The 92,053-nt window shown below is 36.1% G+C and carries 73 protein-coding genes, 2 pseudogenes and 1 CRISPR repeat array; of the genes and pseudogenes, 50 read left to right on the top strand and 25 right to left on the bottom strand.

Annotated elements, in window-relative coordinates:
* Positions 1-147: 147 nt before the first annotated feature.
* A CRISPR array of direct repeats spans positions 148-513; the repeat unit is 36 nt; unit sequence GTTTTAGAGCTATGCTGTTTTGAATGTCTCCAAAAC.
* A gap of 85 nt (positions 514-598) precedes the next feature.
* Positions 599-823 (bottom strand): hypothetical protein, encoded by a 225-nt coding sequence (locus IW492_RS12250; protein ID WP_202067921.1) that lies wholly within the window; start codon positions 821-823, stop codon positions 599-601.
* Between the two features lie 919 nt (positions 824-1,742).
* Here IW492_RS12250 and IW492_RS12245 point away from each other — a divergent pair.
* From IW492_RS12245 to IW492_RS12210, 8 genes are all read left to right on the top strand, one after another.
* Entirely contained in the window at positions 1,743-2,570 is an 828-nt protein-coding gene (locus IW492_RS12245) for a PRD domain-containing protein (protein WP_202067920.1), read from the top strand.
* Between the two features lie 94 nt (positions 2,571-2,664).
* Entirely contained in the window at positions 2,665-3,429 is a 765-nt protein-coding gene (locus IW492_RS12240) for a carbohydrate deacetylase (protein ID WP_202067919.1), read from the top strand.
* 21 nt (positions 3,430-3,450) lie between these two features.
* The gene (locus IW492_RS12235; protein WP_202067918.1) at positions 3,451-4,869 is read left to right on the top strand and encodes a PTS transporter subunit EIIC; all 1,419 of its coding nucleotides are present in this window, start codon (positions 3,451-3,453) and stop codon (positions 4,867-4,869) included.
* A 15-nt stretch (positions 4,870-4,884) separates the two neighbouring features.
* Positions 4,885-6,213, top strand: coding sequence for a family 4 glycosyl hydrolase (locus tag IW492_RS12230; RefSeq protein WP_202067917.1), 1,329 nt, complete (start codon positions 4,885-4,887; stop codon positions 6,211-6,213).
* A 15-nt stretch (positions 6,214-6,228) separates the two neighbouring features.
* Positions 6,229-6,687, top strand: a complete 459-nt coding sequence (locus IW492_RS12225) for a PTS sugar transporter subunit IIA (RefSeq protein ID WP_202067916.1) — start codon at positions 6,229-6,231, stop codon at positions 6,685-6,687.
* A 322-nt stretch (positions 6,688-7,009) separates the two neighbouring features.
* Positions 7,010-7,870, top strand: a complete 861-nt coding sequence (locus tag IW492_RS12220) for a GRP family sugar transporter (RefSeq protein WP_202067915.1) — start codon at positions 7,010-7,012, stop codon at positions 7,868-7,870.
* A 439-nt stretch (positions 7,871-8,309) separates the two neighbouring features.
* Positions 8,310-9,545, top strand: a complete 1,236-nt coding sequence (locus tag IW492_RS12215) for an L-lactate MFS transporter (protein ID WP_202067914.1) — start codon at positions 8,310-8,312, stop codon at positions 9,543-9,545.
* Between the two features lie 193 nt (positions 9,546-9,738).
* Positions 9,739-10,752 (top strand): YeiH family protein, encoded by a 1,014-nt coding sequence (locus IW492_RS12210; protein WP_202067913.1) that lies wholly within the window; start codon positions 9,739-9,741, stop codon positions 10,750-10,752.
* 287 nt (positions 10,753-11,039) lie between these two features.
* Here the strand turns inward: IW492_RS12210 and IW492_RS12205 are convergent, their stop codons facing one another.
* A complete protein-coding gene (locus tag IW492_RS12205) occupies positions 11,040-11,513 on the bottom strand; it encodes a glutathione peroxidase (protein ID WP_202067912.1) in 474 nt (157 codons plus the stop codon).
* Positions 11,514-11,722: 209 nt separating this feature from the next.
* On the opposite strand from IW492_RS12205, the gene scrK reads away from it, so the two are divergent.
* The 8 genes from scrK to IW492_RS12165 all read left to right on the top strand — a co-directional run bounded on the left by scrK (position 11,723) and on the right by IW492_RS12165 (position 17,939).
* Positions 11,723-12,604 carry a fructokinase ScrK gene (gene scrK / locus IW492_RS12200; protein ID WP_202067911.1) on the top strand — a complete coding sequence of 294 codons (882 nt, stop codon included), beginning with the start codon at positions 11,723-11,725 and terminating at the stop codon, positions 12,602-12,604.
* Between the two features lie 676 nt (positions 12,605-13,280).
* Positions 13,281-13,841 (top strand): elongation factor P, encoded by a 561-nt coding sequence (gene efp, locus IW492_RS12195; protein ID WP_202067910.1) that lies wholly within the window; start codon positions 13,281-13,283, stop codon positions 13,839-13,841.
* A gap of 260 nt (positions 13,842-14,101) precedes the next feature.
* Complete coding sequence (locus IW492_RS12190; protein WP_202067909.1) at positions 14,102-14,422, top strand: hypothetical protein; 321 nt, start codon at positions 14,102-14,104, stop codon at positions 14,420-14,422.
* Entirely contained in the window at positions 14,379-14,600 is a 222-nt protein-coding gene (locus tag IW492_RS12185; protein WP_202067908.1) for a hypothetical protein, read from the top strand. Before IW492_RS12190 ends, IW492_RS12185 begins: the two co-directional genes overlap by 44 nt.
* A gap of 294 nt (positions 14,601-14,894) precedes the next feature.
* Positions 14,895-15,278, top strand: a complete 384-nt coding sequence (locus tag IW492_RS12180; RefSeq protein WP_202067907.1) for an argininosuccinate lyase — start codon at positions 14,895-14,897, stop codon at positions 15,276-15,278.
* A complete protein-coding gene (locus tag IW492_RS12175) occupies positions 15,259-15,519 on the top strand; it encodes a hypothetical protein (protein ID WP_202067906.1) in 261 nt (86 codons plus the stop codon). Before IW492_RS12180 ends, IW492_RS12175 begins: the two co-directional genes overlap by 20 nt.
* Positions 15,520-16,392: 873 nt before the next feature.
* Positions 16,393-17,544 carry a glycerate kinase gene (locus IW492_RS12170; RefSeq protein ID WP_202067905.1) on the top strand — a complete coding sequence of 384 codons (1,152 nt, stop codon included), beginning with the start codon at positions 16,393-16,395 and terminating at the stop codon, positions 17,542-17,544.
* Positions 17,545-17,684: 140 nt separating this feature from the next.
* A complete protein-coding gene (locus IW492_RS12165) occupies positions 17,685-17,939 on the top strand; it encodes a thioredoxin family protein (RefSeq protein WP_202067927.1) in 255 nt (84 codons plus the stop codon).
* 108 nt (positions 17,940-18,047) lie between these two features.
* Here IW492_RS12165 and IW492_RS12160 read toward each other — a convergent pair.
* A pseudogene (locus tag IW492_RS12160) lies at positions 18,048-18,573 on the bottom strand (tyrosine-type recombinase/integrase).
* 440 nt (positions 18,574-19,013) lie between these two features.
* Between IW492_RS12160 and IW492_RS12155 the strand changes: the two are divergent.
* From IW492_RS12155 to IW492_RS12145, 3 genes are all read left to right on the top strand, one after another.
* Positions 19,014-19,289 carry a hypothetical protein gene (locus IW492_RS12155; protein WP_202067904.1) on the top strand — a complete coding sequence of 92 codons (276 nt, stop codon included), beginning with the start codon at positions 19,014-19,016 and terminating at the stop codon, positions 19,287-19,289.
* Between the two features lie 26 nt (positions 19,290-19,315).
* Positions 19,316-20,305 (top strand): amidase domain-containing protein, encoded by a 990-nt coding sequence (locus IW492_RS12150; RefSeq protein WP_202067903.1) that lies wholly within the window; start codon positions 19,316-19,318, stop codon positions 20,303-20,305.
* A 532-nt stretch (positions 20,306-20,837) separates the two neighbouring features.
* Positions 20,838-22,133 (top strand): ISL3 family transposase, encoded by a 1,296-nt coding sequence (locus tag IW492_RS12145; protein ID WP_202067902.1) that lies wholly within the window; start codon positions 20,838-20,840, stop codon positions 22,131-22,133.
* A 58-nt stretch (positions 22,134-22,191) separates the two neighbouring features.
* On the opposite strand, the gene IW492_RS12140 is transcribed toward IW492_RS12145, so the two are convergent.
* Genes IW492_RS12140 through IW492_RS12130 form a run of 3 tightly spaced genes read right to left on the bottom strand, consistent with a single transcriptional unit; the run spans position 22,192 to position 26,445 of the window.
* Entirely contained in the window at positions 22,192-24,438 is a 2,247-nt protein-coding gene (locus IW492_RS12140; RefSeq protein ID WP_202067901.1) for a transglutaminase family protein, read from the bottom strand.
* Positions 24,431-25,501 carry a DUF58 domain-containing protein gene (locus tag IW492_RS12135; protein WP_202067900.1) on the bottom strand — a complete coding sequence of 357 codons (1,071 nt, stop codon included), beginning with the start codon at positions 25,499-25,501 and terminating at the stop codon, positions 24,431-24,433. Before IW492_RS12135 ends, IW492_RS12140 begins: the two co-directional genes overlap by 8 nt.
* Complete coding sequence (locus IW492_RS12130) at positions 25,498-26,445, bottom strand: AAA family ATPase (protein ID WP_202067899.1); 948 nt, start codon at positions 26,443-26,445, stop codon at positions 25,498-25,500. The genes IW492_RS12135 and IW492_RS12130 overlap by 4 nt, the downstream gene beginning before the upstream one ends.
* Positions 26,446-26,841: 396 nt before the next feature.
* Here IW492_RS12130 and IW492_RS18705 point away from each other — a divergent pair.
* A pseudogene (locus tag IW492_RS18705) lies at positions 26,842-26,940 on the top strand (IS3 family transposase); the annotation flags it as partial.
* 487 nt (positions 26,941-27,427) lie between these two features.
* Here the strand turns inward: IW492_RS18705 and IW492_RS12120 are convergent.
* Entirely contained in the window at positions 27,428-28,369 is a 942-nt protein-coding gene (locus IW492_RS12120) for a N(5)-(carboxyethyl)ornithine synthase (RefSeq protein WP_202067898.1), read from the bottom strand.
* A 181-nt stretch (positions 28,370-28,550) separates the two neighbouring features.
* The gene (locus tag IW492_RS12115; RefSeq protein ID WP_202067897.1) at positions 28,551-28,736 is read right to left on the bottom strand and encodes a hypothetical protein; all 186 of its coding nucleotides are present in this window, start codon (positions 28,734-28,736) and stop codon (positions 28,551-28,553) included.
* A 1,147-nt stretch (positions 28,737-29,883) separates the two neighbouring features.
* Between IW492_RS12115 and IW492_RS18700 the strand changes: the two genes are divergently transcribed.
* The 3 genes from IW492_RS18700 (at position 29,884) to IW492_RS12105 (ending at position 35,472) form a co-directional block, all read left to right on the top strand.
* Positions 29,884-30,075: a DUF6609 family protein gene (locus IW492_RS18700; RefSeq protein WP_442896344.1), complete on the top strand. Its 192-nt coding sequence runs from the start codon at positions 29,884-29,886 to the stop codon at positions 30,073-30,075.
* A 356-nt stretch (positions 30,076-30,431) separates the two neighbouring features.
* Entirely contained in the window at positions 30,432-31,850 is a 1,419-nt protein-coding gene (locus IW492_RS12110; RefSeq protein WP_202067896.1) for a helix-turn-helix domain-containing protein, read from the top strand.
* Between the two features lie 727 nt (positions 31,851-32,577).
* Complete coding sequence (locus IW492_RS12105; protein WP_202067895.1) at positions 32,578-35,472, top strand: Spy0128 family protein; 2,895 nt, start codon at positions 32,578-32,580, stop codon at positions 35,470-35,472.
* A gap of 256 nt (positions 35,473-35,728) precedes the next feature.
* Here IW492_RS12105 and IW492_RS18415 read toward each other — a convergent pair whose 3' ends face one another.
* The gene (locus tag IW492_RS18415; RefSeq protein WP_269160936.1) at positions 35,729-35,863 is read right to left on the bottom strand and encodes a hypothetical protein; all 135 of its coding nucleotides are present in this window, start codon (positions 35,861-35,863) and stop codon (positions 35,729-35,731) included.
* A gap of 514 nt (positions 35,864-36,377) precedes the next feature.
* On the opposite strand from IW492_RS18415, the gene IW492_RS12100 reads away from it, so the two are divergent.
* From IW492_RS12100 to IW492_RS12060, 9 genes are all read left to right on the top strand, one after another.
* A complete protein-coding gene (locus tag IW492_RS12100; RefSeq protein ID WP_202067894.1) occupies positions 36,378-36,752 on the top strand; it encodes a hypothetical protein in 375 nt (124 codons plus the stop codon).
* A gap of 51 nt (positions 36,753-36,803) precedes the next feature.
* Entirely contained in the window at positions 36,804-37,001 is a 198-nt protein-coding gene (locus tag IW492_RS12095) for a hypothetical protein (RefSeq protein WP_202067893.1), read from the top strand.
* Between the two features lie 358 nt (positions 37,002-37,359).
* Complete coding sequence (locus IW492_RS12090; RefSeq protein WP_236671899.1) at positions 37,360-37,755, top strand: hypothetical protein; 396 nt, start codon at positions 37,360-37,362, stop codon at positions 37,753-37,755.
* 130 nt (positions 37,756-37,885) lie between these two features.
* Positions 37,886-38,830, top strand: a complete 945-nt coding sequence (locus IW492_RS12085; protein ID WP_202067892.1) for a hypothetical protein — start codon at positions 37,886-37,888, stop codon at positions 38,828-38,830.
* The gene (locus IW492_RS12080) at positions 38,814-40,097 is read left to right on the top strand and encodes a hypothetical protein (RefSeq protein WP_202067891.1); all 1,284 of its coding nucleotides are present in this window, start codon (positions 38,814-38,816) and stop codon (positions 40,095-40,097) included. The genes IW492_RS12085 and IW492_RS12080 overlap by 17 nt, the downstream gene beginning before the upstream one ends.
* A 19-nt stretch (positions 40,098-40,116) precedes the next feature.
* Positions 40,117-40,764 carry an ABC transporter ATP-binding protein gene (locus IW492_RS12075; RefSeq protein ID WP_202067890.1) on the top strand — a complete coding sequence of 216 codons (648 nt, stop codon included), beginning with the start codon at positions 40,117-40,119 and terminating at the stop codon, positions 40,762-40,764.
* 320 nt (positions 40,765-41,084) lie between these two features.
* Positions 41,085-41,306, top strand: a complete 222-nt coding sequence (locus tag IW492_RS12070; protein ID WP_202067889.1) for a hypothetical protein — start codon at positions 41,085-41,087, stop codon at positions 41,304-41,306.
* A gap of 38 nt (positions 41,307-41,344) precedes the next feature.
* A complete protein-coding gene (locus IW492_RS12065) occupies positions 41,345-41,719 on the top strand; it encodes a BlaI/MecI/CopY family transcriptional regulator (protein ID WP_202067888.1) in 375 nt (124 codons plus the stop codon).
* A 5-nt stretch (positions 41,720-41,724) separates the two neighbouring features.
* On the top strand, positions 41,725-42,837 hold the full coding sequence (locus tag IW492_RS12060; RefSeq protein WP_202067887.1) for a M56 family metallopeptidase: 1,113 nt from the start codon (positions 41,725-41,727) through the stop codon (positions 42,835-42,837).
* Between the two features lie 694 nt (positions 42,838-43,531).
* Here the strand turns inward: IW492_RS12060 and IW492_RS12055 are convergent.
* Together IW492_RS12055 and IW492_RS12050 are read right to left on the bottom strand one after the other, a co-directional pair.
* Positions 43,532-46,183, bottom strand: a complete 2,652-nt coding sequence (locus tag IW492_RS12055) for a calcium-translocating P-type ATPase, PMCA-type (protein ID WP_202067886.1) — start codon at positions 46,181-46,183, stop codon at positions 43,532-43,534.
* A gap of 1,268 nt (positions 46,184-47,451) precedes the next feature.
* Positions 47,452-47,700: a TerD family protein gene (locus tag IW492_RS12050; RefSeq protein WP_202067924.1), complete on the bottom strand. Its 249-nt coding sequence runs from the start codon at positions 47,698-47,700 to the stop codon at positions 47,452-47,454.
* Positions 47,701-48,465: 765 nt separating this feature from the next.
* On the opposite strand from IW492_RS12050, the gene IW492_RS12045 reads away from it, so the two are divergent.
* On the top strand, positions 48,466-49,902 hold the full coding sequence (locus IW492_RS12045) for a glycoside hydrolase family 1 protein (RefSeq protein ID WP_202067885.1): 1,437 nt from the start codon (positions 48,466-48,468) through the stop codon (positions 49,900-49,902).
* Between the two features lie 1,461 nt (positions 49,903-51,363).
* Here the strand turns inward: IW492_RS12045 and IW492_RS12040 are convergent.
* The gene (locus IW492_RS12040; protein ID WP_202067884.1) at positions 51,364-52,473 is read right to left on the bottom strand and encodes an ABC transporter ATP-binding protein; all 1,110 of its coding nucleotides are present in this window, start codon (positions 52,471-52,473) and stop codon (positions 51,364-51,366) included.
* A 264-nt stretch (positions 52,474-52,737) separates the two neighbouring features.
* Positions 52,738-53,595, bottom strand: coding sequence for a helix-turn-helix domain-containing protein (locus tag IW492_RS12035; protein ID WP_202067883.1), 858 nt, complete (start codon positions 53,593-53,595; stop codon positions 52,738-52,740).
* 373 nt (positions 53,596-53,968) lie between these two features.
* Here IW492_RS12035 and IW492_RS12030 point away from each other — a divergent pair, with 373 nt between their 5' ends.
* The 4 genes from IW492_RS12030 (at position 53,969) to ahpF (ending at position 56,893) form a co-directional block, all read left to right on the top strand.
* Positions 53,969-54,181 carry a hypothetical protein gene (locus IW492_RS12030; protein ID WP_202067882.1) on the top strand — a complete coding sequence of 71 codons (213 nt, stop codon included), beginning with the start codon at positions 53,969-53,971 and terminating at the stop codon, positions 54,179-54,181.
* A gap of 108 nt (positions 54,182-54,289) precedes the next feature.
* A complete protein-coding gene (locus IW492_RS12025; RefSeq protein WP_202067881.1) occupies positions 54,290-54,460 on the top strand; it encodes a hypothetical protein in 171 nt (56 codons plus the stop codon).
* A gap of 328 nt (positions 54,461-54,788) precedes the next feature.
* Positions 54,789-55,352 (top strand): alkyl hydroperoxide reductase subunit C, encoded by a 564-nt coding sequence (ahpC, locus tag IW492_RS12020; protein WP_202067880.1) that lies wholly within the window; start codon positions 54,789-54,791, stop codon positions 55,350-55,352.
* Positions 55,353-55,363: 11 nt separating this feature from the next.
* Positions 55,364-56,893 (top strand): alkyl hydroperoxide reductase subunit F, encoded by a 1,530-nt coding sequence (gene ahpF, locus IW492_RS12015; protein ID WP_202067879.1) that lies wholly within the window; start codon positions 55,364-55,366, stop codon positions 56,891-56,893.
* Between the two features lie 157 nt (positions 56,894-57,050).
* Here the strand turns inward: ahpF and IW492_RS12010 are convergent, their stop codons facing one another.
* From IW492_RS12010 to IW492_RS12000, 3 genes are all read right to left on the bottom strand, one after another.
* Positions 57,051-57,443: a DUF4809 family protein gene (locus IW492_RS12010; protein WP_202067878.1), complete on the bottom strand. Its 393-nt coding sequence runs from the start codon at positions 57,441-57,443 to the stop codon at positions 57,051-57,053.
* 120 nt (positions 57,444-57,563) lie between these two features.
* Complete coding sequence (locus tag IW492_RS12005; protein WP_202067877.1) at positions 57,564-58,139, bottom strand: class I SAM-dependent methyltransferase; 576 nt, start codon at positions 58,137-58,139, stop codon at positions 57,564-57,566.
* Positions 58,140-58,196: 57 nt separating this feature from the next.
* Positions 58,197-58,577 (bottom strand): RrF2 family transcriptional regulator, encoded by a 381-nt coding sequence (locus tag IW492_RS12000; RefSeq protein WP_202067876.1) that lies wholly within the window; start codon positions 58,575-58,577, stop codon positions 58,197-58,199.
* A gap of 502 nt (positions 58,578-59,079) precedes the next feature.
* On the opposite strand from IW492_RS12000, the gene IW492_RS11995 reads away from it, so the two are divergent.
* The 13 genes from IW492_RS11995 to IW492_RS11935 all read left to right on the top strand — a co-directional run bounded on the left by IW492_RS11995 (position 59,080) and on the right by IW492_RS11935 (position 74,838).
* Positions 59,080-59,763, top strand: coding sequence for a response regulator transcription factor (locus IW492_RS11995; protein WP_202067875.1), 684 nt, complete (start codon positions 59,080-59,082; stop codon positions 59,761-59,763).
* Positions 59,760-61,238, top strand: a complete 1,479-nt coding sequence (locus IW492_RS11990) for a sensor histidine kinase (RefSeq protein WP_202067874.1) — start codon at positions 59,760-59,762, stop codon at positions 61,236-61,238. The genes IW492_RS11995 and IW492_RS11990 overlap by 4 nt, the downstream gene beginning before the upstream one ends.
* Positions 61,239-61,318: 80 nt before the next feature.
* Positions 61,319-61,945 carry a hypothetical protein gene (locus IW492_RS11985; protein WP_202067873.1) on the top strand — a complete coding sequence of 209 codons (627 nt, stop codon included), beginning with the start codon at positions 61,319-61,321 and terminating at the stop codon, positions 61,943-61,945.
* A gap of 983 nt (positions 61,946-62,928) precedes the next feature.
* Positions 62,929-63,369: an ArpU family phage packaging/lysis transcriptional regulator gene (locus IW492_RS11980; protein ID WP_202067872.1), complete on the top strand. Its 441-nt coding sequence runs from the start codon at positions 62,929-62,931 to the stop codon at positions 63,367-63,369.
* Positions 63,370-63,659: 290 nt separating this feature from the next.
* Complete coding sequence (locus IW492_RS11975) at positions 63,660-64,106, top strand: phage tail terminator protein (protein ID WP_202067871.1); 447 nt, start codon at positions 63,660-63,662, stop codon at positions 64,104-64,106.
* Between the two features lie 11 nt (positions 64,107-64,117).
* On the top strand, positions 64,118-64,600 hold the full coding sequence (locus IW492_RS11970; protein ID WP_236671898.1) for a phage tail tube protein: 483 nt from the start codon (positions 64,118-64,120) through the stop codon (positions 64,598-64,600).
* A 552-nt stretch (positions 64,601-65,152) separates the two neighbouring features.
* Positions 65,153-65,569 (top strand): hypothetical protein, encoded by a 417-nt coding sequence (locus IW492_RS11965; protein ID WP_202067870.1) that lies wholly within the window; start codon positions 65,153-65,155, stop codon positions 65,567-65,569.
* Between the two features lie 6 nt (positions 65,570-65,575).
* Positions 65,576-66,238: a Gp15 family bacteriophage protein gene (locus tag IW492_RS11960; protein ID WP_202067869.1), complete on the top strand. Its 663-nt coding sequence runs from the start codon at positions 65,576-65,578 to the stop codon at positions 66,236-66,238.
* Positions 66,235-68,574: a hypothetical protein gene (locus IW492_RS11955; RefSeq protein ID WP_202067868.1), complete on the top strand. Its 2,340-nt coding sequence runs from the start codon at positions 66,235-66,237 to the stop codon at positions 68,572-68,574. Before IW492_RS11960 ends, IW492_RS11955 begins: the two co-directional genes overlap by 4 nt.
* Positions 68,571-70,085, top strand: a complete 1,515-nt coding sequence (locus IW492_RS11950; RefSeq protein ID WP_202067867.1) for a distal tail protein Dit — start codon at positions 68,571-68,573, stop codon at positions 70,083-70,085. The genes IW492_RS11955 and IW492_RS11950 overlap by 4 nt, the downstream gene beginning before the upstream one ends.
* A complete protein-coding gene (locus IW492_RS11945) occupies positions 70,082-72,490 on the top strand; it encodes a phage tail spike protein (protein ID WP_202067866.1) in 2,409 nt (802 codons plus the stop codon). The genes IW492_RS11950 and IW492_RS11945 overlap by 4 nt, the downstream gene beginning before the upstream one ends.
* A gap of 133 nt (positions 72,491-72,623) precedes the next feature.
* Positions 72,624-74,468: a BppU family phage baseplate upper protein gene (locus IW492_RS11940; RefSeq protein WP_202067865.1), complete on the top strand. Its 1,845-nt coding sequence runs from the start codon at positions 72,624-72,626 to the stop codon at positions 74,466-74,468.
* 139 nt (positions 74,469-74,607) lie between these two features.
* Positions 74,608-74,838, top strand: coding sequence for a hypothetical protein (locus IW492_RS11935; protein WP_202067864.1), 231 nt, complete (start codon positions 74,608-74,610; stop codon positions 74,836-74,838).
* 67 nt (positions 74,839-74,905) lie between these two features.
* Here IW492_RS11935 and IW492_RS11930 read toward each other — a convergent pair whose 3' ends face one another.
* The 9 genes from IW492_RS11930 to IW492_RS11890 form a co-directional block, all read right to left on the bottom strand.
* Positions 74,906-76,831, bottom strand: coding sequence for a heavy metal translocating P-type ATPase (locus IW492_RS11930; RefSeq protein WP_202067863.1), 1,926 nt, complete (start codon positions 76,829-76,831; stop codon positions 74,906-74,908).
* Positions 76,832-77,448: 617 nt separating this feature from the next.
* Positions 77,449-79,314, bottom strand: coding sequence for a hypothetical protein (locus IW492_RS11925; protein WP_202067862.1), 1,866 nt, complete (start codon positions 79,312-79,314; stop codon positions 77,449-77,451).
* 76 nt (positions 79,315-79,390) lie between these two features.
* Positions 79,391-80,701 (bottom strand): DUF6270 domain-containing protein, encoded by a 1,311-nt coding sequence (locus tag IW492_RS11920; protein WP_202067861.1) that lies wholly within the window; start codon positions 80,699-80,701, stop codon positions 79,391-79,393.
* A 25-nt stretch (positions 80,702-80,726) separates the two neighbouring features.
* Complete coding sequence (locus IW492_RS11915) at positions 80,727-83,981, bottom strand: CDP-glycerol glycerophosphotransferase family protein (protein ID WP_236671897.1); 3,255 nt, start codon at positions 83,979-83,981, stop codon at positions 80,727-80,729.
* An 18-nt stretch (positions 83,982-83,999) separates the two neighbouring features.
* Positions 84,000-88,619, bottom strand: a complete 4,620-nt coding sequence (locus tag IW492_RS11910) for a CDP-glycerol glycerophosphotransferase family protein (RefSeq protein WP_202067859.1) — start codon at positions 88,617-88,619, stop codon at positions 84,000-84,002.
* 347 nt (positions 88,620-88,966) lie between these two features.
* On the bottom strand, positions 88,967-89,365 hold the full coding sequence (gene tagD / locus IW492_RS11905; RefSeq protein WP_202067858.1) for a glycerol-3-phosphate cytidylyltransferase: 399 nt from the start codon (positions 89,363-89,365) through the stop codon (positions 88,967-88,969).
* A 16-nt stretch (positions 89,366-89,381) separates the two neighbouring features.
* The gene (locus IW492_RS11900; RefSeq protein WP_202067857.1) at positions 89,382-90,569 is read right to left on the bottom strand and encodes a CDP-glycerol glycerophosphotransferase family protein; all 1,188 of its coding nucleotides are present in this window, start codon (positions 90,567-90,569) and stop codon (positions 89,382-89,384) included.
* 182 nt (positions 90,570-90,751) lie between these two features.
* Positions 90,752-91,561, bottom strand: coding sequence for an ABC transporter permease (locus IW492_RS11895; RefSeq protein WP_202067856.1), 810 nt, complete (start codon positions 91,559-91,561; stop codon positions 90,752-90,754).
* Positions 91,562-91,573: 12 nt separating this feature from the next.
* Positions 91,574-92,053: LysM peptidoglycan-binding domain-containing protein (locus IW492_RS11890; protein WP_202067855.1), on the bottom strand; the 480-nt coding region annotated here is incomplete at its 5' end.

The following is a 92,053-nucleotide window of genomic DNA, read 5'->3' as shown; positions in this document are numbered from 1 at the left end:
GTTGTTTAAATTCTTCGGTATAGGTTCTTCGTGCTCTTCTTGACATAAAGTGGTTCCTCCCAGTGTGTTTTCTTTTAGTTTACACACCTTATTTTTTATGTCTAGTTTAGTGTAGCCTATCCAGTTTATATGTTAGCTATCACGGATGTTTTAGAGCTATGCTGTTTTGAATGTCTCCAAAACATCTGTACCGTAGTTTGCCCTGGTGGAATCGTTTTAGAGCTATGCTGTTTTGAATGTCTCCAAAACCACAACATATGCCATGAAAACATACATCATGTTTTAGAGCTATGCTGTTTTGAATGTCTCCAAAACATCCTAGCGTTCCTTTTGATTTTAATGGTTGTTTTAGAGCTATGCTGTTTTGAATGTCTCCAAAACTGAAAATGGCTGCAGAGTTAGCGCCGAAGTGTTTTAGAGCTATGCTGTTTTGAATGTCTCCAAAACTGTACTTCATTCCTTGCTTGTAGTCTTCATGTTTTAGAGCTATGTTGTTTTGAATGTCTCCCAAAATCCTGTTCAGCATGATAACCTTTCGTTGGGTATAGAAAAAGTACTCAAAGCTCGCAAGGTTCAAATGTTAAAAAATCAATCTGTTCTAACCTTCGTCAGATAATTCTGTGACAGGAGTATTAGTTGCAATTGTATTTCTAACTTCGCTATCCATAGCTCTTATCCCCTCTTCTAACTCTTCATGATGATCAAGTATGTTTAATGGATTCCCCCCTCTGATTATTTTCTCAGGGATATCTTTTTTGAAATGATCTTTATAATCTTGTTTTAATATTTCAATTTTTTGGAACAGCATATCTGCTTTAGCCATTTTGCTATCTCTCTTTCAAAGTCATACCAATGATTAAATTAAAAAATTCCAGTTCACTATCTATTTTCCTGTAATACATAGTTCCTCCATCTCCAACTCTAGCTGACTGCCGTTCGGCACAATATATTTTCAAGCCCATGTTTAGAACCCCACTAGCTTTGGCATATTATTTTCCAATGTGTAGGCTTATAAACTGATCTTTCTTAGTAACTTCATCCGTCAATTCCTTATTTATTTTCAGTTGTTCCTGATTTGTTTTTTTGATTCTGAAGCGTTTAGATAATATGTGTTATTTGTTCTTTATTTTTGACTCTCTGTTTTATTGATTTGACAAAGAAATATACCGACCTTTCGCTTTGATGGAAGGCGTTGTTATATCAAAAAAAGCTGGAAAACAAGAGAAAAAGTGTATGGGATCACTGTTTCCCATGATTCCTCTTTTACATAATTAAGAAACACGAAAGGGCAGCTCTTTTAACGCAGTTTGTATTAGATACTGACTGGTACTGTTAGAAAGAAAGATATCTTGTTGTTACAATTTAATTCTCACGGCAACTTTGGCAGTAAACGCAGCTTTGATCAAGCATTGTTTTTCTAGTTTTATTTGAACAACTTCTTACTTTTCCTTTATCAATAATCTTCTCCATTGTTTGCAATAATGCTTAACATATAAGGGTATAGTGAAACATAATAAGAAAAGTACTTTAAATCAAAGCTGTTTGGTATTGGTGAAAGCTGTACTTTTTTGAGGAAGGTATCTTCCAATTTCAACGAAAAATATTTGACAGCGCTCTCATTTAATGGTAGATTATAGGCGTAGATAGGGTGTTACTAATTCGATTAGGCACGACCTAAGGAGAAATTATTTTCCTTAGGTCGTTTTTTCATTTTCAAATTTCAGAAAAGAGGGGCAGAACTCATGCAATGTATAGTGAAAAAAATTAATCATAACGCAGTGCTGATTGAAGAAAATGGTATAGAAAAAATTGCTATGGGAAAAGGAATCGGCTTTTCTGCAAAATCCGGTGAGATTTTTGATGAAAAAACAGCAGATAAATTTTTTACCCTTGACTCAAAAGAGAACATTAAAATGTTTAGCGAAATGGTCTCACAGATTCCGCTGGAATACATTGAATTTGCGGAGGAGATGATTTCATATATCAAAATGAAAATCAATATTCCGTTGAACAGCAGTATATATATTACTTTGACAGATCATATTTATTTTGCCATTCAACGGCAAAAGGAAGACTCGCAGGTAACTGCAATTATGCTTCCGGAAATGAAACTTCTTTATCCAGATGAATTTCAGGTGGCAACAGATATTGTAAAAAAATTAAATCAACGCTATGAGACCGAGTTGGGAAATAACGAAGTTGGATTTATTACGATGCATATCATTAATTCTGAGCTGGGTGAAAAAAATAGTTTGAACGGCTTAAAAATTATGGAAATTACAAGCTTCACTCTAAATTTAATTGAAATAGAAAGTCGAATGAAATTGGATAAAAATTCTCTTTCTTATAATCGGTTATTAATCCATTTGAAGTTTTTAGCGAAGAGGCTGATTTATCAGGAAGTTTTATCAGAAGAAGAATCGTTCGAATTTTTTGATTCATCATTCAAAAAAAGCCAGTATTATAAATTGGCCGCTAAGATTACAGATGAAATTAAAAAGCAGTATCAGGTAAATATGCAAGAGAATGAAACGGCATATTTAGCTATTCATATAGGGAGAATTAAATAGACGCAGGGTGTTACTTTAAGCAGGCACAACCTCATTAAAAAGACGTTTGAGCTTTTTAGTGGGGCTATTTTTATTATTGAAAGGATAGAAAAAGATGGGGAAAGTAATTATTAATTCAGATGACTTTGGTTACAGCAGAGGGGTGAATTATGGAATTATTGATGCGTATCAAAAGGGGGTTTTGACATCGACAACCCTAATGGCAAATATGCCGGGATTTGAACAAGCAGTTGAGCTTAAAAAGCAGCTTCCGGAGCTGGGAGTAGGTGTACATTTAACATTAACCTGCGGGAAGCCGATTCTGAAAAATCTGCAAACGATTGTAGACGGAGATTCTTTTAAGCCTCTAAATTTTTATGAGCAGCCTTTTATGATTGATGAAGAAGAATTGTATCAGGAATGGAATGCGCAAATTCAAAAGGTTTTTGCAGCAGGGATTACACCGACACATCTTGATAGTCACCATCATACCCATACGTTTGGAGGAAATCAAAAGGTTGTTGTTGCTTTGGCTCAAAAATATGAGTTGCCGGTAAGGGGGAATTTTGAACGGAAAGATGAGGTGAAGCACGTAGACTATTTTGAAAGGTATTTTGATGATGTTGGTTCAGAAGATTTTTCAGAAAGGCAAATTGAGGAGTCTATGGAAGAATACCTCGAAAAACTGCTTGACCAACTGAGAACAGCACGAACAACAGAAATTATGTGTCATACCGCCTATATTGATCAGGAATTATTGAATGGCTCAAGCTTTGTGCGTTCAAGAGTTAACCAAGTTGAATTTCTAATTCATTCTGATTTTGCTGAAACGGTGAGAACAGACAAGGAGATAGAACTGATTACTTATAAGGATTTATAAACAGCGAGGAGGAAATAAAAAATGTTAAATTTTAAAACAAATATCCAGAAATTAGGAAGAGCAATGCTGATACCCGTAGCAGCTATGCCGCTTGCCGGGTTAATTCTCAGAGTATCGGCAGATGATATGCTGAATATTCCAGTTCTGGGAGCTGCAGGGAATGCAGTGTTTGGTAATTTGGATATCTTATTTGCAATAGGAGTTACTTTGGGGTTTGTTAAGACGAAAGATAAAGGGATACCTGCGTTAACTGGATTTTTGGCAATTGCAACTTTAAAAGCGGGCTTAGCTATTATGGACCCGACGATAGGAATGGGGATATTTGGCGGTATTATTTCAGGGTTAGTTGCAGCTTGGACCTATAATCATTTTAAAGAACAAAAGTTGCCAATGGTATTTTCCTATTTTGCCGGTGAGAAATTTCCGCTGACTATGGTCATGATTTTACAGACAGGTTCTGCAGTGATTCTGGGTTTTATTTGGCCAATTATTCAAATGGGAATTGACAATTTTGCCAAAATGCTTGTAAATATGGGTGCTTTTGGTGTAGGGATATTTATGTTCTTAAATCGTTTATTGATTCCGTTTGGGCTTCATCATGTACTAAATACTTATGTTTATTATGATTTAGGAGAATATGTTTCTCCTTCAGGTGATGTGTTCAGAGGTGAAATGACTCGTTTTATTAATGGAGATCCACAGGCAGGCTTGTTTTTGTCAGGTTTCTTTGTAGTTATGATGTTTGGTGTACCGGCTATCTGTTTGTCCATTTATCATGCAGCATTTAAAGAGAATAAAAAAATGGTAAAAGGGATTATGGGAAGTGGTGCAGCCACTTCATTTATCGCCAACATAACTGAACCAGTTGAATTCAGCTTTATGTTTGTCTCACCATTATTGTATGTTATTCATGCCTTGTTTGCTGGACTGGCAGGAATGGTCTGCTATATGTTTAATATTCGAATCGGCTTTACTTTTGGCGCCTGTATTGTTGACTACCTCATTAATTTCAGAATTGCTACAAATGCTATTCTGATTATCCCGATCGGACTGGTATTCTTTTGTCTTTACTATTTTACTTTTTATTTTGTTATAAAGAAGAAAAACATCTCAACCTTAGGTCGTGAAGCAGCAACAGAATATGGCGTTGAACGTGTTGAAGAGGAGGAAAAGGCGTTGTCATTGTCCAGTAAGAACTATGAATATATGGCAAAAAAAATGCTGGATGCCTTTGGCGGATCAGGAAATATCGAGGATGCTTACAATTGTAATACACGTTTACGGGTAGAAGTAAAAGACTCTGATCTTGTGAATGAGCAGCGTATTAAACAAATCGGGGTAAGCGGCATTATTAAGCCGACAGAAAAAAATTATCAAGTCATTATCGGATTGGAAGTAACCTATGTGATGGCAGAATTTACTAAATTATTGGAACAGTGAGGAAGGAAGTTAAGAATGAGTAAAAAGCAGATTATTACAATAGCAGGCGGCGGAAGCACGTATACACCAGGAATTATTCAAGCTGTATTAAACAATGCGGACAGATTACCGATTTCAGAAATTCGTTTATATGATATTGATAAAGAACGTAATGAGGATATGTATCTGATTATTGATTTTATGTTAAAAAAAGAAGGACATTCAAAGGTCAAGCTGGTATCAACGGAAGAGCCTCAGTGGGCATTTACAGGCTGTGATTTTATCTTCTCACAAATTCGTGTGGGCGGTATGAAAATGCGTGAAAAGGATGAAAAAATTGCTTTGAAATATGATTTGGTAGGACAGGAAACATGCGGTTTAGGCGGTTTTGCTTACGGAATGCGATCTATGAGAGGGTTGCTTGAGATTGTTGGCTATGTACAGCAGTTTGCACCAGAAGCATGGATTCTAAATTATACGAATCCGGAATCCATTGTTTCAGAAGCTGTTCGTCGTCAATATCCGGAAATTAATATGATTAACGCTTGTGACATGACTATCTCAATAGAAGAAACAATTGCAGATAATTATGGATATAATCGTAAAGAATGGGTACCTGGTTATTATGGATTGAATCATTTCGGCTGGTATACAGAGATTTATGATAAATCTTTGGGGCGGGATGTGATGCCGGAAATTATTGAGAAATTGAAGACTCAGACGATGAAGGTTGCTGATTTTAATGCAGGGGATCAATCGTGGCAGGAAGCATTTAATATGATGTCAGTGATTACTAAAAATTTTCCGACGAATATTCCCAACAACTATTTAGAATATTATTTATATCCTGATATGGTCGTTGAACATGCGGATAAAAACTATACACGCGCAAATATGGTAATGGATGGACGAGAGAAGAATACTAAAGAGATGGCTGAGAAAATACGTTTGGGCGTTACTGAGGATGTTTTAAATTTTAATTTTGGGGAGCATGGTCAATACATTGTTGATATGGCAACCTCTATACTAAATGACGAACATCGTAGATTTATGTTGATTGTACCGAACCAGGGAGCAATTCCCAATCTTCGTTCAGATGCAGTAGTAGAAGTTCCGGCCTATGTCGGTGCAACAGGCGCTGAACCTGTTTCGTTAAGAAAACCGATTTGCGATTTTCATAAAGGGTTGATGGAAGCGCAGGTTGCTGCAGAAAAGCTTTTAGTAGATGCATATTTTGAAGGCTCGTATCAAAAAGCTTTGCAGGCTTTTACGTTGAATCAAACGGTGCCGAATGCCAGAGTCGCTAAACTGGTATTGGATGAAATGATTGAGGCAAATAAAGACTACTGGCCAACTTTGGCATAAAAGGATGTGCATAGATTGGGTTTATTTAGCAGAAAACAAACATTAAATGCAGTTGCAGCAGGAGAACTGATACCAATTAGCAAAGTAAAAGATGAAGTTTTTGCTTCTGGAATGATGGGAAATGGTTTTGCCATAGTTAATCATGACGGGAAAGTTTTTGCACCATGTAACGGGACTATCACTAATATTTTTCCGACAAAGCATGCGATAACTTTAACGGGTAATAGAGGGGAAGTCATATTGATTCACATGGGGATTGATACTGTTGATTTGAAAGGATATCCTTTTAAATTGGTGATTTCCAACGAACAAAGAGTTCAAAAAGGTGACTTGATTGCTGAAATAAATCTCTCTTTATTAAAAGATCGGGGGAAAGATGACACATTAATTGTTGTAACACCAGACAGACAGCAAGGGGAGATAAAGAACAGCAGAAAATTTGTTACTCCCCATGATCCGGTATTCACGTTATAATCCAGATTCCGAAAAACGGAAAAATAGAGCCATTTTTAAATACTTAAAATCTCAGACCCAGCCAAAAGATTGCCTATAATCAGCAGATGTTTCCAAATTTTTAACAATAGCTGATGTTGACTTTAACAGATGGAAGTGAAGATATGAATTAGGACTGCCTGAAAACTGGAATATAATTATTTTTCAGGTTTGTTTCTTCATAAAATCATGTTTATGTACTCTTTCTGGATTATCAAATATAAGCAAATAAAATCAGAAAAAGTCTTATTATGGTATATGAACATATATAATAAGGCTTTTTCTTAGAAAAGAAGGGAAATAAATGACGATTTTTCTGGCAGTGCTTCCTGCTTTAGGCTGGGGTTTGATGCCTGTGATTGCTCAACTCAGCAAAGGGAAACCTAATGAGCAGTTATTAGGAACATCAACAACTGCTCTATTGTTCGGTATTGGCTTTTTTTTATGGATAAAACCGGAGTGGACTGAACTTGTTTTTATAACAGGTTTTCTATCTGGAGCCTTTTGGTCAGGGGGACAATACCTGCAATTCCATTCCTTTATAGATTTACCGGTTTCAGAAGCGATGCCCATTTCCAATGGCACCCAATTAATTGGAACGACAATTGCGGCGGCTGTTTTTTTCAATGAATGGTCAAATGCGGCGATGACAGCTGTAGGACTACTAAGCATTGGAATTATTATAACTGGAATATACTTGACAAATTACCATGAAAAGAAGGGGGAAGAACAAGCAGGTCTAAAAAAGAAGCCGCTGTTGAAATTGTTACTCTCTTCTCTGACCTTGACAGTGTATGTTATTTTGCCCAGATTTTTTGATATATCTGGAGAAGCAATTATTTTTCCCCAATCAATTGGAATGTTTACTGCCTCATATTTAATGAATTTATCACAGATAAAAATAATGAACAGAGTGTACATTCTCAGAAATATGACAACTGGTTTAGCCTGGAGCATCGCAAATGTCAGTCTGTTTTTAGTTATACCAAGTCTTGGGGTAGGGAAAAGCTTTACCATTTCTCAACTTGCTGTTTTAGTTTCATTGTTTGCAGGACTGATTGTATTTAAACCTGACAAAAGTAAAAAGGAACGAAGAGCGATTATCCTTGGAGCTTCTTGCATAACTATGGGTATTTTGATGATCAGCTTATTGAAGAATGGGTGAAAAGATCAATACTGAGAGCAAGCTGTTAAGTTAAGAGGAGTCTTTTTTTGAATCCCCTCATTTTTCACTAAAAACCCTATTATATCAGTAGTTACAGAAGCTGTTTTCTAAACAAATGAACTACGCTTCGAAAGACTGTTAGTTCAATAATTTTCTGCATTAGTTTCTAAAATTGGGGGTAAATTCAAAGAGTCGTTTTGAACGAAGAGGTCCAGAAAAAAAGGAGGATGAAATCGGTTAATTTTTTTATTCGAAAAAGCATATCAATTATTTTACCAATCTGGGAGACTATTTCAGTGGAGTATGGGATAATGATTTCAAGTTTACTGTCACGTACGTTCTTCAAATAAAAGACCTATTGTCAGTAAGATGTCGAATTGTAAACCAGAGTCAATGTGTTTATGACAAAAGTATATCAAGGATAAGGAGAGGTTTGTAAGTGAATAAAGTGAAAAATCGGTGGCTGATTGCCTTAGCAGGTGTATCTGTTCATTTATCCATAGGTTCTGCCTATGCATGGAGTATTTACACAAAACCGATTAATGCATTGACTGAATGGTCAGCAACATCCATTTCGTTTGCTTTCAGCATTGCTATTTTTTGTTTAGGAACATCGGCAGCATTTATGGGGAAATTTGTTGAGCATTATGGTCCCAGAAAAACGGGGATGGTCGCATCTATTTTCTTTGGAGCTGGGATAGCACTGACAGGGTTGGCAATTCAGGTTCAGTCCTTGCCAATGCTGTATATTTCCTATGGTTTAATTGGCGGAATTGGCTTGGGATCGGGCTATGTGACTCCGGTATCAACAATGGTTCGCTGGTTTCCGGATCACAGAGGGTTGGCAACAGGGCTTGCTATCATGGGCTTTGGATTTGCTTCATTGGTAACCAGTCCGATTGCACAGTTCTTAATGGGAAAAGTTGGTGTCTCCAATACGTTTTATATTTTGGGCGCTCTTTATTTTTCTGTTATGTTTATTGCTTCACGTTATCTTGAGAAGCCGCCTAAAGGCTGGACACCTCAGGGAATGGTTCAACATCAGGAGGAAAATCAGGCTGGACAACCGATCCAAGCTGAAGGAGAAGGTCTTACTGCAAATGAAGCTCTCCGCACATCTAATTTCTGGATGCTTTGGCTGACGTTATTCTTAAATATTACCTGCGGCTTGGGAATCGTTTCAGCAGCTTCCCCAATGGCACAGGAAATGATTGGAATGTCTGATCAGACAGCTGCAGCAATGGTTGGTGTTATGGGAATTTTCAACGGTCTCGGACGTTTGTTTTGGGCAACTCTTTCAGACAGGTTTGGCCGGCCGAAAGTCTTTACGATGGTCTTCATTGTTAATGCAGCAGCCTTAACAACTCTTTATCTTTCCGGAGCACCTATTTTATTTGTAGGTCTGATTTGTTTGATTATGACTTGCTACGGTGCAGGCTTTTCAATTATTCCGGCGTATATCGGCGATGTTTTCGGTACAAGAGAACTGGGAGCGATTCATGGCTACATCCTTACTGCATGGGCAGCAGCCGGGATTGTAGGACCTATTTTACTGTCAACAGTTCATCAAATGACGAACAGCTATAAACCGACATTGTTTATCTTTATCGTACTGGTTTGTATTGCGTTGATTATTTCTGTGATTGTAGGCAGAAAAGCAGTTCATAAAAAATAGACTGATAGATATAGAAAAAAATTTTTTAATTAGAATGAATGGATCATTTGTTGAGTTTCTAAACTTCTGGTTACTCAGCAGATGATATTTTTGTTTTGCAGTCCTAAAAACAATATTCTCTGAGACTGCTTATTCTAAATGGGAATGAAATGTGTATAATAGGATTATTGAGAACATCAGGAGGTATTTTAAAGTGAGCAGGTTTATCAGCAGACATGGTATACAGAAAATACTGCCTGGATTGGGCGTTGCATTCTCAGTTGCGTTGCTCAGCAAGATAGCGGCTATTTGGCTGCCGACACTTGGAGCTGCCACTATTGCTATTTTACTGGGAATATTATTAGGAAATACATTGTTTAAGCAGCCAAAATTAGAAGCGGGAACGAAATTTTCAGAGAGCAGACTGTTGGAAATTTCAGTAGTTCTTTTGGGAATCACTGTTACCTTTCAGACAATCAGTGAAATTGGTTTTAAGGGTGTCGGGTTTATTTTGTTGATTATGACAGGAACGATTTGCGGGACGTTGTTTATCGGGAAGAAACTCGGATTTTCCCAAAGTATGGTACTGTTGATGGCAGGCGGTAATGCGGTGTGCGGTTCTTCAGCAATTGCTTCGATTGCACCGGTCATTCATGCAAAAGAAGATGAAAAAGGACAGATTATTACACTGGTTAATTTATTGGGCACGGTGATGATGTTGCTGCTGCCGCTGATAGGAACAGCTCTTTACCATAGTGATCTTTTGCGGAGAAGTGCATTGATTGGTGGAACACTGCAATCAGTGGGGCAGGTTGTCGCCAGTGCCAGTATGATTAATGAAGAGAGTGCTCAGCTGGCAATGCTGTTTAAGATCATGCGCATTATGCTGCTGGTTGTTGTTGTCTATATCTTTGGAAGGATTGCTGCTTGCCCAAGTGAGGATGCCGCAGCGGAAAGAGTTGTAAAAAAAAAGCTGCCGATTCCCTGGTATGTGCTGGGCTTTCTAATTTGCTGTATACTCAACAGTTTGGTTCATCTGCCTGAACAGCTGGCATCAGGCGCACATTTTATCAGCAGCTGGGTTGAAATCACAGCATTGGCAGCGATTGGGCTGAGATTGGATTTCCAAAAATTTTTTAAAGAAGGTAAGCGTTTTTTGATTTTTGGTTTGTCTGTCGGACTTATCCAGATTGGACTGGCAGTGGTGTTGATAGGGCTGTTTCTGTAAAAATTATAATTATTTCTTTAGGAACAAGCACATGTTCAGCCTAATAATTTCAAGAAAATTTGTGGAAACAGTATTTATTTTAAAAGAAGCTGCATTACAGCTTGAATGCCTAAACTATTTTTTTGCTGCAGATAGTTGTAAAACCCTGCCAACTTCTAAATACAGTTATATTAGGGGGCGTCTGAAAACTTATTTCCCCAATAGTTTTCAGATATGCCCTAAATATTCCGTTCATTGTATCAAGTACATTTTTTTGATTTTTTCACTTAACCAAGAATAAGGAAAGCTTAAGCCAATACTTTCTCAATATCTGCAACCATTTTTTCAGGACTTGTCTGTGGTGCATAACGCTTCACGACCGTCCCTTCTTTATTTATTAGGAATTTAGTGAAATTCCATTTGATTGCACTGCCCAGTGTGCCTTTGGTTTCTTCTTTTAAATAGTTGAAAAGAGGCAATGCTTCTGAACCGTTGACATGACAAATCTGATGCATGGGAAATGTTACACCGTAAGTTATCCGGCAGGCTTCAGCAGCTTCCTCACTGTTTTCCACTTCCTGCTTAAACTGGTTTGAAGGAAAGCCCAGTACAATTAATCCACTATCTTTATAGGTTGTATAAAGGTTTTCTAATTGCTCAAACTGAGGAGCTAATCCGCATTTTGTCGCAGTGTTAACAATAATCATAGGTTGTCCGCGATATTTATCCAATGTGTACGTTTCCCCATTTGCCAGTGTCGCTTCAAAATCATAGATAGTCATTATTTTATTCACCTCATTCTTTATTTTCTTTAAGTATAGTACGGAGTGAAGCGAAATGCATGGCAATAAGTCTCAAAGACAAAGAAAACTTGTTGAATCTGTAAAAAAGCAGGACAGCTGAACTCTTTTACGTTAAAATAATAGAGTAAATGTCTAGACTTTTCCGTATAGATAATAGTAGTAATTATTTAGAAAATGGAGGATAAAAAATGAGTGATATTTTATTAGGCAGTATTGAAGCAGGTGGAACAAAGTTTGTCTGTGCAGTTGGGAACACTGACTTTGAAGTCCAGGAGAGCGTTGTGTTCTCTACTGGTAATCCAGAAGAGACAATGGAAAAGGTTGCTGCATTTTTTTCGGCACATACCGTTTCAGCAATTGCCGTCGGTTCTTTTGGTCCGGTCGATGTAAATCCTGATTCCAGTGATTATGGAAAGATTTTGGCTACCCCTAAACTGGAGTGGCGAGGATTCAATATTCTGAAGGCATTGAGGAAACATTTTGACTTCCCTATTTTTTTGACAACAGATGTGAATTCCAGCGCTTTTGGTGAATACGTGAAAGGGGCAGCAGTTGAATCTAACTCCTGTGTTTATTTTACTGTAGGAACAGGAATAGGCGGCGGAGCCATCCAAAATGGGGAATTTATTGGAGGCCTTACTCATGCGGAAATGGGTCATGTTTTTGTTAAACGCCACCCTCTGGACATGGATTTTGAAGGAGTGTGTCCTTCCCATGGTGCAGATTGCCTTGAAGGGTTGGCTTCAGGTCCCAGTCTGGAAGCCCGAACAGGAATAAAAGGGGAAGAAGTGGATGAAACACATATTATCTGGGAGATCGAAGCCTATTACATCGCACAGCTGGCTTTCAATACAAGACTGAATTTTTCACCGGAAAAAATTATTTTTGGCGGAGGTGTTATGCAGCAGGATCATTTGATGAAAAAAGTCCGCTCAATTTTTACAGAGCTGAATAATGGCTATGTTGATGTTCCAGATTTGGACAATTATATCGTGAATCCGGCAATATCTGAAAATGGAAGTGCCACAGTCGGCAACTTTGCGCTGGCACTAAGAGAGCTGAAAAGATAATTATTAAGCAGAGAGTAGTAATATATTTTTAGATTGGTGATGTTGTTTTTTATCCATGAACCAGAAAGAAGGATCGTTCAAGCTGATCGGCGAAGAATTTATAAATATTTATAGAGAGGTTTGTGATAGATAGTCAGATTGTTTGAATTGAAGCTGAGAATTGATACACTCCGCTGCGCTTCAATCACATCAACTTCTACGTATAAAACATACGAGAGTTGACAGTCTTCACTAGGATTGCTTTAGCAGAGTAGATGAAGTCCTGTTACCTGCTCGGTGAAGGGCCTGGAACTCCTCATATTTTGAAGATTGCTTGATTTATTTCCGAAGAGGCAGCTTGTGGAGCTTGCTTATTCAGGTTTGGGCTATATTTTTTTAGAGAAAATAGGGAAGCAGCGTTTGAAATTGAAGTGGGAAATCAATTACTGAAGGAGTGCCTTTCTGCAGCAGAAATTCCTGAAATAATCTGCCTTTATTACTATAAGGGAAATTAAAGACTGAGGGATGTGGAAGCAGGTGAAACTCTGTTGGAAACAGTTGAAAATTCCAGAAATAGGAGAAAATAATTTATCCAGTCATGAGAATTTCACGTTCTCTTTGTATATTCCCTAGATTAACGGTCTGTAATTTGCTACAATGAGTGGAGATTATTTTTTAGAAAAGAGGAAATGATAGAATGATTGCAATCAGTGATCTTAAGTCAGGCATGACGTTTGAACAAGACGGAAAATTAATTAAGGTAATGGAAGCCAGCCATCACAAACCTGGTAAAGGAAACACCGTAATGCGTATGAAGCTGAAGGACGTTCGTTCAGGTGCCACAACTGAAACGACAATGCGCCCAGATGATAAAGTGAAAAAAGCGCATATTGATACAAAACCTGCTCAGTATCTATACAGTCAGGATAGCATGGCAATTTTCATGGATTTGGAAACCTACGAGCAATACGAAATTCCAACTGACTCTATTGAAGAGGAATTGAAATATCTGTTGGAAAACATGGAAGTAAAAATTCAGTTTTATGGATCAGAAGTAATTGGTGTTACACTGCCGACAACTGTTGTATTAACTGTGACAGAAACGCAGCCGTCTATCAAAGGTGCAACTGTAACAGGCTCCGGTAAACCTGCAACAATGGAAACAGGACTGGTTGTTAACGTTCCTGATTTTATTGAATCTGGGGAGAAGCTGGAAATCAATACACAGGAAGGTACGTATTTGAAGCGTGCAAAGTAAGCGGATGAACGAAGAGGTCAGGACAAACACTCATGAGGGCTATCGCCCTCACCAAACAGAATGAAAATAAAAAAACGATCGACCTACATGCTATTTCCTGTCATCCTAAAGAGGACAGAAGAGCTTGTAGGTCGATCGTTTATTGAGGTTTTTCTCCAAGTTAACCTTGAGGGACAAACTAGATCGTTCTACTTATTTGCTCCTGCGGTTACTCGTCGCACGAAAAGCTTGCTCCTGCGGTTACTCGTCGCACGAAAAGCTTGCTCCTGCGGTTACTCGTCGCACGAAAAGCTTGCTCCTGCGGTTACTCGTCGCACGAAAAGCTTGCTCCTGCGATTACTCGTCTAAAGAAAAAAGAGACAACGGACACTGGTCATCCAGAGACAGAAAATAGCTCAGATACAAATGCTAACGGAACAACGACACTTCCGGATGATTCAGGAACAACTGGAACCATGGATTCTAAAGGGACTACAAATAAACCAAACGCAACTAAAAATAAAGCGGATCGTGTAACTGCTTCTGATGTTCTTTCCAATGATTCAAACCAAACAGAGCAGACAAACAGCTCTAAACAGTGATAAAATTATTTTTATGGTAAATAGGAAAATTGTTGAACAGGGAATCCATAATGAATTAATGGATAAAAATGGTAGATATGCTAATATGATTCGTTTGCAATATGGAGATACATCAGTAGTATCTAATCAGCAAGTAAACAGTCTAGATATTGATCAGGAAGAAATTGAGTATGCATAACTATGGGAAAAACTATGATCATTTTGATTGAGGTCATTTTGTTTCTTTGCCTAGGTTCTTCCTATTGGTTTCTAATTTTTATGAGTCAAAGTCTAAGTGATATTTTAGGCATAGCTGAAATAATACTAGCAACACCGATTTTGCTTTTAATCAAGAAATATCAGAAGAAAAATTGAATATCTTGAAAAATAAGAAAGAGGTGCAAAGTTATGACTAAAAACTTGGTTAAACAGGCAAGGGATTCGCCTATGAGCTCAAAGTAATCTATAAAAATTTGAATTGGAGGAACAGAAAATGGAAATGGTATTACCACAGAATTATGTAGAAGTGACAGAAGAAGAGATGATGTATTTAGATGGTGGTGGCTTGGGAAAACATTGGTATAACAAAAGAGGAAATGTTGCTTGCATAATCGATGTCGCTGCTGCAGCTATTGCAGGATGGGGAGCAATTTCATCAGCAATTAAAGTTAGAAAACTACTGAAATCTAACGTAGGTAAAAGGTTAACGAGCGGAGTTGCTGTTCAATTATCAAGATATTTTGGTTCAGCAGTCGGAAAAGCATTCTCAGCAGCATTAAATATTGGTCTCACTATATGCAGTGCATCTATCGGGAGTATAGCTGCAATGGGATTAGATAAGGTTGATGGAAGATATGATGGATATATTTTTGCGTAAACGAGGACTTGGTGAAGTCATTTTATTCTTTATTCCGGTACTTGTATGCATCATAGGAACCATTATTGCTATTACGTCAAAAGATTTTGATTATTTAAAAAAATGTGTGATAGCAGGATATCCATTCTTGGCCCTGTTTGTTTGGCGACTATGCTCTTTCTTTTATTATAAAGATATTTCTAGTTTAGTGAAAGATAATGAGCAATTAAATAGTGAACTAGAAGCTAAAAAAAATAAATAAAGATCGTATAATTATTATCAAATTTCAGGAGTTTTTTATGGAAAAAATAATAATACAGAAAAACAAGAAATTGAAGCTAATAAATGTATTAGTGAAAGAATTAAGGAATATATCTACCAATAACTTGAATATTGAAATTAGAAAATTTATTAATTTTCTCGAAGTTTCTAACATTCAAACTAGTACTCTGTAAACTAAAAACATGTACTCTTACAAAAGAATATCTGGATAAAGATGTCGTAATTTTTTACGTGCATCCTTGGTTGTGAACTGCCAATCTACTCCTTTTTGTTTCCGGTTTCTATCTGTTGCCCAGATTGCTGTAATCTCACGGAGTTCTTTCTCAGATGAGATATGTTGCTTTAATGATTGCCTGCTTAGCGTACTAAGTTCAATCTCCGCAATTGGTGAGATGTGAAACTTTATCGGAGATAAGTTACATAAATGGTTTAACAAAAATTATTAGTTCAAAAGGCTCAAATATTAATGTACCAGATGGGATTGTGGATGATGAAGTTGTGTTCGTTCACGCGAAATTAGGGAAGAGGTTTATTCTTTGCATTATTAAACGGTATAATTATATTAGTTAGTGTGTTTGTTGGTTAGTTTAAGAAGAATAAGAAAGCATAACAGATTATAGGTTTATTTTTTGTAAAAGCTCATCTTTTACTGAGTTTATATTATGTTTTATTAAAAGTTGTTTTACGGAAGTTGGTTATTATCTTAAACGAGGTAAAGTATATTTTTTCTGTCCGTTTTTATAAATAAAAGCAAAAGGTGTTATTTGCTGGAAGAAGATAGTAGAATAGGGGTGTATGGTAACTGAATATGCTTTTCTGGAATAAAAGATTATTCAGTGAGGAGGAAGATCAAATGAACAGGCGAATTGTTATTGCTGTAGATTCATTTAAAGGCAGCGCAACATCTATGGAGGCTGCAGACTATATAGAAAAAGGACTTTTCAGAGGAAATCCGGCATTGGCTGTTCGAAAAGTTGCGATAGCTGATGGAGGAGAAGGGACCGTTGAGGCTTTAGTGACTGGACTGTCTGGTCGACGCATTAAGAAACAGGTAACCGGTCCTGAAGGAGTTCCAGTTTCTGCTTTATTTGGTCTTTTGGATGATGAGACGGCAATTATCGAGATGGCTGAAGCTTCCGGACTGACAAAAATTAAAAATGAAACAGGAAATCCATTTATGGCAACAACCTATGGAACGGGTGAGTTGATTAAATTTGCACTGGATGAAAAAGTGAAGACAATCTATATTGGATTGGGCGGCAGTGCAACCAATGACGGCGGAGTAGGAATGGCTCAGGCATTGGGGATTTCATTTAAAGATGCGGCAGGACAGGAAGTTGGATTTGGTGCATCAGGCGTGCTGAATATACATACGATTGACAGGAAAAATATTGATCCGAGAATTGCTGAAACTACTTTTATAGGACTGACTGATGTAGAGAATCTTCTTTGCGGGAAACAGGGAGCTTCCTATATTTTTGGCAGTCAAAAGGGAGCCAAAGAAGATGAACTGGCATTATTGGATCAGTCCCTGCATCATCTTCAGGATAAAATCTCAGAATATTGCGGGCAATCTGTTTCTCATTTAAAAGGCGGAGGAGCTGCCGGAGGATTGGGTGCCGGTCTGGCTGCTTTCTGTCAGGCCAAGCTTGTTCCCGGTATTGAAACAATCAGCTGTCTGCTGCATCTTGAAGAAGAAATTAAAGCGGCCGATTTTGTTATAACCGGAGAAGGACGAATAGATCATCAGTCACTATCAGGAAAAGCACCTGTTGGGATTTTAAGAACGGCTCAGAAACACCGGAAGCCTGTCATTGCCATTGTAGGCAGTGTAGCTGGAAGCCTTCATGATATTTATGAGGCAGGGTTTGATCTTGTGATTGATACGATCTCTGCACCGATTACGCTTCAGGAAGCAATGACAAATGTTCGCAAAAATCTTCAAAATGGAGGAGAAACAGTGGCAAAGGTTCTCGAACTGATTGAAAAACAAAATCAAAAGTAATTGTTGATTATTGTTAAGGAAAAAATGAAACAGCAAGCACTTTTTACAGCTCTTTTGTACATCTATGCTATATTAAGTGTGAAAAAAATGGAATGCAGATATAGAAAAGAGCGGACAGCAAAGGGACCCAATTATATACAATTGAAGAGGTACATTCATTTATTGAAAATAATCAATTTGCTTTTCTGTATGTTTCTCAGCAGAACTGCTCGGTTTGTCATGCTGTTTTCCCTAAACTAAAAGCACTGCTTGAAGCGTATCCTCAAATAGCATTGGGGGAAGTTGATGGCGGAGAGGTACAGCAGGTGTCTTTGGCCTGTAATATCTTTTCTGATCCTGCTCTGCTTTTATTTATTGATGGAAAAGAATACCTTCACAAAAGCCGCTTTGTGTAGTTTAAAAAGCTGGCATTTGATTTGAATCGGCTGTATGCTTCTGACGTATCAGCAGATAGAGAGGAGCATACATTATGAGAAAAGACAGCGGAACTGCCTACCGCTGTCTCAATAATCAGCCCCGATTTTAAAATCTTTGAATGTTTCACTAATTTCTTCTTCACGAATTCCGATATATCGTTTTGTTATTTGTTGAGAGGCATGATTGAAGATTTCCATGAGCGTGGCAATGTTTCTGGTCTTCCGGTAGTAATGATAGCCAAATGTCTTCCTGATGGTGTGAGTGCCGATGTCCGGCCGTTTCAGCTGCTTAGCGACCTTTTGGTAACACTGATACACTGTGTTCACTTTGATATGTTCTTGATCAAGCTGCTGACTTGGAAAGAGCCAGCTGTCCGGTTCTTTTCCTTCTATATGTAGTGATTTCTTGCTGCAGGTTCTCCAGAAATAGTGTCCGTATCTTGCCGGTCTTTTGTTCCCTGATTTTGGGTGTAGTTGTGCCGGTAATATCTTTGACCTTTAAAGATACCAGATCAGACATTCGAAGACCAATATTGATTCCTAGTTTAAAAAGAAAAACGTCTCGCTCAGGATGCCTGGTTCGCCGGAGGCAAAAAAGAAAGTCATGAATTATCTTTCAATGCTTAGTTCTTAAAAACGAGGATTTAAAAGATAAAAACAAAATCAAGTTCAAAATCAATATCCAAAGAACAAAAAAGAACTTGGATAGCGTATAGGGAGCAATCGGGCTGGCTTCATCAGTAGCAATGAATAGAAACCACCACACAAGGTAGGCGCTACCGCTATTAATAAATTCACGCCTAAAAAACCACCCTTGAGCTTCTGGCCGGACCTATTATGAATGAAAGCCAGCAACAAATCTTTTTATAAAAAATGAACGTACTGCTAAATGAAGTATTTTTTAGGGTGTGAAATTTGTTTTTATGATTCGTGGGCTATTTTATGTCAATTATGGTATGGAAAAAAAATAAAATGTAATAAAAATTGACAGAAAACGCTTTCTTTTGTATAGTTAATATAAATTTAACAAAATATTTTGTGAGAAGGTATATTATGAAAAGAAATAGAATATATTTGTTTATAATTATTGCGCTTTCTGTTGTCCCTTTTTGGTATGTTCACAGAAGTCCTATAAGTGCTGTTAGAACCAAAGTTTTTTCACTAGGTTTTTTTGATATCGGAATACATTCAACAGTTGAAAAGGTAAGTGATGATTTGTATACCATTGAACCAGCACCCGTGGAAGATGAGACATTGGGAGAATTGAAAACATATCAAGTAAAACGATATGGCATATTTTATCTTGCAGAATATTATGGAGAAGTTTAATAATCAAAGGAAGTGTTAAATTAGCTATGAAAAAGAATTTTGTTAGGGTTTTGTGCGCCATATTGGGGATATTTGCTATTTTTATTACTGGAACTACGATTACATCTGCAAATGAACTAGATGGAACTGATATTGTCACAGCAGTCAAAGAAGGAATTCAAGAAAATAAGATTGATTTTAACTTAGAAAGGAAATTAAGTGACGTTCAACAAGATTTGCTCTCAATCATTAAGGAGAAAAATGGAAAAGAATTTGAAACACAGTTGGAAGGAGAGTATTTTAGAATTTTAGAAGCAATTGAGTCAGGCAACTTATTGATAAGTGATTCTGATGAAAAGAATATAATGTATAGTGAATTCTCTTCAATATATTTAACAAGAATTGCGTCCATTTTACCTGTCAATCCTACAGATGAAGAAGTTGCTGAAATACTCCAGGAAAAAGAAGTTTTATTGGAAAGAACATTTAATGATATCCGTACAGAAAATATTGCTTTAATCCTTAGTACAGAGGATGCTCCAAAAGCAAGAATGGCAAGAGCAGCGTTTAATGTTACTAATGCTACTAAATATGCGAGAGACTGGTGGAATAGAAGGAATGTGCTTTTTCCTTTGTATGAAAGTGATTGCACAAATTTTGCTTCACAAATAGCTTTTTATGGAGGTAAACCATTAAGAAATTCTCCAAATGCAAGTGGAATGACTTGGACGCACACAGCTGGAGTAACTGCTTCTTCTCCATGGAAATTGGCACACAATTTTATGGTATTTTGGACAGCTGATGGTTACAGTACTCGCCAGTTTTCAACAAAAAATGAAGCGCAAGGATATGTACGTGAGGGTGATTTCATTGGCTACTTCAAAAAAAATACATTTGAGATTTCTCATATTGCATATGTAAGTAAAAAATCAGGGAATACAGCTTATATTACACAACACACAACGGATCGGGTAGATACTACATGGAACAGTATCAATACAGATAATTATTCGGCGTTTATTGTACTGAGATTCTAATTATTATTACGGTCCAGGTATAAAGTGAAAGCGGCAACAAATCTTTTATAAAAACAGAACTTTCTGTCAGGCAACTTGAAACTAGCAGCATATTTTTAATTAGATTTTAGCTGACTGAAAAAAATGATTCTTAAAAAGAAATTAAGAGTATATTTTTTACATTCTTTCGTCTTTTGAGACTGGTTTCGGAAGCACGTTTGTCCCGATCGTTTATTTTTGATCAAAACAGCCAGCTGCTACAGCTGGAGATCCACTAGGTAAAAGAGCCAAAAACACGAATAATAGGAAAAGCTTCAGGAATCGTTGTGATCCTGAAGCTTTTTTGTGGGTAACTGATCAACAAATATTTTTAAATCGTCTCAGAATCATTCTGGAAGGTTTTAAAATAGTCAATAATGGCTCTATAATAAATGGGACTGATGAAAGTAGAAATCCTTTTCTCAGTCCCATGTTCATTTTTATCTAAAAAAACATATCGTTCTCTGATAGGATTAAGTTACCACACAAAATCTAATGAAGGGAACGCTATGCTATGCTTCATACTATCAAAAAAATGCTCCGAATCATAGACAAAAATCTCACGATTTTAGCTGTTTTAGAACAAAAAATGAAAGGCAGACAAACGTTTGTCATTAAAGCCAAACTCACTCCTTACTTTTCTCATTGTCCTCACTGCACCTATACAAAGGATCCCTTTACTGAAAAACAAGCAGTCGTTAAAAACGGAACAAAAATCAGTCGAATTCGGTTTGATTCCTTTAATCATATACCTCTCGTTATGGAACTGGCGAAACAACGTTATTTCTGTCGAGCTTGTATGCGTCATTGGACAGCTCAATCCTATTTCGTGGCTCCTCATTGTTTTATCGCCAAGCACGTACAGACCAAAATTCTAGCTTTATTAAAAGAAAAAATTTCTCTTAGACTCATTGCTTCTCTGTGTCATGTTTCTATTACAACAGTCATTCGTGTCCTTAAAAGTACAGAAGTTTATCTTCCTACGCGAAAACAAACCTATTTACCTTCTGTGCTGATGGTGGATGAATTTCGCTCCCATACATCCCTTGAAGACAAAATGAGTTTTATTTGTGCCAACGGGAAAACTGGACAGTTAGTTGATATTCTTCCTTCCAGAAAATTGAACTACTTGGTTCATTACTTTCAGAAATATTCAAATCGAGACTGTGTACAATTTCTAGTAACCGATATGAATGCCGCTTATTTTCAATTGATTCCACGTGTATTTCCTCAAGCCAAGCTTATCATTGACCGATTTCATGTTGTTCAACACCTGAATCGAGCCTTTAATACCTTTCGCATCAAAGAGGTTGCACGGTTAAGACAGGAAAATAAGCACCATTTAGCGAATAGATTAAAAAGTAATTGGCGATTTTTATTGAAAGATCGCGTCAACATTAACCCTTCAATGTACAAAACATGGCGCAACTTTAGAGCTCCTAAATTTCCTTATCTGACAGAAGCCATGATGATTGATCGACTCCTTGATTTTTCTCCAGCACTGCGTTTTACGTATCAAGTATTTCATGAATTAACAGAAGCTTTCCGAAGGAAAGATCATGAACGATTCTTTGAACAATTACAGACACTTCCAGATCAACTGGACGAAACATTTCGGACTACAATCAGTCACTTACTCTCTTACAAAGAGGGCATACGCAATGCCATGATCTATCCGTATTCAAATGGGAAACTGGAAGCCATGAATACACATATAAAGACATTGAAACGTGTCTCTTATGGTTTTAAATCCTTTCAAAATATGAAAACACGAATTTTTCTTATGAACGATTTGATAAAAATGACCTAACAAAGAAGTTGGTTATCGAAAGTGTTTCTCTTTCAATAACCAACCTCCTTATTTCTATTCACCAGTCCGATTTGACAATGAGCCGTCTTTTCTTGTTGAATTTTGTAAAAATAGTAATGGCTTGTATCAGTAGATGCTCAGAGGTTTTTCGATTCGGTTCAATTCCCCCATAAATTGCCTGTTCATAGAGTTGTGTTAAGGAAATAAAAACTCCCTCAAATTCCGGATAATTTTCTTCAAAGCGAACGGCATACTGATTCAGGGGTTCGGTGGAACCTCTGGACTCTGTTTTTTCTGCCTGCTTTAAAATCAGCTGATACATCCCTGCGAAATTGGCAGGTCTGATAAACTGATAGACTTTAAATTTTATCAGAAAGAAATAGTAATGTAATAAAAACCAAACTGAACTGGCAATTGCCAATACGGCTCCAGCAGCAAACCATTTCAATACAGCTGACGGAAGCAGTGAAGTGATTTCTTCTGTTTGCGGATCTTCTTCCTCAGAAGAGGCGGCAGTGCTGTTTTCTATTCTTTGTGCTTCTGTTGAAGAAGACTCAACAGTACTGGAATCCTGATTGCTTTCCGAAGATTCATCAGCTTCTTCAACTGGTACATCAGGATTGCTGAAGCTGGGTGTCGGCTCAAAAGGAATCCAGCCATAGCCTTCAAAATAGACTTCCGGCCATGAATGCGCATGACTGTTTCTAACGGAGTATTCCTTTAATTTTCCTTGATTCTCTATCAGTTCTCCTGAATTAAAGCCTTTAGCCCAGCGGCTTGGTATACCGATGGAACGGAGCAAAACAACCATGGAAGTAGAAAAGTTATCACAATAGCCAACCTTTGAATCGAATAGAAAATGATCAACATAATCTTGAGCGTTCGGAGTGAACGGTGTCTCTGTTTTTGAATAGCGGAAGGATCGATCTGTTTTTAAATAATGTTCAATTGCCTTCACTTTGTTATATAAGCCATTTTCCTGTTCTGTTAATTCTAAAGCCAGTTCTTGTACCCGTACTGGAACAGAGTCAGGTAATTCTATACTGGTGACGGGCGGCAGATCCATCGCTTCATTGAAGGTTCCATTTATAACAGAGCCTGATTCCAGCTGCTCAGCAAGTGCTTCAGGAATGGCGTTTGATACAAGCTGGAGATCAGCTGCCGGATAGTTTGGCTCCTGCCAGATAATATCCAGTTCAATTGGCATTTGAGATAAATTTACCCGATTATTTTCTTCAATGTACTCCATTTGAGTTACTCTGTCGAGATTTACCTCAAATTTTCCATACGGCTGAGGCAGGTACTGAGGGGGAGGGTCGCTGAATGTTAGTGCGATCATTGTTTCTGTTGCCAATGTCCCCTGATAATCTGAATCACTTAAAATAAGTGTACCAGGATTGTCAGTGGTCTGCGGAGGCGCAGACGCGGCTTCCCAACCTTTTCCAGTGTAACTGTCCTTTGTCTCTACCCGCCAATAATGAGCTTTCGTCTGCAGAGCTGTAAACAATACTGTCGGATCATCCATAATAGGTCCGCCCAGCTGCTGATCATTATCACTGAAGCCAGTTCGTGTATTCGATTGAATACCGTATTGACTGACTTGGTTGTAAATGCCCTGACTGTTGAAAAAATTCCTTACAGAACTAGTTTTAGTATATAGAGCAGTTTGAATAGCTGGAAAACTCTGTTGAAAATAATGGGAGCTTCCGGCAATGAAAGCTAAAAGCAGGAGACTAAAAATTCCAGCTTTCCTTTTTTCCATTACTTTCCCTGTTTCAGGATATCTTTTTAATTGATAAAGCAGAACAGACAAACAGGTGATAACAATCAACGGCCAGCCTAGTTGAAGCCTATTGAAGATGACCAGCATGAAATGATAGCCGACAATCATCAGATAGCTTAGCCAAATACGCTCATACTGAATGAGCAATATGGCCAGTGCAACAAGAAAAAACAAAATAATGACCAAAGCAATAGTATTTGGCAGATAACTGACTTCGCCTGATATTATCTGATTATAAGACTGGATAAAACTGTCATAAAAAGCACTTACCCATGAAATCCCAAAAAGATGATTCAGAGGAAAATAAACATACAAAGTAAAAGTATAGATCAGGAAATATAATGGAACTGTGATAAGAAAATGATTAAAACAAAGAGTAATCAGACAGATTAACCCCAGCATGACATTCAAAAAAAACTGATTCCCTAAATTATAAACCACTATAAAAGGCGAGCTGGCTGTAATCAGAATCAGGAAACTAAGCAATGCAAAGAACCAGCCTTTATGAATTTTCTCACCCATGAGCAGCCTCCCATTTCAGTTCAATTATTTGTTCCTTCCAATGGAGGAAGGGCTTATCGTCATGATAAGTAATCAAAAACAGTGTATTATTTTTTTGAAGCAGCTCCAACTGTTCTCCCAGCTCCTGTGTCAGGCTTGGAGCAAAAAAAATCAGTTTTTTATTTGAATACATCGGCAGCTGGCGATGTTCAGTGAAGGAGGAAGCTAACGCAAATAATTGTTCATGACTTGCTTCCATGGGGGAATCTACAATAATTGTCTGTGAGAACGGCATCTGTCTTTCTAGAAAAAGAGTGAAGGAATAATAGAGAGAGAGCAACGATTCGAAGTTCAATCCATCCTGTCCATAAAATATCAATTCAGTATCCTGTTCAATTTCATGTTCATACTCTTTAATAATCAGTTCATTTCTTTTTACGGATTGCTTCCAATCGATCGTTTTCAGTGCGTCGCCAAACTGGTGGGAGCGAAAATTTCGAATGGAAAAGGTCCGGTTGCCAAATGAATTCTTAAAATTTGGAAGTTTAGTCAAAATGATCTGAAAAATCAGTTCGGCTTTTTCCTTTTGCAGCTCAGGCATAACCATAAATGGACCGGAAACCTGCCGAACAAGCTGCTTTTGAAACAGAGCTAAAAAATCTGTGCTTCCGACTAAAAGAGGTAGTTCGTTAAAGATTCCTCTCTTCTCTGGAGTCCATTGAAAACTGAAAGTCTCTCTTGTGCCCATATAAAAAAGCTGAGCATATAACGAACTGTTCAGAGTCTTCTTCAAACTGATGGTCAGAGATGGTGTGGGCAACAGAGATTTTTGACAGCGAAAAAGCTCCAGGGTCAGCTGACTGGGCTGATTGACAGTATAGGTCGTCAGTTCAGTTGTTTCCAGTTTAATCATTTTTAATGAAGGGAATAGACTGATTAAATCAACAATCATTAAAAAAACAAGAAAAAAGAACAGCATCCATCCCGTTGAATTATTAAAGGCGATAGTGTAAACAAAGATCAGACTGTAAAACAATAAAATTGAGAATATCTTTACACTGTTTTTTATCTTTAAAAAAGTCATATTGGTTTCCTGACAGGTACTGGCACACGTCGAATGATCTGTTCCAGAATTTGCTGGATTTTCTCATCAGACGCGGTATACCCGCCTTTCAATAACAGACGATGTCCAAATGCAGCCGGCAGGATTCTTTGAAGATCATCCGGAATAACATAACTTCGCCCTTCGGTTAATGCAAATGCTCTGGCTGCTTTCAAAAACGATACTGCTGTACGGGGACTGATACCCAGAATGATCCCATCATGATTCCGAGTTTCCTGGACCAGTTGAAGCGCATAACGGGCAACTTGAGGATCAACATAGACCTCTTCCGTCAACTGTTTTAACTCAGCTATTTCCTCAAATTTTAGAACTTGCCGGACAAGCGCCAATTTATTCTGCTGCTGATTCATTAAAAGTTCTAATTCATCGTCAAATTCCGGATAGCCGATTTGAAGACGAAACAGAAAACGATCCAGCTGTGCTTCAGGAAGGGGATAAGTTCCCTCATACTCAACTGGGTTTTGTGTTGCCAGCACAAAAAAATGCTTATCTAATGTATAAGTGTGATTATCAATAGTGACATGGTTTTCAGACATTGCTTCCAGTAGGGCAGCTTGTGTTCTCGGCGTAGTTCGATTGATTTCATCAGCCAGCAGAACAGTAGTGAAAATCGGACCGGGATGAAATTCAAATGTCTGAGAAACCGTATTATAAACAGAAATTCCGAGAATGTCACTAGGCAGCAAATCCGGAGTAAATTGTATCCGGCTGAATTTTCCGTGAATAGCTTTTGCGAGGGTTTTTACCATCAATGTTTTCCCCACTCCTGGGATATCTTCAAAGAGCACATGACCGCCGGCTAAAAATGCAGTCACAGTTAATTGCAATACGTCGCGTTTCCCTAAAATAACTTTTCCCATTTCATCAATCAGGCTGGTTATTTTATTATATGGGTGATTATTCATAAGATAGTGCTGCCTCCTCTTCTGAGTCTTTAGTTTATTGTATAGATAACTAAATCTGAGTGCAAGCACTCAAAATTTTAATTCCCTCATTTTTCACTAAGAACCCTATTATATCAGTAGTTGCAGAAGCTGCTTTCTAAACAAATGGAATACGCTTCGAAATACTGTTAGTTCAAGGATTTTCTGTATTAGTTTCTAAAATTGGGGGTAAATTCAAACTCAAAACTATTTTATCAGGTTTCGGATTTTCCTTCTTATAGCGTTGAACCATGGAGAACAAAGCGATTTGATATTTTCTCGTATAACTGCTCAGTATAATTTTGAGCCTGCAAGTAGTGTATGTATACTATTCTATTATGTATTCCCATGAAGTATTGACCAAGGACATTAAAAGAGTATATTCACTTTTATAATAATGATCGAATCACATTAAGATACGGCGGACTTACTCCGGTTGAAATCCGGAATAAAGCCACCGCATGGGTTACAAATTAACCTATAAGAGAGAGTGTGTGGGGAAAAAAGTTCCACACGCTCTTCGTATCTATCCCCGAATAAACAGTGGGACAAAAGCAAAAATTCTTTTTGCGACGAATAACCGCAGGAGCAGTTCCTTCGGAATTAAGCCGAACGATCCTGAAAGTAGTAGGAGCTCCAGTTCCTTCACCGAGTAGGTAACAGGGCTTCATTCACTCTGCTAAAGAAATCCTAGTGAAGCCTGTCAATTCTAGTATGTTTCCTACGCAGAAGTTGAGGTGATCGAAACGCAGCGCAGTGTATCAATTCTCAGCTATTCATTTTATGAATCGTGTTCCTTGACAATTTTCGGATAGTCCTTCTTAATTCTCGGAGCTGATCGCTTTTGTCCTGATCTTCCTTCTCTTAAGGGAAATTCAAGTGAAGCTTGAATATATATTTTATTTTTTCCATTGTCAACTTGACAGAGAGCTGTTCAACTCTTAGAGAGGAGCTCTTTTATCGTCTAATCTGCTTGTACTATTTTCTCTCTAAAAATAGCGATATCTTTTTGGTAGATATATCGGCTAAACTGCCGGCTTAAATATTCACTCACATTGCGATAGGCTAATGTCGGAGTATTTGGTACAGTATAGTAGTAATGCCCATGCTCCTGATAAATAGGTGTGTCTAAAGAAGTAAAATGATTACCTTCAATGGCATTGCCTGCATCTGCAGCAACATCAATGAAAAAGGTCCCTGGTTTGACTTGTCTTTGATCCTCTAAGGTCAGTATCGGCTGCCCGCTGGCACCGACTTCAATCCCATTAATAATAAAGTCAAACGAGGTGAGCTGTGTGTGAAATTCTGGAAGGGTTCGTCGATAGAACATACGAACTGTTGAAGTAAATTTTGAAATGGCATGAAAGGCACCCTGAGCAACATTTCCTGAACCTAATATTGCTGCATTTACTTGATCATTTGGTAATAAGCCAAAGGCCAAACAAGCATGTAAGACGCCTGCATATCCCGCGTAAAAGCTATTTTGATAGACGACATTGGTAGGAATCCAGTCTGCACGCAGCTGTTGTTGCTGGTGGAAGATTGTCGGAAAGCGATTGTCTAAATCCACTACGATTAAATCTTTGGGATAAGCTTGTTGCTCCATGAAAGGTTTCCCCGATCCTAAAGGATGTGTCCACCCGATAATCATTTGCCCCGGGCGGATTTTTTCGTAATCAGATGGTTGAATCAACTTCAAAGAAAAAATGCCGTCAGATTCTTGGAAAACAGTATCCCGCGTACAAACGTTACATCCGGCATCTTCATAGGCACTATCAGGAATACCAAGCATAGCTCCAAATCCTGTTTCTATAAGTAAATCATTTTCAAAACCTTGAATATGTTTTGGCAGCAAAGGTACACGGCGTTCACCTGGAAAGTTCGAACGAATAAAACCTAATTTCATAGAAAATCCTCCTCTTCTTTGGTGATAAAAATTAGGGCGTGTCTGAAAACTCAAGCGGCGAATAGTTTGATGATTTTTATCGAACTCCTCGTCATAAATACTCGCTTATGAACCACATAAGCTGTGTTTTCTTCCTTGATTTCAACAAAAATCACTGAAAAATCTGAATGCCACTAACTTTTCAGACACGCCCTAGTTGTGACAGGCTATGATGATTTTCCAAATAAAAACTTCTATAATATGCATGTAAGTTTTCTCTTTGAAAATAACTCGATTCATTGCAAAAATTGGTCGCCATTTCTAAATGTTCAGTTAACATATAATCAGGTTCCGGCAATTCTTTAGGTATTTCTTTAGGTAGGTCCATTCTCTTCTCCTTCTTTTGGCTAGTGCGGCTACGAGCATTAACTGATTATGAAAACTAAATAGATGAGCACGGAAGGGAGCGTTATCATTATATATATCGTAACATAAAAAGGAAAATAGAGCTTTTATTATGAATAATGAGCAGTCATACTATAGTTTTCCAAGTGATAAAAATGATAGATTTCAGCAATGGGTTGATTTAGATCGTGGAAGATTGTTCAGTGAACTAGAGGGTATGTATCTGCTTATAGAAACAAAGAAATGAGTATGGTGATAGAAGGGTTAATTCTTCATAGTTCTGAAGTCTTTGTTCTGCCTCATTTGTTTTTTTTTGAGAGGCTGTTCACAGCTTTTGAGGGTTTTAAAACATAATTTGAAAAGAATAGATGAGACTACTGGATATGCGATGAGCATTTGCCAAAAGCACAGGAGCAAGTCTCGTATGAGCATAAGATGCGTCAATATAAATTAACGGCAATCGTCGTTTGTCTAGCATTCTGCTGGATCAATGGGTCAGACTCCATTTAAAGCTTATCGTCTGTATACGGCTGTCTCTTTGTATATAAAAATAAATTTTGACAAATTTATTCCCGTCAGAGCTTCGTATACCATCCCACTAGCTGTTCCTGAAACAGTGTGACTGGTAATTTCACTAAAAATTCTACAAAAGTGGAACTGGCAAACTAGCAGTGTCCTCCAATTAAATGAATAGTAGATATGCTGAAGTATCTGGATGATTCAGCTTCACAGCAGATTAATTTGCTGTGAAGTCTATTCTTTATGTAAAAGTAATTGTATATATGTCTTTATAAATATTAGTTACCATTTTTTTGTATGTATAGTACAATTGTGATAATCAAAATTCAAAGGAGAAACACAAGGGATTTTCAGGATGAAGAAGGAAGTTAGGGAATATAGTTATCAAACATTGTTGTGAACTACAATGTTTGATTATTGGGATAGTAATTGCAGTTGCTGATTTTTTATGTAGTGAAAAAGAATAAATGGAAGTATATTCTTATTGATTTTTGTGGGGATTATATCTCAACAATAAATAAAACAGTAATCTCCAGACTCTCCAGTGGAAGTTTATCAAAATTTCAAGATGAATAAGGCTGTCTTTTCAGTGAGTATTCTTTTTCCGGTATATTTATTTTCGGGAGATTACTTTTCTTGAAAAAAATTGGAGAATGATGTGGCTGGGAATATTTCTTGCAATTGGGGTGCTTTTTTTCTATTTTGTTCACGGAATATCTATGATAGGAATTGCTCTATTATGTTCTGTAATTGTTATTTGGAGTATGGTGTATTCTACGAATCTATTCATACCACTGTGCTGATTGATAGAGTGATAAAAATGACGTTGAATGCACCTCTTTTATTTTTTCAAAACCTAATCAATAGTAATTTAAAAAGATAACGGTTTATGGAGCAGCTGTCAAACGGTTTTCCCAGATATGAAAAATCAGAAGTGAGAGATAGAGCAACTGAACTTTAAAAATTTTACAAGGATGTGAAAAATAGTCTGGAAGAGCTAAATTGGAAACTACAAACATGAGATTAAAAGCTGCAGAAACAGAGAAAGTGAAGATTTTCCGACGTAATAACACAAATATTAAAGCACTAATTATTGTTAGTCTTTCAGCTGACAATCGGCAAAAAGCATTTGTAAATATTTGAAGAAAGGAATAGAGATATGATTTATGGCTATTTAGAAAAAAATCTTTTGAGAGCAGTTAAGCTGGTAGATTTACTAATGGGAGAACGATATATTGATATTATGGTACTTTCAAGAAATTTGAAGTGCACGCCAGTTACTGTACGAAATGATATAAGTTACTTAAAAAATACGCTGGATATTGATATTATGGAAAATAATTCTGAGACCTATAAAATTGATTTTTTTACTCTAGAAAAACGCGAAGCACTTTGCCATAAAATTTACGCTCAATCCCTTTTTTTGAAAGCGCTTGAATATTTTCTGGTCCCTTCTGAAAAAAAATATATTGACTTTATTGATGAGCAATTTATCTCCGTATCTAAAGGCTATTTAGTAAAAGAAAATGTAGAAAAATTTCTAAAAGAGCTTGATTTAGAAGTCTCTGGTAATCAAATTATAGGAAATGTCATTAGAATTCGATTTTTATCTGCAATTTTGTTTAAGCAATTTGGCATGAATACAATAAGAAGAGACAAGAAAATAATAGAAAAATCGAACAATGTTCTTTATGCTACAGAAAAAAGTTTAGATGTTTCTTTTTCAAAAAGTGAAAGACATTTTTTTTGTATGTTGCTTTTGACAGCTGCTGATAAAAAGCTGTTTATTGGTAAATTGGAATTTCCGTTGGAAATATTGGAGGCTGTCAAGAGCTATCCTCGACCAATAGAGTTTGAAGAAGCTGTTGAGAAAAACTTTAAAGAAATTTGGGGAGAATACTTTGAGTCTGAATATTTATTTTCTGTTCTATCTTTAATGATTATTAATACGCATGTATTTGATCAGACAATGTCTCAGGAAAAGTTGTTTGCTCATCGCAAAGTTTTTCTGCAAGATCCACATGTAGAGCGATTGATTGATTTATTTGAAAAAACTTTTTTTATAGATCTTACATCTAAAGATTGGTTTTTAACAGCAATTTTTATTTTTTTGAAGGATGTAACATTGAATCTGCATCCGTTATTATCAACCGATTTTTTGAGAATTAGTGAATCCGATCCTAAACTGTATCAGAAGATCAAACAAATCATCAAGAAATGGAATGTATATGGTCTGAACATCCCGGAAAAACATATTGAATTATTATGCTATCGATTAAGTCCTTTCATGTTTAAAAGACGACTTGCTGCAATTACCTTGATATCAAGCAATAGTATAGATTGTCAAGTTACTGAAATGTTGATCAAAGATTTTTTATCAGAAACCATTCACTTTTCTGTTTTTACAGATATAGTTGAAGTCAATGAGAAAGCAGATAAAATAGAAGAAACCTTGTTTCTTATTGATAAGAAGGATATCTTTTCAATAGAAAGTATTTACCTTCCTCATTACCTATTACTTGATTTTCCACCTGAAATAAAAGATATAAAAGAAATATTAACCCATCTATTCATTTAGGGTGTGTCTGAAAACTCAAGCAGCGAATAGTTTGATAATTTTTATCGAACGCCTCGTCATAAATACTCGCTTATGAACCACATAAGCGGTGTTTTCTTCCTTGATTTCAACAAAAATCACTGAAAAATTCGAATGCCACTAACTTTTCAGACACGCCCTAGTTTTTTTATAGAATAACTTTTTTCTGATGCAGACTTTAATATAATTAGGGATCTGGAGCGATATTTTGAACAGATATTGCTCTAGATCTATTTTTCTATATACATTCCGTAAAAAAATAAGATTACAAATAAAGCCGATCAGTAAGTTGTTCAGGAAGAGTATTGACTTAATCAACGAACATTCGAACAGCCAAGGTAATCTGATAATACTTTGATAGGTAGGTCTTCTAATGAGAACTATCTTATTTGTCTTCAAATGTATCATGAATAGCAAATCGAGAAGGGTATCATTAATAGTTTATAGGATGGATATAGAATCTATTTTATTAAAAATTTTCCAAATTTTTTTTCGATGGTTTGGAAAACATTATGTGGAAGATATTTATAATGATAGATAGATATTTATTAGAATTAGCCTATGTGATGTTCTTCCCTGCAATAGCATAAAACTTATCAAATTCATAATAATAAGTCACATCGAAAAAAATCGGATTATTTAGAAGATGATAAATTATATGTTTGGCAAGGAAATCACTGCATGCTAATCAAAAAATCAGGAGGTTATTATGAAAAAGCATTTAAGTATAATGTTCCCAATATTTGTTGTCGTATCTCTATTAACTGGTTTATCATCATCTTCGCAAGCAACAACCAATAGTCACGAGGAGTTAATCATAGTTCAAACAGATGTCTTAGATTCAGAGGATACATTAGCAGATAGAAAATTTCTTGAAAATATTGATGAAAATACGAATCTTGAAATAAATGAATACACTAAAAATGACTCAAATTTGGTTATCACTGATAACTCCAATGAAGGTGTAGATACATTTGAGGCGCTCTTAAACGCAATTGCAGCAGCAGATACTGATAACAATTTAACTACTATCAAAATCAGCCAAGATATAAACGTGACCTCTACAATTCAGATAGAATCTGGTCAAAATATTCAATTAGTAGCGAATGGGCAAAACGTCTCGTTGTTTCATAGTATGGTTGATACAGATTCAGTGATAAGAATAGCTGAAGATGCCACTTTTATCTTAGGGGAAACAACAGATGATTATATTATTACCGTGGATGCCAATGAAATTGGCAAAGGTGAATTAATCTATAATTTAGGAAACTTCTATTTAAATAAGGGAATCATACGAGGGGCAATCGGCGGTGATGAGAGTAAAACTGGTGGCGGAGTGTATAACGGTGGATATTTTGAAATGAATGGCGGCAGTATTCAAGATAATATTGGGTATGGTCTCAGTGGGGCTAACGGAGGCGGCGGAATTTATAATGTTGGTGAATTTGTAATGAATAGTGGTAGTATATCCAGAAATTCTACTGGATTACCAGCAGATTTTGAAAGTAGTATCGGGGTGGGCGGCGGAATTTTTGTAAGGAATGGCTCTATCACTTTAAGAGGTGGTGAAATCACTGATAATACAGCTGGCAGTGGAGGTGGTGTTTATATTTATGGGATCAGTAACATAGCCGGGCAATATGGTACAGCAACCTTCGGCAATGGCTTGATTACAGAGAATTCAGCAACATTGCAAGGTGGTGGTGTCTGGCTTTGTCAAACAGGCGAGCTGAGCAGCTATGTTAATGATACTATGTCAGTTGTTGGCAACACAGTGGCTGTTGTGGATGATTATCGCGTAGGTGGAGATGACTATTATTCAGAAGGAATGACAGGTGATTACTCTGTAAGTTTACCTAGGGTATCAATTCTTGGAGACGCGTTTGCCTATTATAGAGATGAGCCTGCAGCTCGATATTCCTTAAGTACTACGCCTAATCCTATTTCGGTAGATGACTTGGATTTTTCTGATTTGGTATACTTACATGCAGAAGTAGCTAATGCAGCTGCACTAAAGTCAGAAGCAAAATTGCTCATTTCTGGAAATAAGGCTAGAGAAGGCGGAGGTGTAGCAAATAATGGAATTGTTAATTTTGGTTATGAATCAACTTCTATTTTGCTCAATTTAACAGCTGAAAAATTATTAACCGGCAAAGAACTGACAGCAGATCAGTTTAGCTTTGAATTAATCGATTCAACGGACACCGTGATTGAAACAGTTCAAAATGATGCCGATGGAATAATCAATTTCAGTGAACTTGAATACACGACCTCAGGAGTTTACGAGTATACCATCAGAGAAGTCAATGATGAACAGCCAAATATTACCTATGACGATCATGAATTGAAGGTAACAGTTACTGTAACAGAAGAAAATGGTGAGTTGACAGCCGCTGCAGCCTATGAAGGAGAAGTTGTTTTTAGCAACAGCTATACAAGTACTGCAGCCAATATTGTATTACAGTCCAGAAAATTATTAACCGGCAAAGAACTGACAGCAGATCAGTTTAGTTTTGAATTAATCGATTCAACGGACACCGTGATTGAAACAGTTCAAAATGATGCCGATGGAATAATCAATTTTAGTGAACTTGAATACACGACCTCAGGAGTTTACGAGTATGCCATCAGAGAAGTCAATGATGAACAGCCAAATATTACCTATGACGATCATGAAATAAAGGTGACAGTTACTGTAACAGAAGAAAATGGTGAGTTAACAGCCGCCGCAGCCTATGAAGGAGAAGTTGTTTTTAGCAACAGCTATACAAGTACTGCAGCCAATATTGTATTACAGTCCAGAAAATTATTAATCGGCAAAGAACTGACAGCAGATCAGTTTAGCTTTGAATTAATCGATTCAACGGACACCGTGATTGAAACAGTTCAAAATGATGCCGATGGAATAATCAATTTCAGTGAACTTGAATACACGACCTCAGGAGTTTACGAGTATACCATCAGAGAAGTCAATGATGAACAGCCAAACATTACCTATGATGATCATGAATTGAAGGTAACAGTTGCTGTAACAGAAGAAAATGGTGAGTTGACAGCTGCCGCAGCCTATGAAGGAGAAGTTGTTTTTAGCAATAGCTATGCTAATACTACAGCCAGTATTGTATTACAGTCCAGAAAATTATTAACCGGCAAAGAGCTGACAGCAGATCAGTTTAGCTTTGAATTAATCGATTCAACGGACACCGTGATTGAAACAGTTCAAAATGATGCCGATGGAATAATCAATTTTAGTGAACTTGAATACACGACCTCAGGAGTTTACGAGTATACCATCAGAGAAGTCAATGATGAACAGCCAAACATTACCTATGATGATCATGAAATAAAGGTGACAGTTACTGTAACAGAAGAAAATGAAGGCTTGATAACAACCGTGGACTATAAGGAAACGCCGGTCTTTACAAATAATTATCAGACAACTAGTAATAGTCAGCCAGATGAAGCGTCAGAAAGCACCGTAAATCAAGTTCAAGATAAATTTCCTTCAACAGGAACAATAGCTAATTTTTTCTTTCTTCTAACAGGAATAATCAGTGTTTGCATTACACTAATTATTTGGTGGAGAAATAATATCAGAAATTAGGATGTGTCTGAAAATATGAGCGACGAATATTTCCGCTATTTTTCTGGAACTCGTCGTCAGAAATTCTCGCCTATGCACCACATAGCCTGCGCTTTCTTTCTAGATGTCCCCAAAAATTTCTGGAAAATTCAGATTTCACTATACTTTCCAGACACGCCCTGGTTAATCATGGTTATATTTATGTAGATTATTTGGAAAGAATAAAGAAAGGGCAGATTTTATAATGAACTTGGGTATCTGGTAAGATGAAAAAATGTCATCGCAACATTTCATATGCTATTAAGGTTCCCGCATCAATCAATACAGTATGCAGACCACTAAATAAAGAAAGAGAAATAATCGCCGGATGTCGTTGGTGGTCGGACAAAAAAAGTCGAGCCTGTTTACTCATGAAGACATCTCCTGTATGATAACGTTTTACAATTAGATTGATCTTTGACTAGTGATAACACGAAACATAGACGTGCATCTTAAAACATGTCACAATAACCTAGTTACTCCGCAGTCGTAATAAGAAAGCCTCGGGCTTGCCCGAGGCTTTCTTATTTATTTTGGCATAGTTCCTCGTATCTACTTTCTTTAGATCATTGAATTCTTATCACTAATATTCATTGACAATGGGCTAAAATATTTTTGTTCTAAGAAGAATTAAATTTAAAAACCACACAACTATTTTAGAGATAAAATCAAAATAGTTGTGTGGTTTCTGTTTGTTTTAGAAAAGGGGGCCGTTTATTTTTGTTATAGTACTAGAAATATTGATAGTTAACAAATATATTTTAAATTGATCACTATCTATACCAATGTTTTTGTTATAGTATCCTATTGTAGTGAAATTAATAATAAAAATTAATGTTTTTCATAATTGTATACTAATTTATACAACTGACTTTCAGAATGTCTATGTGTACGAAGTGATAGAGAACAAAATAATTGAAGACAGTGAAGTAGAATATATTGAAAATCAGTCTATGGGAGAGCACTCAATTGTAACTCTAATTCGATGTGAAGGAAATGTTGGGACTCGGTTTTGTCGACTCGTTCAAGGAAGGCTTGTAAACACTCAAACATTTGACGAAGTTCCTACTCTTTTGAAGAAGATGAACTTAACGAGAGAAGCAAAAACAGTTGATGGAGTATTGTTAGAAGAGAATCCAGTATCTCCTTTCGAACAATTTAGTATAGAGATTGCAGCATCAATCTTGTCAGATCCAGTTCAAACTTTGATTCCATTAATTTTATTGTTGATCTTCCCAGTTATATTTTTATGTTTCATTTAGTACACTTTTCAAGTTGTTTGCAAGGCTATCATAAAAAAGGGAGGTTTTTATATGCTGAATAGAACCATTTATAATACCTTAGGAAAACCTATTAAAAATGATTATTATAAGTTTAGAGATATTCCTTGGTATGTAGATTGTGATTGTGGTAAAAAAGCTGAACGAAAAGCAAATAAAGAAATGATTTGTTTTAGTTGTGGTACTAAATATAAATTACAACATAAGGAATTTGTACGTGTGAAAAAATGATCGGCGATAGCTCAATTAGAAATTTAAGGCACGAAGTCGTCTCTTGACGCGAATACTACCAATGGTATCAAAGATGAAATACGAATACTATGTAAAACGTGAGACTGAAGATATAAAAAATTAATTTATGAAATTTTGTAGTATCATTGATTTTCTGCCTCCAAGATATCCCTGTTATTTTCCATTCACTCTTGTTGATAGCAGATAGTTAGTTAAAAAAATACAGGATTATTGCGTATCAATTGCAAATTTTTTGATCAATAACTATGCATTTGTTTTGTGTTTTTAAATATTTAGTTTACAAAAAAATGTATTAATGATAATATTTTGTTATATCGGTAGAAAGAAGGTCTTATGAATGAAAAAGTTTTTTTTATCAGTTGTTGTCTTTTTTGCTGTTGGAGGAGTACTTTTACCTTTGGCTGTTAGTGCAGAAGAAGTTGGCGGCTGGAGTGAAGAAACAGGAAGTTATACTAATTACAATGAGTTTTTAACTCGTAGTACAGCCAGGCATACAGGGAAAAGAGAAACAAAAGTAATGGGTGGAACTACCTGTTCCCGAGCGCATGGATGGACTACATGGAGTGGCGTGTTTCACTATACCACTGCACAAATGGAAAGATATTGGACAGGGGCAGTGGTCAACACTTCCGGAAGAAGATGGGGAACTAGTAGTACGGAAGCTATATCTCCTTGGTTTAAACCTGCATATGGAGGGGATACAGCTGCTGCAAGAACTTACTATGGGAGATAAGATATTTAATTAGTATTTTTTTGATATGAGAATAGCGTTATTGGGGTTAGGAAAAATAAAGTTTTCTAACTCCAATTGTGTTTAATCAAGAAAAATAAATTAGGATGATTTTAATTATAGAGGTGTATTCATGAAAAATAAAAATATGCTCATTTCTATTTTCTTAGTTTTTAGTACATACTTTTTACTTACGTTGGTAAATGAGTATCACGTAAGACAAACTAAATTATTTTTAGAGAGTAACGACTTGTATTCAATTGAGCATCTGTTTGTCAAAGACAATTTTAAAACAATAGTGGACAATACATTCAAAGATGTAGATGATTTAGCGGTTTTTGTACCCTTGGAAAGTAATAATGCAGATATAGTTAGAGGATATTTTTCCAAAGATTATTCAAACAAGCTATTTCCTTTAAGTAAAGGTAAATTTTTCTCAATACCCAATTCTAAAGAAGCATTAGTTGGCAATGAAGTGGTTGTTGTTGAAAACGGTGGAAGAGAGTACTACGTCTATAATAATGTGAGCTATAAGGTGATTGGGTATTTGGGATGCAGTAGACCCAGCTTTTTAGATAATTCTGTTTTAATTAATGATTCAGCAGTATTTGATTCTGCAAAGAAATTTTTAACAGTAGATGGCACAAAAATTGGAAATAATTATAAGGCATATTATGAGAAAAAAGACTACTATCGAAATAATATTGGACTTGACAGAAAAATAAACAGCGATTTCTTTTCCCCAATTATTTATGGGCTAAGTTTAGTCATTATTTTAATGTGCAGTGTTCTGATGGCTTATATTGTGTATATGGATTTGAAAAAAGAAAACGAAGTGAATTATATTTTAGGTCTGTCGACACTTAAAAGATATAGTAAATGCAGCAGCTATTTACTTATAATCAGCCTGTGTGCAGGCATTCCCAATCTGCTTTCTTCTTATTTATTAAGAGATATCTCTGTTGATTATTACTTTTTGACAAAGCTGTTTTGTTCTGAAATTGTTTTCTTATTAATTATTTTTACAGTTTTTTTTATAAAGGGAGAGGGGAAATTAAGAAATGGAATTGATTTATAATCTCAAGAGAAATGGTCTTTTAATTTTATTGAAATCCAGCATATTACTTCTGCTTCTTTTTTTACTCTATATATTTTTTTCCTTTTCAAGCAACATAAATAGGCAGCTTCACTATACAGTGAAGGAAGGTACAGAGAATAAGATGTTTGCCATGGTGGATACATTATTTGATCCAGACGATTTTTATAATTTTAGGCAATCCCAAGCATCTTTGGAAACCGTAAAAACGTTTTATAATCTATTAAATAGAAATGAAGCCCTGAACTTTGCATCGTCGTTTGATCAACCTTTACAGCTCGAAAATTTTCGAGGAGGAATAGAATTTAACGAACGCTATGGGATGGGAAGCGAAGTAGAAATTGTCGATAGCTATCTTGATCCAATTACCAATATTACGGTTTCAGATATAAAGGCATTCCAAATGAACAAACATTTTTTTGATTTCTATAATATTCAGCTTGAGCAAGGTTCCAGTGATTTTTGGCATGAATTGAGTTTAGAACAAGATACGCTGCCAATTCTTCTGGGAGCGGATTACAAAAAGATCTATAATTTAAATGAAGTTTTGAGCGGAATTTTTTATACTAAAGAATATAAATTTAAAGTTGCAGGTTTTTTGGAGAAAGATACTTCTGTCTTTTATAAAAATGACATTAATAAATATTTGGATAATTATATAATCGTTCCTTATCCAGAAAAGTTGCTGGATGTTACTGAAAGTAATAAAGAATTTTTAGGCATTTTGTATTTTGCTATGATAGGTGGGGACATTATTATCAAACAGGGACAAAATTTTGATTATTTGAATAATTTGTTGTCGAGTATTGCAAAAAAATCCGATTTTTACGACTATACCCTCTTGGATATTCCCGCTTTCACTTTGCAGTATCATCGGATGTACGGGCTTATCAACACGAATCGAACATTATTGTACTGGATTCTTATTTTCATAACCTTATCTATTTTAAATATAATGATATTTCTTACTTACAAAATTTATAATCAGAGAAGAAAAAGATACGCTATCGCTTATTTTAATGGTGAGTCAATAAAAAAGATAAAGTCATTACTTTTTAATGATGTGGTCTTTGGTAATGTTCTTGTTTCATTAATTTTTAGTTTTTGTTTTCTTGTGATGCCTATTAAAAATATGCCAATTTTTTTAATTGTCTTACTCAGCACTTTTGGTTTTCTGATTTTTGACTATTCTTTGATGGTCATGTTCTTGAAGAAAGATGTACATTTAAGCTTTTCTGATTTTTATTAAAAGAAGGGAGTTATGACACTTGATTGATTTACATGGTATAAGAAAAACAATTCCTAAAACCCAAATATTACTTTTCGATAATATGGAATTCTCTTTAGGGGAATATCGCTCAGTTGCTATAACTGGACGCAGCGGATCGGGGAAAACGACACTTTTAAAGCTTTTGGCTGGTTTAGATACAGTGTATGATGGAGTCTATACATTTGAAAATAAAATAGTTAGTAAAAGTACGTCGAAAAATATTGAATTTAGGAAAAAGAATATTGGGCTCATAACTCAAAATTATAATTTACTAGAGGATAGAAATGTAAGTGCAAATATTCAGCTTGCTTTGGGAAGAAAGAAAAACACCCAGAAAGTAAATAAACTACTTGATTTAGTTGGACTTTCAAATTATGGCTTAAAAAAAATATCAGAAATTTCCGGTGGAGAAGCACAAAGAGTGGCAATTGCCAGAGCTTTGATAAAGAAACCCAAAGTTTTACTAGCTGATGAGCCTACAGGGGCTTTAGATGAAAAGACAGAGCAGGAGATACTGGCACTTCTTGAAAGAATCAAGCAAACTGGAGCCAGACTGATAATGGTTACTCATAGTGATGCTGTGGCAAAGATTTGTGATGCTCAATTCATACTTGAGAATGGTAAGCTGTTATTAGTAAATAACTGAGTGAAATCATTATGGTTTGGATATAACAAAAGCGTAAATAAAAAAATCTGGTGACCTTTTCTATGATACAGAATAATTATAATAACTGATAACATTATTTATAAGGGCATTGCAGTGAGAACGTTGAATCTTATCAGAACCTAAAGTTATTTGCTTTGTGCGCAGCAATGATATCAGAGCAAGGAAACTATTTGGTATAGCAGAAAAATATAGAGAAAATAGTGAAAAATAGACGTTATTTTTTGTTTACAAAATATAGTTTATGTGATTTAATCCAATTATAAAAATAGTTGTAACAGTAAGAATGGGAGCTCAAAAAAATGAAGAAAAAGTTGTTTATAGCTATGTGCTTATTAACAGTATTCGGCTCCTTTTTTGGGAAGGAAGTTTTTGCTGAGGCAGTTGAGAGTAAGCAATCAATCGTTCAAACTCGTGCTGATATTATTGGTTGGCGATATAAGACTAAAAACGGTAAGATGTATAAAAGAAAATATAATTATTCTAAGCAAAAATGGATGGGGAACTGGATATTGGCAGTATGATAATTACAAACCTTTTAGGTAGTTGAGAGGAATACGGTATGGAAAAGATGAAAATTAATCCGAAAGAACAGCAAGTACTTAATATTTTATGGAAAAAGAATGTACCTGTAACAGCAAAACAAATTTGTGAGATTGATACTACATTAGTGATGAGTACAGTTCAAGTTACTTTGAAGAAGTTGATGAATAAGGGATTGGCAAAGGTATCGGATATTGTATATAGTGGAACTGTTTTAACAAGAAGTTATACCTTTTCAATAAGTAAAGAAGAGTTTATTCTTAATCAATTTGAGGATATCAAATTAACAGAACTGATTTCTCAATTTTTGGGATCTCGCGCTAAAAATGATGAGGTAGAGGAAATAAAGGCAATTGAAGATTTAATTAGATCGAAGAAGAAAGAACTGGAGTGAGTATTTTGCATTTATCACTGTCTTCGTTTATGACTTTTCAATTTGGGAATTCAATAATTCTAATTTTAATTTTTTTGTTAATGAGATATCTGGGGGATAGCAGACTAGTCAGTTCTAATGTTCTTTATATTTTTAGTGCTCTTTTTATTTTAAGATTAGTAATTCCTTTTGAATTTTTTCACACAATAACTTTACCTTCGAGGGTTCTCTTACCAGCAATAAATAAGTTGTTAGCATATAAAATAGTTACCCTCTGGAGTGATATTGCAGTGTCACTGTCATCCGTTTTACTTTTTGTTTGGCTATTCGTTTTGAGTATAAAGCTTATCAGATTTATAAAGTCATATTCTAAGATAAAATCTTTCTCTCGTCTTTGTTCAGATTCAGATCAAATTCATTATAAAGATAAATCATTAAAGATTCTTTTTGTAGATGAACGTATCCCTCCATCAGTGATAGGAGTATTTTCACCGATTATTGTTCTTCCTAAAAACTGTTTTACAGATAGAGAGAAAGAGCTGATTTTATCCCACGAACTTACACATATTTCAAATTTTGATTTATACATAAAGTATGTGTATTCTTTAATTTCAATTATTTACTGGTGGAATCCTTTAATTTATCTATTCAGGGATAGAATGGATCAAATATTGGAAATTAGAGTGGATTCGAATGTAATACATACTTTTGATGAAGCTCAAAAAATCGAATATGTTGAGACCTTGATAAAAGTAAGTAAACTTCAGAGTGAAAACCAAAATTACTCTTTCAATAAGAATGTATATTTTAATTTTTCATCAAAATCATCTTCTAAGTTATTGCAAAGATCTAAATGTATTTTAAGTGGTCAAAAAAATAAACTATCAGTTGAAATACTCATGGGAATAATTGTGGTGTTATTCTTTTTGTCTAGTGCTGTTATCTTTGAACCTTATGCAGTAGATCGTGAGACAGAATCTGTAACCTACGACATATCAACGAAAAATAGTTTTTTTGTTAAAAACGGCAGTAACTATGATATGTATGTTAATGGTGAATATATTATCAGTTATGAATCTGATAAAATTCCAAAAGAATTCGAGCACATTAAGCAAATTGATACAATTGAAGAAGAATAATTCCTTGGTCTTTGAAGAGTAAAAAAGATTGGTTGTTACGGGTATTGTCAGAAGAAATCGAATAGAAAAGGCAAGTAGAGGCTCCATGTCAAACATTCATAAACTCGCACTACTCGTTCGTCTTGAATAATGAAAGGTGTAGTATATTCAAGATGTAAAGGGGAAAAGTCGATACGATTTTTGGAAAGTAATATATGCTGAATGTCAAATTAACTTGCTTTATCTCTCGATAATCCTGAAATATAGCCTATAAGTACGTGTATAAAAATTTGATAGAATAAGAAATAAGGCACTCCTTTCCTGCTTTTGATGAAGGAGTGCTTTTTATGGAAATCATTTATGAATGTTGTGCTGGTATGAATGTTCATCAGAACAATGTTGTTGCTCATTTGATTAGGAGGATTATTTACTATATGATTTTGCAAAATGAATTTTATAAAGAATAGATATTATTAGGAATTGTTCTTTGAAAAAAATTCTCTTAGGTGAGGCATTTTGATTTATCTTTAAATTGGTTTTAGTTGACGTTAATTTAAAGGAATTCAAGGTGTCTTTTCTAGTGTAAATAAAAGATGCCGATGATTGCTCACTAACATTATTAATTGCAGCGCCTTTTTCAGTAAGCGCAAAATTAAAGCGCAGGTTTCTGTTTATTTGCCAGCAGAAACCTGCGCTTATTTTTTCTATCTAATACTTATTTGTTAATTACTTTTGACACGACTTTTCGCAGCATATCAATTGGAATTGCCGCTATGGAAAGTCCTAGGACAATTGCCCATTCTGTAACACTCAGCGGAGTAGTTCTCAAAATTGCTCCGCCGACAAAGGTCATTAGAATCTGAACAACGATAATCAATATCATGATACGCAGGAACATTTTATTTCTGTTCAGGTTATCAAAGATGTTCAATTTCTCTGTTCTGACATTGAAACCATTAAACACAGCATACAGAATAAAGAATGAGAAGAATCCTGTGTAAAGTGCAATATTGCCTGTTCCGCTGGTGAAATACTGAGATAAGAAGGTTCCTTTCAACATCCAAAGACCAATCCCTGTAATTATTACACCTTCAAAAACAAAAGCAGCTAACATGGAGGGGGTCACAATATTTTCATCACGACGTTTTGGCTTCTCTCTCATATAACGCTTCAGGGTTGGTTCGGCACCGAATGCCAAAGCAGCCAGTGTATCCATTACCAGGTTAACCCATAGCATTTGGGTGATGGTCAGCGGATGATCAATACCGATAAACGGAGCAATGAAACTGATTAATAAAGCACCAACATTTAATGTCAGTTGGAACACAATGAACTTCTGAATGGAACGATAAATCGTACGACCAAACAAAATGGCTTGAGTGATAGATTTAAAGTTATCATCAAGAATAACAATGTCTCCGGCTTCTTTCGCAACTTCGGTTCCGCTGCCCATTGCGAAGCCGACGTCAGCACGTTTTAGGGCTGGACTGTCATTTACACCGTCACCAGTCATTCCGACTACTAAGCCGATTTCCTGTGACAGACGAACCAGACGAGATTTATCAGTTGGCAATGCACGGGCGATGACGCGAATATTTGGAAGAATAGATTTTACTTCTTCATCCGGCATTTCATTTAATTCCTGAGAAGTCAGAACAACCTCGTTATCTGCAGTCAAAATTTTAGCATCTTTGGCAATGGCGATTGCTGTTTCTTTACGGTCCCCAGTAATCATAACTACCTGTACGCCTGCTTGATGAACTTCTTCGATTGCTTCAATGGCTTCTGGACGTACGTCATCACGGATTGCCAGAATGCCGATTAACGTATAGTCATTTGGCAGACTTTCTTCTGTAATGATGTCTTCTGTAGTTGCTAAAAGCAGTACACGAATAGATCGTTCTGCCAATTCATTAATTTCTGTTTCCAGAACTGTTTGTTTTGTAAAAGGCTGTTTATGTCCATCTGTATCATAGTAAGCAGAACAGTTTGGCAGGATCATTTCAGGAGCTCCTTTGATCAAGGTTGTATTCCAGTCGCCTGCTACTTGTGTTGCTGAAAACTTTCTGGCAGATGAAAAAGGGATTACTGAAACATGTTCCAAAGTTGCACGAACATTTTCATTTTTTTCTACAAATGCAAGAACGGCTTTCTCTGTTGGATTCCCTCCGATAATCAATACATTTCCGTTACTGTCTTCAGAAATTACTGCATTTGTGTTGTTGATAACAGCACTGCTGATAATTTTTTGCAGTTTCTCTGGAACATCAGCCAATGTATCAAAACTGTCATTCGCACCATTAATAAAGGAAACGACATCCAATTTTCCTTTTGTGATTGTTCCTGTTTTATCAGAAAACAGCATGTTCAAGCTTCCGCTTGTTTCGATCCCTTCCAGTTTACGAACCAGAATATTGTTGCGAAGCATTTTCTTCATATTTTGGGAAAGTACCATGGCAATCATCATTGGTAATCCTTCAGGAACAGCAACAACGATAATAATTACTGCAAGAATGAAAGCTTCAACGATATCATTTCCGAAAGCACCAAGATTTGAGAAGTATTCAGAAATTTGAGCTCCATCAAAACTGTTCTGTACTAGGATGCGGTTAATCATAAAGGCTGCAAAAATCAATATACCGCCAGTATAACCAACTTTAGAAATTGTATCAGCCAGACCGGCAAGCTTTAACTTCAATGGAGACTCACGCTCATCAATGGTAAGCTCAGAAGCCATTTGTCCGAAGAAGGATGCATCTCCAATTTTTGTCACCTTCATTACCGCTTCACCAGAAGTAATAACTGCACCACGGAACAATGCATGTTCATCAAAGGTATCACCATCTTCATAGATCCCGCCTTTAGGAAGAGGGATTTTTTTAGCTTCATCAGATTCTCCGTTCAGAGAAGCCTGGTCTACTTTCAAATCACCATCAAGCAAGAGTCCGTCAGCAGGAATTTTATCTCCTGTCTGCAGAATAATTTCATCTCCCTGAACAATGTCATCAATTTTAATTTCAGCAACATGACCATCACGATAGACTTTTACAACAATTTTAGAAGCATCCTCCTGTAGTTTTTGGAAGGCACTTTCATTTGAGTATTCGCTCCATGTTCCAATCAATGTTGCTAGTAAAACAGCAATTGCAATTCCCAGAGCTTCATACCACTCTGCATAACCAAGAAAAGAAAAAATCAGATTTAGTACCAACGCAACGATCAGAATTTTAATAATTGGATCGTCAAAATTTCCTTTTAATTTGTCAAGAAATGACTCAGCCTGCTTTTCAGTCAAGGCATTTGTCCCATGCTCTTTGCGGGATTGTTCGACCTGTTCAGCCGTTAAACCAGTAAATGTTTTGTTCACGTGTTACTCTCCTTTTTGTTGTGAAAATAATCTTTCTAAAAGATTGTAGTCATATTATGGTCCGATGTCCCCATTCCTAATCTGCTCCTACCGCTGAGAGAAAGGAGTAAGGACTATGGCTCTCCTTTTCATTGTGGAAACAATCTTTCTAAAAGATTGTAGTCATATTATGGTCCGATGTCCCCATTCCTAATCTGCTCCTGCCGCTGAGAGAAAGGAGTAAGGACTATGGCTCTCCTTTTCATTGTGGAAACAATCTTTCTAAAAGATTGTAGTCATATTATGGTCCGATGTCCCCATTCCTAATCTGCTCCTACCACTGAGAGGAAGCAGAAAGGACTGCGGCTCTCCTTTTCATTGTGGAAACAATCTTTTTAAAAGATTGTAGTCATATTATGGTCCGATGTCCCCATTCCTAATCTGCTCCTACCACTGAGAGGAAGCAGAAAGGACTGCGGCTCTCCTTTTTGTTGTGAAAATAATCTTTCTAAAAGATTGTAGTCATATTATGGTCCGATGTCCCCATTCCTAATCTGCTCCTACCACTGAGAGGAAGCAGAAAGGACTATGGCTCTCCTTTTCATTGTGGAAACAATCTTTCTAAAAGATTGTAGTCATATTATGGTCCGATGTCCCCATTCCTAATCTGCTCCTACCACTGAGAGGAAGCAGAAAGGACTGCGGCTCTCCTTTTCATTGTGGGACTGTGATATAAGTATGTCCGATACCCCTAAAGTCGAATGAACGGTGTTCCAGTCTTTGTATGATCTGAGCATTCGTAAGAAGTGTAGGAGCACATTCTTACTTGCCCTTCAGACATGTGATGAGCATTCGTAGGAGCGTAGGAACAAAGCACCTCCATGCTTCGAGGATTGGAACGAAGTCCTTCAATTCTTAGCAGCTCTGCCATTTAGAAATTGATGAGATCGAAACGAAGTCCTTCAATTCTTAGTGGCTTTGCCATTTAGAAATTGATGAGATCGAAACGAAGTGTAGTGTAGTTGAGAACCATAGACGCAGAAAAACGGATACAGCGTAATGTTTCGTCTCGAGAATCGTTGGACTCGTAGAGACAGCAGTTCTGGAAATAAGTCGAACTATACTGAAAATATGAGCAGCTCCAAGAAGGTATCCATTCACAGCTATTCATTTTATGACTGGTGTTCCTTGACAATTTCCGGATATTCCTTCTTAATTCTCTGAGATGATTACTTTTGTCCCGCCTCCCAAGTCTTGAAGTTAATTATATAGCAACTGTTATTGCATGTCTAACCCATATCTAATCCATATACTTGAACTAATGCTGTAAGACCATCTTGATAACTGCTACCGATTGCAGTGAGTTTCCATTTGCGGTTATGACGATATAATTCTCCTGCAACAATTGCTGTTTCAATAGAAAAATCTTCACCTAAATCATAGCGAATCAACTTTTCATTAGAAGCAGCATCAATAATTCTTGTAAAAGCACTGGGTACCTGACCGAAATTTTGGGTACGTTCTTCAGCGTTATCAATAGTTAAAGAAGGCTTTCATTATACAGTATTCATTTTATTAAACTAGGGAGTAGGGGAAACAACGTGGGTTTCATTACGTAGGGTTCTGAAAAAGCTGTTGATCAATCCAGAAAAAGAATAATCTGCACCATATTCTTATGCTGGCTAAAAGAACTTCATGTTCCAGTAGAAGAATATACCAATATACCTTATTCCTGCTGTGGATTAATTCGCCAAAAAGTGGGAGAAAAAGAGTTGCCGACAGAAGCGGTTTATCTAGCTCTGGGGGATCTGACATGGACTACCGGATGCTGTGGAGGGCATCTGTATGTTGGTAAGGAGTCAATGGGAATATCCAAGCTTTTTCAAATAGAATATTCTTTTGATCGAATAGAAAGATTTCTTACTGACTGAGCTTTACATAAATAATCAGACTGATGGATTAGAATAAAAAATTCAGAATTTCAGAGTCTATTTTTGGAAACATAAATTATTGCAGATAAATCTTTTTTCTGCAAATAAGGTTACGAACTTAATCTGGCTGAATGCTCGTTGGAAACTGGCTGGTTTAAAATGTACAGCTCTAAAAATAAGTAAGAATAAACAGTTGATTGTAAGATCAAAAGAAGCTACAATCATAATGACTAGTCAATTTTTTGTAATGATTAGCTTATATCTGACAATAAGAGATAGTAAGCAGTAATTAATAATAGTTGAAACAGAGCAGATAGAATCCAGAGTAAGTGAAAATACGGATTGGTCAAAAACTAGATGGAGGTCTGAGAATTGGAACATAAACAACTTAAAAAATTTCCAAAAGATTTTCTGTGGGGTTCAGCTTCTGCAGCATATCAGGTAGAAGGCGCTTGGCAGGAAGATGGCAAAGGCGTATCAGTATGGGACGAATTTGTGCGCATTCCAGGGAAAACTTTTAAAGGAACAAATGGGGATGTAGCTGTTGACCATTATCATCGATATAAAGAAGATATAGCGTTAATGAAGGAACAGGGCTTAAAAGCCTATCGCTTTTCTGTTGCCTGGACTAGGATATTCCCTAGTGGACGTGGAGAAGTGAATCGTCCCGGGCTCCAATTCTATATTGACTTAGTAGATGAATTACTTGAGAACGGAATTGAGCCGATTTTAACATTGTATCATTGGGATCTTCCTCAAGCACTTCAAGATGAGTATCTAGGATGGGAATCACGCAAGATTATTGATGATTTTACAAACTATGCAGCGGTGCTTTTTGAAACTTTCAAAGGGAAAATAAAGCATTGGGTCAGCTTGAATGAACAGAATATTTTCGTAGCTCATGGTTATCTGCTGGCAAGCCATCCACCTGCAGTGCAGGACCCAAAAAGAATGTATCAGGTAAATCATTTCGCGAATCTTGCAAATGCTGCCGTTATCAAAAAATTTCACGATATGGATATGCCAGGTATGATTGGTCCAAGCTTTGCTTATAGTCCCAATTATTCCTTTAACAGCGATCCTAAAAATGTTTTGGCAGCGGAGGACTCAGAGGATTTGAATGCGCATCTTTGGTTGGATGTATACGTCTTTGGTGAGTATCCAATTGCCGCTTTAAATTATTTGGAAGAGCAGGGACTTGCACCGGTTATTGAAGATGGGGACATCGAGCTGCTGAAAAGTGGGAAACCGGATTTTATCGGTATCAATTATTATCAAACAAATACAGCAGCATTCAATCCGCTGGATGGTGTTGGTATGGGGAAAATGAATACGACTGGTGAAAAAGGATCTTCAGAAGAATCAGGGCTTCCAGGTGTGTTTAAGCGTGTTGAGAATCCTTTTGTTGAACGAACAAATTGGGATTGGGAAATTGATCCTCAGGGCTTAAGAATTGCTTTAAGAAGGTTGACCAGCCGTTATCGTATGCCGATTCTAATTACAGAAAATGGATTAGGAGAATATGATAAACTGACAACGGAGAAAGAGATTCATGATGATTATCGTATTGATTATCTGAAACATCATGTTCATGCTATTCAGGAAGCAATTACTGATGGTGTTACCGTTTTAGGCTATTGTACATGGTCATATACTGATCTCCTCAGCTGGTTGAATGGGTATCAAAAGCGGTATGGATTTGTTTATGTTGATCAAGATGAAACTCAAAAGGGTTCGTTAAATCGATATAAAAAAGATAGTTTCTACTGGTATAAAGAAGTAATTGCATCGAACGGAGAGAGCTTGTAGAACTCAACATTAGTATGTCTGATTTTTAAGATACCAAGCTCAACGTTACAAAAATTACTGAATTTACAGTATCCTTCAAGGAGAAATGGAAGGCTGTTCAATTAAGCAAGGCTGTTTAAGACAGCAGCAAGATTAAAATCAAAAGAAGTGATCGTTCAGTTTGCTAAAGACCATGAACGATCATTTTTTGTCCATTTTTAAGTCTACGATCAGGACTAGTCTGAGAACTTTAGGAATGAGTTTTCTCGAAAAAAATAGATATGAGCTAGTTCCGTTTAAAGAGGGTCCCGGTCCCCTAAAACCGAATAAACGGTGTTTCAGTCTTTGTATGCCTTTGTGGTGATTAAGATTGAAGGTCTAAATGTTCATGAGATTGTCGTTTTGCATACTATCCCGCTAACTGTTCCTACAAAAGTGGGACTGGCAATTTTACTAGAAGTTTATATACTCGTAGAAAATCCCTGTCGCTATGAGTCTCACAATGCTCGATTCTCGATACAAATGCGTCCATTTAAAGACATGTGACGATTATTCGGAGAAGCGTAGAAGCAAGTTCTTACTTTCGATTCAATGCATTGATTTTATGAAATAAAATCAAGTTCATTCTCAGTACGTCTACCATTCCTACATCAGTAGAACTGATAATTCGGTTTCCTCTATTGTTTTCAGACACGCTCTAATTTCTTTATCTATTTATCGAGCAGTCTGTCAGTTAGGTTTTTTTGTAACTAATGTCATTATTTATGTTCTTAAGTTAAAGTATAAAAAAGAAGACCTTCTGCCGAAGCAAGAAGGTCTAAGGGGACCAAATGATAAAATTTAATGGTTCGTTTGGCTACCTTAAGTATAGATGAAAACGCTGCAGGACAACAATGGTAGAGTGCACAAGAAGTCACTTGTTTTTTCGTCAAAGTGACAAATTAAACGAAAGGTATTCTCTTTGACTATTTAGAAATTTATTTCGCTGACTTAAAAAAATTGACTGCAAACTGTTAACCATTCAGATGCTGAAATGAAAGGTTTGAACAGACTTTTTTGCACAAATAGGTTGTTGTAAAGAGCTAAGGCTATGTCAAAGCTTCTTCATGCCGTTTCTTCCAGCATAGATAGAGTATGCTGTCGATAAATATTCCTTAAATGAAGCTAGCTCTCTCTTGGTCTGGCAGAACTGTATGTGCAGTGAAGCGTACAGAGGTGGAACACCGTTTATTCGGTTATAATTATTAAGGACTGGGGGTACCTAAAATGAGAATGGGACAGAAATAAAGTTCCAAACTCTCTTCGTATCTATCCCCGAATAAACGGCGGGACAAAAGCAACTCCTTCGGAATTAAGCCGAACTATCCTGAAAATATGAGGATATATTTTCGGATATTCCTTCTTAATTCTCGGAGCTGATCACTTTTGTCCCGACCTCGGGGACGGGGACTTATATCGCAGCCCCTCTTCAAAATAATTTATTTAAGGCAGCTTAATCACTTGTTCCGTTTCCTTATCAAAGAAATGTCCTTTATTAAGATTGAATGCCAATTTAATTGTTTCACCCGGCGTATGCAGTTCGCGTGCATCTACCTTTGAAATAAACTCATGTTTTCCTACTCTGGTATAAAGCATTGTTTCGGCACCCAGTAACTCTGAAACGACAATCTCAGAACGAATCACTGTTTCAGGTGCTGCTTCCAATGCTAAAGGCTCGCTGTGGATATCTTCAGGACGAATACCGAACACGACTTCTTTCCCTTCATAACCTTTTTGAACCAGCATCTTGTTTTGCCCCTCAGGTAATCTTAAATTGAAGTCATTTCCATCAGAAATCATACCGTTATTCAGCGTAACATTGAAGAAGTTCATTGCCGGTGAACCGATAAATCCAGCCACAAAAATATTATTTGGGGTATCATATACTTCTTTAGGAGAACCGATTTGCTGAACAAGACCGTCTTTCATAATAACGATTCTGTCAGCCATGGTCATCGCTTCTGTCTGGTCATGGGTTACATAGATCGTTGTTGTTTCCAGACGACGGTGTAATTTAGCAATTTCTGCGCGCATGGCAACACGTAATTTTGCATCCAGGTTTGATAACGGCTCATCCATCAGAAAGACTTTTGCATCCCGAACGATCGCACGTCCCAGAGCAACCCGCTGACGCTGACCACCTGATAAAGCCGCTGGTTTACGCTGTAGATATTCCGTTAAGCCCAAAATTTCAGCGGCATTTTCTACACGTTTTTTAATTTCTATTTTGTCATATTTCCGCAATTTCAGTCCAAATGCCATATTGTCAAAAACGGTCATATGGGGATACAATGCATAGTTTTGGAATACCATTGCGATGTCACGATCTTTTGGCGCAACATCGTTCATAACTTTATCGCCAATAATCAGCTGACCTTCAGAGATGTCTTCTAAGCCGGCAATCATCCGTAATGTTGTTGATTTACCACAGCCGGAAGGTCCAACAAAAACAATAAATTCACGATCTGCAATATCTAAGTTAAAGTCTGTCACTGAGTAATTTTCAGCGTTGTCATATTTTTTGTAAATGTTTTTTAAAGCAATTTCTACCATTCTTTTTTCCTCTTCTCTCTGTTTTGGATGAATTTAGTATATATGAAAGCGGTATCTGCCAACAAGGGTAGGTTGCCCAAGAAATTGGACAGATTTTCGTCAATTTGCCGAAACAGGGAAAAATACTTTTTCAGATTGGATTTTAAAGGATTGTTCATCAGTAAAACAGTGAGCAGCAGGTAGGGAAAAATTTATTATTTTGGCTGAGAAATATGAGGAACAAAAAAATCGTACAAGCAGATTATTCCTGTACGATCGTGTTATTCAGCTGTTTAGTAATAAAAAACAGAGAATTAAATCATCTGTATTTTTTAATTGCAGGCTGGTATTCTCCTGGAATTTTTCCAGCCGATATTGTAAAGTATTCCGGTGCATAAACAGTTCTTTGGCAGTTGAACTGATATTTCCCTGATTGCGCCATAATATATATATGATTTCCTTCATCTCTTCATCAATTACCCATTCTTCTTTCATTGATAGAATTAGGCTGCTTTTTGCCAGTGCATCCTTGGTAAAATAATGCAGCGCTACATCAGAAATATCAAAGACCCTTTGCCTGTTCATCAAATGAGATTCTTCCCGAAAAATCGTTTGTTCCTCTTCAAAAAGAGCAGGGAATGCAGAGGTACTGCCATGAAAGCCTCCGATAAATACAGAGCTGAGTGTCCCAAAATCATCATCCAGTGTCAGGAAAATCCCTTCGAGCTCTTCTTTCGTTAATGTATACTCTGCTTGTTTTTCAATGAGCAAAGCACTTTGAGGTGTTAAGAAAAGAGAATCTTCAGCATGCGAAAAAATCCCATTAATATGTTCTTTCCATGCATCAATCAGGAAATCATCAGGCAGCTGCAGCTGGATTTGAATCACACGAAAATGTCCTTCTTTTTCAATTCTCTTCTGCCGAAATAAAATTTGATACCAGAGACTGTTAGTTGATTTTCCAGAAGAGGGAACTTCTTTGGAAAGCAATGTCAGTAATAGCTGTTCTTTCTCTGACAGTTTCTTTTTTAAAAGCCAGAGATAGCCGCTATCGGTAGGAATTGATAAGTAAGCTGGATCAATTGCCGGATAATTATGCCGCTCAGCATCCGGGTAAATGGTTCGCAGATCTTTTGGTTCCAAATATCAAGCACCTCATTTAGTAAATATTTTTTGAATAGTCGAGTATCTAAAAAATCTGTAGAAAATGATTTATTTTAACAAAATAAGTCTATCATAGCCTGTTGGGAAATGTAAGATGTGATGATGTATTATAGCTAACCAAGAGTCTATTGCTTTGAAGAAATTGAAGCGCTGATTAGCAATAGAGGGAAATAAATTTGTCATTCATTGTGAAGTTTAGAAACTGAATGTGCTCCTTTCCAACTTTAAGAGAAGTGCGGGAGATGCAGAATTTCTGTATGTAACGTATTTTTTTATTGACGACTATAAAAAATAAATTACATGATAAAATAAAAGAAATACATACTAAAATTCAGAAGAGGGAGATAATCGCATGATTACATCGGCGTATCCAAATAAGGTCAAGGTTATGGGACTGGATGGAGATATATTTGATGGACTGTGGAAGCAGTTTAATCAATATCCACATTACATTTATATAGAGAATCAAATAACTTATTTGAATGATCAGTCTAGGTTGAAAGAGCTGGAAAAATATTATGAAAGACTTGTTGCTTCACCAAATACCGTTTTGTTTTGGAGTTAGAAAACGCCGCTTCATTCACTCAAAGCTATCTACCGAATTGAAAATAAGACAGTGGTTTTTGATTTGGTTATTGATACCACTCAAAATGATTATTTGTGGGTTTTCAGAATGCTTCTATTAGGAGCTTTTGGGGTTTATTTTTTTCTGAAAGAAGATGCAGTTACAGTCAAAATACCGAAAAAATTTGCTGAACCAATTCCATCGAAAGCAGTTGTTGAAGGAGAATATGTTTATCTTGGTTTGAATGGACTGTGGAATGTTGAAAATTACACTAAGTAAAATATAGTAAAATAGTCAAAGCTTGGTAAATGAGAGTTTTTAATATAAAAAGATATGAGAAAAAGAGAATAAAAAAAGGTGTAATTGAGAATGGAGCTTTCTTGTTAATTATGATTAATATTTCACAAATTCTGTATTTAAAGGTTTTTGAATCTGTAAATTAGAATAATTATAAGTTTTTAACAATTATAATTACCTCTTGACTTTTTATGGCAGAACATTGATAATTTTAATTGTAATTTCATTTTTCAAAAATTGAATCATGAAGTTTCAGGTATTATTTACATTACGTATTCTCAATACAAATACTTTTATGGAGGAATTTTATATGTCATTAATTGGAAAAGAAGTTGAAGCATTTACTGCAAAAGCGTATCATCAGGGGGAATTTATCGATGTATCTTCTGAAGATTTAAAAGGTCAGTGGAGCATTTTCTGTTTTTATCCTGCTGACTTTTCTTTTGTCTGCCCTACCGAACTGGAAGATTTACAGGATCAGTACAAAGCATTGAAAGAACTGGGCGTAGAAGTTTATTCTGTTTCTACAGATACTCATTTTGTTCATAAAGGCTGGCATGACCAATCAGAAGCGATTGGTAAAATTGAATACATTATGATTGGTGACCCAAGTCAAAAGATTTCTCGTATTTTTGATGTATTGGATGAAGAGGAAGGGCTGTCACAACGTGGAACATTCCTTGTTGATCCTGATGGCGTGGTTCAAACAGTGGAAATCAATGCAGACGGCATCGGTCGCGATGCAAGTATTATGATCGATAAAGTTAAAGCTGCACAATACGTACGTAAAAATCCAGGTGAAGTTTGTCCTGCAAAATGGAAAGAGGGCGAAGAAACTCTGAAGCCTAGCCTTGATCTTGTAGGTAAAATTTAAGGAGGATTCAAATGGCGTTAGATACAGAAATTAAAGGTCAATTGGCTCAATATCTTGAGCTTTTAGAAAATAATATTGTGTTGAAAGCAAGCATCGGTTCTGATGAAAATTCTCAAAAAGTGCTGGAACTTGTTGAAGAAATTGTTTCAATGTCTCCAAAAATTTCCATGGAAAAAGTTCAGCTTGATAAAACCCCAAGCTTTGCTGTCGATCGTGCAGATGGAGGAAGCGGTGTTGCTTTTGCAGGACTTCCTTTAGGACATGAGTTTACTTCTCTGGTTCTTGCTTTACTGCAGGTCAGCGGACGTGCGCCTAAGGTTGATGAGAAAATAATCAAACAGATTCAAAGCATTGACAAGGAACTGCATTTTGAAACGTATGTGAGTTTGACTTGTCATAACTGTCCGGATGTTGTTCAGGCACTGAATATCATGAGTGTTGTGAATCCTAAAATTTCACATACAATGGTTGAAGGCGGTATGTTTAAAGAGGAAGTGGAAGCTAAAGGAATCATGGCTGTACCGACTGTCTTGTTAAATGGGGAAGAATTCTCAAGCGGACGTATGACGATTGAACAGATTCTTGAAAAAGCTGCCGGTCCGGCAGATGCTTCTGAATTTGAAGAGAAAGATCCTTATGATGTTTTGGTTATCGGAGGAGGACCTGCCGGAGCCAGCGCAGCTATTTACGCTGCCCGCAAAGGAATCCGTACCGGTCTTGTTGCTGAAACATTTGGCGGACAGGTTCTGGAAACACTGGGGATTGAAAATGTTATTGGAACAAAATATACAGAAGGTCCGAAGCTGATGGCTCAGGTAGAAGAGCATGTGAATGAATATCCTATAGATGTGATGAAATCTCAGCGAACGGCTAAATTGGAGAAAAAAGATTTTGTTGAGGTAACCCTTGAAAACGGAGCGGTTCTGAAAAGTAAAACGGCTATTCTTGCAACAGGTGCCCGTTGGCGTAATGTTGGTGTTCCCGGTGAGCAGGAATTTAAGAACAAAGGTGTGGCTTACTGTCCGCACTGTGATGGTCCGTTATTTGAAGGCAAAGATATTGCCGTTATTGGTGGAGGAAACTCTGGAATCGAAGCGGCTATTGATTTGGCTGGAGTAGTAAAACATGTTACTGTTCTTGAATTTATGCCTGAATTGAAAGCAGATCAAGTGCTTCAGGATCGTTTATACTCATTACCAAACGTAACTGTCTTGAAAAATGTTCAGACGAAGGAAATCACGGGTACAGATAAAGTAAATGGTATTACGTATGCAGATCGTGAAACTAATGAAGAAGTTCATCTGGAGGTTCAAGGTGTCTTTGTGCTGATTGGTCTGGTTCCAAATACAGATTGGCTTGGAGATACACTGGAGCTTACAAGAATGGGTGAAATCGTTGTTGACAAACGCGGTGCAACAAGTTTGCCGGGGGTATTTGCAGCAGGTGATTGTACTGACAGCGCTTATAAACAAATTATTATTTCTATGGGATCAGGGGCAACGGCTGCTTTAGGAGCATTTGACTATATGATTCGCAACTAACATAGAAAAAAATAAATAACTGAATAATTAAGGAAGGTGTCTTTATCTGGAAAGTGATTTTCAGATAAAGATGCCTTCCTTTTGCTCTCTAGAGAAAAAGTTTTACAAAAAAAGATCGACAAAAGGATGTCGATCAATAAATAGCTTAAGGACGTATTTAATACTCAAAAGCAATAGCTTCTATTTGAAACAGAGTAGTCAGAATATTATTTGCTGTCTCTGTTAATTCTTGTGTATCTGCAATACGATCCCGTGTGTTCATTTCTGCAGCTGCACTTTTATAAGTGAGTCGATCATAATCTTCAAACAGTTTCACCTCAAGATCTCCTTTTGTAAAAGAAATATAGTCATCAAGAAGCGCCATCTTCATTTCCTGTTTAAAACCACTTTTCAGAGCCAGAGTCATGACAAGTGTACTCACTGTTAATTCCTCCAAAGGTGTCTCCAAACCGTCCATTGTCAGTGTATAGGACTCACATTTTATAATTCCGCAGGCATTACAACCGCCTTCGGTCAAATCAATGATACTGCTGATTCTTGCTGTTTTCATTTGTCATCCATCCTTTTCCGTTCTCTGACTATTTATTTAATTGAAGCAATCAGAATGCAGTCTGCTTAGCTCGATTATAATAAAAAACAGCTTGACATAATAGTCTGTTTTTCTAATTTGTCAGATTTGTGCAGTAATGGCGTAAATTCCTTTAGTTGGAATTCTTTCATCGATAATTGTAAAACCAGCTTCCAACAGATACTTCCTCATTTCTTCCTGTGTGATTCGGGGATGGTTATGAGTGCCCGTCACATCTCTTTCAATTTCCACACAAAGAAAATAACCGCCTGACTTTAGGATACGTTTAATTTCATCCAGTGCCTGAGAAAGCTCCGGAATTTCATGCAAGGCAATTGAAGCCAAGGCTTTATCAACAGAATGATTTTCTAAGGGGAGGTTTGTCAAAGCAGAATGTACTGGTTTAATATTGGACATTTGCTGATTTTCCATTTTCTCTTTGATATATGCCAGCATTTGCATATCTAAATCGACAGCAATAACGGTTTCTGCAATTTCAGCGAGTGGAAATGTAAAATATCCGGTGCCGGCACCTAAATCAGCAATTTTATCTGTTGATTGGATAGCCAAGAGTGCTGCAATCTCTTCAAACGTAATAGTTTCAATGCGATGCTGTTCAAGATTGGCAACTTTTTTTTGAAAGAAGTCAGGATTGGTTGGATGATGTGAATGATTCATAAATAGATCTCCTTTGAATAAAATGATTTTGATGAATCGTTGAAAAAAACAGCTTGGTTAAAGAATATCAATAATCTTTTTTTCAGCTAAAAAGTTATTCATTTCCTTTTCAGCATTAGTAATAACTTGTTGAATCACACAATTGTGATTCACAGACATATCACAAACAAGCAGAGGTGCTCTTCCCTCAACTGCCTGAATGACATCGAGGAAGGAAATCGTTTCTTTAGGAGCAGCCAGCTGATAACCGCCTTTTGCTCCCGGTGTCGAACTGACCAGTCCGGCTTTTGTCAGTTGTGTCAAAATTTTGGACAAATATGTGGGAGAAAGCTTGAACTGTTCTGCCAAAGTGTATATGGAGGACTTTTCCTGAGATTTGCTGCTGATTAGATAAGCAATAATGTGGAGTGCGTAGTTTGTTGCTTTTGTGTATTTCATTGCGTTCACTACTTTCATTAGTTATTATGAGTGAAAATGATAAAAAGGTATTAAAGAGTCTTTTTATCTATAATATTAGAGTTGTAAATGATTGTCAATCAAAAATACTTTGAATTTCCCCGTTTTTCACTAAAAAGCCTATTATATCAGCAGTTACAGAAGCTGTTTTCTAAATAAATGAAGGATACTTCGAAATATTGTTAGTTCAATGCTTTTCTGTATTAGTGTCAAAAATTGGGGGTAAATTCAAAAAATACGAAAAGAATTTTGGTTATTTGGGTTTAAGTATCGAATTGATTTATTAAGAGAAAAGCGGAGAAGAAGCTGTTGAAGATTTGGAATGTTGGATTACTTCTATTCAAGGGCGGAATTATCTGAAAGGACTGAAATCGATTCTCACTAGTTACTGATGTAAAGCTCCTTCTTTTCAACTATAATGAGAAAAAAAGCAGTTTTACTGGAGTGGAAAGGAAAAGGACTGGGTTTCAGAAGGGAGAGACGAATGCAAAAGATTTTGATTATTGAAGATAACCATCAAATTGTTGATGTTCTGGAAAAATATCTGCAAAAGGAAGGGTATGAAACGAAGCATATTTATGATGGAAAAGAGGCATTGGATTTATTTCCAACTGAGCCTGCAGATCTGATTTTGCTGGACATTATGCTTCCAAATGTTGATGGTTTTACCATCTGTAAAAAAATTCGAAGGACCTCTATTGTGCCGATTATTATGATTACTGCAAAGTCTGAAGATGCAGATCGGATTCTTGGCTTGGAGATTGGTGCAGATGATTATATTGTGAAGCCTTTTTCACCTAAGGAAGTAGTTGCACGAATAAAGGCATTGCTGAGAAGAATTGATTTTGAAAAAAATACTGTGGATTCAGCTCTTTTTTATGGCAATATTTTTATTGATCAAAAGACAAAAGAAATAAAGATAGGTCATTCAAAAGTTATTCTGACTAAGAAGGAATTTGAGCTTTTAATCTTGTTTCTTCAATATCCAAAGAAGGTGTTCACAAGAGAGAATCTTTTGGACAGTGCTTGGGGAATGGATTATTATGGTGATCCGAGAACTGTTGACAGTCATATTAAGCGATTGAGAATGAAGCTGAAAACAGCGGGTTCTTCCTGTAAAATAAAAACGATTTGGGGAGAAGGGTATGCGCTTGAGGTGATGGAATGAAAAAAAGTATATTAGGCCGTCTCATTCGATTGGTTTCCACATTGCTAATTATGATGACTATAATGATCGGAGTGTTGTTTGCTGTCATTTTTTCAAAGCAGACCGAGGATCTCCATATGGAAGAAGTAAGTCACAGAGGAGAAATCATTCAAAATACCTTGGCTGATTACTTTTCAGGAGAAACACTTTCTTCCAGAATGGGCAGTAGTCAAAACAATCATAATGGGATGATGGGTTATGGTACTTATTTGAATTTTATTAATCAAATTGCCGGAGACTATGTCTGGGTAGTTGATCAAAATAAGCAAGCGCTTCTAAATAGTCACCATGGAAATACAACAGATCAGGAGTTGCCTGAAGCAGCCGATCAGTTGATTGAAAGCGTGTATTTAAGCAAGAGCTCAGCTTCCATTAAAGAAGGAGGTCTGTTTCAATTATCTTCGATCACGATGGTGTTGCCCATTCTTGTGGAAAATCAAGTGGTCGGCATTGTTGTGATGTACTCCGATGTTGCCAGTATTCATCAGAATCAGGCAAATGGTTATTTAATTTTACTTATCAGTATGCTCATCGCTTTATTTATCAGTATTCTGCTGTTGATCAGACTGGCCAGAGACTTTGTTTCACCAATCAGAGAGATGGAGAACTATACAGATGCATTAATTAATGAAAAGTATCCTCCGGCTTTAAAGTTCCAAACAGAAGATGAACTGAATGAACTGGCTGAACGACTGTCTATTTTAAGTAAGCGACTTGAGCAGGCAAAAAATGAGCAGGAAAATAAAATACGGGGAGAAAAAGAATTTCTTTCACAAATTTCTCATGAATTAAGAACGCCAGTAATGGTGATGAAGAGCTCTCTGGAAGCTTTGACGGATGAATTAGTTACTTCTCAGAAAGAACTGAAACTATATCATCAGCAATTGCTGAAAGAAGCAGGGTGTTTAGAACGGCTGGTCAATGATCTATTGGAATTAAGCAGACTTCAATCTGTAGAATTTAGTTTAAATATGGAAAGTGTTGATCCTCTTGAAATTATAGAGGATGCAGTCAGAGCTTACCGTTGGAAATTGAAGGAGAAAGGCCAGGTATTAAAGATAGACAATCAATTGACAGAGCCTGTCTACATTTATGGAGATCACGTCCGGCTTACTCAGCTGATGAAAAATTTATTGGACAACGCAAATAAATACAGCAATAATAATTCAGAAATTCTGTTAAGTATCGAAAAGATTAAGAATCAGCTTTGTTTTAAACTCAAAAATCAAAGCGGCTCTATAACCCCTATAGATTCTCAGGCGTTATTTGAAACGTTTCACAGAGGAAACCGCATAAATTCAGAAGAGGGAACAGGCTTGGGACTGGCTATTTGTCAGCAAATCATCCAACGGCATTCGGGAGAAATTACCATTGACAATGAGTCTGGATGCCAGGTCGTCGTTACTTTTTATTTACCAATAGAGAACACCCGTTGAAAAAGCCGGCTCTTTTGTCACACTTCTGCCATAACTTCTTTTTACACTGTAAAGTAGATAGAGAAATGAGGTGAGGAAAAATGAAAAAGAGAACAAGCTTAATGGTGGTTATTGGAATGATTGTGTGTTTACTCATAGGCTTTTATGCACCGACAGTTAATGGTCAGACAGCAATATCTTCTGCTGAAGCAGCAGCTTTTCGAGAAAAGTCCGGATTACAATTAGCAAATTTGACTAGAAAGACAGTCGGTTTGATAGCATTTTGCAGAGACGAAGCAGTACGTGTCCAGACAGAAACAACAAAACAGGCAATTCCACAGCAAACTAAATTAGAAGAAAATGCTGGACTGACGGCCATTGATAGAAAGGAATCTGAACAAACTGTTGATTTGGTTCAACCAGATGCTAATCAGCCAATGACTCAAAATGCAGGTATCTGTAACGGGATGGGCCATTGGAATGAAATTTGCGATGGCAGCTGTACGACTCAGGGAAATCAGCCGCCAGGTACAGGTATTTGTGATGGAACAGGAAATCATGCGGCAAATTGTGCAGGTACTTGCAGTTATTATAATCAGAGAAATGCCGGAGATTCCCCAGAAAATAACCAAAATCAGAATACCATGCATAATGGAGCTATGAGAGGTCGGGGATATCATCATGGGGGGAATCAGTCTTCCAGTCACGGTACTGGGCATCGTCGCTAATTTATAGTTGAAACAAAAACAAATGCAGAATCTAAAGTACAGAATAGCTGAAAAAAAGTATTTTTGGAGTGGAGAAATTCACTCCTTTTTTGCATTTCATTGCAGAATCTATTAAGTATTTAATCTGAGGGTTCTTATCCTAACCTTTTAAATACAGCAGGAATTTATAGGTTTATATAAATATATATCAATCTATAAATAATTAATTTTATTTTTTTAAACATTTTAATAACTAATATGAAAAGTGAACGGCTGCTATGAGAGAACTTGAAAAAATGCTGGAAACTTTAGGGGAAAATATACATATTTCTGTCCTTTTTTATGTTGATTACGGTCAATTTATTCATTAATTGACCTCGGGGGATATATTTGTACAGTACCTCACCCGATGAAGGCAGAAAAAAGATTTTCCAGAAAAACTCCTCTAACCCTAATGGTCCAGTCGGTCCCTGTAGCAATTGGAAATTATGTTTAGATTGGCAAGAATATTAGTATTATGCCTAGAGTTGCGATTGGAGATCATGTGGTGGATTAGAAAATATTGTGACCAAGTCTATATCGGTACAGAGTGTGGCAGTTGGGAATCCATGTAAAGTGAATAAAGTAGGAAGCAAAGAAACAGAATTGCAGCTAAGTATTTTTCCGTTTATCTTAAAATTTTTTATACAATAAAGCCCTATTTTGAGTGCTCCTGTCAAAATCAGGCTTTATTTATTTTAAATTCAGAAGTTACATATAGTCTTAATGATTTCAAACCTTGTTTTTTATTTGGATATTCTGAATAGAGAGAAAAAACGGAAAAAATCAGGAAAATTGAGTATATAAGAGCGGTTATAGTAGATAAGTAAAGAAGATAATACTTTCTAATTTCTAAAAAAATTTATTGGAATTGAAGATTTACGGTTAAAGAGCTGATTCAATTATATGTTGACAGTAGATTCATTGAGCTTGGTTCTAAAAATAAGTTAAAGGAGATATAAGTTATGTTAATTTTCCCCGAAATTGATAAGAAAAAAACGAAACAAAATGCCCGTCTGACATTGCGGACTTTTTCTCAGTTGAGTCGGTTGGCAAGAACTGAAAAACTACCTAAAGTTACGGCAAGTTATTATTTTGACTTAGGTGAGGATGAAAAGAACCATAAGGAAGAACAGGTTGTTGAAAGAAAAATTTTGGCAGAGGTTGAACTAAAGCAAATTGCTTCGGCGATTAATAAATTATCTGCATTTGAACGTCGGCTGATCTATGACAAATATATAAATAATAAGGAGACAAATGTTGCTCTGTCTTTAAACTACCATATAAGTGAAAGTAAATTTTACCGGGAGCTGGATGGAGCGCTGTTGCATTTTGCTGAATCTTACGATGAGGGACAACTGGTGAAAGTAAAGCAAGGGTCTTCTGGTAGTAAAGTGAAAGTTTAAAATCGCCTTTTGGGTATAGACTTAATTTACCGATGAGAACCGGCGCCGGATTGGTCGGGAGAAAGGAGGATCCTAAAGGAACAGAAGAAGACATTTTTGGAAGCCCAAAAATGAAGGAACTGTTCATCTGTAGATAGGTTTTTGACACATTATTTATGAACAACGAATAAGAAAAGCATAAAAAGAATGAGGATAAATTTTCTGTTGAATAAAGCAATATACGAAAAGCATCCAAAAAGACGTATAGGTATTTATTCAAAAGAACCGTATCTGCAGTTGGGAAACAAGAGATGGACTTTTATGAGAAAATTGCTGAATATTTATTGAAGCAGCTGGATATTGATTCAGCAAGTCTGAACAAGCAGGGAGAAAAAGAAATTATTTTTCGACCATTGACAAATCAGGAGAAAGGTATAGCTATTTTGGATGAACCATCAGAAACAGAAATTCGTTTTTTAGATCATTCCAGATACTATAATGTAAATTTTCAGGTGTCAATAAAAAACAGTGATCAGAAAAAGGCACGACAGGAATCATATCTTATTTATCAGGAGCTGGACGATTTTCCCAGACCTGACATAAATGGAGAGCTCCTGACTGTGGTAAGTGATTCGGGCAGCTTTATCCTTCGTTCCTGCGAAGGAGTCCAATTACCTCAGTTACTGGAAATAACTGATAATGAAGAATTTATTTATATTCTCAAAATCAAAGCAAATCTATTAATTCAAAAAAACTAGGAGGAACAATGATGATCAAACAAACATTTATGAAACTTGCACCGGAGACAGGAGCAACAGGCTTTGCACCAAACTGGATGAATAAATATGAAGTGGGTCCCATACCGACAGGAGATACTGAACCGCAATTATTTGAACTAGCAGCAGGAATCCAAACTGTAGAACCGACAACTGAAGAAGAAACAGAAACTTATGCTTATTATGGAGACAAAGGCGGCAGCAATATTGATGTTACTAGCGTCACAAGTGCGTATGCATTTAAAGGGCACCGCCGTTATAAAGATGATCCAGCACAAGACTTTGTTCGTGACTGCCTGTCTAAATCAGGAGATGGCCGTTTGATTTATTTCCGTCATACAGAACCTGATGGACGAATTCGTGAAGGAAAATCAACACTAACAGGAATTATTCATACTGGTGGAGACGCAAATATGCGAGGTAATTTTGAATGCACGATTTCATTTAACGGACTACCAAAAGATACAAAAGCATAGTTGTCAGCCAGTGAAAAGCAGAACCAGTGTATCGACTGATTTAAACCTAAGCTACGCTTCTATACCAAGAAATGTGAGGCATATCCAGTAGTATTGAATACCATCCTGCTAATACTCCTAGATGAGCTAGCCTCTATTCAAGGAATATTTATAGAGGTCACGCATATCATTTCACTAAATGTTCTTACACAAGTGAAACTGACAAAGCAGGATTGGCAATCTCGCCAGCTGTTCTTGTAAAAGTGGGAAATCCTTGTATCTACTTGGAAATGCGTGGGCAACTATCCAGCTGTTTTTGAAGCTGCTCGTTCTTGTCATTGAAGTATATAAGTTAAAAAATTCGACTATTGAACATCATTTATAGACGATCTTTTAGTGTAATTTCTAAGTTGGTCAGAGCACTAGGTAATAGTGATAGGTAACGTACTATCACATGCACTGTGGAAATGCAGAAACAGAATATCAGGATAAAAAATCAGAATATTCAGACTTCAATGCTGAGTTTCTGCATTTCCATTACGTTCTAAACAGATCCATGGAGGAGGAAAATATATGTCAAAGCAAATCAAAAATAATAAAGAAATCAATGTCAGTTTAAGCAATGGTTTTATTCCAGTAAATATAGGCGGTTTGGAGTTTAAATTACTGACCAGTGATCGTAAAAGAAAGGAATATCGTCAGGTACTGGCAAGTCTGGAAGAAGAACAAAAAGTACTTTTGAAGCAAGCCGATGAATTGAAAGATACTTCGGATGAAATCTCAGAAACAGCTGTTTACGAAAAAACTATCAAGATCATCAAAAAAGCAATTGATACAGTTCTTGGAAAAGATGCATTTAACCAACTCTATGAAAAAGCTGGGGAAGATGCCGAAGCCATCCTTGATGCATTTATCGGGGTAATGGAGCAATATCGGGCTATTCAGGAAAAAAATAAACTGCAGCAATTTGTTGACGGGAAAAAGAAGTGATGAACAATGACACTTTCATTGGCCTGGGGCTTAAATGACGAGGTAGAAATAGCCGGAAATCACTATCAGCTGAATCTTGAGTTTTCAAGTGTACTCAGATGGTATGAGGTGTTTCAAAATGAAGAGGAAAGTGAGCATTTCAAAGTTCTTTTAGCACTGGTAATGCTGGGAAATCTTACGGAAGAAGAACTGGAAATGATTCCATGGGAACAAAAAGAACAGTTGTTTACTGTTATTTTGAAAAAGATTTTTGGTGAAGTCAAAAATATTGCCGGAGAAAATAAAGACTTAATGGGAAATGTATTGATTGAAGAGCGTCCGCCTGAGACAAAGTATTACGATTTGATTGAAGATACTCCGTATATTTATGCCAGTTTTCGTCAGGATTATGGAATTAATCTGATGGAGGAAAGAGGGAGAATGCACTGGGAAGAATTTTCAGTGTTGCTATCTGGTCTAAGTGAACAGACGAAGCTCAGAAAAGTCATTGATATTCGGAGGATGAAGATTCCTGAAAAATGCAGCATGGAGGAAAGGCAGCAGATTCTTGAAGCGAAAAAAGCTGTTGCGTTAAAAACAAATCATGAGGCAGCTGTGTTCGAAGCAATGGATTTGGTGGAAAGAAGACGCTGGTACGAAGAAAAACAGAAACGAGGTGAAAGAAAATGAGTATGGAAGAAATACGCGTAGCACTGGCTGTTAACTCTTCACGAGCTGACAGTGTGCTGGATGCTTTTGAACAACGGCTAAACGACCTTCAGTTGGTTGAGTCGGTAATGGTTGAAGTGGACACAGGTGATGCAACAAGTGAAGTCGAAGTGCTAATAGACCGAATGACGCAACTGTCTGCAGAGTCTTTAAATACGGCAGGAATAGTCTCGAAAAAATTGAACAATGCATTGAAATCTATTTTTAATGCGGCTGCCGAAGCAAGCGGTCAGGACAATTTTTCTGCTGTTATGCAAAGATGGAAGGAGGCAGTGGAAAATATAAAAGCAGCATTTGGGCAGCCGCTACTGGAGCCGTTTACAAAAATGATTGAGGTTGCTTCAGATGTGGTGAACCGTTTTGCGGATTTTTTAAATAGATATCCAGCTATTGTTTATACAGTTACCGGAGCGCTGGTGGTTTTTGCAGCTGCACTGAAGTCAATTTTGATTGTTAATTCAATAACGACAGCGATCGGTCCGACAATCAGTGCACTCAGAGGATTTAAAACTATGCTGATGGGTGTTGGTGGAGCAGGTGGTCTTCTGGCAAGTCCGATCTTTTTAGCTGTTGCGGCGATTACCGCATTAGCCGTGATTCTTTATACAGCCTATCAGCGTTCAGAAACATTTAGAAATGTTGTGCAGGCTGTCTTTGAATACTTAAAAGTAGCTACGGCAGTTGTAATAGAAAAAGTTAAGAATTTTGGAGCTTCGGTAATAGAAGCCTTTACGTCAGCTTACCAGAACTCTGAAATGTTAAGAGGAGGAATGGCAGTTGTTTTTGAATTCATTAAAAACATTTTGGGGACAGTGACCGAAAAGCTGTCTCTTTTTAAAGAAGCCATTCTTCAAGCTTTTCAAAGTGGAGATATGTCCGGTCTTTTAGAAATATTTAAAAACCTAATTCCGACAATTATAGGTTTTATTTTGGGAGGAATTCCCAAATTGCTGATTATGGGGACTAAAATGATTTCCTCAATTGCAGAAGGAATGGGAATATCTGTTCCAGAATTGTTAACGATGGTAGTCGAATCAATTATGAACGTTATTATGGAAATCATCAATATGCTTCCTTCATTTATTGAGACAGGTGCAGCGATGCTGACAGGTTTAATTGAAGGAATTGCAGGGATGCTGCCAGGGCTGGTTGATGCCGGAATTGGGATTATTACAGGATTACTTACAGCTATTTTGGAAAATCTATCACTATTGGTTGAATCAGGGGTGGCCCTGTTAAATGCTCTGATTGAAGGTCTGATGACTGCATTGCCGTTTATCGTTGAAGCAGTCATTGTTATTGTAACGACATTTGTTGCACTTTTAATTGAAAATTTACCGATGTTGCTGAATGCTGGAATAAAAATTCTGCTGGCAATTATAGCCGGTCTGCTCGAAGTCCTGCCAGCTCTGCTTGAGGCAGCGGTAACAATCCTTACGGCACTAGTTTTTACGCTGATAAAAAATCTGCCAAGAATTTTGTCTGTCGGCGTGCAATTAATTACGGCATTAATTACCGGATTGCTGAGCATGCTCGGGCAATTACTCGGAGCGATAGGAAATCTTATGCTGGGGATTCTCTCAAAAATTGGTGAGTTCCTAGGACAGATGCTTATAAAAGGAATCGAACTGATTACAAATCTAATTAACGGGATTGGTCAGAAAATTAGTGAAGCTGGTACAAAAGCTGGAGAAATTGCCCGCTCAGTCATTGATGGAGTAACCGGATTTGTTAAGGATATGAAAAATGCTGGCGTGAATTTGGCAATGGGCTTTATTAATGGGATAGACAACATGATAACGGAAGTTAAAGAAAAAGCAGCTGCTTTGGCAAAAGGGGCAGTGGATACGGTAAAAAAATGGTTGAGAATCGCTTCACCTTCCAAGGTAATGATTCAGATGGGCGAATGGACAGGAGAAGGATTTGGTGCTGGAATTGAAGCGATGATTGCTCCTGTCTCAAAACTGTCTGAGAAACTGGCCGAAGCGGCAACGATTGATGCAGTGCCAAATGCAGATCTTTCAAATATGCTGAGTACAAAATTAAACAATGAATTAGCTATGATGAATCTCAGTGCCAATCCTGAACTGCTTCATACAGGTGCTGCTTCAAGTGCGCTGGTTGCCAAATATGATTCGGCAGTATCTACCCATGGAAACAATCAACCGCCGATGTATTTTGAAGCAACTTTTGAAGCGGATGGTCGTGAAATTGCTAAAGGAACAGCTAAGTTTATGAAGCCTGAAATTGACCGGATCAATCGCGCAGATGCAAGATTAGGAGGCGAGAGAATTTGAATGATTTTACAGTGATTTTTAATGGAGTTGATTTGTCTCCTTATTTAAGGGTGACAGAAGACTTCCGCCGGGGAATCGGCACAACAAGAACGAATCATACGCTGCAGGTGGGAACCCACCATTTCAAACGATATACCGGCTATAGTCTGGATGAAAAGATCATTGAGATGCCCTTTGTAGTAAGAAATGATTTAATAAATAAAAGAAGAGAACTGGCTCGGATACTGAATGTATCCGAACCGGCACAATTAATTTTTACAGATGAGCCAGATAAATATTATATGGCTCTTCCAACCGGAGATATTGATGTTTCGGAAGAAAGATTCCTAGGGTTCGGCACGATTACCTGGCAGATTCCGGATGGAGTTGCATACAGTATTCAGGCGAAGGAAGCAACCAACCGTAAAAAAGATGTTCTGGACATTTATAATTCTGGCACATTTGAGTCATTTCCGAAGATAGAGGTGCAGATGACTTCCGATAATGGATTTGTCGGCTTTATTAATGATGAAGGAGCGTTACTCCAATTTGGCGATCCTGATGAAGTCAACGGCGTTGCCTACGAGAAATCAGAATATGGCATTATTGATATTTGCGGAGTTAACTTTTGGGAGGATACATTTGCAAAATCTAAGTGGCGTACAAACGAAGGCTTTGTTGTTCAATATAAGGGAATGGATTGCAAACAAAGTGGCAGCGGTTTATCCTACGATGTCTATAACATTAGTTATGATCCTTGGGCTGGGCAAAAATTTCCAAGTCTGCGAACAATAAGTTATGGAACAGGTGAAGGCTGGCATGGCCCATCTATTACCCGCCCGTTTACACCGGATAGTGAAGGGAAAGATACTGCCAAAAACTGGACCTTTGAAATCGGTCAATTTTTTATCTCGGGCTCTGTTGAACAAGCTGGGATGCAGCAATGGCTGGTAAACACTCCAGAGGGTAAAAATGTTGCTGGTATTATTTTTGTAAAAAGTAATACAAGTGCGCATGAGATGACATGTTGTCTGGTTATTAACGGACAGGTTGTGAAGGAGATGCCTTCAAAATCCTTTACCGGAAACATGCTTACCGGCTGGTGGGGAGGTTCATGGAAGGTGGATAAATTTAATAATCAATTTACATTTACAACTCCTTCTGGGATATTCTCTTTCAATAATTCTGCTGCAGCAAATCTTGAAGGAAAATTCATTACTTTTTATGCGGCACAATGGAAGACACTTCCGGCAATGGCGGTGAATATATATACTTCCTGCAGATTCCAAAAGCATAATGTGGAGAAATGGATTGATATTCCCAACAAGTTTGGTGAGTATGATGTTCTCTCTATTGATACTGGGAAGGGAACGATTTTATTGAATGGATTGGAAACACCTGGACTGGGAGCACTTGGAAATGACTGGGAACAATTTATGCTGAAGACAGGGGAAAATCAAATTCATTGTCTGTACTCTGAGTTTTCAAAGAAGCCGGAGATGAAAATCAGCTTTAATGAGGTGTTCTTATGATTCTATATTTTGCGGATAGAAAGTTTTCCATCTTGGGAATGGCTTCAACAGGAACTTTACCAAAGGCACTAAAATTCTATGATGACACGGAGTCACAGGAAATTGAAAAGGGGTCTTCTATTCTTACTGGCTATTTATCTATTGAAGATAATCTGACAGAAATCAACCGCTTAACTCAAATCGGTAATTACCTGTTAATGCAGGACGAAGATAAGCAGATTCGTTTTTATACGATTATTCGAAAAGAAAAAAACAGGAAAAACAGAGAAGTATTCATTTATGCCGAAGATGCGGGATTAGATCTTCTTAACGAAGTGGTGGACCAGTGGAGTGAGCCTGCCAAAGAACAGCCGATTTCCTATTACATTAATCGTGCAATTTATGATTCAGGATTTGAAATTGGTCAAAATGAAGTTTCTACACTTCAAAAGAAACTGCCATTTTCTAATGAAGAGACAGCGACAAAACGTTTACTGGCAATTGTTGAAGCATTTGATCAAGCAGAATTTTCCTTTCGGTTTGAGATAAAAGGAATGAAAGTTGTCAGGAAATATATCGACATTTTTCAAAAACGGGGAAATGAAACACAAATTGAATTACGACTCAACCGAGATATCGATAATATCGTTACAGAAGAAACGATAGAAAATCTTGCGACAGCTTTCAGAGTTTACGGAGGAAAAACCGAAGGCGATTCTGAAGGAATTACATTACAGGGATACAACTATGATGATGGGCGCTTTTACGTAGAAGGGATGTACCTGCTGGACAGACAGGCATTGTCAGTCTGGAGCCGTTATTTAAGTGAAACAGGGACAAATGTTGGACACATTGTCGCCAATTTTAACTACGATACATTAGATAAAGATCTGCTCTGTGCAGAGGCTGTAAAGGAGCTGAGAAAACGTTCTGAGCCGGAGATCAATTATGAAGTAGATATTGCTTTCCTTCCAGATGATGTACGAATTGGTGATACAGTCAATATTGTTGATGATGAAGATAATTTGTATTTACAGGCAAGAGTTTTAAAACTGGAGCGTTCCAGATCTAACAAGAAAGCGACAGCAGTTCTTGGAAACTATTTGATAAAGTCCAGTGGGATCAATCAGCGGCTTCAAGATCTGGCTGATAAAATTCAGACGATAAAATCAGGAGATACCTATTTTCCGTGGATTCGTTACGCTGATGATGAGAATGGAAAAAATATTTCCGCTATGCCTCTTGGTAAAACATATATGGCTATAAAATACGGGTTAAATCAGCCGACGCCTTCAGATGATTCCAGAGATTATGATGGTCTTTGGGTTAAAATCATCGGTCAGGACGGACAGGATGGATTAGAAGGACCTCCAGGGCAAAATGGACTGCCAACTTATACGTGGATTCGCTATGCAGATGATGTAAACGGAAATGGGATCAGTGAGAATCCTGATGGCAAGAAATATATTGGAATTGCCCATAACAAGGCAACGTTAACCCCTTCAACAAATCCCAAAGAATATATTTGGTCGGCAATGTATGACGATGAACAACTGAAAGCACTCCAAAATAAGGTAGAAGGCATTACCTATCCATTCACCTCTTCCAAGGAGCCGTCGAATCCTAAGGCTGGACAACAGTGGTGGAGGCAGGATATTAATAACCCAGACTCAATTACCGGCTATTTTGTTTGGGACGGAAAGAAATGGAATCCTCAAACGATTCAGCAGTCCATATTGAATATTATAGAACTAAATGCCGTTAAAATTTTTGGTGGAGAGATCACTGGCACAGTCATGACCGGATCAAAAATAATTAATACGTTTGACATGATGGATCAGGGAGCTCGTCTGGTCGGATTGACGAAACTGGATGCCGCCAAATTACGAATGGAATATGTTGTTCCAGAAACCAGTCAAAGTGGGTTCTTGGAAATTAACCCTCAGGAGCTGCTTTGCCGAATCAATGATTCTGATGGAAATCAGTTGTCTGCATGGGCTTTAAGCAATCAAGGATTACGACTTGCTTATGGTAATAAAATTGGTGTACTTAGCTATGATTCTCTGATTGATCATGATTGGTACTACCTGACTCTGGCTTCAGGACTTTCATGGGAGTATCCAAATGAAAACTGGTATCAACCGAAAATAAAGAAAATTTATATTCAGGGAAAGAGTGGAATCCAGACCGCCGGAATTATTAAAAGAACAACTGCTGGTGGAGGTGATGGTTTCTGGGTTTCTATAGGAACATGGAAGCCATCGGAAATGCTGGTCTTTCCATCCCGAGATGTGACGATTACCGGAACTATTCAAGATGGTACAAGTGCAGCGATCTCTTTTCAATCCAACGGCAACATTAGGATGAGATGTCCAAAGAACTGGACAGAATTGCGTTGGGATGCTTGTGTAATTGTTCAAGATTAAAGCGGGATGATTGATCTGGAAAATAAAAATATAGGCATAATAAGAGTTAATATCAAATCATAAAATAAAAAATTTGAAAGTTGATTGTTGTAACAAGTTCATCAATAAGTAAAACAAAAGAAGAGGTGAAAGAATGAATACTCAAAAAATAGTAATAGATTTAGAGAAACAAACACGAAATCCATCGAATTATATTGTTTTGCGTCAGGGAGATCAAGGGTTGCAAACCGTTGAAATTCTGGTAAAGAAAAATGGGGAAGTCTTTTCTCTTGAGGGACTGACCCTTAAGTTTGAAGGAAATCTCAGCAACGAATTATATGTTAAAGGAAATGCGACAATTACGACAGCAGTAGAAGGGGAAGCGATGTATACTTTTTCAGGGCTGGATACTTCAGTGACAGGGCGCTATCAGGTAGCATTCTTCCGTTTATATGATTCAAAAGGTCTGTGTATTTCTTCAGAAGACGTTATCGTGGATGTAAAAAAGAATGCAGATCTCAGCAACGGAGAGGCTAAAAAATACGAAACAGAGTTTACTAAATTGCTGAATCAGTTTAATCAGGAATGGACAACTTACATGACTGATAAGAATGCTTCGCATGAACAATTGGAGAAAATATATATAGAGTTGATTGAAAAAGCTGATCAGATGGAGCTTGATTTGTCTGTTTTAGAGAAGAAAATTGATGGATTGAACGCCTACACTAAAGCAGAAGCAGATAAGAAATTTTTTAAAGCAGCACAGGATATTCCTGAAAGTGCTGATTTGAATGATTACAGAAGCGAAGGCCATTATAATTGTTCATTAAATTTAACCACTAAAACATTAATGAATTGCCCAGTTCAGCTGGCATTTAGTTTAGAGGTCACGAAGCATAGCGGTATACACCAAAAATTAATTACACATCCTATTTCCGGCTGGCTTACATTTGAACGGAATTTTTACAATAACAGTTGGGGAGAATGGAAAGTTACTACGAAAGATAACTTCGGCAGAAGAATTAGTACCTTGCCTAAGTTACCTCAATCTTTATTGGAAATACAGGAACCGGGAACTTTCTATATTACGGCTGCAGAATTGGCGGCAATGACCAATGAATCTTCCCTTCCTTCAGATGTAAAAGGTGCCGGTTGGCTCATTAACACAGCTGGAGATACTGCAGGCGGGGTTTATCAAATGTGGCTCAGAAATACTTCAGCGGCGGCTTATCATGCTAGACCTGTAATCAGAATAACAACTCCAACCGTTGCTTATGCCTGGAAAGAACTGGCAGATGCCGGGAAAACGCAGAATGTGAAATTGACTGCGGATACAGGATATACAACACTAATTCAAAATATGTCACCTACTGTTACTAGCTTGAAAGCATTATCTGCCTATCCAGGTTGGTTTTATGTTAATTCAACAGAGGTACAGAAGCTAACTGATTACTCTGAATTGCCAATTTCCGGTGCAAAAGCCTGGTATGTTTTTAATATGCCTGCTGCCACTTCCTCCTCCTACTCTTATCAAGAAATATCTGTAAACAGCAGTAGTACGCCCAGAAAATTTTTTAGAATGGTGCATCCAACATCTGGTACAGGTGTTTGGAAGGAAATGGAAACAGCTCCGACTGCAGCCTCTGAAGTCATTCCAACTTTTGAAGAAGGCTTTGAGAACTACAGTTCAGATCCAACAAATATAAGTCATTGTATCATTCGTAAAGGAAGTGATGGCAGGTGTTACATGTATGGAGCAATTAAAAACATGACTGAAATTGCTGCAGGATCTACAGTATTAATGGGAAGAGTACCGGAAGGATTCAGACCAATTCGACCGATTACTTCATTACAACAGGCAAGTGCCCAAAATAGCTATATGCTGACCATCAATAGTGATGGAACTATTTACATGGCTAGACATCGTAATGGAGGTAATGCTTCAGTAACTGCTGTAAGTACTTGGCTTAATACAACTGTTTCCTGGGAAACTGTTTAAATAAAAAAATTTGAAGGAGCTGATTATCAGGTATGAAATTTCTTGGATTAACAGTTGCAGAGATAGCCGCTGTGATTGCCATTATCAGTCCAGTCAGTGTCTGGCTTTTCTGGTTAGTAAAAAAAAAGGATATCACGCAGTGAAAACCAATATTACTGATCCGATAAAACAGAACCTTGATGGACTTTCCGAGGCGATAACAGCTCTGTCAAAAAATGTAGATGCAGAATCGAAATGGGTTCATGAACGACATTCTGAGGTGGTTGAAAGGCTGGAAGAACATGAAGAAAAAGTAGATCATATTGAGAATGCGGTTATAAAACATGGCGAGCGGATTAAATTGCTGTTTAGAAAAGAACGAAAAAAATAATAGGTGCAGTTGATTTATAGAATAAAGCAAGACCCTGTCTCAATTTGAGATAGGGCAGTTTTATACTCTAATTTTTAACCGGCAGCAACAGGCGCAGCCCGTTTAGTATGACAATCAAGGTACTTCCTTCATGAGCAATGACACCGATTGCAATGTCCATTTTGCCTAATAGGTTAAGGACCACCAGAAGAGCAACAACCATCATGGAAAAAATAATGTTTTGCCAGACAATTTTATTCAGTCGTTTAGAGACTTTATGTGCGTAACTGAATTTTTGAAGATCGTTGTTCATCAGAACGGCATCAGCAACATCAATGGCAATATCTGTTCCGTCGCCCATCGCAAAACCGATATCTGCAGTAACCAGAGCCGGAGCATCATTGACACCGTCACCTAGCATAGCAGTCATACCAAATTTTTTCTGCTGCTCTTTAACAATTGTAGATTTATTTTCCGGCAGAACATTTCCGGCAACTTCGTCAATACCAAGAACTTTTGCAACAGCCTGCCCGGTTTTTTCGGCATCTCCGGTAATCATGGTTGTATGGATATTTTGTTCTTTCAGATAAGAGATCACTTCTTTAGCTTTTGGATTTGGAATAGCCATCATAGCTATTAATCCTACAACGGAGTCGTTTTCACTGAAATAGATGACCGTTTTTCCTGATTCAGAAAGCATTTCTTTTTTTCGATGGATAATTGGTGGAACCTGTTCAAATAAATCAGGTTTTCCTAATCGGTAGCTTTTGTTGTCATAGTGAGCCAATAAACCTTTTCCGATTTCATTTGTTACCGCCATTTTAATTGCATCAACAGGAGGGAATTTAGCCAAAATAGCATTTGCTAAAGGATGGTTTGCTTCTTTTTCCATGGAGGAAAGAACTTTAAGCCAGTCAGCTTTAGTTTTCTTATCATCTGTATGAAAATAATAATCAGTGACTACAGGTTTTCCTTCAGTCAGAGTGCCTGTTTTATCAAAAGCAACAGCTTTGATGTCTGCGAGATTTGACAAAAATGTACCGCCTTTGAAAAGGACTCCTCTTTTAGCAAGATTGGAAATACCAGCTAATGTAGCCGGAACAGCGCTGGCAGCAAGAGCACAGGGAGAAGCAGAAATCAGTAGAACCATTCCCCGATAAAAACTTAGTTCCCAACTCCAGCCTAACAGGAATGGTGCTGCAAGAATGAACAGAGGCACAATAATCAGAACAGCTGTTACATATTTTGGTTCCAGTAATTTGATTTTAGTAGCCGTTTTAGAAAGGTTGGACTGAGACTGCTCAACCAGCGTAAGAATTTTTGCAAAGACGGTATCTTTACTGTCCTTTGTAACTTCCATTGTGAAAGAACTGGTACCGTTAATTGTACTGCCAAAGACAGTATCACCAATCGTTTTTTCTTTCGGAATACTTTCGCCATTAATTGATGCTTCATCTATAACTCCGGTTCCTGAAAGAATCACACCATCTGTAGGAACCTGATCTCCATTTAGGACCTGCAATTGATCGCCTATTTGCAGAGTAGAGACAGCAACCAGTTTTGTTGAGCCATCCTCTTGAATCAAACGTGCTTCAGTTGGATTCATTTTTAATAAATTAGTAATTTCGCGTTTACTTTTACCTTCTGCATAATCTTCAAGGAAATGTGCACCAGAGAAAATCAGGATCAAGAGAGCACCCTCATCAAAATCACCAATAACGGATGCACCCAGAGCAGCAAGAGTCATCAAAATATGCACATTGGGCGTAAATCTTTTCTTTGCGATAGTATCCTTAATGGTATCTCCAAAACCTTCCATAATAACATGCTGCCCGGCAGCAATCATGGAAAAAATATAAAGAAGGATTTGCAGAAAACTGTCTTCTTTTACAGCAAAAGCAGCAAGATAGGTAATGAGACCTGCAAAAAATAATATAGTGGATGTATTTCCGTGACCATGATTATGACCGCAGTTGTGGTTATGTTCATGTATTTCAGTGTGTGTATGTTCCATGTCTATTCACCCTTTCTTTCATAGATAAATTCTATAATATATTCGATCGAACTAGTTATATGATTGAATGTTCATGTATTCATGATTATTATATATGAATGCTCGTTCATGTGTCAAGAGTAACTATTGAGAAAAGGGAAAGAATATGAAAAAAGAGGGATAAATAAATCTGGAAAGGATATAAAAGAGGGAAAGAGAGTCAAGTTTTATATAGGAAGGAGAGGGAAAATAATTTAGTAGTATTATAAGCGGGAAACAATGCAGAAAGTCGATCAATCCCTTTGCGAAGGTCAGTACGTTCACGAACTAAGTAACAGGTATCGACTCGAGAAAAATCAACGAGCATCAGTTATTCGTTCCTAACTTTCCAGTAAGAACAATCATTTCAAGAAGGGGAGATAGGAAGGCAAAGGGGGGAAGAAGAAACATGAAACGAAACAATCGTCTACTTTGATAGCTTTAGTATAGTGATTATTTCTTATGATTAATATGCGTTCGTTTATTTCCCGCTCACCTTACATGAAAAAATCAGACAGATTTTGAGGTCCGTCCGATTCTATGCATAATTCATTTAGCTTAACCAGCACTATTGATATGAAGAATCAAAAATATTAAGTTTATTTAGCTTCTAATAGTTGATTATAATTATTGGCAATCAAGTATGTTTTATCTCCAAAAAATATGAGCTGCTCAGTCTCCATTTTACTATTCAATTTTGTACTTGCTAACCCGATATCAATCGCACCAAGTTGTGTTTCAATCGGGTTAGCATTATCTGTTGCTGTTGACTGTGTATAACTTACAGATGCTCCTGAAACATACTTACTTAATGCTTTAGTACCAACTGTATTATATTTTTCTAAATCAAAACTCATCCACACATCATTAGCTGTAATGTAAAGTCGACCATCATTAGGATTATAACTTATACTTTGAGCTGGATCAATTCCCGTGCCATCTGATTTTGTGTCTCCAAGTATATTTTGGATAACAATTGGATTTTGTCGAATATTTAGTTGCTCATTTGCAACTTTGACTTGATAAACAGCATATCCATACCACCCCTTCTGATTTCCAGAAGATTTGCTGTACGGAATCACAAAGTATCCAGTATCATTATCAACCATGGTAAAGTTTTTAGGCATAAGTGAAACACCCGTTGCTTGTTGATGATCATTCTTCTTAAACGTTCCTGATACAACATCTGTAGCAGTTAACAAAGTGCGTGTTGCTGTGTCCTTATATTTCGCTGTCGTACCGGTATTTTGTGGTCCTTTACCTAAAGCATAGCTATAAGAAAGCTTGGTAAGCGTTTGAGTCGTAAATTCTTTATTTGTTGTTAGAACATAAGGAGTATCATCCACTACCGTTAATACCGCACCATGAACGATTGGCAAAATCTCACTTAGCGCAATTTGTCCACTATCTAAAGCTTTTTTAACATCCTCTGTCGTTAGCCAAAGTGGGGTGTTTTTATTGTCAACTTGTTCTTTTCCTTCGGTAGATGTCAGATATTGAACAAAACTAGCCGAAATCCGCATGACAAAACCACCCAAATTTTTTGCGTCATTGTCGCTGTCATAAACAACATATAAATTGCCTTTTGTATCCATTGCTGCTCCTTGTTGAGCATCCATTTTGTAAGTTGTACCTTGCCACTCAAGGGTAGCACCTGTATCTGCGGTACGAATCAATCTCATTTTTGAAACAAACTTAGCATCTTTACCATTAGTAGCTGCTCCTGTTGTAGTTAATCCATTCCAAGACCATGACACCGGTTCCGTCTGTCCGTTTTCTGTACCTTGGTATAAGTCAATACCAGCTTTATAGGTAAAAAGATTTCCGTACGGATATGAATTCGACGTTCTTTCGCCAAACTGATCAGAAATTATTTCATTAGGCTTAGATATTGTAATCGCTTTAGGTAGGATACTCTGATCAACTAAAGGAGTTGTATTTTTATTTCTTAAGTATGTGACATTGCCTCCCAACACCGAACGATTCAATTTGTTAGATGGATCGTTTGAGTCAAAATACTTTCCTCCATCTACAACTCTTTCATAGACCGAAAAGTCACTTTTTTTTGAGGTTCCAGTTGAAATAGTTCGACCATTTAGCGTCTCTCCATTGGCCCAGTCTTGATTAGAAGTTACATAGACCCAAGAATAAACCCCGGCTCTTAAACGATGGGACAAATCAAACTTAAACCAACCATTTTGGTCTGCTTTTCCATATCCAAGCAAAATACGATTTCCCGCTATATCAATTGAGTTATATGAGATAGTCGCATAAGGCTCTGTATATCCATAATAAGTTAGAGACGTATCATAGCGAGCGGTAGGGTTAGGTAGACTAGTCACTGCATTCCCATTACTAACTAGTGGCGCTGCTTCACTCTCAGTTTGATCAAATCCTAAGCCAATAATTGCTAAGCTTGAAAGTACTACAACTCTGAATATTTTTTTCTTTAAGTCATAATTCATAAATATTCTCCTCTCTAAATAGGCAATGAGCCACCTATTTATTCAATTTTATTTCACAAATAGACGATTTAAAATACTAATGTAACTCGTTTAATGCCACTTGATAACCACCGTCAGCATAAGACAATTGCAATTCCGTTAAATTATAAGAACCATTTTTCTTTAGATACGGAATTACTTTTACGTACTTGCCTTCTAACTCTACTTCTCTAATAAAATAATTAGTAGATTTTTCAGACAATTGCTCCAGTACTTCCGATTTAGTGATTTTTATTTCTTTAATAGCATCTTTTGCTTTAAAAACATTCCGTTTTTCAAAAGTTCTTATAATTACAATCGGATCTGTATCTTCCATATCAGATAAATCAATTGCCTCAAATTTAAAAGAGAAGTATAATCGATCATTCTCTGCCACTTCTATTGCTTCTGAAACAATTTGATTCCATTTATTCTCAATATTCCCGTGTGCACTTACAGTAAGCATTTCATCTTGAATAGAAAAAATTTGAGGGTTAAAGACTTTCCAACTGGAATTTCCAAAGGCAAATTTCGAGTTTTGAATAAGATTTCCTTCAACAATCGTTGGCTCAAGATCAATATTTTGATTAGTTAAATCATTAAATGTGATTGCCAATATTTTTTTTAGAAAGTCATCATAATAATTATGCATGTAATGTACATCATCTAGTCCGCCAAACCTATAATTAGGATCTGCATAATATTTTTTGTCATAAGAAATAGATCTAACATTTGGATTTTTCAGTATATAGTTGTCTAACTCAGACCATAGCTTATTCAATTCTAAATACTCTTCTGGCGTTTTTCTTCCAAAAATATTCACTTTTTTATGAATACTATCCCAGTATTCATAGGTATATCTAGCCTGATTAACAATAATAATCGTCTTTTTCAAATATTTGTTGACAAAAGCAATGAATTCATCCGAAGCCTTTTTAAAAATTTCGAAAAAGGCAACAAAATCTAATTCAACATTATAATGAACTCCATGATTTAAGATATTCCACAACTCGTTTTTTTTGTAAGAATACTCTTTATTTGTTAAATACGACTCACCAACTTTTATTACACCAAAATGTATATCGGCATAAAAATCAATGATTAAATAATCTGGCTGTGAAAGAACTAAATCATTTAGAAATCGCTTATTCAATTCTGTTCTAAAATGCCAATCAGCAAACTCCTTAACGCTTTCAACGTAATTGAACTTTGTCGAATCATACTCTATTGGTTTTGACATTAAAGAAATGATTGATGTATGAAATTGATTGACTGACAATTTATAGAAATCTTTATAATTAGGATTAAACAAAGAATTGAAAGGATCTCTGGTCATACATGAGCCTAACGTAGATACTTTTATTTTCATATTACAAACCTCCATTTCTTTAGTCCTATTTGGTGCTCTCGGTGCTCATATTAATTAATTTATAAAATAAATTTAATGCATTTTCATTGTATGTCGCTACATCAAAACGTTTAAATTTCAATTTTGAATTTAAAACTTGTAACATGGCATTTTTTAAATCTTCCACTCCAGCACTTGAACTCAACAAACCATAATTATTGTCAAGGAGATTTCTATTTTGAGGAATATCAGTAGCTACAATTTTTAGACCTAATGCAAGAGCCTCCAATATAATCATTGGTTGCCCCTCATAAAAAGAGGGGACTACCAAGATGTCCATCAATTCTAAAATTGGAAATGGCTTGTTTGTTTGACCTAGAAAAATAACTCTTTGCGTTAAATTCAAATCATAAACCAGTTTTTCCATCTTTAAAAGTAACGGTCCTTCTCCTAACAAATACAACTTTGCATTCGGGAGCATTTTACTAATCTCGTTAAAAGCCATAATCAAATTTTGGTGATTTTTTTCAGGTGAAAATCTTCCTGCAAAGACATACCGAATTTCCCTGGAATCATTTTCAATTACTACTTGAGTTTCTTTTTTATTTAATAAATCATTTTGTACAGTCATCATTTGACTCAACTGATTCAACTTCAGTGATTGCTTTTTGGACCATCCTAAAACTTGATTTCCGCGAACAATTTGAACCCACAATTCGTTATTAACCATAGTTTCAACGTTAATAATATAATTATTGGAAGGTAGTAGTGGATATGAACTGATTATAAGTTTATGACCCATTATTCCTTTAGGTTCTGAATACAAATCTACAAGTAATGGTCGATCAAGTAAAAGAGTAGATCTTTCTTTTATTACACTTTGACTAATACAGGTATATGTTCGGCTGTTTTTTAATAGAAAGTATACTTGTGAGGGTGATAAGTTAAGCATAGTATGTTGATTAGTTAAACACTCTTTTTTTATCCAACCAATCGATTTTTTCCAGTCATAAATATGACAAAAGGCTCCTAATTGAGTTGAACATATTTCTTTAACCCATACATATCGATTGGACAAGTAACGAACATAACTAATTCCCTTTGACAATTCTTCTTGTTTAGTAGGTAATGTGCGATAAATCAATTTATCATTATTTCTTTTTAAACTAGCAACAATATTTACTCTTTGCTTTGAAACTTCAAATTTTTGCACACTTTGAGGCAAGTATTTTTGCTCAATCCATCCCAAATATTCAGAATTCAATATTATCTTGTAGTAATATTTACCGGAAAATAAAGCCTCGGCAATGAAAGACAGAATATCTCCAGGTTTAGTGCGCAAATTTTCACCACAAGTAATATTAATATCCTTGTAATTAGCGAATACATGAGGTAAATCTCCAAAATCTTCAACTGAAAAACATTCTTTTTTAGCTACAATTCGGTTGTCGATTCGCGTTTTTTTTTCTTCATTTTGGCTGCTGATGCTAATAATATTCCCTGTATAGGATACTTGTTTGAGCGTTAAAAAACTACGTAACGACTTATAATTGATTTCCATTAAGCTTTTTGAAACACTATTTACTTTATCAAATTCCTTATATAACCAAAAAATCTCATTCAATCGTTTTCCATGTGGCTGATTTCCATCTATTCTCTTTTCGATTTCTTTCGCAAGTTCATTATGCTGATAGATTATCTTTTGTTGAGCATCAGCATAAGCAACTATCCTTGCCCAAGCAGGGCTATAGCCGCTATAATCAATTACACTATCGAACCTTATTCCTGATAAGACACGAGAACTTTCACGTTTAAATGCTTTAGTAAGTTTCCCAGAGCGATTGTTTGCATCTTTTTTTAACTGTTTCTTTTCTTTTTTAGAATACAAATTTCTTCCTGATTTAAAAATTAAACGTACATTGGAATTTATCCTTTTTATACTTTCAACATTGCTATCACTTACTGGTGGAATTAAAACTGATACATCTAATTTTTGGTAGTCTAACCTATCTAACAAATTTAGAAAACTTGAAGTAATTCCATTTTTGAGTAGTCCTCCAGAATAAAAAAGTATTTTCTTTTTTTTATCATCAGCTAGTATAATTTCGTTTATAGAATCATTTTGTTGCCCTTTAAAAACTCGTTCTATAATTCTCTTTGAAACATTTCCGTCTTCATAAGGAACTAATTCATCAACAAATTCTCTATATTTCGATACATGCTTAGACTCACACAATTCTAAATTATTAACAGCTTGAATCATTTCTCGAACTGTAAAAACACAATCACCTGGCAGCTCATCCATTTTCCAATACGTGCCTCTATGTTGTTCGTATAACTCCATATCCCAAATATAAAAAATAATCGGTTTTGATGTAATTAAAAAATCAACAAATGAACTGGAAAAATCTGTAATTAAAACATCTGTAATACTTAAAATGTAATTGGGCTCCCAATAGTCTGGTACCAATTGTTTTTTAATTCTTTCATTTTTACAGATACTGTTATACATGTAAGGGTGAATTTTCAAAAAAACGTTGTATCTGCCATGGAACTGACTTGTTAATAGCTCCATTTCATGAATCAATTGTTCAATATCATTTGTAGGATTTTTAATTGATTCACCACGCCAAGTTGGCATATAAAGAATAGTTGGTAAACTTCTATCGAAAATCAAATTGTCCTTTTTTAATTGTCTGAAATATTCATCGTTATCTGCGTTCTTAAAAAAATCAATACGAGGGTAACCTGTTTCTAATACAGTTCCATTGTAAATCCCTTTCAATTTGTAGCTATGCGCAAAAATATTTGTTGTATGAGAATTGGGAGAGAGAATGAAATCTGTCATCAACAAATTCCGTAAGACATTCTGTGAATGAGAAGGATTACCCGGAATGTCGAACCCCATATATTTTAAAGGGGTTCCATGCCATGTATTTAAATAGACTTGTCCTTCTTTTTTTGAAAAAAAAGATTGAAATGTTGAGTTTGTAATTAAATACTTTGCTTGAAGTAAATAGTGAATGTATTTTGGCGTATTTCTTATTACGAACTTAACTTGACTTCTTAATTCAATTGGAATTGAATTTTTTTCAATTAATTGTTCATCATCAATAACCCAAATATGCTTCATATTTCTGTAATCTGGATTTTTAGCTAATTCAATAAATAGTGCTAAAGGAGAATCAACTATTGATTGACCATCCCTTGTTTCATATAAAATTAAATATTCATCAATTGATACATCATCATATTTTTTAGCATAAGTCTCACTTAATTCACTCAAATTCAATCTTTTCATTTTCACCAAACTTTCCACTTAACTCTCAATCAAATTATAAAATTGATTTAAAGCGTTACAATTATACTTTTCACCATCAAATTTCTTAAAATTATTAGTTGAGGTTAAAGCTTTTAGCAAAGCTTCCGAAAGATCATCAGAAAAAAGACCTTTTGTTAATATTCCATAATCATCATTCGCTCCTAAAATTTGTTCGTTTTGAGGAATATTTGAAGCAACAATTTTCTTACCTAGAACTAATGACTCTAACAGTACCATTGGCTGACCTTCATGAATAGATGCTAAAGCAAATATGTCCGATTGACGAATTACACTGAATGGATAGTCGATTTGTCCCGCAAAAAAGACATTTTTCTGTAGATTTAGCATCGCTACCCTGGTTCTTAATTCTTGTTCGAGAGGACCTTTCCCTAATAAAATTAACTTAGCGTTAGGAAATTGTTTTGTTACTTTCTCCATCGCAAATATCAATTCACCTTGATTTTTCTCAGGAGATAATCTCCCCATTGCAACAATCAAAATATCATCTGGCTTAATTTCTTGTCTAATTTCTGATGATAAATCCGATAGAAAGTCTGAATATACAATTTCAACATCTTTTGAAAAACAATACATCGATTTAGATTCATGGAAAATCTTATAAAACATGCCATGAGTATAATTTAGAACTCGTTCAATTTGGAAAGTGTCTGTTAAAGAGATTGTATGTGCTTCATTTAATAAGATATCTTGCTCACTCAAATAGCATTTAAGCTGGCTATCCTTTTTCTTGACCAATAAGGATATGTCCTTTTCAGATACAAGGTAGTTGATATCTGATTGTTTTTTTTCTACTTTTTTGTTTAAAGATACATCAAATAATTCTTCTTCTGAAATCCATCCGGCATATTCTTGTTTGGAGGATAGCCGATAATATTCTTCTCCATTTTGAAGTATCATTTTAGCATCAACTTTCAATTTGGTATTTGTCTTAATTTTATTGTAGGTCAATTCACCACTAAGTTTTTCAAAAATTTTATTGAATGTACTTATTGAATTCGTTATTTCCAATGAAATCTCTTGATCCAACAAAAATAATTGCTTAGGTAAATTATTATAATTATCACTATCCATATCTTCCAAAGAAAAATCAGTAATAAAATATTTAGAATTTATCCAGCCGTAGAAATGATCATTGAAAAGAAGTCTCTTATAAGTCACGCCATTTAATAAAGTAACCTCATAATCGGTTATAAACTTAAGTCCTGATACTAAATAGCTTGTAGCAACACGAACAGTGGGTTCAAACATACCATATGGATTTAACCAGATAGAATCTCCTGCTTTTACTGCTCCAACACTATTTACATAATTTATATTCTTAATAATTTGCTTACTAACTATTGGAATCATTCCTAGTAATTCTTGTTCGTTATATAATCGAACTTGATTGTTTTCAAAAACTCGATAAATGAGTCCTTGTGTACTTAATATTTTTGAAATAACGAATTTAGGACTAATAAAATTATATTTTTCATAATTGTTGCTTCCAATTAATACATTTTCTAAACTTAATGTCTCAACTGCAATGTCTTCAGCTGTCACAAAATAATGAGAGCCTTCAATCTGAACTTTAAAAATCAATGTATTATGGGATATACTCTGTCCTTCGATAGAACAAGCTTTCGCTAAAAAGATTTCAGAATTAATTTCTTCATAAGAATCTAAACTAATATTTTTATATAACTTAATTACATTTTTCTTAGGAACAAAAAGAACATCTTTTTGTTGCCAATCCATGAATTCATATTTCGAAAATTCGGGAATACGTGTTGCTAGAAAGTCTAATTGATGTTCATCAACCCAACCAATACAATGTTCTCCAAGAGATAATTTACAATAAGTCATACCATCTACAACCAATTTATCCAACACCTTGTAAACGTAATTGACACCTGGAGACCATTCATTGAATTGCTTGTGGATTTGCTGACAACTATCATAAGTCTGGACTGTTGGAAATTTTATTTGAGCATAGATACGCTTATTGAAAATCTTAGCATTTGTCCACTCTTTAAATTCTTCGAAAAGTTCAGAAGCTTCTTGTTCAAATAGTAATTCATTTTTAGTAATTTTTATGTCTGCTATCTCAATCCATCCAATTTTATACTTCTCATATGAACAATGAATGTACGTAGAAAATTTATCAATGGCTATTTCATCAATACGCAGTATACAATTTGAAAATAGTTGAACGTTGAGTGAATTTATTTCGGCACCAAATTGTGGTTGTTTTCTAACATCGCAACTTTGAACGGAATTTGAAAAGATACCACTATAATCAAATTTTGTCCTTCTCGTTAAAAAATGCATATCATCATCAGACATGTAAGGAATTAAATCATGTTCAGATACCCAGCCTAAATATTGATTTTGACATATTATTTTATAGTAAATTGTTTCTGAATTTACATATTCTGCAATAGAACGAACAATCACTATTTTATCAATTTTGATACTTTTTTTTCTGAGAGGTATCTCATGAAGAGTGTCAAACGTGGTTAACGATGTATTGGGCATTAAAACCCAAATTTGTTCATGCTTATTAATTTCAATATCTGAATCAGCTTGTGGGCGATTTACAATTTTTTCTATATTAATCGAATTCTCCACAAATCCCATTTGTGAAGGTTTTACATATTCCTTCAATCCGTCCAAATTAATATTCATCAGGTTTTTAGATACAGAAATGAGTGAATCAAATTTTGGATACAAAGAAAATAATCCGAGCAGATCATTTCGGATGGTATATTCACCATTTACCTTTTTATTTATTTCAGAATATAAATCATTATGCATGAAACAAATTTTCTTTTTAGCACCAACGAAAAGTAAATATTTAGCCCAAAAATAGGAATAACCGTCAAAGTTGATTGTCACATCGAAATGTAAGCCAGCAAATAATCTTTGGGCTTCTCTTTTATAACCCAATTCAGGCAAATATTTATCTACTTCACTTGGCATATGAACATTCTTTAAATATCTATCAAAAATATTTTCTTCAAATGTATATATTGGCAAGCCTGGTTTAAACATTTTTCGAACATGACGATTCATTTTATTCCAATTTTTTACTATCTCTGGGTTTGTTGAATCATGTAGGAAAGCAGTAACATCATACTTATCATAGTCTATTTGATCAATCAGATTTAAAAACGAGTTTGTAATACCATTGTCAATCATGCCGCCTGGATGAATTAGCAATTTGATTTTTGATGTATTTGCTTTAACTTCTTTCATACCATTCGTTTTATTGCCTTTGAAAATTCGTTCCACATATCTCTTTGTGACATCTCCATCATCATGACTCACAAAACGTTTCTGACATTTTTTGTAAATTTCTTTATGGTCTATCTCAATTTGAGTGATATCCTTAATCGCATTAATTAGATCATCTAAAGTATAAACAGTTGGACCTGGCAATTCGGAAGCATCAAAATACATTCCACGTTCATTTTCATAAATGTCATTGTCCCAACAATAGAAAAGAATTGGTTTTCCTGTTAAAAGAAAGTCAAAAAAGACACTTGAATAGTCTGTAATCATAATATCTATAATCTCAAATAATTCATTTGAATCAAAATCATTAGGAATTAGTTTCCCTTTAAAAAGAGAACTTTGATCTGCTTTATCAAAAACATAAGGGTGAACTTTTAATAAAACATTATATGAGTTTCCTAGTTCATTTTCTAATAATTTGATTTCGTTACTAAGAGTTAAAATCATATCTGTTGGTGCGCCAACGTCAGATCCTCGCCAAGTGGGCATGTAGCAAACAGTTTTTTTCTTGCTATCATAATCTATCCCCCGATCAGTTATATCTTGTTGCACTTTTTCAACCAAGCCAGTAAATAACGAGTCATTTCTAGCGTGTCCACCTTCCAAAATTGTTCCTTCCCATATACCATCAAGTTTGTACGAATGGAGAAAGAGGTTTGTCATATGATCATTAGGTGACAAAATATAATCAGTCATCAGAAAATTCCGCATCACATTCTTAGCGTTCATTGGATCTTGAACATAGTCAGATCCCATATGTTTCAGAGCAGTTCCATGCCAGGTATTGATATAGATTTGACCTTCACGTTTCAAATAAAATGAATTGAAAGTACTATTATTAATTAAATATTTTGCTTCCAATAACGCATCCATGTATTCAAACGTATCTCGAATAATTAATTTAAGATTAACTTCAGGATATTTTTTTTGTAACTCAAAAAAAATACCTTTTTTTTCAGCAGTAAAAACAATTTGATGCTCAAAATTTTCAAATTCTTTTTGGCTTATCATATACTGGAAAATTGCAAAAGGGGAGTCTGTAAAAATAGTGCCATCTCTAACTTCATAAAGAATGACGTTTTCATTTATTATTGCCGAATCGAATTTAGAAGCATAGTATGTTCTAAGACGAGCCTGCAAATTGTTTTTCAATTGTTCTGTCACTTGTTTACTATATTTTTCATACCAATTCGTTTCATTTTTCTGAGAAATTTTTTCTTTACTCTCAACATTAAATTTATCACGTAATTTACGTCTCATATCCTCAGGGAGGTATGTTCTAAAAGTTTTTCTAAGCCATGATAGTTCATTTTTCTCCATTTAGTAAAATCTCCTCAATATTATTTCGTGCGAGTATGGAAACATGCCAAGGATGATAAACACTGAGGTTTTCTGGAATCAAGAATTCTGGATTCCTTCAGCTTTTTCTTCTCAGGTACTCTTATTATAATAAGTAACTATCCTTGAGTTTATTGGGTATATCCTCTATCTCATTAGAAAAATGAGAACTGGTTGAGTCAGCTAGGAGAGAGGGGTACTCCGTTTTCTCAGTTAGTTTCCGTACTCACTTATTTCAAGCAACAGATAGCAACTAACAAAATGATCAGGAACTTTTGACATTTAATTATTTCCATGAATAGTTGAATCTGCTCATTCTTTTTATTGTTCTAACTTCCAAGCAAATCTTTTTTTATTTGGCTAGTGGATATTTCAGGTGTACGTGCCAAATATATTACAGCAGCATCAGTTTCTTCCTGAATGAAATCAAATTTTCCAGCCCAATCATCACCCATTACAAATTTATCGATATGATATTCTTTTACATCAGTTGTTTTCTGCTCCCAGCCATTTTCTGGAATAACCAAGTCAACGTAGCGGATTGCTTCAAGTAATTTTTTCCGTTTATCGAAACTAAAATAGCATTTTTTCTGCTTTTCCTTCCAATTAAATTCATCAGTCGATAAGGCAACAATTAAGTAATCACCTTGTTCCTTTGCACGTCTTAACAAATTAATATGTCCGTAATGTAATAAATCAAATGTTCCATAGGTTATAACTCGTTTCATAAAACAGCTCCTCAATCTATTTATTTTTGAATAGTTTGTTAATTAAATGCTCGGATGAACTAATTTTTATATCAGGACAAAAAGTTTCTTTGAATTTTTCATAGTGAGTATTGACCGTAATAAAATCTCTATCAATCAACTCCAGAATCTTGTTAGTTAATTCTTCTTGCGTTTTTATAATAGGGCCAGGAAGAATTTTTTCAAGATTAAGATAGCAGCCACGAATATTTTGTAAGTAGTCTTGTTGATCGTACATAAAAAAAAGTATTGGTCGTTCTGTATAAGCAAAATCAAATATTACAGAAGAATAATCGGTAATCAATAAGTCTGAAATAAGATATAAATCTTTAATATCCGGATAATTGGAACAATCGATTACCCGATTGTCATATTTGGAACTATCTAGCTGATTAGCAATTAAGTAATGTGCACGAAATAAAATAACAGAGTTCTCCGAATTTTTTAATACTTGATCAAATGGAAAATGATTAATATATTTATAAGCACCTTTACTGTAAAACTCTGTGTCTCGCCAAGTTGGAGCATATAAGATTATCTTTTTCCGTTCACTCAAACCTAAATTTTTCAGAACTCGTTGCTTATTTATGGAATAATGCTTTTTATCCAACAAAATATCATTCCGCGGATAACCAATTTCAAGAATTTCTCCCTGATAATTAAATGCGTTTTTGAAAATGTTAGAACTAAAGGCGTTTGCCGATAGCAAATAATCCCAGCGAGCAGCTTCATTTTCAAAATTTTTCCGATATTGTTTGGTGGTAGTTCCTGGCATTGAAATATTTTCAATATCTAAGCCAAGTTTTTTTAAAGGAGTTCCATGCCAAGTTTGGATGTAGATTGTTTGTTCATTCTTTTTCATCCATGCTGGCATACGTGTATTAAAAATCCAGTATTTTGCTCTAGGCATTATCAACAGCCATTTCAAACCCAAACGCCGAACATAGGGAACATTATTTTCAATAAAAGGCTTTTCGAATCCTTTTTTTACAGCCCATAAACAAGGAATCTCTGGATATTCTTTTTGTAAATATTCATAAATCGCACGAGGATTGTCACTATATTGTTTTCCATGGAAGCTTTCAAAAAAGAATAATCTTTTTTTAGGGAGTGCTCCAAGGATGCTGAATACAACTTGTACAAACAAGTGATATAGATGCTCTATTCGTCTACGGAACTTTTTCATTATTCTCTCCCTATCAATTTGATCCTTAAATTAAGTAAATTTGAGTTTTACTAGTAGAATGGATGCTTTTTTAATAGTTAATATCTGATACCTTGAAAAGTGGAATGCAAAATAGAATAAAAATTCCTAATTATATTTTGCATACCCAACTTAATAAAAGAATGTAGAAGTCTTTTTGAGATTCATATATAGTCAACAAACTTTGCTCTGAACTTCAAATGCAGATGGGAACCAATAATCAGAAGAATCAAAGCCATCAGCCAGAAGATCATCGTGTAATTTCCTTTTTCCCAAAACCATTCTCTGGAAAGGAAGCTGTCTCGAAAGCCTTCAATAAGGTAATAGAATGGATTCAGCTTGAGTATTCGTACCAACTTAACCGGAAGATTTCGATTCTCAATATCCCAGATAGGTCCTGAGATGAAAAATACAACACGAAAGACAGATTGCAGCAAAATATGGTAGTCTCGAACTAAGGTGGTTAATGTAGCATTCAAGATACTGAACGAAAAAATAAAAATAATCATTGCTGCAAAATAGTACAGACTTTGCAGCCAATACAGGCTGGGATAAATTCCTGCGTTAATCAGAAAAAGAAAAGTGATCAGTATCATCCAAAAATAGTTGATTAAATTACTGGCTATGGAAATTGAAGGTAAGGCACTGACTGGAAATTTCATTTTTGCCACTAAACCGACATTACGATAAATACTGTTAGAGGCACCAATAACTGAACCATTAATAAAAAACCAAGTGCTGATTCCGATCATCATCCAGACAATAAAAGGTACACCTTTAATTTCTCTGCCGCCATTTACACCCAGACCAAAGATCATATAATAAATTCCAATCTGAATCATTGGATTTAATATCTGCCATATCAAGCCAAGATAGTGACTTTGATAAGTTGCTTTTTCCTCGTATTTGGACATCCGGAAAATAATACCCAGATTATTTAGCTGTTCCTTGATAATAATGACTACTTCTTTCATAATCTGCTCCTTTTATTCTCCTTGCGGGATAGTCAGTACTTGTCCTACATTTATGTCAGTTGATTCCAGATTATTTGTTAAAATCAGGGCCTCAACTGTTGTCTGATGCTCTGCAGCAATGCCATCAAGTGTATCTCCTTCTTGAACTAGATAACTTTCTGATACAGGTACAGTTGTGCTTTCTGTTGTTAAGAGATTACCTGTAGAACTCATTGCTGTTGATGTTTCACTTGTTTCTGTTGGGGGCTGGACAATTGTCGAATCAAAAGTCCGCGTAGTGGAGCTTTGGGTAGAATCTTTTGTAGCTGTATCTTTCTTTGGTTCATCTAGCTGATAGAACAAAGTTTTGAACGGTTGAGCAACGACACTGGAAATAGCCCGGCCACTGAAACTAACCATACACAGGAACAGAGTAATAAGCATTAAAACGGCTAAGAGCACCCGCGTCCCACCAGACATGTTGCGCCCCACTTGGATCGGTTCTGTATCCTT

The sequence above is a fragment of the Enterococcus sp. BWB1-3 genome, from assembly GCF_016745275.1.
Taxonomy (GTDB): Bacteria; Bacillota; Bacilli; order Lactobacillales; family Enterococcaceae; genus Enterococcus_L.
Note: the sequence above shows the minus strand (reverse complement) of the source record. Positions and strands in the feature narration are given on the sequence as shown.

What these genes read in the sequence shown, in the direction of transcription:
- IW492_RS12250 (WP_202067921.1), bottom strand. Translation starts at nt 823, where the DNA reads ATGGCTAAAGCAGATATGCTGTTCCAAAAAATTGAAATATTAAAACAA.
- IW492_RS12245 (WP_202067920.1), top strand. Translation starts at nt 1,743, where the DNA reads ATGCAATGTATAGTGAAAAAAATTAATCATAACGCAGTGCTGATTGAA.
- IW492_RS12240 (WP_202067919.1), top strand. Translation starts at nt 2,665, where the DNA reads ATGGGGAAAGTAATTATTAATTCAGATGACTTTGGTTACAGCAGAGGG.
- IW492_RS12235 (WP_202067918.1), top strand. Translation starts at nt 3,451, where the DNA reads ATGTTAAATTTTAAAACAAATATCCAGAAATTAGGAAGAGCAATGCTG.
- IW492_RS12230 (WP_202067917.1), top strand. Translation starts at nt 4,885, where the DNA reads ATGAGTAAAAAGCAGATTATTACAATAGCAGGCGGCGGAAGCACGTAT.
- IW492_RS12220 (WP_202067915.1), top strand. Translation starts at nt 7,010, where the DNA reads ATGACGATTTTTCTGGCAGTGCTTCCTGCTTTAGGCTGGGGTTTGATG.
- IW492_RS12205 (WP_202067912.1), bottom strand. Translation starts at nt 11,513, where the DNA reads ATGACTATCTATGATTTTGAAGCGACACTGGCAAATGGGGAAACGTAC.
- scrK (WP_202067911.1), top strand. Translation starts at nt 11,723, where the DNA reads ATGAGTGATATTTTATTAGGCAGTATTGAAGCAGGTGGAACAAAGTTT.
- efp (WP_202067910.1), top strand. Translation starts at nt 13,281, where the DNA reads ATGATTGCAATCAGTGATCTTAAGTCAGGCATGACGTTTGAACAAGAC.
- IW492_RS12185 (WP_202067908.1), top strand. Translation starts at nt 14,379, where the DNA reads ATGATTCAAACCAAACAGAGCAGACAAACAGCTCTAAACAGTGATAAA.
- IW492_RS12180 (WP_202067907.1), top strand. Translation starts at nt 14,895, where the DNA reads ATGGAAATGGTATTACCACAGAATTATGTAGAAGTGACAGAAGAAGAG.
- IW492_RS12175 (WP_202067906.1), top strand. Translation starts at nt 15,259, where the DNA reads ATGGATATATTTTTGCGTAAACGAGGACTTGGTGAAGTCATTTTATTC.
- IW492_RS12170 (WP_202067905.1), top strand. Translation starts at nt 16,393, where the DNA reads ATGAACAGGCGAATTGTTATTGCTGTAGATTCATTTAAAGGCAGCGCA.
- IW492_RS12155 (WP_202067904.1), top strand. Translation starts at nt 19,014, where the DNA reads ATGAAAAGAAATAGAATATATTTGTTTATAATTATTGCGCTTTCTGTT.
- IW492_RS12150 (WP_202067903.1), top strand. Translation starts at nt 19,316, where the DNA reads ATGAAAAAGAATTTTGTTAGGGTTTTGTGCGCCATATTGGGGATATTT.
- IW492_RS12145 (WP_202067902.1), top strand. Translation starts at nt 20,838, where the DNA reads ATGCTTCATACTATCAAAAAAATGCTCCGAATCATAGACAAAAATCTC.
- IW492_RS12140 (WP_202067901.1), bottom strand. Translation starts at nt 24,438, where the DNA reads ATGGGTGAGAAAATTCATAAAGGCTGGTTCTTTGCATTGCTTAGTTTC.
- IW492_RS12135 (WP_202067900.1), bottom strand. Translation starts at nt 25,501, where the DNA reads ATGACTTTTTTAAAGATAAAAAACAGTGTAAAGATATTCTCAATTTTA.
- IW492_RS12130 (WP_202067899.1), bottom strand. Translation starts at nt 26,445, where the DNA reads ATGAATAATCACCCATATAATAAAATAACCAGCCTGATTGATGAAATG.
- IW492_RS12120 (WP_202067898.1), bottom strand. Translation starts at nt 28,369, where the DNA reads ATGAAATTAGGTTTTATTCGTTCGAACTTTCCAGGTGAACGCCGTGTA.
- IW492_RS12115 (WP_202067897.1), bottom strand. Translation starts at nt 28,736, where the DNA reads ATGGACCTACCTAAAGAAATACCTAAAGAATTGCCGGAACCTGATTAT.
- IW492_RS12110 (WP_202067896.1), top strand. Translation starts at nt 30,432, where the DNA reads ATGATTTATGGCTATTTAGAAAAAAATCTTTTGAGAGCAGTTAAGCTG.
- IW492_RS12105 (WP_202067895.1), top strand. Translation starts at nt 32,578, where the DNA reads ATGAAAAAGCATTTAAGTATAATGTTCCCAATATTTGTTGTCGTATCT.
- IW492_RS18415 (WP_269160936.1), bottom strand. Translation starts at nt 35,863, where the DNA reads ATGAGTAAACAGGCTCGACTTTTTTTGTCCGACCACCAACGACATCCG.
- IW492_RS12095 (WP_202067893.1), top strand. Translation starts at nt 36,804, where the DNA reads ATGCTGAATAGAACCATTTATAATACCTTAGGAAAACCTATTAAAAAT.
- IW492_RS12090 (WP_236671899.1), top strand. Translation starts at nt 37,360, where the DNA reads ATGAAAAAGTTTTTTTTATCAGTTGTTGTCTTTTTTGCTGTTGGAGGA.
- IW492_RS12085 (WP_202067892.1), top strand. Translation starts at nt 37,886, where the DNA reads ATGAAAAATAAAAATATGCTCATTTCTATTTTCTTAGTTTTTAGTACA.
- IW492_RS12080 (WP_202067891.1), top strand. Translation starts at nt 38,814, where the DNA reads ATGGAATTGATTTATAATCTCAAGAGAAATGGTCTTTTAATTTTATTG.
- IW492_RS12070 (WP_202067889.1), top strand. Translation starts at nt 41,085, where the DNA reads ATGAAGAAAAAGTTGTTTATAGCTATGTGCTTATTAACAGTATTCGGC.
- IW492_RS12065 (WP_202067888.1), top strand. Translation starts at nt 41,345, where the DNA reads ATGGAAAAGATGAAAATTAATCCGAAAGAACAGCAAGTACTTAATATT.
- IW492_RS12040 (WP_202067884.1), bottom strand. Translation starts at nt 52,473, where the DNA reads ATGGTAGAAATTGCTTTAAAAAACATTTACAAAAAATATGACAACGCT.
- IW492_RS12030 (WP_202067882.1), top strand. Translation starts at nt 53,969, where the DNA reads ATGATTACATCGGCGTATCCAAATAAGGTCAAGGTTATGGGACTGGAT.
- IW492_RS12025 (WP_202067881.1), top strand. Translation starts at nt 54,290, where the DNA reads ATGCTTCTATTAGGAGCTTTTGGGGTTTATTTTTTTCTGAAAGAAGAT.
- ahpC (WP_202067880.1), top strand. Translation starts at nt 54,789, where the DNA reads ATGTCATTAATTGGAAAAGAAGTTGAAGCATTTACTGCAAAAGCGTAT.
- ahpF (WP_202067879.1), top strand. Translation starts at nt 55,364, where the DNA reads ATGGCGTTAGATACAGAAATTAAAGGTCAATTGGCTCAATATCTTGAG.
- IW492_RS12010 (WP_202067878.1), bottom strand. Translation starts at nt 57,443, where the DNA reads ATGAAAACAGCAAGAATCAGCAGTATCATTGATTTGACCGAAGGCGGT.
- IW492_RS12005 (WP_202067877.1), bottom strand. Translation starts at nt 58,139, where the DNA reads ATGAATCATTCACATCATCCAACCAATCCTGACTTCTTTCAAAAAAAA.
- IW492_RS12000 (WP_202067876.1), bottom strand. Translation starts at nt 58,577, where the DNA reads ATGAAATACACAAAAGCAACAAACTACGCACTCCACATTATTGCTTAT.
- IW492_RS11995 (WP_202067875.1), top strand. Translation starts at nt 59,080, where the DNA reads ATGCAAAAGATTTTGATTATTGAAGATAACCATCAAATTGTTGATGTT.
- IW492_RS11990 (WP_202067874.1), top strand. Translation starts at nt 59,760, where the DNA reads ATGAAAAAAAGTATATTAGGCCGTCTCATTCGATTGGTTTCCACATTG.
- IW492_RS11985 (WP_202067873.1), top strand. Translation starts at nt 61,319, where the DNA reads ATGAAAAAGAGAACAAGCTTAATGGTGGTTATTGGAATGATTGTGTGT.
- IW492_RS11980 (WP_202067872.1), top strand. Translation starts at nt 62,929, where the DNA reads ATGTTAATTTTCCCCGAAATTGATAAGAAAAAAACGAAACAAAATGCC.
- IW492_RS11975 (WP_202067871.1), top strand. Translation starts at nt 63,660, where the DNA reads ATGGACTTTTATGAGAAAATTGCTGAATATTTATTGAAGCAGCTGGAT.
- IW492_RS11970 (WP_236671898.1), top strand. Translation starts at nt 64,118, where the DNA reads ATGATCAAACAAACATTTATGAAACTTGCACCGGAGACAGGAGCAACA.
- IW492_RS11965 (WP_202067870.1), top strand. Translation starts at nt 65,153, where the DNA reads ATGTCAAAGCAAATCAAAAATAATAAAGAAATCAATGTCAGTTTAAGC.
- IW492_RS11960 (WP_202067869.1), top strand. Translation starts at nt 65,576, where the DNA reads ATGACACTTTCATTGGCCTGGGGCTTAAATGACGAGGTAGAAATAGCC.
- IW492_RS11955 (WP_202067868.1), top strand. Translation starts at nt 66,235, where the DNA reads ATGAGTATGGAAGAAATACGCGTAGCACTGGCTGTTAACTCTTCACGA.
- IW492_RS11945 (WP_202067866.1), top strand. Translation starts at nt 70,082, where the DNA reads ATGATTCTATATTTTGCGGATAGAAAGTTTTCCATCTTGGGAATGGCT.
- IW492_RS11940 (WP_202067865.1), top strand. Translation starts at nt 72,624, where the DNA reads ATGAATACTCAAAAAATAGTAATAGATTTAGAGAAACAAACACGAAAT.
- IW492_RS11930 (WP_202067863.1), bottom strand. Translation starts at nt 76,831, where the DNA reads ATGGAACATACACACACTGAAATACATGAACATAACCACAACTGCGGT.
- IW492_RS11925 (WP_202067862.1), bottom strand. Translation starts at nt 79,314, where the DNA reads ATGAATTATGACTTAAAGAAAAAAATATTCAGAGTTGTAGTACTTTCA.
- IW492_RS11920 (WP_202067861.1), bottom strand. Translation starts at nt 80,701, where the DNA reads ATGAAAATAAAAGTATCTACGTTAGGCTCATGTATGACCAGAGATCCT.
- IW492_RS11915 (WP_236671897.1), bottom strand. Translation starts at nt 83,981, where the DNA reads ATGAAAAGATTGAATTTGAGTGAATTAAGTGAGACTTATGCTAAAAAA.
- IW492_RS11910 (WP_202067859.1), bottom strand. Translation starts at nt 88,619, where the DNA reads ATGGAGAAAAATGAACTATCATGGCTTAGAAAAACTTTTAGAACATAC.
- tagD (WP_202067858.1), bottom strand. Translation starts at nt 89,365, where the DNA reads ATGAAACGAGTTATAACCTATGGAACATTTGATTTATTACATTACGGA.
- IW492_RS11900 (WP_202067857.1), bottom strand. Translation starts at nt 90,569, where the DNA reads ATGAAAAAGTTCCGTAGACGAATAGAGCATCTATATCACTTGTTTGTA.
- IW492_RS11895 (WP_202067856.1), bottom strand. Translation starts at nt 91,561, where the DNA reads ATGAAAGAAGTAGTCATTATTATCAAGGAACAGCTAAATAATCTGGGT.